Annotated in this window: 104 protein-coding genes and 1 pseudogene (2 of these 105 running past the window's edge); 54 read left to right on the top strand and 51 right to left on the bottom strand. The window is 62.4% G+C overall.

The features are described 5' to 3' along the window. The 3 genes from EAO39_RS17235 to EAO39_RS17225 all read right to left on the bottom strand — a co-directional run. Positions 1-1270 carry the 5' portion of a DUF3488 and transglutaminase-like domain-containing protein gene (locus EAO39_RS17235; protein ID WP_120969862.1) on the bottom strand. The gene continues 857 nt to the left of window position 1, outside the view, so 1270 of the gene's 2127 nt are visible here — the first part of the coding sequence; the start codon lies at positions 1268-1270; its stop codon lies beyond the left edge, outside the window. Then, the gene (locus tag EAO39_RS17230; RefSeq protein ID WP_346427110.1) at positions 1267-2238 is read right to left on the bottom strand and encodes a DUF58 domain-containing protein; all 972 of its coding nucleotides are present in this window, start codon (positions 2236-2238) and stop codon (positions 1267-1269) included. Before EAO39_RS17230 ends, EAO39_RS17235 begins: the two co-directional genes overlap by 4 nt. Positions 2239-2356: 118 nt before the next feature. Next, a complete protein-coding gene (locus EAO39_RS17225; RefSeq protein WP_120969859.1) occupies positions 2357-3277 on the bottom strand; it encodes a MoxR family ATPase in 921 nt (306 codons plus the stop codon). 36 nt (positions 3278-3313) lie between these two features. Here EAO39_RS17225 and EAO39_RS17220 point away from each other — a divergent pair, with 36 nt between their 5' ends. The 12 genes from EAO39_RS17220 (at position 3314) to cydX (ending at position 18061) form a co-directional block, all read left to right on the top strand. Then, positions 3314-4273, top strand: coding sequence for a histone deacetylase family protein (locus EAO39_RS17220; RefSeq protein WP_120969856.1), 960 nt, complete (start codon positions 3314-3316; stop codon positions 4271-4273). Positions 4274-4294: 21 nt separating this feature from the next. Then, a complete protein-coding gene (locus EAO39_RS17215) occupies positions 4295-5077 on the top strand; it encodes an enoyl-CoA hydratase (protein ID WP_120969853.1) in 783 nt (260 codons plus the stop codon). Between the two features lie 317 nt (positions 5078-5394). Then, the gene (locus EAO39_RS17210; protein WP_120967413.1) at positions 5395-6144 is read left to right on the top strand and encodes an electron transfer flavoprotein subunit beta/FixA family protein; all 750 of its coding nucleotides are present in this window, start codon (positions 5395-5397) and stop codon (positions 6142-6144) included. A 14-nt stretch (positions 6145-6158) separates the two neighbouring features. Next, positions 6159-7091, top strand: coding sequence for an FAD-binding protein (locus tag EAO39_RS17205; RefSeq protein ID WP_120969850.1), 933 nt, complete (start codon positions 6159-6161; stop codon positions 7089-7091). 145 nt (positions 7092-7236) lie between these two features. Then, positions 7237-8379, top strand: coding sequence for an ABC transporter substrate-binding protein (locus EAO39_RS17200; protein WP_120969847.1), 1143 nt, complete (start codon positions 7237-7239; stop codon positions 8377-8379). 60 nt (positions 8380-8439) lie between these two features. Next, complete coding sequence (locus EAO39_RS17195) at positions 8440-10260, top strand: acyl-CoA dehydrogenase (RefSeq protein ID WP_120969844.1); 1821 nt, start codon at positions 8440-8442, stop codon at positions 10258-10260. A 97-nt stretch (positions 10261-10357) separates the two neighbouring features. After that, positions 10358-11311, top strand: coding sequence for a nitronate monooxygenase family protein (locus tag EAO39_RS17190; RefSeq protein ID WP_120969841.1), 954 nt, complete (start codon positions 10358-10360; stop codon positions 11309-11311). A gap of 216 nt (positions 11312-11527) precedes the next feature. After that, the gene (gene cydD / locus EAO39_RS17185; protein ID WP_120969838.1) at positions 11528-13237 is read left to right on the top strand and encodes a thiol reductant ABC exporter subunit CydD; all 1710 of its coding nucleotides are present in this window, start codon (positions 11528-11530) and stop codon (positions 13235-13237) included. Continuing rightward, positions 13234-14973: an ATP-binding cassette domain-containing protein gene (locus tag EAO39_RS17180; protein WP_120969835.1), complete on the top strand. Its 1740-nt coding sequence runs from the start codon at positions 13234-13236 to the stop codon at positions 14971-14973. The genes cydD and EAO39_RS17180 overlap by 4 nt, the downstream gene beginning before the upstream one ends. 24 nt (positions 14974-14997) lie before the next feature. Further along, positions 14998-16584: a cytochrome ubiquinol oxidase subunit I gene (locus EAO39_RS17175; protein WP_120969832.1), complete on the top strand. Its 1587-nt coding sequence runs from the start codon at positions 14998-15000 to the stop codon at positions 16582-16584. Between the two features lie 25 nt (positions 16585-16609). After that, positions 16610-17764 (top strand): cytochrome d ubiquinol oxidase subunit II, encoded by a 1155-nt coding sequence (gene cydB, locus EAO39_RS17170; protein ID WP_120969829.1) that lies wholly within the window; start codon positions 16610-16612, stop codon positions 17762-17764. A 156-nt stretch (positions 17765-17920) separates the two neighbouring features. Then, a complete protein-coding gene (gene cydX / locus EAO39_RS17165; RefSeq protein ID WP_120969826.1) occupies positions 17921-18061 on the top strand; it encodes a cytochrome bd-I oxidase subunit CydX in 141 nt (46 codons plus the stop codon). A 121-nt stretch (positions 18062-18182) separates the two neighbouring features. On the opposite strand, the gene EAO39_RS17160 is transcribed toward cydX, so the two are convergent. Continuing rightward, entirely contained in the window at positions 18183-18767 is a 585-nt protein-coding gene (locus EAO39_RS17160) for a GbsR/MarR family transcriptional regulator (protein ID WP_120969822.1), read from the bottom strand. Between the two features lie 266 nt (positions 18768-19033). Here EAO39_RS17160 and EAO39_RS17155 point away from each other — a divergent pair, with 266 nt between their 5' ends. Beyond that, complete coding sequence (locus EAO39_RS17155) at positions 19034-20206, top strand: acyltransferase (protein WP_120969819.1); 1173 nt, start codon at positions 19034-19036, stop codon at positions 20204-20206. Positions 20207-20284: 78 nt separating this feature from the next. Here EAO39_RS17155 and rnk read toward each other — a convergent pair whose 3' ends face one another. Next, on the bottom strand, positions 20285-20692 hold the full coding sequence (gene rnk, locus EAO39_RS17150; protein ID WP_120969816.1) for a nucleoside diphosphate kinase regulator: 408 nt from the start codon (positions 20690-20692) through the stop codon (positions 20285-20287). 415 nt (positions 20693-21107) lie between these two features. On the opposite strand from rnk, the gene EAO39_RS17145 reads away from it, so the two are divergent. Both EAO39_RS17145 and EAO39_RS17140 read left to right on the top strand, forming a co-directional pair. Next, positions 21108-22211 carry a PA0069 family radical SAM protein gene (locus tag EAO39_RS17145; RefSeq protein WP_120969813.1) on the top strand — a complete coding sequence of 368 codons (1104 nt, stop codon included), beginning with the start codon at positions 21108-21110 and terminating at the stop codon, positions 22209-22211. Positions 22212-22395: 184 nt separating this feature from the next. After that, positions 22396-24048, top strand: a complete 1653-nt coding sequence (locus EAO39_RS17140; protein WP_240467041.1) for a phosphoethanolamine transferase — start codon at positions 22396-22398, stop codon at positions 24046-24048. A 12-nt stretch (positions 24049-24060) separates the two neighbouring features. Here the strand turns inward: EAO39_RS17140 and EAO39_RS17135 are convergent, their stop codons facing one another. Beyond that, on the bottom strand, positions 24061-24912 hold the full coding sequence (locus EAO39_RS17135; protein ID WP_120969807.1) for a LysR substrate-binding domain-containing protein: 852 nt from the start codon (positions 24910-24912) through the stop codon (positions 24061-24063). A 146-nt stretch (positions 24913-25058) separates the two neighbouring features. Between EAO39_RS17135 and phnD the strand changes: the two genes are divergently transcribed. The 6 genes from phnD (at position 25059) to EAO39_RS17105 (ending at position 30158) form a co-directional block, all read left to right on the top strand. Next, positions 25059-25931, top strand: coding sequence for a phosphonate ABC transporter substrate-binding protein (phnD, locus tag EAO39_RS17130; RefSeq protein WP_120971217.1), 873 nt, complete (start codon positions 25059-25061; stop codon positions 25929-25931). Then, positions 25928-26767 (top strand): phosphonate ABC transporter ATP-binding protein, encoded by an 840-nt coding sequence (gene phnC / locus EAO39_RS17125; RefSeq protein ID WP_120969804.1) that lies wholly within the window; start codon positions 25928-25930, stop codon positions 26765-26767. Before phnD ends, phnC begins: the two co-directional genes overlap by 4 nt. Next, positions 26767-27606, top strand: coding sequence for a phosphonate ABC transporter, permease protein PhnE (gene phnE, locus EAO39_RS17120; RefSeq protein ID WP_205589403.1), 840 nt, complete (start codon positions 26767-26769; stop codon positions 27604-27606). The genes phnC and phnE overlap by 1 nt, the downstream gene beginning before the upstream one ends. Before the next feature lie 117 nt (positions 27607-27723). Beyond that, positions 27724-28812, top strand: coding sequence for an iron-containing alcohol dehydrogenase PsrA (gene psrA, locus EAO39_RS17115; RefSeq protein ID WP_120971216.1), 1089 nt, complete (start codon positions 27724-27726; stop codon positions 28810-28812). A gap of 28 nt (positions 28813-28840) precedes the next feature. Further along, positions 28841-29713 carry a phosphonoacetaldehyde hydrolase gene (phnX, locus tag EAO39_RS17110; RefSeq protein WP_120969798.1) on the top strand — a complete coding sequence of 291 codons (873 nt, stop codon included), beginning with the start codon at positions 28841-28843 and terminating at the stop codon, positions 29711-29713. Between the two features lie 145 nt (positions 29714-29858). Then, the gene (locus EAO39_RS17105) at positions 29859-30158 is read left to right on the top strand and encodes a putative quinol monooxygenase (RefSeq protein ID WP_120969795.1); all 300 of its coding nucleotides are present in this window, start codon (positions 29859-29861) and stop codon (positions 30156-30158) included. 59 nt (positions 30159-30217) lie between these two features. On the opposite strand, the gene EAO39_RS17100 is transcribed toward EAO39_RS17105, so the two are convergent. Both EAO39_RS17100 and EAO39_RS17095 read right to left on the bottom strand, forming a co-directional pair. After that, positions 30218-31417: a M20 aminoacylase family protein gene (locus EAO39_RS17100; protein WP_120969792.1), complete on the bottom strand. Its 1200-nt coding sequence runs from the start codon at positions 31415-31417 to the stop codon at positions 30218-30220. After that, positions 31414-32391: a tripartite tricarboxylate transporter substrate binding protein gene (locus tag EAO39_RS17095; RefSeq protein ID WP_120969789.1), complete on the bottom strand. Its 978-nt coding sequence runs from the start codon at positions 32389-32391 to the stop codon at positions 31414-31416. Before EAO39_RS17095 ends, EAO39_RS17100 begins: the two co-directional genes overlap by 4 nt. A 100-nt stretch (positions 32392-32491) precedes the next feature. Here EAO39_RS17095 and EAO39_RS17090 point away from each other — a divergent pair, with 100 nt between their 5' ends. Further along, positions 32492-33415 carry a LysR substrate-binding domain-containing protein gene (locus EAO39_RS17090; protein WP_120969786.1) on the top strand — a complete coding sequence of 308 codons (924 nt, stop codon included), beginning with the start codon at positions 32492-32494 and terminating at the stop codon, positions 33413-33415. 220 nt (positions 33416-33635) lie between these two features. Then, on the top strand, positions 33636-34496 hold the full coding sequence (locus EAO39_RS17085) for a DMT family transporter (protein ID WP_120969783.1): 861 nt from the start codon (positions 33636-33638) through the stop codon (positions 34494-34496). A gap of 56 nt (positions 34497-34552) precedes the next feature. Here EAO39_RS17085 and arsB read toward each other — a convergent pair whose 3' ends face one another. The 9 genes from arsB to EAO39_RS17040 all read right to left on the bottom strand — a co-directional run bounded on the left by arsB (position 34553) and on the right by EAO39_RS17040 (position 43045). After that, on the bottom strand, positions 34553-35617 hold the full coding sequence (arsB, locus tag EAO39_RS17080) for an ACR3 family arsenite efflux transporter (RefSeq protein ID WP_120969780.1): 1065 nt from the start codon (positions 35615-35617) through the stop codon (positions 34553-34555). Between the two features lies 1 nt (position 35618). Next, positions 35619-36107, bottom strand: coding sequence for an arsenate reductase ArsC (locus tag EAO39_RS17075; protein WP_120969777.1), 489 nt, complete (start codon positions 36105-36107; stop codon positions 35619-35621). A gap of 1 nt (position 36108) precedes the next feature. Next, on the bottom strand, positions 36109-36447 hold the full coding sequence (locus EAO39_RS17070; protein WP_120969774.1) for a helix-turn-helix transcriptional regulator: 339 nt from the start codon (positions 36445-36447) through the stop codon (positions 36109-36111). A gap of 174 nt (positions 36448-36621) precedes the next feature. Then, the gene (gene fghA / locus EAO39_RS17065) at positions 36622-37479 is read right to left on the bottom strand and encodes an S-formylglutathione hydrolase (protein ID WP_120971215.1); all 858 of its coding nucleotides are present in this window, start codon (positions 37477-37479) and stop codon (positions 36622-36624) included. Between the two features lie 106 nt (positions 37480-37585). After that, the gene (locus EAO39_RS17060) at positions 37586-38701 is read right to left on the bottom strand and encodes an S-(hydroxymethyl)glutathione dehydrogenase/class III alcohol dehydrogenase (RefSeq protein ID WP_120969771.1); all 1116 of its coding nucleotides are present in this window, start codon (positions 38699-38701) and stop codon (positions 37586-37588) included. A 160-nt stretch (positions 38702-38861) separates the two neighbouring features. Then, positions 38862-39884 (bottom strand): xylose isomerase, encoded by a 1023-nt coding sequence (locus tag EAO39_RS17055; protein WP_120969768.1) that lies wholly within the window; start codon positions 39882-39884, stop codon positions 38862-38864. Between the two features lie 26 nt (positions 39885-39910). Next, positions 39911-40993 carry an aromatic ring-hydroxylating dioxygenase subunit alpha gene (locus tag EAO39_RS17050; protein WP_120969765.1) on the bottom strand — a complete coding sequence of 361 codons (1083 nt, stop codon included), beginning with the start codon at positions 40991-40993 and terminating at the stop codon, positions 39911-39913. Between the two features lie 33 nt (positions 40994-41026). Continuing rightward, the gene (locus tag EAO39_RS17045; protein WP_120969762.1) at positions 41027-42013 is read right to left on the bottom strand and encodes a PDR/VanB family oxidoreductase; all 987 of its coding nucleotides are present in this window, start codon (positions 42011-42013) and stop codon (positions 41027-41029) included. A 90-nt stretch (positions 42014-42103) separates the two neighbouring features. Next, complete coding sequence (locus EAO39_RS17040; RefSeq protein WP_120969759.1) at positions 42104-43045, bottom strand: LysR family transcriptional regulator; 942 nt, start codon at positions 43043-43045, stop codon at positions 42104-42106. 197 nt (positions 43046-43242) lie between these two features. Between EAO39_RS17040 and EAO39_RS17035 the strand changes: the two genes are divergently transcribed. Further along, entirely contained in the window at positions 43243-44265 is a 1023-nt protein-coding gene (locus EAO39_RS17035; RefSeq protein ID WP_120969757.1) for a GlxA family transcriptional regulator, read from the top strand. 83 nt (positions 44266-44348) lie between these two features. Beyond that, positions 44349-45113, top strand: coding sequence for an NAD-dependent deacylase (locus EAO39_RS17030; protein ID WP_120969754.1), 765 nt, complete (start codon positions 44349-44351; stop codon positions 45111-45113). Here the strand turns inward: EAO39_RS17030 and EAO39_RS17025 are convergent. Further along, positions 45110-45574, bottom strand: coding sequence for a helix-turn-helix transcriptional regulator (locus tag EAO39_RS17025; RefSeq protein WP_120969751.1), 465 nt, complete (start codon positions 45572-45574; stop codon positions 45110-45112). The two genes, EAO39_RS17030 and EAO39_RS17025, sit on opposite strands and share 4 nt — an antisense overlap. A gap of 143 nt (positions 45575-45717) precedes the next feature. On the opposite strand from EAO39_RS17025, the gene EAO39_RS17020 reads away from it, so the two are divergent. After that, positions 45718-46218: a hypothetical protein gene (locus tag EAO39_RS17020; protein WP_120969748.1), complete on the top strand. Its 501-nt coding sequence runs from the start codon at positions 45718-45720 to the stop codon at positions 46216-46218. Positions 46219-46285: 67 nt separating this feature from the next. Here the strand turns inward: EAO39_RS17020 and EAO39_RS17015 are convergent, their stop codons facing one another. From EAO39_RS17015 to EAO39_RS17005, 3 genes are all read right to left on the bottom strand, one after another. Then, on the bottom strand, positions 46286-51085 hold the full coding sequence (locus EAO39_RS17015; RefSeq protein ID WP_120969745.1) for a DUF3320 domain-containing protein: 4800 nt from the start codon (positions 51083-51085) through the stop codon (positions 46286-46288). 107 nt (positions 51086-51192) lie between these two features. After that, the gene (locus EAO39_RS17010) at positions 51193-51642 is read right to left on the bottom strand and encodes a hypothetical protein (protein ID WP_120969742.1); all 450 of its coding nucleotides are present in this window, start codon (positions 51640-51642) and stop codon (positions 51193-51195) included. Positions 51643-52016: 374 nt separating this feature from the next. Next, positions 52017-53345 carry a DEAD/DEAH box helicase gene (locus EAO39_RS17005; RefSeq protein ID WP_120971214.1) on the bottom strand — a complete coding sequence of 443 codons (1329 nt, stop codon included), beginning with the start codon at positions 53343-53345 and terminating at the stop codon, positions 52017-52019. Positions 53346-53459: 114 nt separating this feature from the next. Here EAO39_RS17005 and EAO39_RS17000 point away from each other — a divergent pair, with 114 nt between their 5' ends. Next, a complete protein-coding gene (locus EAO39_RS17000; protein ID WP_120969739.1) occupies positions 53460-54455 on the top strand; it encodes a quinone oxidoreductase in 996 nt (331 codons plus the stop codon). 160 nt (positions 54456-54615) lie between these two features. Here the strand turns inward: EAO39_RS17000 and EAO39_RS16995 are convergent, their stop codons facing one another. The 7 genes from EAO39_RS16995 to EAO39_RS16965 all read right to left on the bottom strand — a co-directional run bounded on the left by EAO39_RS16995 (position 54616) and on the right by EAO39_RS16965 (position 60585). Next, positions 54616-55926, bottom strand: a complete 1311-nt coding sequence (locus EAO39_RS16995; RefSeq protein WP_120969736.1) for a citrate synthase — start codon at positions 55924-55926, stop codon at positions 54616-54618. 30 nt (positions 55927-55956) lie between these two features. Next, entirely contained in the window at positions 55957-56250 is a 294-nt protein-coding gene (locus EAO39_RS16990; protein WP_120969733.1) for a succinate dehydrogenase assembly factor 2, read from the bottom strand. Beyond that, positions 56250-56954, bottom strand: coding sequence for a succinate dehydrogenase iron-sulfur subunit (locus tag EAO39_RS16985; protein ID WP_120969730.1), 705 nt, complete (start codon positions 56952-56954; stop codon positions 56250-56252). Before EAO39_RS16985 ends, EAO39_RS16990 begins: the two co-directional genes overlap by 1 nt. A 27-nt stretch (positions 56955-56981) precedes the next feature. Continuing rightward, positions 56982-58787 carry a succinate dehydrogenase flavoprotein subunit gene (gene sdhA / locus EAO39_RS16980; RefSeq protein ID WP_120969727.1) on the bottom strand — a complete coding sequence of 602 codons (1806 nt, stop codon included), beginning with the start codon at positions 58785-58787 and terminating at the stop codon, positions 56982-56984. A gap of 33 nt (positions 58788-58820) precedes the next feature. After that, entirely contained in the window at positions 58821-59186 is a 366-nt protein-coding gene (gene sdhD / locus EAO39_RS16975; RefSeq protein ID WP_120969724.1) for a succinate dehydrogenase, hydrophobic membrane anchor protein, read from the bottom strand. A 42-nt stretch (positions 59187-59228) separates the two neighbouring features. Beyond that, positions 59229-59651 (bottom strand): succinate dehydrogenase, cytochrome b556 subunit, encoded by a 423-nt coding sequence (sdhC, locus tag EAO39_RS16970; protein ID WP_120969721.1) that lies wholly within the window; start codon positions 59649-59651, stop codon positions 59229-59231. Between the two features lie 145 nt (positions 59652-59796). Further along, positions 59797-60585 (bottom strand): GntR family transcriptional regulator, encoded by a 789-nt coding sequence (locus EAO39_RS16965; protein WP_120969718.1) that lies wholly within the window; start codon positions 60583-60585, stop codon positions 59797-59799. Positions 60586-60816: 231 nt separating this feature from the next. Between EAO39_RS16965 and EAO39_RS16960 the strand changes: the two genes are divergently transcribed. The 5 genes from EAO39_RS16960 (at position 60817) to acnB (ending at position 66904) form a co-directional block, all read left to right on the top strand. Beyond that, a complete protein-coding gene (locus EAO39_RS16960) occupies positions 60817-61803 on the top strand; it encodes a malate dehydrogenase (protein ID WP_120969715.1) in 987 nt (328 codons plus the stop codon). A 20-nt stretch (positions 61804-61823) separates the two neighbouring features. Next, entirely contained in the window at positions 61824-62630 is an 807-nt protein-coding gene (gene tam / locus EAO39_RS16955; RefSeq protein ID WP_120969712.1) for a trans-aconitate 2-methyltransferase, read from the top strand. Then, a complete protein-coding gene (locus EAO39_RS16950; RefSeq protein WP_120969709.1) occupies positions 62627-63631 on the top strand; it encodes an aldolase/citrate lyase family protein in 1005 nt (334 codons plus the stop codon). Before tam ends, EAO39_RS16950 begins: the two co-directional genes overlap by 4 nt. A 31-nt stretch (positions 63632-63662) precedes the next feature. Next, positions 63663-64220 carry a hypothetical protein gene (locus tag EAO39_RS16945; protein WP_120969706.1) on the top strand — a complete coding sequence of 186 codons (558 nt, stop codon included), beginning with the start codon at positions 63663-63665 and terminating at the stop codon, positions 64218-64220. Positions 64221-64318: 98 nt separating this feature from the next. After that, positions 64319-66904, top strand: a complete 2586-nt coding sequence (gene acnB, locus EAO39_RS16940; protein ID WP_120969703.1) for a bifunctional aconitate hydratase 2/2-methylisocitrate dehydratase — start codon at positions 64319-64321, stop codon at positions 66902-66904. Positions 66905-66977: 73 nt separating this feature from the next. On the opposite strand, the gene EAO39_RS16935 is transcribed toward acnB, so the two are convergent. After that, positions 66978-67805: a helix-turn-helix transcriptional regulator gene (locus tag EAO39_RS16935; protein ID WP_240467116.1), complete on the bottom strand. Its 828-nt coding sequence runs from the start codon at positions 67803-67805 to the stop codon at positions 66978-66980. Positions 67806-67943: 138 nt separating this feature from the next. Between EAO39_RS16935 and EAO39_RS16930 the strand changes: the two genes are divergently transcribed. Together EAO39_RS16930 and EAO39_RS16925 are read left to right on the top strand one after the other, a co-directional pair. After that, positions 67944-68366, top strand: a complete 423-nt coding sequence (locus tag EAO39_RS16930; protein ID WP_120969697.1) for a hypothetical protein — start codon at positions 67944-67946, stop codon at positions 68364-68366. A 245-nt stretch (positions 68367-68611) separates the two neighbouring features. After that, positions 68612-69292, top strand: coding sequence for a 7-cyano-7-deazaguanine/7-aminomethyl-7-deazaguanine transporter (locus EAO39_RS16925; RefSeq protein ID WP_120969694.1), 681 nt, complete (start codon positions 68612-68614; stop codon positions 69290-69292). A 111-nt stretch (positions 69293-69403) separates the two neighbouring features. On the opposite strand, the gene bfr is transcribed toward EAO39_RS16925, so the two are convergent. Together bfr and EAO39_RS16915 are read right to left on the bottom strand one after the other, a co-directional pair. Further along, positions 69404-69868, bottom strand: coding sequence for a bacterioferritin (bfr, locus tag EAO39_RS16920; protein ID WP_120969691.1), 465 nt, complete (start codon positions 69866-69868; stop codon positions 69404-69406). Positions 69869-70148: 280 nt separating this feature from the next. Next, positions 70149-71366, bottom strand: coding sequence for an MFS transporter (locus tag EAO39_RS16915; RefSeq protein ID WP_120969688.1), 1218 nt, complete (start codon positions 71364-71366; stop codon positions 70149-70151). A gap of 96 nt (positions 71367-71462) precedes the next feature. Between EAO39_RS16915 and EAO39_RS16910 the strand changes: the two genes are divergently transcribed. Beyond that, positions 71463-71912, top strand: coding sequence for a helix-turn-helix domain-containing protein (locus tag EAO39_RS16910; protein ID WP_120969685.1), 450 nt, complete (start codon positions 71463-71465; stop codon positions 71910-71912). 211 nt (positions 71913-72123) lie between these two features. Here EAO39_RS16910 and blaOXA read toward each other — a convergent pair whose 3' ends face one another. Further along, positions 72124-72924, bottom strand: coding sequence for a class D beta-lactamase (blaOXA, locus tag EAO39_RS16905; RefSeq protein ID WP_240467040.1), 801 nt, complete (start codon positions 72922-72924; stop codon positions 72124-72126). Positions 72925-73117: 193 nt separating this feature from the next. Next, positions 73118-74005 (bottom strand): LysR family transcriptional regulator, encoded by an 888-nt coding sequence (locus tag EAO39_RS16900; protein WP_120969682.1) that lies wholly within the window; start codon positions 74003-74005, stop codon positions 73118-73120. A gap of 167 nt (positions 74006-74172) precedes the next feature. Here EAO39_RS16900 and EAO39_RS16895 point away from each other — a divergent pair, with 167 nt between their 5' ends. The 9 genes from EAO39_RS16895 to EAO39_RS16855 all read left to right on the top strand — a co-directional run bounded on the left by EAO39_RS16895 (position 74173) and on the right by EAO39_RS16855 (position 84837). Continuing rightward, entirely contained in the window at positions 74173-75879 is a 1707-nt protein-coding gene (locus EAO39_RS16895; protein ID WP_120969679.1) for an acyl-CoA dehydrogenase family protein, read from the top strand. A 103-nt stretch (positions 75880-75982) separates the two neighbouring features. Then, positions 75983-76978 carry a tripartite tricarboxylate transporter substrate binding protein gene (locus EAO39_RS16890; protein WP_120969676.1) on the top strand — a complete coding sequence of 332 codons (996 nt, stop codon included), beginning with the start codon at positions 75983-75985 and terminating at the stop codon, positions 76976-76978. Positions 76979-76999: 21 nt separating this feature from the next. Next, positions 77000-77974: a tripartite tricarboxylate transporter substrate binding protein gene (locus EAO39_RS16885; RefSeq protein ID WP_120969673.1), complete on the top strand. Its 975-nt coding sequence runs from the start codon at positions 77000-77002 to the stop codon at positions 77972-77974. After that, positions 77971-78411 carry a PaaI family thioesterase gene (locus EAO39_RS16880; protein WP_120969670.1) on the top strand — a complete coding sequence of 147 codons (441 nt, stop codon included), beginning with the start codon at positions 77971-77973 and terminating at the stop codon, positions 78409-78411. The genes EAO39_RS16885 and EAO39_RS16880 overlap by 4 nt, the downstream gene beginning before the upstream one ends. Then, positions 78408-79571, top strand: a complete 1164-nt coding sequence (locus tag EAO39_RS16875; protein WP_120969667.1) for a CoA transferase — start codon at positions 78408-78410, stop codon at positions 79569-79571. The genes EAO39_RS16880 and EAO39_RS16875 overlap by 4 nt, the downstream gene beginning before the upstream one ends. Before the next feature lie 330 nt (positions 79572-79901). Beyond that, entirely contained in the window at positions 79902-80291 is a 390-nt protein-coding gene (locus tag EAO39_RS16870; protein ID WP_120969664.1) for a hypothetical protein, read from the top strand. Continuing rightward, positions 80292-80819: an RNA polymerase sigma factor gene (locus EAO39_RS16865; RefSeq protein WP_120969661.1), complete on the top strand. Its 528-nt coding sequence runs from the start codon at positions 80292-80294 to the stop codon at positions 80817-80819. 11 nt (positions 80820-80830) lie between these two features. After that, on the top strand, positions 80831-81652 hold the full coding sequence (locus tag EAO39_RS16860) for an anti-sigma factor (protein WP_120971212.1): 822 nt from the start codon (positions 80831-80833) through the stop codon (positions 81650-81652). A 254-nt stretch (positions 81653-81906) separates the two neighbouring features. Beyond that, positions 81907-84837 carry an aconitate hydratase gene (locus EAO39_RS16855; RefSeq protein ID WP_120969658.1) on the top strand — a complete coding sequence of 977 codons (2931 nt, stop codon included), beginning with the start codon at positions 81907-81909 and terminating at the stop codon, positions 84835-84837. A gap of 65 nt (positions 84838-84902) precedes the next feature. Here the strand turns inward: EAO39_RS16855 and EAO39_RS16850 are convergent, their stop codons facing one another. The 6 genes from EAO39_RS16850 to EAO39_RS16825 form a co-directional block, all read right to left on the bottom strand. Continuing rightward, positions 84903-85292 carry a VOC family protein gene (locus tag EAO39_RS16850; RefSeq protein ID WP_120969655.1) on the bottom strand — a complete coding sequence of 130 codons (390 nt, stop codon included), beginning with the start codon at positions 85290-85292 and terminating at the stop codon, positions 84903-84905. Between the two features lie 105 nt (positions 85293-85397). Continuing rightward, positions 85398-86513 (bottom strand): PepSY-associated TM helix domain-containing protein, encoded by a 1116-nt coding sequence (locus EAO39_RS16845; RefSeq protein WP_120969652.1) that lies wholly within the window; start codon positions 86511-86513, stop codon positions 85398-85400. Positions 86514-86572: 59 nt separating this feature from the next. After that, entirely contained in the window at positions 86573-88783 is a 2211-nt protein-coding gene (locus tag EAO39_RS16840; protein ID WP_120969649.1) for a TonB-dependent siderophore receptor, read from the bottom strand. A 237-nt stretch (positions 88784-89020) separates the two neighbouring features. Then, a complete protein-coding gene (locus EAO39_RS16835) occupies positions 89021-89884 on the bottom strand; it encodes a plasmid replication/partition related protein (protein WP_120969646.1) in 864 nt (287 codons plus the stop codon). A 153-nt stretch (positions 89885-90037) separates the two neighbouring features. After that, positions 90038-91426 (bottom strand): tRNA 5-hydroxyuridine modification protein YegQ, encoded by a 1389-nt coding sequence (gene yegQ, locus EAO39_RS16830; RefSeq protein ID WP_120971211.1) that lies wholly within the window; start codon positions 91424-91426, stop codon positions 90038-90040. A 27-nt stretch (positions 91427-91453) separates the two neighbouring features. Beyond that, positions 91454-92377, bottom strand: coding sequence for a LysR substrate-binding domain-containing protein (locus tag EAO39_RS16825; RefSeq protein ID WP_120969643.1), 924 nt, complete (start codon positions 92375-92377; stop codon positions 91454-91456). Between the two features lie 147 nt (positions 92378-92524). Between EAO39_RS16825 and EAO39_RS16820 the strand changes: the two genes are divergently transcribed. From EAO39_RS16820 to EAO39_RS16800, 5 genes are all read left to right on the top strand, one after another. Next, entirely contained in the window at positions 92525-93280 is a 756-nt protein-coding gene (locus EAO39_RS16820; RefSeq protein ID WP_120969640.1) for a sulfite exporter TauE/SafE family protein, read from the top strand. A gap of 149 nt (positions 93281-93429) precedes the next feature. Beyond that, positions 93430-94008 (top strand): DUF3455 domain-containing protein, encoded by a 579-nt coding sequence (locus tag EAO39_RS16815; protein WP_120969637.1) that lies wholly within the window; start codon positions 93430-93432, stop codon positions 94006-94008. Between the two features lie 63 nt (positions 94009-94071). Next, a complete protein-coding gene (locus EAO39_RS16810) occupies positions 94072-94650 on the top strand; it encodes a sigma-70 family RNA polymerase sigma factor (RefSeq protein ID WP_120969634.1) in 579 nt (192 codons plus the stop codon). Then, positions 94647-95393 (top strand): anti-sigma factor, encoded by a 747-nt coding sequence (locus tag EAO39_RS16805; RefSeq protein ID WP_120969631.1) that lies wholly within the window; start codon positions 94647-94649, stop codon positions 95391-95393. The genes EAO39_RS16810 and EAO39_RS16805 overlap by 4 nt, the downstream gene beginning before the upstream one ends. 230 nt (positions 95394-95623) lie before the next feature. Continuing rightward, complete coding sequence (locus EAO39_RS16800; protein ID WP_120971210.1) at positions 95624-96187, top strand: fasciclin domain-containing protein; 564 nt, start codon at positions 95624-95626, stop codon at positions 96185-96187. 202 nt (positions 96188-96389) lie between these two features. On the opposite strand, the pseudogene tolA reads toward EAO39_RS16800, so the two are convergent. From tolA to EAO39_RS16755, 9 genes and pseudogenes are all read right to left on the bottom strand, one after another. Then, positions 96390-97546: pseudogene (tolA, locus tag EAO39_RS16795) on the bottom strand (cell envelope integrity protein TolA). A 55-nt stretch (positions 97547-97601) separates the two neighbouring features. After that, the gene (locus tag EAO39_RS16790; protein WP_120969628.1) at positions 97602-98033 is read right to left on the bottom strand and encodes a biopolymer transporter ExbD; all 432 of its coding nucleotides are present in this window, start codon (positions 98031-98033) and stop codon (positions 97602-97604) included. Between the two features lie 24 nt (positions 98034-98057). Beyond that, positions 98058-98762, bottom strand: a complete 705-nt coding sequence (gene tolQ / locus EAO39_RS16785; protein WP_120969625.1) for a protein TolQ — start codon at positions 98760-98762, stop codon at positions 98058-98060. Next, positions 98759-99175, bottom strand: coding sequence for a tol-pal system-associated acyl-CoA thioesterase (gene ybgC / locus EAO39_RS16780; protein WP_120969621.1), 417 nt, complete (start codon positions 99173-99175; stop codon positions 98759-98761). Before ybgC ends, tolQ begins: the two co-directional genes overlap by 4 nt. Before the next feature lie 5 nt (positions 99176-99180). Continuing rightward, on the bottom strand, positions 99181-100365 hold the full coding sequence (locus tag EAO39_RS16775; RefSeq protein ID WP_120969618.1) for a pyridoxal phosphate-dependent aminotransferase: 1185 nt from the start codon (positions 100363-100365) through the stop codon (positions 99181-99183). A gap of 148 nt (positions 100366-100513) precedes the next feature. Then, positions 100514-101110, bottom strand: a complete 597-nt coding sequence (gene nusB / locus EAO39_RS16770) for a transcription antitermination factor NusB (RefSeq protein WP_120969615.1) — start codon at positions 101108-101110, stop codon at positions 100514-100516. Further along, positions 101107-101577, bottom strand: a complete 471-nt coding sequence (ribH, locus tag EAO39_RS16765) for a 6,7-dimethyl-8-ribityllumazine synthase (protein ID WP_120969612.1) — start codon at positions 101575-101577, stop codon at positions 101107-101109. Before ribH ends, nusB begins: the two co-directional genes overlap by 4 nt. Before the next feature lie 12 nt (positions 101578-101589). Beyond that, positions 101590-102711, bottom strand: coding sequence for a bifunctional 3,4-dihydroxy-2-butanone-4-phosphate synthase/GTP cyclohydrolase II (gene ribBA / locus EAO39_RS16760; RefSeq protein ID WP_120969609.1), 1122 nt, complete (start codon positions 102709-102711; stop codon positions 101590-101592). A gap of 217 nt (positions 102712-102928) precedes the next feature. Beyond that, positions 102929-103252, bottom strand: a complete 324-nt coding sequence (locus EAO39_RS16755; RefSeq protein ID WP_120969607.1) for a 2Fe-2S iron-sulfur cluster-binding protein — start codon at positions 103250-103252, stop codon at positions 102929-102931. 634 nt (positions 103253-103886) lie between these two features. Between EAO39_RS16755 and EAO39_RS16750 the strand changes: the two genes are divergently transcribed. The 3 genes from EAO39_RS16750 to EAO39_RS16740 all read left to right on the top strand — a co-directional run bounded on the left by EAO39_RS16750 (position 103887) and on the right by EAO39_RS16740 (position 108380). After that, positions 103887-104798, top strand: coding sequence for an SDR family NAD(P)-dependent oxidoreductase (locus EAO39_RS16750; protein WP_120969604.1), 912 nt, complete (start codon positions 103887-103889; stop codon positions 104796-104798). A 265-nt stretch (positions 104799-105063) separates the two neighbouring features. Further along, positions 105064-106590: a glutamate--cysteine ligase gene (gene gshA / locus EAO39_RS16745; RefSeq protein ID WP_120969601.1), complete on the top strand. Its 1527-nt coding sequence runs from the start codon at positions 105064-105066 to the stop codon at positions 106588-106590. A 155-nt stretch (positions 106591-106745) separates the two neighbouring features. Further along, the gene (locus EAO39_RS16740) at positions 106746-108380 is read left to right on the top strand and encodes a methyl-accepting chemotaxis protein (protein WP_240467039.1); all 1635 of its coding nucleotides are present in this window, start codon (positions 106746-106748) and stop codon (positions 108378-108380) included. A gap of 9 nt (positions 108381-108389) precedes the next feature. Here EAO39_RS16740 and EAO39_RS16735 read toward each other — a convergent pair whose 3' ends face one another. Together EAO39_RS16735 and EAO39_RS16730 are read right to left on the bottom strand one after the other, a co-directional pair. Further along, complete coding sequence (locus EAO39_RS16735) at positions 108390-108644, bottom strand: oxidoreductase-like domain-containing protein (RefSeq protein WP_205589402.1); 255 nt, start codon at positions 108642-108644, stop codon at positions 108390-108392. Between the two features lie 2 nt (positions 108645-108646). Then, the gene (locus tag EAO39_RS16730) at positions 108647-108871 is read right to left on the bottom strand and encodes a hypothetical protein (RefSeq protein ID WP_120969595.1); all 225 of its coding nucleotides are present in this window, start codon (positions 108869-108871) and stop codon (positions 108647-108649) included. 83 nt (positions 108872-108954) lie between these two features. Here EAO39_RS16730 and ylqF point away from each other — a divergent pair, with 83 nt between their 5' ends. Together ylqF and EAO39_RS16720 are read left to right on the top strand one after the other, a co-directional pair. Beyond that, positions 108955-110079, top strand: coding sequence for a ribosome biogenesis GTPase YlqF (ylqF, locus tag EAO39_RS16725; protein WP_240467038.1), 1125 nt, complete (start codon positions 108955-108957; stop codon positions 110077-110079). A gap of 147 nt (positions 110080-110226) precedes the next feature. After that, positions 110227-112548, top strand: a complete 2322-nt coding sequence (locus EAO39_RS16720) for a GGDEF domain-containing phosphodiesterase (protein ID WP_120969592.1) — start codon at positions 110227-110229, stop codon at positions 112546-112548. Between the two features lie 62 nt (positions 112549-112610). Here the strand turns inward: EAO39_RS16720 and EAO39_RS16715 are convergent, their stop codons facing one another. Continuing rightward, positions 112611-113552: the 3' portion of a M20 aminoacylase family protein gene (locus EAO39_RS16715; RefSeq protein WP_120969589.1), read on the bottom strand. Its footprint extends 255 nt past the window's final position; the window shows 942 of its 1197 coding nt (coding positions 256-1197); its start codon lies off the right edge, out of view — the gene reads right to left on this strand; the stop codon is at positions 112611-112613.

The raw sequence follows: 113552 nt of genomic DNA, 5'->3' as shown, positions 1-113552 counted from the left end.
GGCCGTCCACCACGCCGGGCTCCAGCGTATAGGTGTAGCCGCCGCTGCGCAGGCGCTGCAAGCCGGCCTGCATCAGCGCTGCTGAACTGGCTTGTTCGCCCAGCTGGGCCAGGATTTGCTGGCCCAGCACCCGGGTGCGCGGATTGCTGCCCGGAGGCAGTTGCAGATAGCGCTGCAGATCCTGGGTTGCGCGCAGCGGGCCGTACTGAAAGTCGGTATAGCTTTGCGCATCCACCCGCAGCACATCGGTGATGGGGCGCTGCGTGATCCACTGCAGATTGGAGGCCATGCGCATACGGCCCACGGAGGCGCCTGCGGGAATGGCGGGCTCGTCGCGCACGGCGTCCAGCAGCGTGAGCCAGCGGCGCTTGCTGGGCTCGACCAGCATCTGGTAGCGGATGGGCTCCCCGCTCACGCGCAGCTGCGGCGCTTCCATGGCGGCGGCCAGCGGGTCCGCCTGCCAGTTGCGGCCGTCAAACTGGCTGAGTACCGGGCCGCGAAAATACAGCACCGAGGCTGGCGGTTCGGCATTGCCCGGAGTGTCGAAGCGAATGCGCAAGGCCACGCCATCGTCCAGCGCCAGGGAGGCCACATCGCCCACGCGCATGTTTTCCGACAGGCCGCTGCGACCGGCAAGATCGTCCGACGGCACGCCCCAAAGCGGCGCCATGCGCGGGAAAAACAGAAACAAGGCCAGCATGATCGGTGTGCCGCACAGCGTAAGCCAGCCCGCTGTGCGCAGGGCCTGGGCCAGCGGGGGCTTGCCGGCCGTCATATGGGCGTTGACCAGGGCGGTGAGCAAGCCCATGAGGGCCGCCACCATGGCTAGCGCCGTGAGCAGCGATTGCGAATAGAAGAAGTTGCTCAGCAGAGCGAAAAAGCCCAGAAAGAAAATCACCATGGCATCGCGCCGGGCGCGCAGCTCCAGGGTTTTGAGTGCCAGCAGCAGCACGATCAGCGTCACGCCGGCATCGCGCCCGACCAGGGTTTTGTGGCTGGCCCAGGTGGCGGCAAGCGCCAGGGCCAGCACGCCGGCCAGGGCCAGGCGGCCGGGCAGGGCCGCGCCCGTGAAAGCCAGGCGCGCACGCCACAGCAAGAGCGCTGCGGCAAAAGCGCATGTCCACCACGGCGTGTGTTGCACCTGGGGCAGCAGCACCCAGGCGACGACGGCCAGCAAAAACAAGGTGTCGCGTGCATCGCGCGGCAGCGATGCCAGTTTTTCGCGCAGCGTGGCGCGGGACTCCAGTGAGGACATGTTCACGGCATTCATGGGCAGGCAGCCAGGGCTTCAAGGCAGCGGCTGGCGTGGGCCGCGCCACTGTCGGGGGCAATCTCCTGACCGCCGGGCAGGCGCAGCCCCCAGCTGCGGCCCTGGGCCTGGGCCATCAGCACCCAGGCGGAAAGACGGGACAGGCGTGCTTCGTTATCGGTCAGGCCGGTGGCTCTGGCATCCAGCCACAGGCGATGGTGGTGGGCATAGGGGCGATCACGGCTGACCAGCTGGTGGCTGCCGGCGGCAAAAGACTGGGCGGCTTTTTTCCAGACCACCAGCTTGAGCGGATCGCCTGCCTGATAGGGGCGCACGCCGTCAAAATCTTCGCCGCTGCGTACCTGGGCGGTGCTGCGGCCGCCGGCTTCGGGGCTGGCCGGCGGCAGAGGGGGCGGGTTGGCTTCGGGCAGCGGATAGACCCAGACCTGGCTGGCCGGTCGCCACAGCGCCCAGACCCGGAATGCGCCAAGCGGGTAGCGGGTGTGAACCGCGATGGCGGGCAGGGCCTGCCGTCCGCGCCGCGTGGGGGTGAAGGCCAGCTCGGTTCGCGTGCTGCCCTGCTCGGGCACATCGACCCAGATCCAGGCGCCGGCAGTGCCGGCCTTCTTGCCGCCGGTGCTTAGTTGATCGCGTACCGCCAGTCCTATGCCCCAGCGGCGGCTGCGGCGGCTGTTACCCAGACGGATATGCAGGGGAAAAGGCTGGTGGGCAAAGCCGCCGCTGGCGCTGCCGGGCTGCCAGCTCAGCTCCAGTCCACGCAGATTGTTGTGGCCCACCACCATGCTGGCGGCGGCGCTGCCGGCCAGCAGGAAGGTGAGCAGATAGCCCAGGTTGAGCTGGTAGTTGATGGCCGCAATCAGCAGCACGATCAGCGTGATCAGCAAGGCCCAGCCCGCGCGTGACGGCAGTATGTAGACATTGCCCTGGGTCAGGGTAAGCCGGTCCGTGCGTGGCAGGCGCGAGAGCATCCACCGGTCTATGCGGCCGCGCAGTCCCTGGGAATGGGCTGGAGGCGAATCTTCAGTGTTTTTTGCGTTCAAGCCTTGATTGGGTGTGCGCATCATGCTATCGATTGAATAGCTGTCATCAAGGCAGCTGCACCACCAGCATCATGGCGCGCACCTGCTCCACGGCGCCGCGTCCGGCCTGGCTCACGGGCTGCAGGCGGTGGGCGATGACCTGGGGCAGTATGGCTTGCACATCATCGGGAGCCACATAGTCGCGGCCTTCCATCAGCGCCATGGCCTTGGCGGCGCGCAGCAGGGCAATGCCGGCGCGCGGCGACAGGCCTTGCACAAACCACTGGCCGCTGCGCGTGGCGTCTATCAAGTCCTGCACATAGTCCAGCAGCGCATCGCTGGCATGCACTTTCAGCACGGCGTTCTGCAACTGCACCAGTTCTTCATGCGAGACCACGGGCAGCAGGGCATCGGCCGCAGCGCGGCGGCCGTTGCCGCTGAGCAGCTTGCGCTCGGCCGCGCGGTTGGGGTAGCCCAGGCTGATGCGCATGAGAAAGCGGTCCAGCTGGCTTTCGGGCAGGGCAAACGTGCCCAGCTGTTCCAGCGGGTTTTGCGTGGCAATCACAAAGAAAGGTGAGGGCAGGCTGTGTGTCTTGCCTTCGGTGGTGACCTGGCGCTCTTCCATGGCTTCGAGCAACGCGCTCTGGGTCTTGGGGCTGGCGCGGTTGATCTCGTCGGCCAGCAGCACCTGCGCAAAAACCGGGCCGGGGTGGAACACAAAGCCTTCGCTGCCCCGGTCGTAGATCGACACGCCCGTCAGGTCGCTGGGCATCAGGTCGGCAGTGAACTGCACGCGCGAGAACTGCAGGCCAAAACTGTGCGCCAGCGCATGGGCCAGCGTGGTTTTTCCCACGCCGGGGACGTCCTCGATCAGCAAATGTCCACCGGCTAAAAGGCAGGCCACGCCGTCCCTGACCTGATCCGGTTTGCCCTCCATTACCGTGTTAAGCTGACTTAAAAGCGCATTAATTGTGTTCTGTGCATGCATGGCGCGAACATATCCTAAATAAGCGATAGCGGAGACATGACTGTGGGCAAGACAGGATATTTCACCCACCGGGATTGCTGGTTGCACGAGATGGGGCCGGGGCATCCGGAGTGCCCGGCGCGGCTGGATGCGATTGAAGACCGGCTGCTCATCACCGGCGTGGGCGATGCGCTGGATCGCCGCGAGGTGCCTGAGGCCTCGCTGTCCGAAATCGAGCTGGCACACGACCCCATGCACATCGCGGCCCTGCAGGGCCTGACCGACAGACTGGAGCAGGAGCTGCAGGCCGGCGGCCCCGAGTACAAGCAGCTCGATACCGATACCTCCATCAACCGCCACACTTTCAAGGCCGCGCTGCGCTCGGCCGGGGCGGCGCTGGCGGCTACTGATGCGGTGCTGGCCGGCGAGCTGGAAAACGCCTTTTGCTCGGTGCGCCCGCCGGGCCACCATGCCACGCGCAGCCAGGCCATGGGCTTTTGCTTTTTCAACAACGTGGCCATAGGCGTCAAGTATGCGTTGGAGCGCCATCAGCTCAAGCGCGTGGCCGTGATCGACTTTGACGTGCATCACGGCAACGGCACGGAAGACATTCTGGCCGGCGACACGCGGGTGCTGATGTGCGGCATCTTCCAGCATCCCTTCTACCCGTTCAGCGGCGACAAGGAACCGGCCTCCAATATGCTCAACGTGCCTGTGCCGGCCTATACCAAGGGCATGGACATCCGCGAGATCGTGGAGATGATGTGGATTCCGCGCCTGGAGGCTTTCAAGCCCGAGATGATCTTCATCAGCGCCGGTTTCGATGCCCACCGCGATGACGATATGGGCCAGCTGGGCATGACGGAGAACGACTTTGCCTGGATCACCACCCGCATCAAGGATGTGGCGCGGCGCTTTTCCAAGGGCCGCATCGTCTCCTGCCTTGAAGGCGGCTATGTGATGGGCCCTCTGGCGCGCAGCGTGGAAGCCCATCTGCGGGTGCTGGCCGACATCTAGTCTGAAATCAGGGAGGCAGCGGTGAACGATTCCTTTGTGCAGCTTCGCCAGGATGAGCGCGGTGTGGTGTATCTGACGCTCAACGATGCGCAGCGCTTCAACGCGCTGAGCGCCGATATGCTCACGGCCTTGCAAAACGCCTTGGATGCGGTGGCCCAGGATGCCAGTGCCCGTGTCGTGGTATTGGCTGCCGAAGGCAAGGCTTTCTGCGCCGGCCACAACCTCAAGGATATGGCGGCTCATCCCGAGCTGGCGTATTACCAGCAGCTGTTCGCCCAGTGCAGCCGTGTGATGCTATCGATTCAGAAGCTGCCAGTGCCTGTGATTGCTCGGGTTCAAGGCATTGCAACCGCAGCCGGCTGCCAGTTGGTGGCCCAATGCGATCTGGCCGTGGCCGCCAGCGAGGCGCGCTTTGCCACCAGCGGCATTCAATACGGGCTGTTTTGCTCCACGCCCAGCGTACCCCTGGTGCGCAACATGCCCGCCAAGCAGGCCATGGAGATGCTGCTGACGGGTGAATTCATCGATGCACCAACCGCCTTGCACTATGGTCTGCTGAACCGCGTGGTGGCAGCCGATCAGCTGGACGCCGCAGTTGAAGAGCTGGTGGCCGCCATTGTGAGCAAGCCCCGGGTCGCCATTCGCATGGGCAAGGAGCTGGTCTACCGCCAGCGCGAGATGGGCGTGGATTCGGCCTACCAACTGGCGGGCCAGACCATGGCGACCAATATGATGGATGTGGATGCGCAGGAAGGTGCGCAGGCCTTTGCACAAAAGCGCCAGCCGCAATGGAAGCCGGCTTGACCGCTGGCCCGTCCATTTGAACGACGAACACCCCAACTGCTTCTGTTAGCGTGTCAGGCTGCTGAGTGCGCGAGCGGTGTCTGCTTACTTTGAGAAACTAGGTTTTACCCTAGGTTGATGGGTAAGAGGTGACCGTTTTCGGCGCAGTTATGCATAAAATAGAACGGTCGTTCTTTTTGTCGGACTCTGTCCATGCAGGCTTCGTTTTCATCTCCGGCAAGATTGTCTGGAAAAAATGTGCAGAGCTTGTTGCGGTGCCGCATAAAATGAATCTGGTTTACGTAACGTCAATGAAATAGCATTAAGGAGCCGCAGCAATGAAGGTATTGGTCCCTGTCAAGCGCGTGGTGGACTACAACGTCAAGGTCCGTGTCAAATCGGACGGCACGGGTGTAGACATCGCCAACGTCAAGATGAGCATGAACCCCTTTGACGAAATCGCCGTCGAAGAAGCTGTGCGCCTCAAAGAAAAAGGCGTGGTGACGGAAGTCATCGCTGTCTCCTGTGGCGTGACCCAGTGCCAGGAAACCCTGCGCACGGCCCTGGCCATCGGCGCCGACCGCGCCATCCTGGTGGAAACCGATGTCGAACTGCAGCCTCTGGCCGTGGCCAAGCTGCTCAAGGCGCTGGTGGACAAGGAGCAGCCCGGTCTCGTGATCCTGGGCAAGCAAGCCATTGATGGCGACAACAACCAGACCGGCCAGATGCTGGCGGCGTTGGCTGATCTGCCCCAAGCCACTTTTGCCTCCAAGGTGGAAGTCGCTGGCGACAAGGTCAGCGTCAGCCGTGAAGTCGACGGTGGCCTGGAGACCCTGTCTCTGTCCACTCCCGCCGTCATCACCACCGACCTGCGCCTGAACGAGCCCCGCTACGTCACCTTGCCCAACATCATGAAGGCCAAGAAAAAGCAGCTCGACACCTTCAAGCCTGAAGACCTGGGTGTGGACGTCGCTCCTCGCCTGAAGACCCTGAAGGTGGCCGAACCCGCCAAGCGCGGTGCCGGTGTCAAGGTGGCCGATGTGGCAGCCCTGGTCGACAAGTTGAAGAACGAAGCCAAAGTGATCTAAAGGAAGAACGACAAATGACTTCTCTCGTTATTGCAGAACACGACAACGCTTCGATCAAGCCAGCGACCCTGAACACCGTGACGGCTGCCGCAGCCTGTGGTGGTGATGTGCACGTGCTGGTTGCCGGTGAAGGTGCTGCAGCCGCCGCTGCTGCCGCCTCCAAAATAGCCGGTGTCTCCAAGGTCATCCACGCCGATGGCGCAAGCCTGAAAGACGGCCTGGCCGAGAACGTGGCCGCTCAAGTGCTGGCCATCGCCGGCAACTACAGCCACATCCTGTTCCCTTCGACCGCTGCCGGCAAGAACATTGCTCCCCGCGTGGCCGCCAAGCTGGACGTGGCCCAGATCAGCGACATCACCAAGGTGGATGCGCCCGATACCTTCGAGCGTCCCATCTACGCCGGCAACGCCATTGCCACCGTGCAGTCCAGCGATGCCGTCAAGGTCATCACCGTGCGCACCACCGGCTTTGACGCCGCTGCTGCCACCGGTGGTTCTGCTGCGGTGGAAACGGCGGCTGCCGTGGCCGACTCTGGCAAGAGCGCTTTTGTGGGCCGCGAAGTCACCAAGAGCGAGCGCCCCGAACTGACGGCTGCCAAGATCATCGTCTCCGGCGGTCGCGCTCTGGGCTCGGCCGAGAAGTTCACCGAAGTCATGTCGCCCCTGGCCGACAAGCTGGGTGCTGCCATCGGTGCCAGCCGTGCAGCCGTCGATGCGGGCTACGCCCCCAACGACCTGCAAGTGGGCCAGACCGGCAAGATCGTCGCGCCTCAGCTGTACATCGCCTGCGGTATCTCGGGCGCTATCCAGCATCTGGCCGGCATGAAGGACTCCAAGGTGATCGTGGCGATCAACAAGGACCCCGAAGCCCCGATCTTCTCGGTGGCTGACTACGGCCTGGAGGCCGATCTGTTCACGGCAGTGCCGGAACTGGTCAAGGCGCTGTAATTTGGCGTAAATCAAAAGAGGGGCTAGATGCCCCTCTTTTTCCATGCGCGCTTGCCGAACCCATGAACAATAAGATCTGGCGCGTTAAGGCCCAAGCGTTGATACCCAAATGGGTTAGCTTGAAATTTCGGAGGGAGACGTCGGAATGAAGAATAAATGCTGGAATGGGGTTCGAGTCGGCATGGCGCTGCTTTGGGGCAGCGCCGCCATGTTGGCCCAGGCCTCAGGCTGGACGGTGGGGCAGGTCGCTCCCATGTCGGGTGCCGATGCCACGCAGGGCCGGGCCTATGCCCAGGGCATGCGTCTGTACTTTGATCAAGTCAACAAGGCCGGTGGCGTGCAAGGTCAGCCCGTGGGCCTGGCTGTGATCGACGATGTGGGCCATCCCGAAGAAACCGTGGCCAAGACCCGCAAGCTGCTGAGCGAGGCCAAGCCCGTGGTGCTGGCCGGTTACTTTGGCAACCGCAATCTGTCGGCCTTGCTCGAGAGCAAGGTGCTCGATGGTTCTTCCCTGTCGCTGGTGGGCTACCAGAGCACCGACACCAATGTGCTGACATCGCCCCAGATTTTTGCCACCCGCGCCGGCCTTGCCGAGCAGATGTCCAAGATTGCCGCGCATCTGACCACGGTAGGCATTACCCGTCTGGCGCTGGTTTATGAAGACCGCCCCGATTCCAAGGCACTGGTCGAGCTGGTCAGCAAGTCCATCAGCCCCAGCGGTGCCAAGCTGGTCAGCTCTGCCTTGTTAGGCAAGGGCAAAGCCAGCTCGGACAAGGTGGTTGAAGATCTCAGAGCGGCCAAGACGGCCGCTCAGGCCGTGCTGTTGGTGGCTTCCAGCCCGTCAACGGCGGCTTTTGTCGAGGCCTACCGCATGGATGGCGGCACGGCCCAGGTCTATGCCACGGCCGAGGCGGATATCGAGCAACTGGCCAAGCGCCTGCCTGTGGAATACATGAGCGGTCTGTCCATTGCCCAGGTGGTGCCCAGCCCCTACAAGGTATCTGCCAAGCTCAACAAGGAGTTCCGCGACGCCGTGACCGCCGCAGGCAAGAGCATGGATGTGCCGGTGAGCTTTGCCATGATGGAAGGCTATGTGAACGCCAAGGTGATCGTGGAAGCCATGCGCCGCAGCCAGCCCGTGTCTGCCGAGAAAGTGTCGGCCGCGCTGCGCGGTTTGGACACCTACGACTTGGGCGGCTACTGGGTGGGCTTCAAGCCCGGCTCCCAGGTCGGATCGAAGTATGTCGATCTGTCCATCGTCAACGCCTCTGGACGAGTGACGCAGTAAACAACCAGGCCTGAAGCGAGACCACGCTGACAGGCCGTTTTTTTATAGGCAGCCAAGACGATGACATACGCCGCACCTATCAAAGACATGCTGTTCGACATGGAGCACCTGGCCCAGCTCGAGCAGGTCGCCCAGATTCCCGGCTTTGAAGACGCGGGTCTGGAAACCGCCCAGGCCGTGCTCGAAGAATGCGCCAAGCTGTGCGAGGGCGTGATCGCCCCCCTCAATGTGGCCGGCGATGTGAATCCCTCTTCCTTCAAGGACGGTGTCGTCACCACCACGCCCGGCTTTGCCGATGCCTTCAAACAATACGCCCAAGGCGGCTGGCAAGGTCTGCAACACCCCACGGACTTTGGCGGTCAGGGCCTGCCCAAGACCATTGGTGCGGCCTGCATAGAAATGCTCAACAGCGCCAATCTGAGCTTTGCCCTGTGCCCGCTGCTGACCGACGGTGCTATCGAAGCCCTGCTGACGGCCGGCAGCGACGCGCTCAAGGCCCGATATCTGGAGAAGCTGGTCACCGGCGAATGGACCGGCACCATGAACCTGACCGAGCCCCAGGCCGGCTCCGATCTGGCCCTGGTGCGCACCAAGGCCGAACCCCAGGCTGATGGTTCTTACAAGGTCTTCGGCACCAAGATCTTCATCACCTATGGCGAGCACGATATGGCGGACAACATCGTCCACCTGGTGCTGGCCCGCGTCGCAGGGGCCCCCGAAGGCGTCAAGGGCATCAGCCTGTTCGTCGTGCCCAAGTTCCTGGTCAATGCCGATGGCTCTCTGGGCGAGCGCAACGATGTCCACTGCGTCTCCATCGAGCACAAGATGGGCATCAAGGCCTCGCCCACGGCCGTGCTGCAGTTTGGCGACGGCACGGCGGCGAGCATTGCAGACAGCGCCGGACCCGGCGCCGTGGGCTACCTTGTCGGTGAGGAAAACCGCGGCCTCGAATACATGTTCATCATGATGAACGCCGCCCGCTACGCCGTGGGCGTGCAAGGCATTGCCGTGGCCGAGCGCGCCTACCAGCATGCCGTGGCCTACGCCAAGGAGCGGGTGCAAAGCCGTCCCGTCGATGGTTCCGTGAAGGCCAGCGCCACCATCATTCACCACCCCGATGTGCGCCGCATGCTCATGACCATGCGCGCCAGCGTGGAAGGCTGCCGTGCCATGGCCACGGTGGCGGCCGCAGCCTATGACGCGGCCCACAACCACCCTGACGCCGAGGTACGCCAGCAAAACCAGGCTTTCTATGAATTCATGGTGCCCCTGGTCAAGGGTTACAGCACCGAGATGAGCCTGGAAGTCACCAGCCTGGGCGTGCAAGTGCATGGCGGCATGGGCTTTATCGAGGAAACCGGCGCCGCCCAGTACTACCGCGACGCCAAGATCCTGACCATTTACGAAGGCACAACCGCCATTCAGGCCAACGACCTGGTCGGCCGCAAGACCGGCCGCGATGGGGGCCAGAGCGCCAAGGCTATTGCCGCCCAGATCGAGAAAACCGAAGCCGAACTCAATGCCAGCGGCACGGTCACGGCACTGGCCGTGGCCAAGAACCTGGGCCAGGCACGCCAGGCTTTTGTGCAGGTGGTGGACTTTGTGGTCGCTCAGGCCAAGGCCGACCCCAATGCCGTGTATGCGGGCAGCGTCCCCTATCTGCTGCTGACCGGCAACCTGGTCGCCGGCTGGCAGCTGGGCCGCTCGGTGCTGGTAGCCCAGGAGCTGTTGCAAAAGGGACAGGAAACCGCGTTCATGCAGGCGAAACTGACAACCGCCCGCTTCTATGCCGAGCACATTCTGAGCCGCGTGGCCGGTCAGGCCGATGCAGTGCTGAACGGCGCTGCCAGCGTGATGGCCCTGCCCATGGACGCGTTCTGATTCGGTTCGGAAGTGACTATTGAATTGAGAGCTGCTTGCGTAATACAGATAAGCGCTTCAGCTCGTATTTACATAAAAAATAACGAAGGAGACGTACATGTCCAAACTACCTGCCACTTTGCAAAAGCTGGCCTTGCCCGTCATTGGTTCGCCGCTGTTCATCATCAGCAATCCCAAGCTGGTGATCGAACAATGCAAGGCCGGTATCGTCGGCTCCATGCCTTCGCTCAATGCCCGTCCGGCCGAGCTGCTGGAAGACTGGCTGGCCGAGATCACCGAAACCCTGGCTGCCTGGGACAGAGCGCATCCCGACCAGCCTTCGGCCCCGTTTGCCATCAACCAGATCGTGCACAAGAGCAATGACCGCCTGGAGCACGATATGCAGATCTGCGCCAAGTACAAGGTGCCCATCATCATCACCAGCCTGGGTGCGCGCGAGGATGTGAACCAGGCTGTGCATAGCTGGGGCGGCGTGGTGCTGCATGACATCATCAACAACAAGTTTGCCCACAAGGCCATAGAGAAGGGCGCTGACGGCCTGATCGCCGTGGCGGCCGGTGCCGGCGGCCACGCCGGCGTGAAAAGCCCGTTTGCCCTGGTGCAGGAAATCCGTCAGTGGTTTGACGGCCCGCTGGCCCTGTCCGGCTCCATCGCCTCGGGCAATGCCATTCTGGCGGCCCAGGCCATGGGGGCAGACTTTGCCTATATCGGTTCGGCCTTTATCGCCACCGATGAAGCGCGTGCCACCGAGGCCTACAAAGAGGCGATTGTGGCTGGCGATTCCGATGACGTGGTCTACAGCAATCTGTTCACCGGCGTGCATGGCAACTACCTGGCCCCATCGATTCGCGCCGCCGGGCTTGATCCGGACAATCTGCCCGAATCCGACCCCAGCAAAATGAATTTTGGCGGTGGCGCACAAAAAGCCTGGAAGGACATCTGGGGCTGCGGCCAGGGCATTGGCGCGGTGGACAAGGTCACGCCCACAGCCGAACTGGTGGCGCGTCTGAAGCGCGAGTACGCGGCAGCGCGTTCACGCCTGCTGGGCTGATTGCCAAGTCGAGTTTTCTTTTCCCTGTCTTATGCGGCGCCTTTGGCGCCGTTTTTTTATCCTGCAGCCAACTCAATCAAGGGAAAACCATTGCGATTTTGACTTGCATCAATCGCAATCAAGACATTCACTGGAAGGTAATGGCCGGCTGCCATGATGAGGATCAAATAAGGAGTAAGATTTCTTCAATTTTCAGGAATTACTGAAAATTAAATAATGAAACATTTGCCACCCCCTACACAAGCTTCTTTGGCCGACAGCATTCGCCGCCCCGGTGCGGGCGCGCTGCTGCAATTGCTGGCCAGCATGCTCTGGCTGCCGCAGGCGGGCTTGCTGGCCTGGGCGGTGCAGAAAATGGCCGATGGCCAAGGGCTGGAGGCTTTGTGGCCCATAGCCGCAGGCGTGTTGCTGCTGGGTTTGTTGCGCGCCTGGTGTGATGGACGGGGCGGCTTGCTGGCCAATCTGGCGGCCCGCCAGCAACTTTCGGCTCTGCGTGCGCAGGTGGTGCATGCGCTGACCCAGGCATCGCCCATGGACAAGGCCCGTGTCAGCTCGGGCCAGGCGGCCAGCGCCGTGGCCGAACAGGCCGAGACCATTGTTCCCTGGCTGGCCCGTTACCAGAGCGCCATGTGGCGCGTGCGCCTGCTACCCGTGTTGATTGTGGTTGCCGTGCTCAGCCAGTCATGGGTTGCCGCTCTTATCTTGATAGTGGCTGCACCGCTGATTCCGTTGTTCATGGCGATTGTGGGTTGGCGCGCCCAGGCCGCCAGCGAAGAGCAGATGGTGCAACTGGGCCAGATGAATGCTTTTCTGCTGGATCGCCTGCGTGGTTTGAGCACCTTGCGTGCTCTGGCCGCTGTCGATGTCACGGCCCGGCGCCTGCGCGCCCATGCCGAAGATTTGCGCAGCCGCACCTTGCGCGTGCTGCGTATTGCCTTTCTTTCGTCTGCTGTGCTGGAGCTGTTCTCGGCCCTGGGCGTGGCCATGGTGGCGGTCTACATCGGTTTTCATTTGTTGGGCATGCTGCCGTTTGGCGCCTGGGGCCAGCAGTTGACGCTGGGCCAGGCCCTATTTGTGCTGCTGCTGGCGCCGGCATTTTTCGAGCCGCTGCGCGAGCTCTCTGCCGTCTGGCATGACCGTGCAGCCGGCGAAGCCGCGTTGAAAACCCTGCAGCAGCTGCAGCAACAGGCCAGCCGCATCGTAGGTGCGGAATCGCTTCAAAATAATGAGCTGCCAGCGCAATCCATCGCTGCGCATGTAGCCGTTTTCGACCTGAAAGTGCAGGCGCCGGGGGCCGAGACTCGGCTTGATCGACTGCACCTGGAAATCCGCCCTGGCGAGCATGTGGCCTTGTGCAGCCCCAGCGGCAGCGGCAAATCGGTCTTGCTGGCCCAACTGGCCGGGCTGGTGCCTGTACAGCAGGGCGAAATCCGCATCGATGGTCAACGGCTGGACGAGAGCAGCGCTGCGGCTTTGCGCGCCCGCATGGCCTGGATCAGTCAGCAGCCCCATGTATTTGCCGGCTCGGTGCAACGCAACGTGGCCCTGGGCCGCAACCATGTGACAGCCCAGCAGGTAGAAGCTGCCACACAGCAGGCCGCGCTGGGTGCCGTGCTGCAGTCGCGCCCGGGCATGAGTCTGGGTGAGGGCGGGGCAGGCCTGTCGGGAGGTGAGGTCGTGCGCCTGGCGCTGGCCCGTCTGGCCGTCAACACCCAGGCGGGCTTGCTGCTGGCCGATGAGCCTACCGCCCATCTGGACCCTGAAACTGCAGCCCAGGTCAGCGAGGCGCTGATACGCATCGCCAAGGGGCGCACGTTGATTGTGGCCACCCATGATACGCAGCTGGCTGCCCGCATGGACCGCATTGTTCAGCTGCCGCTGCAGGGCGAGTCCTGCCAAGCCCCGGATACCGAGGTGAGCGCATGAAGACCCGGCCTTCTTTGCTGACCCAGCTGGCTGCCGTTGCCAGCCTGGCACCGCGCAAGCTCTGGTTGGGCGGTGCGGCACTGGCGGCGTTGACCGTGCTGATGGGCATGGCGCTGCTGGGCCTGTCGGGCTGGTTCATCACGGCCACCGCGCTGGCCGGTTTGCTGTCGGCCACGGCCTTGATGTTTGATGTCTTCATGCCTTCAGCCGGTATTCGCCTGCTGGCCGTGGGCCGGACCGGCGCACGCTATGCCGAGCGACTGGTCACCCACGATGCCACGCTGGCCGTGTTGGCCGCCGTGCGGGAGAAGCTGTTTCGCCACTGGTCGCAGCCGCATGCGGCCCGCCAGCTGCTGCAGCGGCCCGCGCGTTTGCTGCAGCGGTTGACGGCCGATGTCGATGCGCTCGACAGCCTTTATCTGCGCCTGCTGGTTCCCGCTCTGTCTGCGCTGGCGGCGGCGTTTTTTATCGCCATTGCCTACGGCGTGATGCGCTGGTGGCTGGGCTTGCTGGTGTTTGCCTGGCTGTTGCTGGCCGGCTGGGGGATTGCGCTGTGGCAGGGCATGACCAGCCGCAAGGCGGCCGTGCGCCGCGCCATGGCCTTGGAAACCCTGCGCAGCCAGACCGTGGATCTGGTGGCCGGGCAGACCGATTTGCTCATGGCCGGACAGCTGCCGCAGCAGGCCGCCGCCGTGCTGCGCAGCGATGCGCGCGGAGCGCAGGCCGATGCCGGGCTTTATTACACAGAAGCACGTGCAACCCAGGCCTATGGCGCGGTATCTGCTATCACTTTAAGTGCTTCGGTGTTGCTGATGGGGGCCTTGGTGCAAGGCCGCTACATCGGTGCGGCCGTGGCAGCTTTGGGTATTTTGCTGGCCTTGTCGGCCATGGAGCCGTTTGCCGCCTTGCGTCGTGGTGCGACCGAGGCCGGGCGCAGCTGGCTGGCCTTGCGCCGCCTGGGGCCGGCACTGGCACGGCCAGCTGTCGAGGCAGAGCTACTGTTGCCGCTTCCTGCGGCAGGCTGGGCTGCGCAGTTGCAGGGCGTGATGGTGAACCGTCTGGGTCCGGTGGATTTGCAGATTGCCCAGGGCGAACGCGTGGCCGTGATTGGCAGCAGCGGTGCGGGCAAGAGCACGCTGCTGATGGCCCTGGCCGGTGAGTTGCAGATGATTGGCGGCCAGCTGGCGGCACAGCGCTGCAGCTGGATGACGCAAAGAACCGAGCTGTTCCAGGACAGCTTGCGCGACAACCTGTGCCTGGCGCGCCCCGATGCCGGCGATGCCGAACTCTGGCAGGCCCTGGAAACAGCTGGGCTGGCGGCCGATGTGAAAGCCTTGCCCCAAGGACTCGACAGCCTGCTAGGCGAAGGCGGCCTGGGCTTTTCGGGCGGCCAGGCGCGCCGTCTGGCGCTGGCCCGCTTGCTGCTCAGCACCGCCCGCTGCTGGTTGCTGGACGAAGCCACCGAAGGGCTGGATGCCGCCACGGCCCACGATGTGCTGCAGCGCCTGTCGGGCGCGGCCCGGGGCCGGACGCTGATTTTTGCCACCCACTGGCAGCGCGAGGCCGAGCTGGCCGATCGTGTCATCTGGCTGCAGGCCGGCCGCATAGCAGGCCAGGCCTTGCGCGGCAGCCGCGAATTCGCCCAGGCGCTGGGTCGGCTCAGACCCGACGGCCTGATTCAGCGTAGCAATGTGCACACGGCTGCACAGTCCACCGATTTTTCCCCTGTTCTTTAAAGTTTCGAGAGAAAGGAATCCATCATGGACCTCGACATCGTCGACTTATCGCGCTTGCAGTTTGCGATAACGGCGCTCTACCACTTCTTGTTTGTGCCGCTGACGCTGGGCCTGTCGATTCTCGTCGCCATCATGGAGACGGTATTCGTGATGACGGGCCGCACCATCTGGCGCGACATGACCAAGTTCTGGGGCGTGCTGTTCGGCATCAACTTCGCCATGGGCGTGGCCACCGGCGTGGTGATGGAGTTTCAGTTCGGCATGAACTGGAGCTACTACAGCCACTACGTGGGCGATATCTTTGGCGCGCCGCTGGCGATCGAAGGGCTGATGGCCTTTTTCCTGGAAGCCACGTTTGTGGGCCTGTTCTTTTTCGGCTGGGATCGCCTCTCCAAGGTCAAGCACCTGATGGTGACCTGCCTGATGGCCATAGGTACCAACTTCTCGGCCCTGTGGATTCTGGTGGCCAACGGCTGGATGCAAAACCCCGTGGGTGCGGCCTTCAATCCGCAGACCATGCGCATGGAGGTGACCGACTTCTTTGCCGTGCTGACCAACCCGGTGGCCCAGGCCAAGTTTGTGCACACGGTCTCGGCCGGTTATGTGATGGCCTCGCTGTTCGTGCTGGGCGTATCGGCCTGGTATGTGCTCAAGGGCCGTCATCTGCATCTGGCCAAGCGCTCGATGACGGTGGCAGCCTCCTTTGGTCTGGCTGCGTCGTTGTCGGTGGTGGTGCTCGGTGACGAATCGGGCTATCTGTCCTCGGAACACCAGAAAATGAAGCTGGCCTCGATTGAAGCCATGTGGAACACCGAGAAAGCACCAGCGGCCTTCACCGTGTTCGGCATTCCCGACCGCGAGGCCCGCGAGACCCACTTTGCCGTGCACATCCCCTGGGTCATGGGCCTGATTGGCACACGCTCGCTGACCACCGAAATCCCCGGCATCAACCAGCTGGTGCTCAATGCAGAAGGCTATATCCGCAACGGTATCGATGCCTATGACGCGCTGCAGACCATTCGCACGGCCAAGACCGACGCCGAGATTCCGGCCGAGGCCCGTCTGCGTTTTGAAAACAATGGCGCGCATCTGGGCTATGCGCTCTTGCTGATGCGCTATGTGGACGATCCGCGCAAGGCCACGGCCCAGCAGATCAAGCAGGCCGCGCTCGACACCGTGCCGCCCGTGGGGCCGCTGTTCTGGACCTTCCGCATCATGGTGGCGTTGGGCATGTTCTTCATCGTGCTGACCGGTACTTTCTTTTACCTGTCCATGCGCCACAAGCTTGACGCCTATCCCTGGTTGCTCAAGGTGGCGGTGCTGTCGATTCCTCTGCCCTGGATTGCGGCCGAGTGCGGCTGGGTGGTGGCCGAGCTGGGTCGCCAGCCCTGGATCATCGAAGGCGTGTTGCCCACGGCCATGGCGGTCTCCAACCTGGGGGCCAGCACGCTGCTGCTGACTATTGCCGGCTTTGTGCTGATCTATACGGTGCTGCTGGTGATCGAGCTCAAGCTCATGGTGCGCGCCATCAAGAAAGGCCCCGAGCACGAGAGCGAGCCTCACCTGAGCTTTTACGAACCCATGATCAAGAAGCTGGCCCGCGCCCGCTGAGCGGCAAGCCAAGGAGTATGAGCAAATGATCTTGCATGAACTGATTACATACGACGTGCTGCGCGTCATCTGGTGGCTGCTGCTGGGCGTGCTGCTGGTGGGCTTTGCCGTGACCGACGGCTTCGATCTGGGCGCCATGGGCCTGCTGCGCGCCACGGCCAAGACTGATGTGGAGCGCCGCACGGCCATCAACTCGGTGGGGCCGGTGTGGGAGGGCAATCAGGTGTGGCTGATTCTGGGCGGCGGCGCCATTTTTGCCGCCTGGCCGCAGCTGTATGCCGTGTCCTTTTCGGGCTTTTATCTGGCCATGTTTGCCGTGCTGGTGCCGCTGATCCTGCGCCCCGTGGCCTTCAAGTTCCGCAGCAAGCACGAAGACGCAGCCTGGCGCAGCCGCTGGGACTGGGTGTTGTGCATCACGGGTCTGGTGCCGTCGCTGCTGTTTGGTGTGGCCGTGGGCAATGTGATTCTGGGCGTGCCTTTCCGTCTGAGCGACGATATGCGCATCTACTACGACGGCAGCTTCTTTGGCTTGCTCACGCCGTTTGCGCTGCTCTGCGGTCTGGTGTCGCTGTCCATGCTGCTCATGCACGGTGCGGCCTGGCTGGTATTCAAGACCGAAGGTGAAGTCTCGGTGCGCGCGGCCCGCTATGGTTCGGTGGCCGCAGTGCTGACCACGCTGCTGTTTGCCGCAGCCGGCGTGTGGCTGGCCATGGGCATCAACGGTTATCAGATCACCAGCGATATCAACCCCGTCGGTCCATCGAACCCGCTGAACAAGACGGCGGCCGTGGCCGCTGGTGCCTGGATGGCCAACTTCAAGTCCTATCCGCTGCTGTGGCTGGTGCCCGGCCTCGGCCTGGTCATGCCGCTGATCGTGGCCCTGGGTCTGCGCAGTCGCCGTGAATGGCTCAGCCTGCTGGGCAGCGGTCTGGCCATCGCCGGCATCATCCTCACCGTGGGTGCAGCCATGTTCCCCATGATCCTGCCTTCCACCATCGATCCGCGTTTCAGCCTGACGGTCTGGGATTCTTCCTCCAGCCATGTGACGTTGTTCATCATGCTGGTCTGCGTGGGGATCTTTCTGCCGCTGATCCTGATCTACACCAGCTGGGTGTACTCGGTGCTGCGCGGCAAGGTGGACATTGCGGCAATCGCCACCGGCAAAGGCCATTCTTATTGACTCCCCCTGAGGCGCTGAGCGCCTTCCCCAGTGGGGACGACAGCCTCGCTGCGAGGCGGCTCTTGCTAGCTGTCTCTGGCTTGGAGATCGCCGGTTTCATTCATGTTGACTCGCTTGCAATGTGTGTGATGAACGAATTGTTAGAAAGGATTTTGTATGTGGTACTTCGCGTGGATTCTGGGACTGCCCCTGGCTGCGGCTTTTGCCGTGCTCAATGCCATGTGGTATGAGCTGATGGATGACGAGGCCACCCGCCGCCGCATCTTGAAGGAGACGGAGTCGGCCGGCCAGGTCTGAGTTCGCTGACTTCAGCCAGCGCAAAAAGGCCGCCCGGTAAAAACCGGGTGGCCTTTTGTATTGCTTTTGAATTGATAGCTTAAAGCGCTTATATATCAAGCACTACAGCGTATTTTTTTAATTACTCGGATGCCTTGCCGCGACCGGCGCCGGTGATCTTGTCTTTCAAATCCAGCAGCCGGGTCACGGCGGCGCCCATGCCCATGAGCTGCATGGCCGTCTCGGGCGAGAGGCGCTGCACGTCATCAAACCAGTTCATCAGCTTGTCGATCAGCTCATGCATCTCGCGCATGCGCTGCTGGGCATAGCGTTCCTCGTCGGTGCCCACCTCTTCCAGCATGGCGGCGCGCAGCATGGATTGGGTGGGTTCGATCTCGCGGCGGCGGCGCTCTTCGGCCAGGCGCTTGAAAATCTCCCACACATCCTGGGGCGCCTGGAAATACTCGCGCCGGTCACCGGGCTGGTGGCGTAGCTGCACCAGTCGCCAGGCCTGCAATTCCTTGAGGCCCATGCTCACGTTGGAGCGGGAAAACTCCAGTGTCTCGGCGATCTGGTCGGCATTCAGAGGCTGGGCGGACAGAAACAGCAGGGCATAGATCTGCCCCACGGTACGGTTGATGCCCCATCGGCTGCCCATTTCACCAAAGTGTGAAACAAATTGGCGGCTCAGCTCTGAAAGCGGTTTGGCTTGCGTCATGGCCTCAATTGTGCCTGTGCCAAGCGTTTTCAGTGGGGTGCTGGATCAAGCAAGAGCAATCTGCCCAGCCTTTGACCGGGCTCTGAGCTGTTGCGCTTTGGCGAGCCTTTTGTGGCTTGTTTCAGAAAAGTCGAGGCGCTGTCAGCAAATTGTCGGGATTGAGCGCAAAATCGCCCCTTCCTTTTATTACGTGTCGGGTTTCTTACGCTGTCTTTTCTGGCTAGGAGCTCGCTTGGCTTGCCGTGTGTAGCGCTGCAGGTTGAGAACCAGGTTAGATGGCTAATAGTTCAATATCCTCCCATTCACGCAGCGCGCTGATTGATTGCACCAAGGGCCTGGCCTGTGCGGCCATCGTCTGGCACCACCTGGCGTTCTACGGTCCCATGTCCGAAGTGGCCCACTCGGCTCTGCCCGAGGTGCTGGACTGGCTATATGAATACGCCCGCATGGCGGTGCAGATCTTTCTGGTGCTGGGCGGCTACCTGGCGGCAGTCAGCCTGGCGCCGCAAGGCCTGGCCCGTTTTGACGCTCCCTGGGCCAAGATCGGTAAACGCTTTGTGCGCCTGGTCGTGCCCTATGCCGTGGCGCTGATGGCCACCATCGTCATCTCGGCTGCGATTCGCCCCTGGTTTGATCACGCCTCGGTTTCGGCCGACCCGGATCTGTGGCAGCTGTTCACCCATGCCTTGCTGCTGGAAGGCATTCTGGGCGAAGAGTCGCTCTCGGCCGGTGTCTGGTATGTGTCCATCGATTTTCAGCTGTTTGCCTTGAGCGTTCTGGTGCTGGCTGCCATGCGCTGGCTGCGTGAGCGCCTGGTGCAGCGCACAGGCGAGCAAGCCCTGGCCCGTTGGTGGCCCTGGGCCATCACCGGCATGCAGGCGCTGGTGGTGGCGGGCACAGCGGCTTCGCTGTTCGCCTTCAATCTCGACGCCGACCTGGATGTCTGGGCGATCTACTTTCTGGGCGCCTATGGCATAGGCATGATGGCTTTTTGGGCCGTGGCCGCCGACAAGCGCAGCACGGCCTGGAGCTGGGCCATGCTGATTGCCGCCATGGTGATGGGCGCTTTGGTGCTGGAGTGGCGCGATCGCATCTTTTTGGCGGGCGTCACGGCCTTGCTGCTGATCGTCTGCCTGCGCACCGAGCGCGTTGCCAGCTGGAAGGGACTGACAGCGCTGCGCCGTCTGGGCGAGATTTCTTACTCGGTCTTTCTCATCCACTTTTCCATGTGCCTGCTGGTCAATGCCGTGGTCAGCAATCTCTGGCCTGACTCGGTGCAAGCTGCCATCGGCGGCATGGGCTTTGCCTTTGCGCTTTCGCTTGCCGCAGGCTATCTGCTCTATCAGACGGTGGAGCGCCATGTCACCTCCTGGAGCCAGGCCTTGCGCTGGCAGGCTGGCCTGATCGGTGCCGGCATGCTGACGACTTTGCTGGCCGGCCTGCGCTAGGCGGGCTTCGGCCATCACCCACAAAAAAAGCAGCTTCAATCAGCTGCTTTTTTTTGGGGCGGCTATGCGCTTGGCAACTCAGCGGTGCAGCTCGCCAGCGCTCTCGGGCTGGAATTCGATGGCATCCACGCGCACCGTCACCTGGCCCGTGGGGCTGGGCATCTTGAACTCATCGCCGACCGACAGACCCAGCAGCGCAATGCCCACGGGGGCGAAGATGGAGATCTTGTCAGGCGAGCCGTCCATTTCCTTGGGGTAGACCAGGGTCAGAGTGTTGCTCTTGCCGGACTCCAGCATGGTGAAGCGCACGGTGGAATTCATGGTCACCACCTGGGGCGGCATGTCCTTGGGATCGAGTACATCGGCGCGCTCGAGTTCGGCCTCCAGCGCATCGCGGCCGGGAAATGGGCTGTTGTTCTTTTCCAGCAGATTTTCAATGCGATCCAGATCCAAGGACGACAAAGTGATGTGGGGCTTGCGCTCCATGGTGTGACTCCCTTGCAAGATGGTGTGGCCCGTACCCGCTTTCTATGCGCCAAGCGCAAACGGACAAAAGCCCGGGCAACGGTGTTGTCCGGGCCAAGGCATCTAAAAAGCACCAACTTGGTGCGTTGCCCTGATTGTGCTGGCAATGGCCGAAATGTCCTAGCGATCTCGCACCCCCGCAGTGCGGATTGAATGCTACTGGATCTTTGGTTTTGCTCCTTAATTGATAGCTTTTTGTGCTTTCAAATACTGGGGTGTGAGCTTGTTTGATTCAGATCCCATTCAAATACGCACAAGACATTGACCTGCCGGTCAAAAGGGTAGTCGTGGCCGGATTGCTCAAATAACTGTATTTATATACAGTTGTTTGATGCCAAAGCCACCAGACTCCAGCTCGAACGAGCCCTTCAGTGCCATGACTTTTGTGCGGCCTGCGCAGCCGCTCAAAGGCCGTGGTGCGGCCAGCTTCATGGCGCATCGCTTTGCCAAGGATGAGAGGCTGGAGTTTGACGATGGCTGGGAGCAGGCGGGTGATGGGGAAGAGCTGCCGGCCTTGCGCACGCAGCTGGAATGGGAGCAGTGCAAGTCCGCGCTCAGCCGCCATGACTCGCCCGATCTGCCCTATCACCTGGGGCTCAATCCCTATCGCGGCTGTGAACACGGTTGCATTTATTGCTATGCCCGGCCCACGCACAGCTATCTGGGCTATTCGCCGGGGCTGGATTTTGAAACCCGGCTGGTTGCCAAGAGCAACTTTGTGGAGGTGCTGCGCGCCGAACTCAGCAAGCCCAGCCATGTGGCGGCGCCCATCATGCTGGGCTCGGTCACCGATTGCTACCAGCCCATAGAGCGTGACGTGGGCCTGACCCGTCGTGTCATCGAAGTGCTGGGCCAGGCCAGGCATCCGTTTTCCATAGTCACCAAGGGTAGTGGCGTGGAGCGGGACCTGGATTTGCTGGTGCCGCTGGCCCGGCAAAACCTGGTGGCCGTCTATGTCACCCTGACCACCTTGCAACCCGAATTGGCCCGACAGCTGGAGCCGCGGGCCGCAGCGCCGCATCGACGCTTGCGCACGATTCGTACGCTGGCCGAGGCCGGTGTGCCCGTAGGTGTCAGCCTGGCGCCGCAGATTCCATTTCTGAATGACGATCTGGAGCAGGTGCTGGCAGCCGCCAGCGACGCCGGCGCACGCCAGGCTTTCTACGCCGTGCTGCGTCTGCCCTGGGAAGGGGCGCCGCTGTTTGAAGAGTGGCTGAAGCTGCATTACCCCGACCGTGCCCAACGTGTGATGGAGCGCGTGCGTGATCTGCACGGCATCAGCGAGGAGGGCCGGGCCGCAGGCAAGGTCTATAGCAGCCAGTTTGGCCAGCGCATGAAGGGCAGCGGGGTCTGGGCCGATATGCTGGGCCAGCGCTTTGCACTGGCTTGCCGCAAGCTGGGGCTGAACCGCGAGCGGGTGATGCTGGACTGCAGCCACTACCATGCGGCGAATCTCTCCGGCCAGCAAAGCCTGTTTTAAAGCGAAGGTGTCGCAGGCACTCTAGCCCTGCGCTTGCCCCGCCGCCGACCCGACAATTTGCCTGCGCGCAGAATGCGGAGCCTGCCTGCGCGGCATCCGACCGACTGTGCTCAACAGCGCGTGTGGATTTCTCCTGCTTGATCAACTGTTTTTTTGACCCGGCCTCAAACCGGCCGCTTGCTTGATGAGTGCTTCTTCGATTTCCTACCGGCCCGATATGTCTTCGCTCGGCCGCGTGCGCGCATCGTGGCCGGCTGTTTTCATGCTGGGCTGCACAACCCTGTTCTTATTGGTGCTCGGGCATGAAGGGCGTCGCGTTGTACAGCTGTTCGTTCTGATGGCGCCGGCTCTGGTCTGGCTCAGCTGGCCGGTGCGCAGTGCCGCGTGGCAGCGGGCCAGACGCATTCTGGTGTGGGCCTGGATCATGCTGTTTGTGGTGGATGCCGGTGTGCGTATCTATCTGATGGATGCCTATGGCGCAGCGCCTGACAGTGCCCTGGTGCTTGGCGCAATGGCCAACACCAATTGGCGCGAAGGCTCGGAATATCTGTCCATGCATTGGCGCAGCGCGGCCTTGTTTGCAGCGATTTTTGTCGCAGTGGCTGCAGCCGTGTTGTATCTGACCGGCAAGTCCACACGACAACTGTCTGCTCCGGGCAGAGGGAGTCAAGCTCTGTGTTTGATCCTCGTGTTGTTCTGCTTGCTGGCATACACCAGCAAGCCCTGGCGCCGCTTGTATCCGGCCGTGTTCTGGGTGCAATGGAGTCAGTCGTTGCAGACGCTGCAGAAGAGCTGGCTCAACCAGCAGCAGGGGCGAGAGCAGATGCTGGCACGTGCCACGGCTGCCAAGCCTGTGGTTGGGCGCGAGGAGCCTTCCACGGTGGTGCTGGTTCTGACGGAAAGCATCAATCGCGACAATCTCTCGCTCTATGGCTATGGACGCATGACCAATCCGGGTCTGCGAGTGCATCAGCAGCAGCTGGGTGAGCAGCTGACGGTGTTGCGCAATGCCTGGTCGGTGGATGCCAGCACCTTGCCCGCCGTGCGCAATCTGTTCTCTTTCGGTGCGCCGGATGCGGTGGATTCGCAGCATCTGGTATCCCTGGCTAGAGCGGCGGGGTACAAGGTGTGGTGGATCAGCAATCATGACGATGTCGCCATTGAACAGCAGCATGCCAGGCTGGCGGATGTGATGCAGATGGTCAACAAGACACCGGGGCGCTCCACGGCTTCGCTGGATGAGGAGATGCTCGATGAGCTGCACACGGCGCTCAATGAGTCCTCGTCCGAGCGCAAGTTTGTGATCGTCCACATGCTGGGCGCGCATCCGCATTACCGGCTGAGATTTCCCAAAGGGCAGAATCCCTTTGACGACGATGTGGATGCGGTCGATGTGCAGATGGAAAAAAATGGCCGCTCTGCCTGGGTGCGCCATCTCCGCGAGGAGTACGACTCGGCGCTGCTCTATCACGACTCGGTGGTATCGAAAATGCTGCAGCTGACCAGAGATATCGCCAAGCCCCAAAACCATGTGGCCTGGATGTATTTGTCAGACCATGGTCAGGAGGTCGGCCATGTCGGCAACCATGTAGGGCATAGCCCGGGCACTGCGGGCGGCTACCGCATTCCGGCCATCGTCTGGCAGGCGAATGCTTTGGGTAGCGTTTCCGAGGAGGTGGCAAAAAGGCCTTTTCGCTCGGATTGGGCCGCCTGGACTCTGGCCGATTTGCTGGCACTGAAATGGCAGGGCCAGGCTGTGGGGCGCAATGTGCTGGCCCATCCCTATCACTGGGAAGCTCCACGCCTGCCGGCGGCCGTGTCCTCGTTCACGGACTGATTCTGCCCCGCCTCAACTTGCATCGAGGAAGGAGCGCACCAGCAAACTCTCGCTGCGCTCCTTCATGCAATACACATAGGTGGTGGTGCTGGCCGGATCGCCTGCAATGCGCACGGGCTTGAAGCGGGCATCGGCAATGAATTCGGCTTCCGACACGGCACCCAGACCCAGGCCGCGCGCCACGGCTTCGCGTATGGCTTCGCGGCTGCCTATCTCCAGGCTCAGCTGGGGCTTGACGCCTGCGGCCTGCAGCGCGGCCTCCATGGCGGTGCGCGTGGTCGATCCCTGCTCGCGCAGCAGCAGGGGCTGGCCTTGCAGCTCGCGGATATCGATCTGCTGGCGCCGCGCAAACGGGTGCTCCACATGGGCAAACACAATGATGGCGTGGCGCGCATATTCGCGGGCCATCAGCTCGGGTCGCTCATACAGGCCGGCCAGCACGGCCACATCGGTGCTGTAGTTCTCCAGATCCTGCAACACCTGCTGGGAGTTGCCCATGCGAATCGATAGCTGCATGCCGGGATAGCGTGCCCGGTAGGCGGCCACCATCTCGATCACATGAAACGGGCCCACGGCGCCTATCTTCAACTCGCCCTGATTGAGCTTGCCGGAGTCGCGCAAAAAATACTCGGCTTCGGACTCCAGCGCCAGCAGCTTTTGCGCCAGCAGCAGCAACTTGCGGCCGGCGCCGGTCAAGCTCATGCGATAGCCCTGGCGGTGAAAAAGCTCGATCTGGCTTTGCCGCTCCAGTGCTGCGATCTGGCTGGAAATGGTGGGCTGGCTCACGCCCAGGGTGCGGGCAGCGGCGCTCAGGCTGCCTTGCTGGGCCACGGCAATCAGGGCGCGGTAGCGGGCGGTACTCATGAAAATTTCATCTCAAGGTTTGATCTATGGAAGCTGTTTAAACCAATTCTGAAACTTTCATATTGCAGAAATATGTCGTCCCTACCATTGACTCCAACGCAGGGCCAATGCCGCTGCAAACGAAGTCAACGCAAAGGATGGACCACATGAAGATGACCCGTAAAGCCTGGCTGCAAGGCGCAGCCGCAAGCCTGGCCCTGGTGGCGACAGGCACCTGGGCACAGCAGCCCACCGAACTGCGTGTGGGCCTGATTCCATCGGAAGACGCCCAGGCCATGATGCGCGCCAGCCAGCAGGTGATGGACCAGCTGGCCGCCAAGACCGGCATGAAGGTCAAGCCCTTTGTGGCCAATGACTACAACGGCGTGATCGAGGCCATGCGCTCGGGCAAGATCGACGTGGCTTACTTCGGCCCGTTCTCCTATGTGCTGGCCAGCCAACTGGCCCATGCCGAGGCCTTTGCCATTCCCGTGGCCAAGAAGTCGGGCAAAAGCTCGTACCAAAGCCTGATCATCAGCAAGAAGGACAAGGGACCGGCCAGCGTGGCCGCGCTGCAGGGCAAGACCTTTGCCTTTGTGGACCCCAGCTCGGCATCGGGCCATCTGTTTCCCAAGGCCGGCCTCAAGGGCGAGGGCGTGGATACCGACAAATACTTCTCCCGCGTGATCTTCTCGGGCTCGCATGACGCCAGCATCATGGCGGTGGCCAACGGCAAGGTCGATGCAGCGGCTGTGGCCGATCCCATTTTTCAAACCGCCGTGGCCAAGGGCCATGTGAAGGCCGAGGATTTCCAGATCGTCTGGCGCTCGCAGCCCATCCCCGAATCGCCTATGGCCTGGCGCAGGAGCCTGGATGCGGCCACCAAGCAGAAAGTGGCAGCCGCACTGGCCGAAATCAAAGGCCTGCCCTGGGGTGATCGTGGTGAGTTGAACGGCTTTGCTCCCACCAACGACCAGGCCTATGACGTGGTACGCCAGACGGCCAAGGCGCTGAATCTGGAACTGGGGAAGATGAAATGATCAGCATCCGCAATCTGCGTAAAAGCTATGGCAGCAACCATGTGCTGCATGGCATAGACATGGATGTGAAGGCTGGTGAGTTCGTGGTGATGCTGGGCCTTTCGGGTGCGGGCAAATCCACCTTGCTGCGCTGCATGAATGGTCTGAACCAGCCCGACAGCGGCACGCTGCAAGTGGGCGGCATCGATCTGATGCAAAAGCACTCGCGCCGCGAACTGGCCCGTCATGTGGCCATGGTGTTTCAGCACCACAACCTGGTGCAGCGCCTGTCGGTGCGCAAGAACGTGCTGACCGGCCGTCTGGGCCAAGTGGGCACGCTGGCCTCGGTGCTGCAGCTGTTCAGGCAAAGCGATATTGATCTGGCCCAGCAATGCCTGGAGCGCGTGGGCCTGGCCCACAAGGCCGATGAACGCACGCAAGCCCTGTCTGGCGGGCAGATGCAGCGCGTGGGCATTGCCCGTGCCCTGGCCCAGCAGCCGCAGGTAATTCTGGCCGACGAACCCGTGGCCAGCCTGGACCCCAAGACCGCGCGCAGCGTGCTGCAATATCTGCGCGATGCCACGCGGGAGATGGGCATTGCTGTGGTCTGCAATCTGCACCAGGTCGATTACGCCCGCGAATTTGGCGACCGTGTGGTGGGACTGGCCCAGGGCCGCATGGTGTTCGATGGCGCGCCCGCCGATCTGGACGAGGCCGCTCTCGATGCCATTTATCACAGTGCACAGCAAGAGGCGCAGCCTGCGGCGCAGGGCGGCGAAGCCAGAACCGGGTTGACGCCCGCCGGCGTCTGGCTGCCTGCCAGTGCTTCGATGGCCGCCACGGCAGGAGGTCTGTGATGAGCAGCAATACCTTGAACACCCAGCGTGACGGCTGGCAGTGGACGGCGGGCCGGCCCGAAGGCAAAGGCGGCTGGCTGGGCTATGCGGCGCTGGCGCTGGCCATTGCCTGGCTGCTGCACTGGAGCGCAGGCGGCGCGCAGATGAGCTGGGGCGAGCTGGCTGGCGGCATGCCGCAGATAGGCGATTTTCTGACCCGCTCCGTGCCGCCGGACATGTCCATACTGCCGCGTCTGTGGGCGCCGGCGCTGGAGACGATTCAGATCGCCATCTGGGGCACGCTGCTGTCGGTCATGCTGGCGCTGCCGCTGTCCTTCATCGCGGCCAGCAATCTGCACAGCTGGCACTGGCTGCGCCGTATCACGCGCCAGTTCCTCAACGTGGTACGCAGCATCAACGAGTTGATCCTGGCCCTGGTCTTTGTCTCGGCCGTGGGTCTGGGCCCTTTCCCCGGCGTGCTGGCTCTGGCTCTGCACGGCATGGGCATGCTGGGCAAGTTCTTTGCCGAGGCGATTGAAGAAATCGACGACGGCCCGCTGCAAGCCCTGCGCAGTGCCGGAGCCAGCCAGCTGCAAATCATTGCCTTTGGCGTGGTGCCGCAGGTGATTACGGCTTGGATTGCCGTGGTGCTCTATCGCTTCGAGGTCAATCTGCGCTCTGCCACCGTGCTGGGCATGGTGGGCGCCGGCGGTCTGGGCTTTGAGCTGGTCAGCAGCCTCAAGCTGTTTCGCTACCAGGAAACCGCCACCTGCATCATCGTCATCACGGTGATGGTGATTGCCGCCGATCTGGTTTCCAACGCGCTGCGCAGCCGCATCCAGCAAGGCGCACGTCACTGAGGTCCGAGCTGCTCCGGCTCTGCCTCTTCTGATACTCCTGAAATATGAGCTGCAAGCGCTTTTGAATCAAGCGCTTCAGTCAGGTTTCGCTTGAAAATTATTGAGAAGGCTTTCCCCGTGTGGACTTATCACAACCCCGTGCGCATCAGCGTCGGCAATGGCTGCCTGGATCAGTTGCCGGCCTTGCTGGCAGGCCGCAACTGCCTGGTGGTCACCTTCCCGGAAGCAGAAAGCCTGGGTCTGGTGCAACGCGTGCGCAATCTGATTGGCGAGCAGCTGCGCGGCGTGATCGACAGCATCCAGCCCAACCCCGATGTGCAGTGGCTGGCCCCCTTGTATGAGCAGGTGCAGCGCGAGCATGCCTATGTGCCCGTTATCGTGGCTCTGGGCGGCGGCAGCGCCATTGATTCGGCCAAGGCCCTGATCTGTGCCACGGCTTCGGGCCGCTTTGCCGATCTGCTCTCGGTTTTGCAGCAGGGAGCGAAGCTGCCGCCTGGGCTGCACAAGAGTTTGATTGCCATTCCCACCACTGCCGGCACCGGCAGCGAAGTCACGCCCTGGGCCACGATCTGGGATCAGGCCGGCGGCAGCAAATACTCGCTGCACCAGCCGCAGACCTGGCCCGAGGCGGCCATCATCGATGCCGAGCTCATGGCCAGCCTGCCTGCGGCAGCCACCCTGGCATCGGGGCTGGATGCCTTGTCGCACGCGCTGGAATCGATCTGGAATGTGAACCGTAACCCGGTCTCCATGTCGCTGGCCGTGCAAGCTGCGCGCCGCTGCCTGGCCGTGTTGCCCGCGCTGATGCAGGATCTGCCCAATCTGCAGCTGCGCGCCGAGATGGCCCAAGCAGCGCTGCTGGCAGGCCTGGCGTTTTCCAACACCAAGACGGCGCTGGCGCATTCGCTGTCCTACGACATCACGCTGCAGCATGGCGTGCCGCACGGCATCGCCTGCTCCTTCAGCCTGCCCCTGGTGCTGGAGATGGCACTGGGTGCCGACGATGTGGCCGATGCCGCGCTGCTGTCCATTTTCGATGCCTCCACCGGCGCCGTGGCCGTGCAACGGCTGAGCGCTTTTTTGCAAAGCCTGGGCGTGGCCACCGAGCCCGAGCGTTACGGCGTGGCCCCGCAAGACTGGGCCGCCATGCTGCACAAGGCTGCCAGCGGCCCGCGCGGGCGCAACTTCATTCGATCCCTGGCCTGAAATTTCTCTGCTCACACCCTCAAAAATCATGAACTCCATCGCTATTTCCGAAGCCCAGGCCCTGTCGCTGACAAGCACTCCAAGCGCCGATCTGTCTCCCTTGCAGGCCGTCATCTTTGACTGGGCCGGCACGCTGGTGGACTTTGGCTCGCTGGCGCCCACTCAGATCTTTGTCGAAGCCTTTGCCACTTTTGGCATCACCATCACCCTGGCCCAGGCGCGCGGGCCCATGGGCCTGTCCAAATGGGATCACATCCACCAGCTGCTGCAAGAGGAAAGCATTGCCAGCCAATGGCAAACCGCTTTTGGCTACGCACCGGGTCATGACGATGTGGATGCCATCTATGCCCGCTTCATGCCCATGCAGATCGCCAAGGTGGCGGAGTTCTCTGATCCCATCGCCGGTGCGCCCGAGCTGCTGGTCTGGCTGCGCGCCAATGGCCTGAAGGTGGGCTCTTGCTCGGGCTACCCGCGCGAGGTGCTCAATCAGCTGCTGCCCCAGGCGGCGGCCGCCGGTGTGCAGCCCGACTATGTGGTGGCCGGTGACGAACTGGATGCTGGCGGTCGCCCAGGCCCGTATATGGCGCTGGCCAATGTGCTGGCCCTGTCCGTCAGCGACGTGCGTGCCTGTGTGAAGGTGGACGACACCGTGCCCGGCATTGCGGAAGGCCTGAACGCCGGCATGTGGACCGTGGGCCTGAGCCTGTCGGGCAATGAAGTGGGCTACTCGGTGCAGGAATACGCCCAGGCCGACCCGGCCGAGGTGGAGGCCCGTGTGGCCGCAGCCGAAGCCAAGCTCAAGCAAGCGGGAGCCCACCATGTGGTGCGCAGCGTGGCCGATCTGCCGGCTGTGCTGGCGCAGATTGCCGCCGATATGCGCAGCGGTAAAACACCGGTTTGAGCTTTACCTGGTTGCACTGGCTGCTCATGTTTTGAGTGGCTCAGCGGCGTAGCCGGGGCGGCTGCTGCGAGCCGCTACGATGGCAGACAAACGCCGCCTCCATGCTTTTCGGTGTGGGGGCGGTTTTTACTTGGGAGATAGAAAAATGCTGTTGATTGTGGGCACCGTGCGCCTGCCGCCCGAAAACCTGGAGCGCGCCAAACCGGCCATGCGGGCCATGGTGCAGGCCTCGCGCGCCGAAGCCGGCTGTCTGGAATATGGCTATGCCGAGGATGTGCTGCAGCCCGGGCTGATCCATGTGAAGGAGTGCTGGACGGATCAGGCGGCATTGGATGTGCATTTTGCGTCGGCGCATATCCAGCTCTGGCGTGCAGCCTGGCCCGCGCTGGGGATTGGCGACCGGGATTTACGTGTCTATGAGGTGCAGCCGCCGCGCGCGACCTGAACGACCTGAACCTGGCTCGGCGAGCCCGCGCCGCAGCGCAGGCTCACCATTTTCAGCTTTCAGCGCAGAAAGCGCTCGGCCAGCTGGCTCCAGAACGCTGCGCCATAGGGCAGGTTGAGGTCGTTGAAGTCGTACTTGGGGTTGTGCAGACCACGTCCGCCGTCGGACGGGCCGTTGCCTATGCGCACCAGCGCGCCGGGGCAGCGCTGCAGCATGTAGGCAAAGTCTTCGCTGCCCATTAGCTGGGGGAAGGCCGTATTCACCGCCTCGGCACCCACCAGATCCGTGGCCACCTGGGCGGCAAGCTCTACCGCCTGAGCGTTGTTGGCCAGCGCCGGATAGCCTTGCACATAGTTGATTTCCGCCCGCGCGCCATGACCTTGGGCAATGCCGGTGATGAGCCCGGTAATGCGTTCCTTGAGCAGGCTGCGCACGGCCGGCGAGTGGGATCGCACGCTGATACCGATTTCGGCATCGGCCGGAATCACGTTCAGCGCATCGCCCGCGCGCAGACGGCCCACGGTGACCACGGCCGATTCGTTAGGGTCCACATTGCGTGCCACCACCGTTTGCAGGCTGGTGACGATGGCGGCGGCTGCAACCAGCGGATCAACGGCCAGATGCGGGCGTGCGGCATGGCCACCAACGCCGACAATCTTCACGTACACGCGGTCGCCGGCCGCCATGAAGGAGCCGCTGCGCATGGCGAACTGGCCTTGCGGCAAACCCGGATGGTTGTGCATGGCGTAGACGGCATCGCAGGGAAAGCGCTCGAACAGGCCTTCCTCCACCATGGCCTTGGCGCCGCTGTCGAAACCGCGCTCTTCGGCCGGCTGGAAGATCAGGTGCAGCGTGCCGCTGAAGTTGCGGTGACGCGCCAGATACTTGGCCGCGCCCAGCAGCATGGTCATATGGCCGTCGTGGCCGCAGGCATGCATGCAGCCGGCGATGCGGCTGGCATGCTCGGCGCCGGTGGCTTCCTGAATCGGCAGTGCATCCATGTCGGCGCGAATGCCCAGGCTGCGACTGCCGTCGCCGTGGCGCAGCGTGCCGACCAGGCCCGTGCCGCCAATGCCGCGCGTGACTTCGTAACCCCATTCGGCCAGCTTGCCTGCGATGAAGTCGGAAGTTCCGTGCTCGGCAAAAGCCAGCTCCGGGTTCTGGTGCAGATGGCGACGAATGGAGACCAGCTCCTGCTCATAGGGCAGGAACTGGACGATACGGGCGAAGCTCGCCTGTCGCGTAGCGGTAGCTGTCATTCGAGAACGATGTTATTGGCCTTGGCGATGCGCGAGTAGAACTTGATGCGCTCGATGATCTCGGCACGGTAGGCCTGGGGTTTGAGCTCTTCCGGCACCATCATGCCCTTGTCGTCCCAGACTGTATGGGTTGCTGGGTCTTGCAATACCGTGCGCATGGCCTGGTAGAGGCGGTCGATGATGGGTTGAGGGGTCTTGGCCGGTGCAGCGATGCCGGTCCAGGAGGTGAGGTTCAGGTCGGGCAGCTTCAGCTCGGCAAACGTAGGCACATCGGGCAGCTGGGCCACGCGTTGAGGGGCGGCCACGGCGAGAGCACGCAGTTTGCCGTTTTTGATGCTGGCCAGATTGGTGGACAGATTGTTCCAGGCCAGCTGAACTTGGCCCGACATCACGTCCGTGATGGCCACACCGGCACCGCGATAGGGCACATGGGTGATGTCAATCTTGGCCTGGGTCTTGAGCAATTCCATACTCAGGTGCGAGACGGAGCCGGTGCCTGCGCTGGCGTAGTTCAGCTTGCCAGGGTTGGCCTGGGCATATTTGACGAGATCGGCAAAGCTGCGCACGGGCAGGCTGGCGTTGACCAGCAGCACATTGGACAGACGGTCGATCAGTGTGACGGGGGCAAAGTCATTGACCGCGTCATAAGGCAGCTTGGGGGTGACGGCGGGGTTGACCACATGCGTGCTTTGCGAGGTGACGATCAGCGTGTAGCCATCGGGCTTGGCCTTGGCGACAAAGGCCGAGCCCAGAGAACCGCCAGCGCCGCCCTTGTTGTCCACGATGACCGGAACGCCCAGCAGGCGGCTCAGGCGGTCGGCCATCAGGCGGCCCGAGTTATCGACCGAGCCGCCGGGCGTGAAAGGCACGACCAGGGTGATGGGCTTGTTGGGGTAGGGTGCCTCGGCATGGGCCAGAGGGGACAGGCCGGCAGCAGCGGCCAAGCTTACGAATTCGCGACGGTTGATGTGCATGTTATGTCTCAATGGATAAGGTGCGAGATTACGTAGGCTGCTGCCGCTCGGCAAACGACATTCGCATCATGTGCGATGACATAATGTCATCGCTCGCATCATGAAAATCCGATCTCCCTCACTGGTCGAACTGCACGCCTTCCTGGCGGTCTGCCGCCATGGAAGTTTTCGCCGTGCGGCCGATGAGCTTTGCGTCACGCAAGCCGCCGTTAGCCGTGCGGTACAGCGGCTGGAAGAGCATTTGCCGGGCGGCCGCCTTTTCGAACGCAGCTCGGCCGGGGTATCGCTCACGGCGCGCGGAGAGCAGTTGCGCAAGCTGACCGAGCGCCATGTGCTGGCGCTGGAGCTGGCTGCCGAGACGCTGTGCCGTGCCTCCATGCCCCAGCTGGTACGGCTGAGCGTGATCCCGACATTGTCGATTCAATGGCTGATGCCGCGCCTGCCCGAGTTCAATCAGCGCAATCCCGATGTCCATGTGGAACTGCGGCAGTTCAAGCATGACGAAGACTTCACGCGCGACGATGTCGATTTATGGGTGGAGGTCAAACGCCCCAACCGCCGCTGGCCCGAGCAGGTGCAAGCCCGCTATCTGCTGGGGCGTGAACTGGTTCCCGTATGTGCGCCGGCCCTGAGTCATCAATTCCATCGGCCCGGCGATTTTCTGGCGGCCAGCCTGCTGCACCACACCAATTTCCCGGACAACTGGGCGCTGTGGTTCGCCCAGGCCGGCGTGGCCTGCAAGCCGCAACTGGGCCCGGGCTTTGATCTGACCATGCACCTCATCGTGGCCGCCAAGGCCGGCATAGGCGTGGCCGTGGTGCCGCGCAGTCTGGTGCAAAAAGAGTTGCAGGCGGGCGAACTGGTGATGCCGTTTGACATCTCCGTCTCCTGCGGCCGTGGTTATTACCTGTGCTGGAATCAGGATGCTCCCAGCTTTGCGGCGCGAGACAAATTTGCGGCCTGGCTGGCCGAGCAGGCAGATGCAGACAATTCGCCAGAAGGTGGTTCGTCCAGCGCGCTATAAGAACGTGTTGACGGTCTTGCCTCAACCCTTGGGGTCAATGCGTTTGCGAGCGCGCCTGGATTCCATCCATTACCCGCTGGATCAGCGTGCCGTGTCCGGTCATTGAAGCCCGTACTGTGCTGGATTGATGGGCATGACAGTTCTTTGAATTTGCATGGGGCCGTACCTGGATTTCCGTGGCTGCCGGTGATGTACTGCAGACCGGAACAAGGAGTTTTTGATGAGGAAAAGCAGCAGCGGCTGGATGAACGGTTTGGTGGGGGTGGCGATCTTCGCGGGTTCGCTGCCTGCAACCCGTGTGGCGGTGGCCGAGCTGAATCCGGTTTTTCTGACCTGCGCCCGGGCCGCAATTGCGGCCGTCCTGGGTCTGGCTTTGCTGCTTTTGCTGCGCCAGCCACGGCCGACGCTGGCCGATGCACCTGCGCTGCTGTTCACAGCAATAGGCTGCGTGCTCGGCTTTCCTCTGCTGACGGCTTTGGCGCTGCAGCATGTCACCTCGGCGCATTCCATCGTCTTTCTGGGGCTGCTGCCTTTGTGCACGGCTCTTTTTGCCGTGCTGCGCGCAGGGGAGCGTCCCCGTCTGCCGTTCTGGTTGTTCTCCGTGGTGGGTGCCGCCTTCGTTGCCGGCTATGCCTCCATGGGAGACGTGGAGGCCTCGCTGAAAGGCGATTTGCTGATGCTGGCTGCGGTGCTTGTGTGCGGCATGGGCTATGCCGAAGGTGCCCAGCTTTCGCGCAAGCTGGGCGGCTGGCAAGTCATCAGCTGGGCATTGGTGTTCTCGCTGCCCGTCATGCTGCCCCTGGCCTTGCTGAATATGCCGCATTCGCTGGAGAGCGTGGGTGCTGGGGCCTGGATCGGCCTGGCCTATGTGTCTATCTTCAGCATGCTGATCGGCTTTGTGTTCTGGTATCGCGGTCTGGCTCAGGGCGGGATTGCTGCCGTCGGTCAACTGCAGTTGCTCCAGCCCTTTATGGGCCTGGGTCTGGCGGCGCTTCTGCTGCAGGAAACCGTGAGCTGGACGATGCTCATCGTGACCCTGGTTGCCGTGGTCTGCGTCGGCGGCGCCAAGAAATACGCTTGATCGTTGCGAGGCAGCTGGCCGACGGTTGATGGCGTGCGTGAGACGCTGAGAAAAGATCAGCTCTCTGGGCGTGCCGCAGTTTCATACCAGTGCCTGGACCGGTTCACGACAGCCACCACGACCAGCATCACGGGCACTTCAATCAACACCCCGACCACGGTTGCCAGCGCCGCGCCCGAATGCAGGCCGAAAAGGCTGATGGCGGTAGCCACCGCCAGCTCGAAGAAATTGCTGGCGCCAATCAAGGCGGATGGGCCGGCCACGCAATGCGCCACGCCCAGTTTTTTGTTCAGCCAGTAGGCCAGCCCGGAGTTCAGCACCACCTGTATGAGGATGGGCACGGCCAGCAGCGCGATCACCAAAGGCTGCTCCAAAATGGTTTTGCCCTGGAATGCGAACAGCAGCACCAAGGTGGCAAGCAGTGCCAGCATGGACAGCGGGCCCATTGCGGCACTGGCCCGCTGCAATGCGGCCTCGCTCCGACGGAGAAGCTGCTGGCGCAGCATCTGGGCGATGGCCACAGGCATGAGGATGTACAGCAGCACCGATACCAGCAAGGTATCCCACGGCACGCTGATGGAGGATATGCCCAGCAGCAGCGCCACGATGGGCGCAAAAGCCAGCAGCATGATGGCGTCGTTCAAGGCCACCTGGGAAAGCGTGAAATACGGATCGCCCTTGCACAGCTGGCTCCAGACAAACACCATGGCCGTGCAGGGCGCAGCAGCCAGCAAAATCAGGCCGGCCACATAGCTGTCCACCTGCGCGGGGTCCAGCCATTGTGCAAACAGCTGGCGCAAAAAAAGCCAGGCCAGCAAGGCCATGGAGAAAGGCTTGACGCCCCAGTTGATGAACAGGGTCACGCCAATGCCGCGTGCATGCGACTTCACCCGTGACAGAGCCGAGAAGTCGATCTTGACCAGCATGGGAATGATCATCACCCAGATCAGCAGGCCTACCGGAAGATTGACTTTTGCCACTGCCATGGCGGCGATGGCGTGGCTCAGCGCCGGCATCCAGTGGCCCAGGGCAATGCCGGCGACGATGCAGAGCAGCACCCATACCGTCAGATAGCGCTCAAAACCGCCCATGACAGGTTGTGCAGAACCGGATACTTTCATCTCAGGATGCTCCGATGTCGTCAAGCAGTGGCTGCAAGGCGGCGCTGTCCAGGGTTTCAAACGGCAGCCGTGCCAGCTGCAACATGCGGTAAGCGATGGCCTGACGGGTCAGCTCAAAGCGTTGCCGCTGCTCCGACTCGCTTGCCGTCGAAGGATCCGGATAGCTCCAGTGGGCCTGCAGGGGTGCACCGGGCCACAGAGGGCAGGGCTGGGCCGCTGCGCTATCGCACACGGTGATGACCACTCGCATCGGAGGCGCTCCGGCCTCGGCAAAGCGGTCCATGTTTTTACTGCACAGCCCGGACACCTCAACGCCCGCCGCGCTCAGGGCTGCAATCGCCTGCGGGTGGATGCGCCCACTGGGCGAGGCGCCAGCGCTGTAGGCGCGGGCATCCACACCCAAAATCCCGGCCCAGTGGTTGAACATGGCTTCAGCCAGCACGCTGCGAGCCGAGTTGTGCGTGCACAGCACCAGTACATTCGTCGTCATTTCAGCAAGCCTGGTTGTTGGTGGGGCAGCAAGCATCGGGTTTGAGCTCGCAGCCGGCGCCTTCGCAGCAGTTGTCCGTCAGATAGCCCAGGACGCCATTCATCTGTGCAAAGTCGGCGCGATAGAGGAGATTGCGGCCGATGCGCTCCTGCGTCACCAGACCGGCGTTGCTCAGCTCCTTCAGGTGAAATGACAGCGCCGTGGCCGCAACGCCCAGTTGCTCTGCCAATACCGAGGGCGTCAGCCCTTGAGCGCCGGCAACCACCAAGACTCGGAAGACGCGCAGGCGTACCTGGTTCGCAAGAGCGGCCAAGGATTTGATGATTTGCTCTTCATTCATATTTCAATGATAGTTGAATTATTGAAATAATGTAGAAAATCTTCTGAAACGTAGAGTTGAGCAGGCCGAAAAGACTGAAATTTTTGGGCAGCGACTGACCCTCGGGGCAAGTCGCTGCAATGGCTTGTTTTAAGCCGGCAGTGCTGCCGGCTGGATCAGGCTTTATCGCTGGGTTTACAGCTGCGCCGCATGGTGGCGCAGATGGTCGTCGATAAAGCTCTGGATGAAGTAGTAGCCGTGGTCGTAGCCGGACTGGCGGCGCAGCGTGAGCGGCTGGCCGGCCTTGTCACAGGCCGCTTCAAAGGCTTCGGGCAGCAGCTGCTTTTCCATCAGAAATTTATCGGCCAGGCCCTGGTCGATAAGAATGCCGGCTGGGTAGGGGGCTTGCGTCTGCGCGGCCATCAGCTCGCTGGCGTCATGTTGGGCCCATTCGGCCTGGTTCTCGCCCAGATAACCGGCAAAGGCTTTCTGGCCCCAGGGGCAGTTGACGGGATTGGCAATCGGCGCAAAGGCTGACAGCGACTTGAACTTGCCGGGGTGGCGCAGAGCCAGCGTCAGCGCGCCGTGGCCGCCCATGCTGTGGCCGAAGATGCCCAGGCGCTGCAGATCCACCGGCAGTTTGGCACCGATCAGCGGCAGCAGGTCGTTCAGGAGGTAGCTTTCCATGCGCCAGTGCAGGGCCCAGGGCTTGGTCGTGGCATCAAGATAGAAACCTGCACCCACGCCAAAGTCCCAGGCATCGGATTCGCCGGGCAGGCCGGCGCCGCGCGGGCTGGTGTCGGGGCAGATCAGAGCGATATTCAGCTCGGCCGCCAGACGCTGGGCACCGGCTTTGGTCATAAAGGTTTCTTCGGTGCAGGTCAGGCCGGCCAGGTAGATCAGCGCCGGCACCTTCTCGCCCATCACGGCCTTGGGCGGCAGATAGACCGAGAACTTCATGGCCAGGCCGATTTCGCTGGAGAAATGTTCGTAATAGCGCTGGGCGCCACCAAAGCAGGCGTGGGCGGTTTTGAGTTCAAAAGAGTGGGACATGGGATGCTCCTGAATACAAAGCTGCATGCGTAAGTAGAACAAGGGTTTCAAGCCTTTTGATGCCTGAAACCCTTGTTTTGGAAACGCTTACAGCTCGTGTTTTTACTTATTCGACGAAATTCACCACCGAACGAATCGACTTGCCTTCATGCATCAGATCAAAGGCTTCGTTGATCTTGGCCAGGCCCATGGTGTGGGTCACAAAGGGTTCGAGCTGAATCTTGCCGGCCATGGCGTCTTCCACCATGCCGGGCAGCTCGCTGCGGCCCTTGACGCCGCCAAAGGCCGTGCCCATCCACTTGCGGCCGGTCACCAGTTGGAAGGGGCGGGTGGAAATTTCCTGGCCGCTGCCGGCCACGCCGATGATGACCGACTGGCCCCAGCCGCGGTGGGCGCATTCCAGCGCAGCGCGCATCACCTGGGTGTTGCCGATGCACTCGAAGCTGTGGTCCACGCCCCAGCCTGTCATCTCCACAATCACTTGCTGGATGGGCTTGTCAAAGTCCTTGGGGTTCACGCAATCGGTGGCGCCGAAGGTCTTGGCCAGCTCGAATTTACCGGGGTTGGTGTCGATGGCGATGATGCGACCGGCCTTGGCCAGTTGCGCGCCCTGGATCACGGCCAGACCGATGCCGCCCAGGCCGAACACGGCAACCGTATCGCCTTCCTGTACCTTGGCCGTGTTCTTCACGGCGCCCAGGCCGGTGGTCACGCCGCAGCCCAGCAGGCAGACCTGCTCGGGGTTGGCGTCGGGGCTGATCTTGGCCAGCGACACGGCGGCCACCACGGTGTACTCGCTGAAAGTCGAGCAGCCCATGTAGTGGTAGATGGGCTCGCCGTTGTAGCTGAAACGGGTGGTGCCGTCGGGCATCACGCCCTTGCCCTGGGTGGCACGCACGGCGGTGCACAGGTTGGTCTTGCCGCTCTTGCAGAACAGACACTCGCCACATTCGGCGGTGTACAGCGGAATCACATGATCGCCGGGCTGGACGCTGGTCACGCCTTCGCCCACTTCCACCACAATGCCTGCGCCTTCATGGCCCAGCACGGCGGGGAAGATGCCTTCGGGATCGTCACCGGAGAGGGTGAAGGCATCGGTGTGGCAAACGCCGGTGTGGGTGATCTTGACCAGCACTTCGCCCTTCTGGGGCGCAGCCACGTCGATCTCGACGATTTGCAGAGGTTCTCCGGCCTTGAAGGCCACAGCGGCGCGTGATTTCATGTTTGTCTTTCTTGGAGAGGGTGGAGCGAGGCCAGGGCTTTCGCTTTGCAATACCTTGAATGTAGGTCAGGTGGGTAGTCAAAGGCTGCCTGCATGGCCGCCATCTGAAGGACTTTGGCCGAATATCGATGCAATTAAGGGCTTCGGCCATGAATGTACTTCAGCCGCTGCTGGCTTCACAGGCTGCTGTCGCGTGCCGAGACTGGTGCTGCGCGCGGATCTGTCCAGCCGTGTCCCGGAACCAGTGGGCAATGGCTACGTTTTGCTCGAAAAGAGAGTATCGGGTGCCGCCGCCGTAGTCTGGCATGTCGATCATGTCGGTAGTGATATAGCGCAGCGGGCTGTCTGGCGTGGTGTAGTGGTGGTGCAGTGCACGCCGTACGACCTCTTTGCAGGGCTCGACACGCCATGCAGTCCAGCTCTCATGCCACTGGCCGGGACCAGGGCGGGTGAACGGGTACTGACAGGCACGGCCGTAGTGGCCGTTGTCCGTCAGCTGCCAGATATTGCGTGGGCCGTCGGGTGAGACCGGGCGTATCTGCAGCCAGTGCACCATATTCTGGCCAATCCAGTCGTCGATGAGGTTGCCGCTTTCATAGGGATCTATGATCACCTCGCCCGATTCGACTTGCGCACGGATGCCGACCACATCCTGTTCTTCGGGGTTGTCCAGCTTGAGCAACACATGGCTGTGGTCCAGCACGAACTGAAACGGCAGTCCTCGTGCACGCACGTGCCTGGCCAGCGGAGTGATGCGGCGTGGATCTTCGCTCCACATATAGATGTGGTTTTCCATGCCTATCGCTATGCCTATGCGCTGGCCCAGGTCCCAGGCATGGAGGTAGAAGGCGACGATGTCGTCGTCCGTCACCACATGCCCTGCGGCATGGCGGGTGTACAGCATGATGTTGTGAAACTCGGCACCTGCTTCCTTGCATACCCGCAGGTTTTTTTCCAGTGCCGTCTCGTCGCGCCCTGCGGTATAGGACCAGAGACCGGTGCGCAGCGGCATGCCGTATTTGTTGGCCAGCCGCAGGTACTCGCGCTCTTGGCCCGGCTGGGGCATACGGTCGAAGTGGTCGAAGACTTTGCTGTCGCGCAGCATCTTGAATTGCGCTTCAAGCGGCAAAGGCTCGCAATGGCGTATGCCGCGGCCGTTGCAACCCAGGGAGAAATTTTGCATGGCTTACCTCGGTTTGTCGCTGTCAATCAGGCTGTTAGCGCTTGGCTGGATGAAGGCGGTGCAGTCGAGACGGCTTCCTGCGCCATCTGTTGCTCGGCCTCCTGCCGGCGGGCAATCAGCCGGCGAATGCGCGCAGGCGCGTTGTCTATGCCCAGACGCACGAATTCTCGGATTCCGGTGCGATCTTGTTCACGTTGCACCAGGGCCAGAATGGCGGCATCTTCGAGAAAAGTGTCCGTCATCAGTTGCGTCACCTGAGCGCTGGCCTGGGTGCTGTCTGGCTGATAGTTGCGAAGATGCAGCCAGAAATAGTGGGTCGTGGTCTCGGTCTCGGGCGTGAGGAAGTTGTAGGAGAACGAACGCAGGCCAGCATCCATTTCCTGCTCGCTGTGCTCCCGGTTTGCGGCGATGCTGCCGAAGTCGACACAGGATACCGAGGGCAGATGGAGGTAGTAGTACTGCCAGCGATCAACCTGCCCGGCAAAATTGCCCATGGCCTTGACCAGCGGAACGGGCTCGGAGTCATTCACCCAGCGGTAGGCCAGTACATGGTTCTCGCCTTGCTCCACTTTCACGCTCACGTCCTCGGCTGCCGCGTTGCCTATGGTGTTCCTGTGCACATAGGTGGTGTGGGCTGGATCGACCAAGTTGTCGGTGATGTTGAGGTAGTTGCAGTCAAAGTGCAGATACTGGCCATCCACTAGGCCCCAGCCTGGCTCGCCGTAACGGCGCACTTCCACTATCTGTGAAGCATCGGCGAGGGCCGGTTCTCCCATCCAGACCCAGACTGCACCAAAGCGCTCCAGCAGAGGAAAGGGGCGTGCGCAGGCCGAGGGTGGGATGGCTATCTGGCCGGGGATGCGCACGCATTGGCCATGGCTGTTGAACGTCATGCCGTGGTAGCCGCATTGCAGATCGTCACCGACCAGCGAACCAGCGGACAGCGGTGCCAGCTTGTGTGGGCAGCGGTCTATCAGGGCGGCTGGTGAGCCGTCCTGGCGGCGCCAGAACACCAGGTTTTCGCCCAAAATGGTCCGCGCCATCGGGTAGCGGCCAATTTCTCCACTCCATGCGGCCACATACCAGGCGTTTTTCACAAAGCTGCTCATCGTGTCTCCTTTCAATAGGTCTTGGGTGCCGGCTCAAAGATCCAGCGTGATGCGGTTGCTGCGTGCGCGTGCGACACAGATGCAGACCAGACCTTCGCTGTGCTGCTCATCCGACAGGGCGTAGTCGCGGTGCTCGACCTCGCCATCGAGCATGTGCACCGCGCACATGCCGCATTCGCCGCGCCGGCAGTCGAACAAGGGATCGCAGCCGGCGGCGATCAAGCCATCTAGCATGGACGTGCCGGCAGGCACGTCGATCTGGCGGCCGCTGCGTGCCAGATCGATGGTCGTGCCGCGGTCTGCTGCCGTGGTAGCAGGTGCCGAGAAAAGTTCGAAATGAATCTGGCTGCGCGGCCAGCCCAGGTGCAGGGCCTGGGCCAGTGTGGCATCGATTAGCGCACGTGGACCGCACACATAGACGTGGCGTGAGGTTTTGGGTGCGCCGAGCAGGCTTGCCAGCGGCATGCCGCGCGAGGGGTTGCCGTCGTCGAAATACAGCTGCGCCCTGCTGCCGGCCAGTGCTTCAATCTCCTGGAGATAAGGCATGAATGCCGCGCTGCGGGCGCCGTAGTGCAGGGCATAGGGCCTGTTCGTTGCCTGCAAATGCCTGGTCATGGACAGAATAGGGGTGATCCCTATGCCACCTGCAATCAGCAAGGCCTCATGCGGTGGCTTGTGCAAGGCGAAGTCGTTCTTCGGCGGGGTGACCAGGATTTGCTGGCCTATCGCCAGTTGGTGCATGAACTGCGAGCCACCCCGGCCTGCGCACTCACGCTTCACCGCGATTTCATAGATCAGACCGTCACCATCGCTGTTGACCAGCGAATAGCAGCGCGTGGGCTCTGCGCCAGCACCTGGTATGTGCACGCGGATATGGGCGCCGGCGGTAAAAGCGGGCAGGCGCTGGCCGTCAGGCCTGCGCAGCTGCAGCCTGCGGACTTCGGGCGTCAGTGCTTGGGCCGCCGTAAGCTCCAGCACCAGCGTGTCTGGGGTGGGGGAGGAATGTGAAGAGGATTGCATGGGCTCATGCTAGGCCCGGTGCTTGTGGTTGAAAATTGCCGAATTTGCACATGGCTGTAGCCAGAAATGCAACAGCCAGAAGCTGCGAATCTATCGCCGAGGCGGGCGAGCATCTTGCATGGCAAGACGAAGGATGACCTGGCTGGCGCAGTCGATGAAAGCCGCTGTGGCAGGCGGCAGGCTGCGCCCACTGCGCACATGAATGCCCAGTGTGCCCATGATGGGCGTGCCTTGAGCTGACACCAGGGGAACAAATTGCGCGCAAGGCGTTGCAGCGGAGGTTGAGGTTTCAAGACCCAGCCGGGTCTGGAATGCAATGCCGTGTCCGGCCGATGCGAGCTGCTTCATCAGCTCTACCGACGTAGCGCGCACCACGGTTTTGGGCGGTTCGTGCAAGGCGCTCAATTCGCCATGAATCAGCGCATAGGAGGCGAGGTCTTCGGTGCCGAGAATGAACGGCCATGGCGTGCATTGCGCTAGCGTCACGCTGCGCTTGCGGGCCAGGGGATGACCGGCGGTAAGCAATGCCCCCAGACGAAAAACGCCGCTAGCTGCATGCTCCAGATCTTCATGCTGGGGCATGTCGAAGGCCATGCCTACATCGGCGCGTCCATTGGTGACATATTCAGCAATGTTGCCGGAGCTGGCAGAGGTGACATGCAGGGAGACGCCGGGATGGCGCGCCAGCATGCTGCCAATCACCTCGGGCAGCAGCGCGCTGTGCAAGCTTTCCACACTCACCACATGGACCTTGCCGCGCTGCAGGCCGCGCAACATGTCCAACTCGTCCTGAAGCCACTGCTCATCCTGCAACACATGGGTGGCGTGCCGGGCAAACAGCTCTCCTGCCGGTGTGAGCTGCAGGCCGCTGCTCAGGCGCTCAAACAAGGCAAAACCGAGCTCCTGCTCAAGCTGCAGCAGCTGGCGGTTGACGGCCGAAGCATCGATGAACAGCTGGCGTGCGGCGCCGCGTATCGACCCGTTGCGCCGGATGGCATCGAAGTAAAGCAGGCCGCGGGCGTGAATATGCATGGTTGGATGAATGCCTGGCTGAGGTGACTTGTTGTGGGTAGAGGCGTGCGATGTGCGTGTTTGGCGCCAAGCTTTGCACTATGGCCGATGTTCCAGGTATTTGCAGGTGTCGGCCATCTGGGTTGTCCGGGCTCTTATAGTCGGAGCTTTCGCTAGCCGCCATGTGTCGCTGCTATTTGTGCTCACTGCTTTTCCCTATGGAACACCGCCATACCCTGCCTCATCGGATCGATCTCATCGTCTACCCCGGCTTCAAGTCGCTGGAGGCGGTGGGCCCCATGTCTGTGTTCGACTACGCCAATGTCCATCTGCGCGCGCGCGGCCTAAGCGATGGCTATGAGGTGAGCATCACGGCGGCGCAGCAGGGCTTTGTGCAGTCAGACACCTTGATGGCGCTGCAGGCCACGCAGTCTCTGGCCGATCTGCAGCAGCGGGGCACGGGCTGCACGGTGATCGTGGTGGGCTCGCGTCATATCGAAACCGTGCTGGGCGCTTCGGCCGAGCTGGTGCAGTGGCTGCAGGCCGTGGCGCCCCGGGTGCAGCGGCTGATTGCCCTGTGCTCCGGCAGCTTTTTTCTGGCCGAAGCCGGCTTGCTCGATGGCCGCCGCGCGGCCACCCACTGGAGCGTGGCCGCCGCCCTGGCCCAGCGCTATCCGCGGGTGCAGGTGGATGCCGATGCCATCTATGTACGTGACGATGTCAAGGACAGCGATGGCGCGCGCCAGATCTGGACTTCGGCCGGGGTGACGGCAGGCATAGACCTGGCCCTGGCCCTGGTGGAGCAGGACTTCGGCCATGCGCTGGCGCTGGAGGTGGCGCGCGATCTGGTCATGTACTTGAAGCGTCCCGGCGGTCAGTCGCAGTTCAGCGTGCCGCTGGCCGCGCAATCCACGCGCCACCGAGGCGTGCAGGCCGTGCAGCAATGGGTGCTGGCCCATCTGGGCGAGCCCGTGACGCTGGCGCAGATGGCCGAGCAGGCGGCAATGAGCGAGCGGCATTTCCGTCGCGTGTTCCAGCAGGAAACCGGGCTGAGCCCATCGGCCTTTGTGGAAAACGCCAGGCTGGAGGCGGCCAAGCAGCTGCTGGAAACCCAGAGCCAGTGGCCGCTCAAGACCGTGGCCGCCCATGTGGGCCTGGGCTCGGAGCAGGCGCTGCGTCAGCTGTTTGTGCGCCGCCTGGGCATCACCCCGGTGGCTTACCGCGAGCGCTTTGGCGATTGAGCGCCGGCATGGCAGCTGCAGCTCACATGGCCGCTTCAACTCGCTTGGCCGCGTTCGGCCTCACTTCATAAAGCGCAGATTTCATGACTGATTTTTTGGAAACCGGTGACTATGCATCCCCAAATCTGGCACAGGTGCAGCAATGGCTGGCCAACACCCAGCGCCTGGCCGTGCTCACCGGCGCAGGCATCAGCGCCGAATCGGGTGTGCCCACCTTCAGGGACGGGGGATCGGCTTTCTGGGCGCAGTTCAAGCCCGAGGACATGGCCAGCGAAAAAGGCTTTAGACGCGATCCGGCCCTGGTGTGGCGCTGGTACCAGTACCGGCGCGAGCTGATAGCCGCCGTGCAGCCCAATGCCGGCCATCGGGCGCTGGCTTCCTGGGCCGGGCGGCATCCGGGGTGTATGACGCTGATTACACAGAATGTGGATGGCCTGCATCAGCGTGCCGGCAGCGCAGGCGTGCTCAATCTGCATGGCGAATTGATGCAAGACCGCTGGCTGGAAGCCGGCTGCGGCCGCTGCCAAGCGGATGCGGTGACCGCCGCCGAGCCGCCGCGCTGCGCCCTGTGCGGCAATATGCGCCGCCCGGCCGTGGTCTGGTTCGGCGAGGCCTTGTCACCCGCTGTCTGGAATGCCGCCGAAAGTGCGGCCAACACCTGCGAGTTGATGCTGGTGGTAGGCACCTCGGGGGCGGTATATCCGGCGGCCGGTCTGGCCATTCGTGCCAAGCGCCACGGGGCCAAGATCGTCATCGTCAACCCCCAGCCCAGCGAGCTTGATGAGGTGGCCGATGTCTTGCTGCGCGGCCCGGCGGCGGCGGTGCTGCCGGCTTTGCTCAATGTTTAGAACAGCGGGCTTTTGAAAAAATCCAAGGCCGCCTTGGCGGCGGCAAAGTTGTGTTCGATGGCAGCTTGCTGATCGGCCGTGGGCGGGGTCTTGATCGAAATGGAAGGGCTGGATTTTGAGGCTTTTGGGGCGCTGGCAGCCGGCTTGCTTGCGCTGATAGCTACTGAATCGGTAGCGGGGGGCTGCAGCGGTGGCTGTGTTGCAGGGGCGGCCAGCAGCTGCGCCAGATCCAGGGCCGGGTTGAGCTGCCACAGGCAGGACACATAGGTGGCCATGGCCACGGCCGGGTCGCCGCGTTCTATGCGCGCCATGGTGGGCTGGGAGATACCCAGCCGGGTGGCCCACTGCAGCTGGGTCTCGCCCCGGCTTTTGCGCAGGCTGACGATGCGCTGGGCCAGTTGTTCGATCTGCAAAAGAATGGCCGGTGGAAAGGCTGCGGGACTGGTGTTCTGACGGGGCATATGCCAATGGTAGTGGGCTTGCGGAGCCCATCATGCCTTGCGCATGGTTTCTATCGCTATCAGGCGGCGAGTTTTCGCATCGTCCTACGGTCTGGGCCTGGATGGCTGTGAAACCATGGGCTCCAACCGACGGAGGTCTTGAGATGAAAGCATTGCACACGCTCTTCACCGTGATTCATTCCCTGATTGCGCTGTTGTTCACGCTGGCCTCGCTGGCCCTGATCTGGGTGGCGTGCAGCCGGGGCTGGCAGATTCTGAATGCCGGGCTCAATGAGAAGGCCACCCTGCATATCGTAGAGGTCCTGGGGACGCTGGCATCAGGCGTCGTCGCTCTGCAGATTGCGCAGACCGTGGTGGAGGAGGAGGTGATTCGCGAAGCCCATATCAGCGGCCCAACCCGTGTGCGCCGCTTTCTCTCGCGCTTCATGGTGGTGCTGGTGGTGGCTCTTGCCATTGAAGGGTTGGTAGCTACCTTCAAGGCCCAGGATTCTGCTGCCGACATGCTGTACTCGGCGGCCTTGATTGTGGCGGTGGGCATCTTGCTGGCCGGCTGGGGCCTGTTTGTGCACTTGAACCGATCGGCCGAGGAGTTGGAGCCCGAGGCCATGCAGGCCGCCAAGGGCGAGGATCACAAGGTGAGCTGAAGTCGCGCTTGAAGCTCCAACCGCCAAGGCCCGGGACTGATCCCGGGCCTTTTGCTGCACGCTCTTGTCAGGCGGCAAGCCGGTACAGCGTGCCGTTGAACTCCAGCTTGGCGCTGGCATGCAAGGCATCGAGCTGGGCCAGGATCAGCTCGCGCACCGGCGCGGTAATGGCGCTCAGCCCCAGCAGGCGGGCCACGGCAGTGGGCAGCTCGTCGCGCTGGCCGCCCAGGTTGCTGTGCAGCGTCGCCACAATCGCCTGGCGGATTTCTGCCGGTGGCAGGCATTCGAGCTTGCGCAGATTGGCGGAGGCAGCGGCCGAGCGGTCGCGCACGCGAATGCTGCGGCCCGGAATGTCCAGAAACTCCTCTTCCATGCTGATGGCCTGGTCGGCCAGCAGGCTTTGCCTGGCTGCGTCCAGCGCTTCGCGGATGCGGCTGCCCGCGCGCTGCAGGCCCCACAGCGTGCGGATGCGGGTGGTGAGTTCGTCAAAATGCACCGGGCCTTCTGCCTCCACCACCTGCAGCAGAATCTGCGCCAAGCGGGCGGTGGGAACGCTGTGCAGTTCCAGCTCGGCAGGCACGCTCAGCTGTGCCAGGGCATAGGGCTGGGCCAACGCCTTGGCAGCAGCCGTCTGCGCGGTTTCGGTTTCGGGCGTGCGTTCCACGGTTTTGATAGCGGTATCCGCAGTTTGTGCCTGGTCTGGAGGCTGATCTGGCTCGGATTGTTCCTGTGCCGCAGCTTGCGCGATAGCGGCCTGAACTGCGGCCAGTACCTTGGCCGTCTCGGCGCGCGGCTGGCGGAACCAGTCGCAGCCCCAGATGCGGTGCAGCTTCCAGCCATGGCCTTCGAGCACGGTCTGACGCAGGCGGTCACGGTCGCGTGCGCTGCGCGAGCTGTGATAGCTGGCGCCGTCGCACTCTATGCCCAGCAGATAGCGGCCCGGCTGCGCAGGGTCCACCACGGCCAGATCGATAAAAAAGCCGGCAATACCGATTTGCGTGTGCACGGTCAGGCCTTCGTCCACTAGGGCCTGGTACACATCTTCTTCCAGCGGCGACTCCAGCGTGCGGCCGCTGGCATCGGCCACGGCCAGCTGGCCTGTGGCTGCGTAGTGCAGAAAGACCTTGAGGGCGGCCACGCCCTGGCCCTTGCCGCGCTCCAGGTCGATATCGTCGGCGGTGATGGAGGAAAACACCTCGCAGCGCTGCTTGGCGCGCGAAATCAGCACATTCAGGCGCCGCTCGCCGCCATCGGCGCTGACCGGGCCAAAGCGCATGGGCAGATAGCCGTCCTGATTGCGGCCATAGGCCACCGAGATATAGATGACGTCGCGCTCGTCGCCCTGCACATTTTCCAGGTTCTTGATGAAGAAGGGCTCGTTGGGGTGGGCGACAAAGAAAGGTTCGGCCTCGGGCTGCTGGCGGCGCAGCAGCTCCAGCTCGTCTTGAATCGCCACTTTCTGCTGCAGCGAAAACGCCGCCACGCCCAGGCTCAGCTGCGGTGTTTGCAGGGCGTGCTGCATGATGGCCCTGGCAATGGTCTGGGCTTCCACCCGGTTCACGCGCGTGGCGCCGCTGTCAAAGCGGCCCTCGGCCACATGGTGAAAGCGCAGGCCCATGTGCGCATGGGCCGTGTAGGGGCTGGGCACGATGAATAGCTGGCTGTTGTAGAACTGCTGGTTGGATACGGCAATCAGCGACTGGTGGCGGCTGCGGTAATGCCAGCGCAGCATGAGTTGGGGCATGCCCTTGGCAACGCACAGGCCCAGAATGCTTTCCACATCGGCGGCGCCGGCAATCAGCGCGTCTTCGTCGTCCTCGTCGGGCAATTCCTGCTCGCTGGTCATGCGCGAGAAAAAACGGGTGGGCGGCAACTGGCGCTCATCGCCCACCACCACCAGCTGCTTGCAGCGGGCCACCGAGCCCAGGGCATCCACGGGCTCGATCTGGCTGGCTTCGTCAATCACCAGCAGATCGAACTCCACGGCGCCAGGCTCCAGAAACTGGGCCACGGACAGCGGGCTCATCATGAACACTGGCTTGATGGCTTGCACGGCCTCGCCGGCCAGCTTGAACAGCTTGCGCAGCGGCATATGGCCGCGCTTGCGCACAATCTCGCCATTGATCACGCCCATGGGGCCAATACCGGCGCTTTGCCCATAGGCGGTGCGCGGAACCTGCTCGTAATGCGATAGCGCGGACTGGGCCCGTGCCAACGCGATGCGCTGCAGATCCAGCGAACGAAACTGCTGCACCTTGAGGTTGTGCTGGTCGCCGTTGAAGGCCACCAGCTCGGGAGCCTGCTGCGTGGCCTGACGCAGCAGGCTTTCGTAGTAGGCGCGCTCAAAGGCCTGGGGCAGGGCGTCCAGGCTGAGGGCCTGCTGCTCCAACTCGCTCACCAGGGGCGCAAGTCCGGCTTCGCGGGCTTGCAGGCGGGTGGCATGGTAGGCGGTCCAGTCCAGCAGGCTGGCGGGCTGCTCCATCCACCATGCCAGGCGTTCGCTCAGGGCTTGCAGCGGCACTTGTGCCAGGGCGCTGGCGGCAAAAGCCTCGCGGGTATCGAACTGGTAATTGGCCAGCACGGCCTGCGCTGCCGGCTCAAAAGCCTGCAGCGATGTTTGGGCGTCTTGCGCCAGCTGTGCGCATTGCTCGGGCGAAGCCAGCTGGGCAAACAGCCTGCGAAAGCTCTCGCTGTGGCCAGTGCCATCGGGGCCGGCCATCCAGCTCAGCACGGCTTGCAGCTGGCCCCATGGGCTGGTTTCGCCCTGCCACAAGCTGCCAAAGGCGGCAGCGCCATCGGCTTGTTGCTGGGCCAGGGTCTGGCGCAGGCCTTGGGCCTCCATGAGCTCGTCAATCCGCGCCAGCCGCAGCTGCCTGTTTGGGGGTAACGGGGTTTTGAGCTGGGCTTTGAGACTGGAAAGTGCCTGTCGGTAGCCGCTGTGGAAGATGCGAAACAGCGAATCGCCATGGGCGGCGATCAGCTGGCGCGGGCTGTTCCAGTCCACCGTCCATGCAGATTCCGCAAAGTGCTCGCGTACTGACGGGGCCAGGAGCTGGAACTGCGTGCAGGCGGCCACCAGCTGCTGCAGTCTGGCCATGCCATGCTCCCAGATGGCGTTGGCCACGGCCTGCCTGTCGAGTGGCGGTGCACTGCCCAGTTGCTCGGCCAAGGCAATCTGCTGCTGAAGTTCTTCGATGTTTTTAGCTTCAATCCCATGCAATGATTGAGCAAGAAGCTCTATTTTTTGTAGCAATAGCTGTAGCTGCTGTTGCAGCGCGGGCAGAGTTTGTAGAAAGCGGTCCGCGTCAAGCTTGAGTAGTGCCGGATGGCAGACGCCGCGCCAGGCATGCTCGGTCACGGGCCAGACTTTGGCAGCCGCCTGGCGCAGGGCTTGCACCAGCTGGCTGCGGGCGTGAAGCTCCGGGGGAGACCATTGTGGCGAGCCCTGGAGCAGCTCGGGCAGATGGGCGATCTGCACGGCATCGAGCCGGGCCAGGCGACCCAGGATTTGATAAGGCGTGAGCGCACAGGGCGCCAACGCCGTGTGCAGGGTCTGGCTGTGCTGGTTGAGCTGCTGCTGCACGCCCGTCAGCTCGTTGATGATTTGGTCGCGCTGCTCCACCCGGGGCTTGCCCAGATCGCGCGTGGCCTTGAGCTCCTCCAGCACCTTGCGCTTGTTGGCGTGGTGGCTGTGCAGCTCCAGACAGGCAGGGCCCAAGCCCACGGCTTTGAGACGGCGGTAAACCACCTCCAGCGCCGCCATCTTCTCGGAGATGAACAGCACTTTTTTGCCATCGGCAATCGCCGCCGCAATCACATTGGTGATGGTCTGCGATTTGCCCGTGCCCGGCGGGCCTTGAATCACCAGATTCTCGCCACGGCGCACGGCCTCTATGGCCAGGGACTGCGAGCTGTCGGCATCCACCACATGGCGCTGACCGACCACAGGAATCAACTGATCGATCTCGGCATCCTCGGGAAACAGGGCATCGCGCGCTGCAAAGCCGTTCTGCAAGGTGGCGGCGATCAGCGGCTGCTCGTCAATGCGCTGGCCCTGGGGCCAGGTGCTGGCATCCAGGTCGCGGTACATGAGGAACTTGGCAAAGCTGAAAAAGCCCAGCGTCATCGCATGGGGCAGCACTTCCCAGTCCGCTTGCGAAGCCAGGCGCGCGCGGGTCTGCTCCAGATAGTCGGCCGGGTCGAAGTCGTCGCCGGCCTTGAATTCGGGTAGCTCCAGGCCGAAGTCGGCCTTGAGCTTGGCGGCCAGAGACAGGTTTTCTGCCGCATCTTCCTGCAGCCAGGAGAGTGTGAAGCGCTCGGCCGCGCTTTTGCGCTCCAGCGCCACGGGCAGCAAAATCAGCGGCGCAAAGCGTTCCTTGTCCGGCGCATTTCTGTCTTTCCATTTCAGCTGGCCCAGGGCCAGGAACAGGATGTTGACGCCTTGCTCCTCCACAAAGGTGCGGGCGTCGGAATACATGTCCAGCAGGCGGCGCTGCAACTGCTCCGTACCCAAGCGGGTCTGCAGCTTCAGATCGCGGTGACGGGGGGCGACGCCGGCCGCCGGGTCTGCGAGCGAGTCGGCTTCTGGCTGGGGCAGGGCCAATGCGTCTGGCGCATAGGCTGCATCAGCCCCGGATGCATTGCTCTGGGTTTCGCCGGCCTTGGCGGGCACAAAGCTCATGGCCCGACCTTCGACGACCAGCAGGCGATAGACCTCGGGCGTCAGCTCGTCGGCAAAGTGCAGCAACTTGGCCGAGGCACTTTGCGGCAGGCTCAGCAGCCGGTTGCGCGTGGACAGGTCCAGCAGCGCCTGGCGGCTTTTTTCCAATTGACGGGCGATGGGGGAGAAGTTCGGGTCTGCTTGCATGAGGCTTCAAAAAGCACAGTGAGTTGGCACTTTAGCCTGCTCCACTGTGCTGATGAACCCGATGGCGCTTGCATGGCGATTCAATGGCGGTACCTGAGCTCCGTTTGTCAGAGCTTGAAGCCGAACTCCAGCGCGACAAAAGCGGAGCATTGGTTGCACATCTTGGGCGCGGCCCTGAGCGTCACGCTGTAGCGCTCGCTTTGCCAGCGAAGCAGGGCACCTGCTGCGAGCATGACGGGCTTGGTGTAATTGGTGCGCAGCCCTGCATAGACGCCGGTTTGCAGATTGCCCATGGCGATGGGAGTGTACTCGCCGATGGCATAGGTGCTCCACTGATCAATGCTGTTGCGGTAAAAGCCGGCCTGCACCGATAGATCGCTGGAGAATTCGCGCCTGATGCCTAGGCCCAGGTTCTCTTGATTCCATTGCTTGCCGTGTTGCCGCTCACTGAAGTGGTAGCTGACGGTATGAAGATTGATGTGCCAGCTTTCCTCGGCATGCAAAGCACCACCGGAAACAGTCAGGATGAACGCTGCCAATGCTTTGAACGAATTCATTTCTCTTCCCCACTTTGCTTGCAACACGCATGCAGACCCGTCAAAAGACATCCTTGGCTTGTGTTCATGACACAAAGAGCAAGGGGTTTGGTGCTTCAGATGAATTCCCGATTTCTGTAAAAAATCATGTAAGCCCTGTGTCTCAATGTCTTTGGCTATGAGGTAACGAGGTGTAGGAATAGCTCTTTTCAATGAGTAGCTAAATATTGTTTGAACTTATAAAAAATGTTGTGTTTTGTAAGTAAAAAATAAAGGCAAACTGAAGGTTGCTTCCTGCTGGTTGACGCTGGCTGCGCCAAGAAAAAAGGCCGCAAAAATGCGGCCTTTGGGCGAGTGAATCTTGATCAGACGGTATGCCGTCTTCTGTTCGAGTTCTAGTCGTTAGGATGCTGCTTGGCAGCTGCCGCCCGCAGCTTGTCCTTCTTGCTGGGGCGCTTGCCCTTGATGCCGCCATTGCCGTCCTGGGCTATAGGTGGAGGTGGCACTTCCTCGGTGGGTTCGAAACCTGCCACTTGCTCCAGCGTGAGATCCAGTGCATTGCGCTTGCAGATCAGATTCCAGTGTGCTGTTTCCGCTGGCGTAACAAAAGTAATAGCAAGACCCGTATGGCCTGCACGGCCTGTGCGGCCAATGCGATGAATATAGTCGGCAGCCGAACGGGGCAGGTCGTAGTTGACGACCACGGGCAGCTGTGAAATATCAATACCGCGTGCGGCCAGATCGGTGGTAATGAGCAGCTGCCAGCGCTTGGCCTTGAACTGATCCAGCACCTCTTTGCGCGCACCCTGGCTCATGTCGCCATGGAAGGTGGTGGCAAAAACGCCGTTCTTGTAGAGTTTGTTGGCCAGCATCTCGGCCGTGTGGCGCTTGGCCACAAAGACCAGGGCACGCTCCCAGCCATCGCTTGGCGCATCTTCTGCGCTGCCGTCTTCGCCAGCCTGCTTGCTGCCCTTGGCCAGCTGTTGCAGCAGCTGGGCACGGCGTGTGCTGTCCACGGCAATGGCGCGCTGGTCGATGTTTTCGGGGCTGGCCGCGTGTTCAGCGTCTTGGCCTGCATCCACTTGGGCGCGCACCGGGTCGTGCAGCAGCTGGGTGGCCAGGGCTTCCACGTTTTGCGGATAGGTGGCGGAGAACAGCAGGGTCTGGCGCTTGGTCGGCAGCAGGGCCAGCACGCGATTGAGTTCTTCGGCAAAGCCCAGATCCAGCAGGCGGTCGGCTTCGTCCAGCACCAGATGCTGTACCTGGCCCAGCCTGACGGCATTGCTATCCACCAGATCCAGCAGGCGGCCCGGAGTGGCCACCAGGAAATCGGCGCTGCCGCGCAATTGCATCATCTGCGGGTTGATGGAGACGCCGCCGTAGACCACGCGGCTGCGTGGCTGGTCCTTGAGGTTGCGGGCCAGATCGCTCAGGCTTTCATGCACCTGCAGGGCCAGCTCGCGCGTGGGCACCAGGATCAGTGTGGCCAGATTGCGCACAAAGCCCGTGTGCTGGCGTCTGGCGCTTTCGGCTTGCCAGCGTTGCAGCAGCGGCAGCAGATAAGCCGCCGTCTTGCCCGAGCCCGTGGGCGCGCATGCCCACAGATCGCGCCCGGAAAGGACTGCGGGGATGGCCTGGGCCTGGATGGGGGTGGCGTCGGCCAGACCCAGTTCGCGGGCGGCGTTCACAAGCTCAGGGCGCAGACCTAAAGGGGCAAAGGACATAAATACGATGAAAAAGGGCAGTGCAGGAGGCGCATTGTCGAGGAATTGCCGCTTCGCAGCATGGCGCAGGGACAAGCTACAGTGCTCAGACACATATCAGCAGGAGATCCAGGCATGGCCCAGGCGACTTACCCCGCAATCGTGATTCAGGAATACGGCGGCCCCGAAGTGCTGCAAATCGCCAATGTGGCGGCCAGTCCCTTGCTGGCGGGGCAGGTGCGGGTGCAGCACCGCCGCATTGGCGTGAATTTTCATGACATCTATGTGCGCTCGGGGCTTTACAAGACGTTGGCGCTGCCCGGAACGCCGGGTATTGAGGCTGTGGGTGTGGTCACCGAACTGGGCGAAGGCGTGACGCGCTTCAGGCCGGGCGACCGGGTTTGCTATATCTCGTCGGCCTATGCGGTGTATGCCGCCGAGCGCGTGATTGCGGCCGATGAGCTGATTGCCGTGCCCGACGATTTGAGCGATGCCCTGGTGGCATCCAGCCTGCTGCGTGGCTTGACGGCCGATGTGCTGCTGCACCGCGTGGCCCGGGTGGAACAGGGCTCGCGCATTCTGGTACAGGCGGCGGGTGGCGGCATGGGGCAGATTCTTTGCCAGTGGGCCAGGCAGCTGGGAGCCACGGTGATCGGCACGGCTGGCAGCGACGCCACGGCCCGCAAGGCGGAGCAGGCGGGCTGTGCGGAGGTGATCCGCTACCGGGGCCCGGGCGCGCAGGATGTGGCTGCTCGTGTGATGGAGCTCACGCAGGGCGAAGGCGTGGATGTGGCCTATGACGGCGTGGGGCGGGACAGCTTTGACGGCTCGCTGGCCAGTCTGGGCTGGGGTGGGCAGCTGGTGATGTACGGCCAGGCCTCGGGGCCGGTGGCGCCGCTGGAGATTGCGCGCCTGGCGGCCCGCTCCAGCAGCGTAAGCCGTCCCATGGTGTTCCACTTTGTCAAGCAGGCCGAGCAGCGTGACGCCATGGCGGAGCGGGTGTTCGAGGCCTTGCGCCGCAAGCATTTCTGCATGGGTGAGCCGCTGGAGTTTGCGCTGGCCGATGCAGCTGGGGCGCACCGGCAACTGGAGGCGCAGGGTGCACTTCAGCCGATTTTGCTGGTGCCCTGAGTTGAGGTTGTTAGTAAATTAATAGCTTTTAGCGCATGTGATTATTGGGGTAGAGGCTTGAAAAGCTTGAAGTTCATAGGTGCAAAGAAAAAGCCCGCAGGCATGAAGCTTGCGGGCTTTTTTCGCTTCAGACCCGGCAAGCCGGGCCTGAGAGAGCCAATCAACGCTGAGCGATAGGCTTGACGTCGCGGGCCACCGAGCCGGTGAACAGCTGGCGAGGACGGCCGATCTTGTACTCGGGGTCGGCCATTTGTTCGTTCAGCTGGGCGATCCAGCCCACGGTGCGGGCCAGGGCGAAGATGCCGGTGAACAGGTTCACTGGAATGCCGATGGCGCGTTGCACGATGCCGGAGTAGAAGTCCACGTTGGGGTAGAGCTTGCGCGAGACGAAGTAGTCGTCTTCCAGGGCAATCTTCTCGACTTGCTTGGCCAGGGCGAACAGAGGATCCTTTTCCAGACCCAGCTCTTGCAGGATTTCGTTGCAGGTTTCCTGCATCAGCTTGGCGCGAGGATCGTAGTTCTTGTACACACGGTGGCCAAAGCCCATCAGCTTCACGCCGCTGGTCTTGTCCTTGACCTGTTCCATGAACTCGCCAACCTTGGCGATGCCGCCATTGGCCTGGATCTGTTCCAGCATGTTCAGGCAGGCTTCGTTGGCGCCGCCGTGGGCAGGGCCCCATAGGCAGGCCACGCCGGCGGAGATCGCGGCGAAGGGGTTGGTGCCCGACGAACCGCACAGGCGCACGGTGGAGGTCGAAGCGTTTTGCTCGTGGTCGGCGTGCAGGATGAAGATGCGGTCCAGAGCGCGTTCAACCACGGGGTTGACCTTGTACTCTTCGCAAGGGTTGCCGAACATCATGCGCATGAAGTTGCCAGCGTACGACAGATCGTTCTTGGGGTACATGTAGGGCTGGCCCACACCGTACTTGTATGCCATGGACACCAGCGTAGGCATCTTGGCGATCAGGCGGATCGCGGCGATTTCGCGGTGTTCAGGGTTGTTGATGTCGGTGCTGTCGTGATAGAAGGCCGACATGCCGCCCACCAGACCGGTCAACACGGCCATGGGGTGAGCATCGCGACGGAAACCGCGCAGGAAGAATTGCATCTGCTCGTTGACCATCGTGTGCTGAGTCACGCGGTTTTCGAAGTCAGCCTTCTGGGTTTCGTTGGGCAGCTCGCCGTACAGCAGCAGGTAACAGGTTTCCAGGAAGTTGCAGTTCTTGGCCAGCTGTTCGATGGGGTAGCCGCGGTACAGCAGCTCGCCCTTGTCGCCATCGATATAGGTGATGGCGGACTGGCAGGCGGCAGTAGAGAGGAAGCCCGGGTCATAAGTGAACATGCCGGACTGACCGTACAGCTTGCGGATGTCGATCACATCCGGGCCGATGTTGCCCTGATAAACCGGCAGCTCGACGCTGGGTGCGCCATTGCTGAAAGACAGCGTTGCTTTGTTGTCAGCGAGTTTCATTTCCAAACTTCCTTCTCTAGATTGCCTAGCCTACTGGGGGTTAGAGCCGGGTTGGCGTTTGCGCACCATCTCCAGCACTTCCCTGACTTCTTGGGTATCGAGTTGTCCTTCAGGTTCCTTGCGGCGCAAGAAAAGATCCATCAGGTCGTTGTCTGCCAAATCCATCAAGGCAGACATGCCAGCCGCGTGTCTTTGCGTCAACTGGCTTGCGTAGGTGGCGAAGAACTGCTCGATGAACAGATCGTTTTCAACCAGGCCACGGCGGCAGCGCCACCGCAGCAGGTCGCGCTCACGTTCTTCGAGCAGGGTATTCGTCATCAGCATCAGACGGTTCGGCGAACCATCAGCTCCTTGATCTTGCCAATGGCCTGTGTGGGGTTCAGGTGCTTGGGGCACACGTCCACGCAGTTCATGATGGTGTGGCAACGGAAGAGGCGGTACGGATCTTCCAGGTTGTCAAGGCGCTCGCCCGTGGCCGTGTCGCGGCTGTCCGCGATGAAGCGGTAAGCCTGCAGCAGGCCGGCCGGGCCTACGAACTTGTCGGGGTTCCACCAGAACGAGGGGCAGCTGGTGGAGCAGCTGGCGCACAGAATGCACTCGTACAGGCCGTTGAGCTCTTCGCGCTCTTCGGGCGACTGCAGGCGCTCCTTGGTCGGCGATGCATACAGATCGCTTTGCAGGTAGGGCTTGATCGAGTGGTACTGCTTGAAGAACTGCGTCATGTCCACGATCATGTCGCGGATCACGGGCAGACCGGGCAGGGGCTTGAGAACGATGTCGCCCTTGAGGGTGTTCATGTTCGTCAGGCAGGCCAGGCCGTTCTTGCCGTTGATGTTCATGGCGTCCGAACCGCACACGCCTTCACGGCAGGAGCGACGGAAGGAGATGGAAGGATCCATTTCCTTGAGCTTGACCAGTGCATCCAGCAGCATGCGTTCATGGCCGTCCAGCTCTACCTGCACGGTTTGCATGTAGGGCTTGGAGTCTTTATCCGGATCGTAGCGGTAGAGTTTGAAAGTACGCTTCATTTTGATCTTCTCTCGTGGGCGGCTGGATTAGAACGTACGGACCTTGGGAGGTACGCTGGCAACGGTCAGAGGCTTGAGGTTCACAGGCTTGTAGCTCAGGCCGTTGGAGGCGCTGTCCCACAGGGTGTGCTTGAGCCATTCCTTGTCGTTGCGGCCCAGCGGGAATTCGGCGTGGTCGGCAGGGTGCTCGTAGTCGTACACGGTGTGTGCGCCACGGCATTCCTTGCGGGCAGCAGCCGATGTCATGGTGGCTTGTGCCACTTCGATCAGGTTGTCCACTTCCAGGGCTTCCATGCGGGCGGTATTCCACACCATGGACTTGTCCTTCAGAGTCACCGAGCCCACGCGTTCGCGGATGGCGTTGATCTTGGTGACGCCTTCGTCCATGCTCTTTTGCGTACGGAACACGCCAGCATGCGTTTGCATGGAAGCGCGGATGTCGCCGGCCACTTCCTGGGCGTACGTGCCTTCCTTGGATTCCTGCAGCTGGTTCAGACGTGCCAGAGTGCGGTCCGAGCCGTCGGCAGGCACGGCCTTGTGAGCGCCAAAACCGTTGACGAACTGCACAATGTGCTTGCCCGCAGCCTTGCCGAACACCAACAGGTCCAGCAGCGAGTTGGTGCCCAGGCGGTTGGCGCCGTGCACCGACACGCAAGAACATTCGCCCACGGCGTACAAGCCGTTGACCACGTTGTTCTGCTGTCCGTCCCAGGTCACGACCTGGCCGTTGATGTTGGTGGGGATGCCGCCCATCTGGTAGTGGATGGTGGGAACCACGGGGATGGGTTCCTTGGTGATGTCCACGTTGGCGAAGTTGTGGCCGATTTCTTCCACCGAAGGCAGGCGCTTGCGGATGGTGTCTGCACCCAGGTGGTCCAGCTTCATCAGGATGTAGTCCTTGTTGGGACCACAGCCGCGACCTTCCTTGATTTCCTGGTCCATGGAGCGGGACACGAAGTCACGTGGAGCCAAGTCCTTCAGCGTAGGAGCGTAGCGCTCCATGAAGCGCTCGCCTTCGCTATTCAGCAAAATAGCGCCTTCGCCACGGCAGCCTTCGGTCAGCAGCACGCCGGCACCGGCCACGCCGGTGGGGTGGAACTGCCAGAACTCCATGTCTTGCAGCGGGATGCCAGCGCGTGCGGCCATGCCCAGGCCGTCGCCGGTGTTGATGAAGGCATTGGTCGAAGCCTGGAAGATGCGGCCAGCGCCACCGGTAGCCAACAGCACCGACTTGGCGTGCAGCTCGTACAGGTCGCCGGTTTCCAGTTCGATGGCGGTCACGCCCACCACATCGCCGTCCACGTTACGGATCAGATCCAGGGCCATCCACTCCACGAAGAAGTTGGTCTTGGAGGCCACGTTTTGCTGGTACAGCGTGTGCAGCATGGCGTGACCGGTACGGTCAGCGGCAGCGCAGGCGCGTTGCACGGGCTTTTCGCCGTAGTTGGCCGTGTGGCCGCCGAAAGGACGCTGGTAGATGGTGCCGTCGGGGTTGCGGTCGAACGGCATGCCGAAGTGCTCGAGCTCGATCACGACGTTGGGTGCTTCACGGCACATGAACTCGATGGCGTCCTGGTCGCCCAGCCAGTCAGAGCCCTTGATGGTGTCGTAGAAGTGATAGTGCCAGTTGTCTTCGGCCATATTGCCCAGCGACGCGGACACGCCACCTTGGGCTGCCACGGTGTGCGAACGGGTAGGGAAAACTTTGGTCAGCGAAGCGACGGACAGGCCGGCACGCGACAGTTCCAGCGCAGCGCGCAGGCCGGAGCCGCCGGCACCGACGATGACGACGTCAAACTTGCGCTTGGTGATTTTTGCTTTGGTATAGCTCATTCTTAACCTTCAATCGTGGAGACTGTGTCTCGATCAGAGACGCCACAGAACCTGGATGCCCCAGCCGATGCAGCCGACCAGCCAGACGATCGTGAAAACGTGCAGGACAAAACGCAGGCCCACGGGCTGCACATAGTCCATCCAGATGTCGCGCACGCCAATCCAGGCGTGCCAGCCCAGCGACACAAACAGTGTCAGGGTCAGGAACTTCATCCATTGGGGGGCAAAGACGCCAGCCCACATTTCATAGCCCACGGGTTCGCCGGAAGTCAGAAAGCGAACCAGCAGAACCACAGTGAACAGTGCCATCAGCACTGCAGTAGCGCGCTGGGCCAGGAAGTCGCGGGTGCCGTAATGCGCGCCGACCACGGTGCGCTTGGAGCCGTAATTCACGGACATGGTTTTTTCCTTATCGTGAGGGTTTGATTGCTGCTGTACTGTTTAGTACAGGCCAAACAGCTTGGCGCCGAGCGCAGCAGTCAGGGCGAGGCTGATGACCAGCACGGTCACGGCAGTGCTCTTGCCGGTCTGCTTGTTGGCAGCGTGATGATTCACATCCATCACCAGGTGGCGAACGCCGGCGCAGAAGTGGTGCAGATAAGCCCAGATCAAGGCCAGGCAAGCCAGCTTGGCCAACCAGCCAAAGCCGCCGGCGAAAACCGAAGTGAACGCGTCAAACGAGATTTCCGAAGACAGGGACTTGTCGAACATCCAGATGATGAATGGCAACAAGAGGAACATCAGCAGACCGCTGATGCGGTGCAGAATGGACACGATGCCGGCCAGGGGCAGGCGATAGGTCGGTAGGTCTTTGAAAAAATTGATATTGCGGTACTCAGGCCGCTTTTTGGCTTGCTCTGTCATGGCAGGGTGCTTTCGTGGATGTAACTGCGTTGTAATCGCTAGTGCGAAGCGACACAAAATTCTATTGCAATGCAGCAGAAGCTGTTGGCCGAAATTGCTTAGCAGACGACAGAGAGTCGTTGCAATTCATGCTTTTCCGGGGGATTTAGCTCAAAGCATTGCGGTAATGATGGGTATCGGTGCGGTAGAGACCGCGGCGTAACTCCATTGGAACATCGTTGTAAGTAAAGGCCGTGCGCTCCACGCTGAGGAGTGGCGTAGTGCTGGGAATGCCCAGAATCTGCGACTGCTCTGCGTCAGGGAGGACGGCACGAATTTTTTCATCGGCCCGCACCATGCGCACGCCATATTCGAGCTCGAACATGGCGTAGGTCGGGCCCTGGTAATTGGACATCTGCTCGATTGTCAGGCCCTTGAAGGCGTTGCCCGGCAGCCAGATGTCTTCCAAAATCGTAGGAATACCGGCAAACGCCAGGGTGCGGCGCACATGCATGACGGCATCGCCCGTGCGCAGGGCCAGGGAGCGGGCCACATCAGCGGGCGCGCGCAGGCGGCGGCATTCCAGGATATGGCGCTCGGCACGGCCTTCGCGCTGCAGGTCGCCGGCGTCGGGCTGCAGCTTCAGAAATCGGTATTGCACCTGCTGGGCGGCGTGGGTGGCCACGAAAGTGCCTTTGCCCTGGCGGCGCATCACCAGGTTCTCGGCTGCCAGCTCGTCAATGGCCTTGCGCACCGTGCCCTGGCTGACCTTGAAGCGGGCCGCCAGCTCCATTTCGCTGGGAATCAGTTCTCCGGGGCGCCATTCGCCAGCCTCAAGGCTCTGCAGGATCAGTCCCTTGATCTGTTGATAAAGTGGGCTGAAGGCCGGGGTCGATACGCCAGCGCCACCGGTGTTGGTGGCGGATTCTGGGGCTTGATGGTGAAGGGTAGACATAGTTTTTTTAGAGGGGTGCCTCCGCGATGCGACGCGCAAAAACGATTGAGTGTTTGTGCTAGTGTAGCTCTTTGTGGATCATATCTTATATAAGATATAAGACAAATTGACCAGGCTTAGAATTCAGCAGTACACTTCCGCCATGTTTTGTGGCGCACGGGCTGCCGGTGTTAGACGCTGGTGCCGCCTGGCACTCATAACATCCCACTTTTTTCCAATTGGAGTTTCACCATGAGCAAGAAGCCCGTCCGTGTTGCCGTTACTGGCGCAGCTGGCCAAATCGGTTACGCACTGTTGTTCCGCATCGCCTCCGGCGAAATGTTGGGCAAGGATCAGCCCGTCATTTTGCAACTGCTTGAGATTCCCGACGAGAAGGCTCAGAACGCTCTGAAGGGCGTGATCATGGAGCTGGAAGACTGCGCATTCCCTCTGCTGGCCGGCATCGAAGCCCACAGCGATCCTCTGACAGCCTTCAAGGACACCGACTACGCTCTGCTCGTGGGTGCCCGTCCTCGCGGTCCCGGCATGGAACGTGCTGACTTGCTGGCGGCTAATGCCCAGATCTTCACGGCCCAGGGCAAGGCCCTGAACGCTGTTGCTTCGCGCAATGTCAAGGTTCTGGTTGTGGGCAACCCCGCCAACACCAACGCTTACATCGCCATGAAGTCGGCTCCCGATCTGCCAGCCAAGAACTTCACCGCCATGCTGCGCCTGGACCACAACCGTGCTGCTTCCCAGCTGGCTGCCAAGGCAGGCTTCAAGGTTGGCGACATCAAGCACCTGACCGTGTGGGGCAACCACTCGCCCACCATGTACGCTGACTACCGTTTCGCAACCGTGGACGGCAAGTCGGTCAAGGACATGATCAACGATCAAGTCTGGAACAAGGACGTGTTCCTGCCCACCGTGGGCAAGCGCGGCGCAGCCATCATCGCTGCTCGCGGTCTGTCTTCGGCTGCCTCGGCTGCCAACGCTGCCATCGACCACATGCGCGACTGGGCTCTGGGCTCCAACGGCGAATGGGTCACCATGGGCGTGCCTTCCAATGGCGAATACGGCATTCCTGCCGGCATCGTGTTCGGCTTCCCCGTGACCACTGAAAACGGCGAATACAAGATCGTCGAAGGTCTGGAAATCGACGCTTTCTCGCAAGAAGGCATCGACAAGACTCTGGCTGAGCTGCAAGGCGAGCAAGACGGCGTCAAGCACCTGCTGTAAGCCAAAAGCCAGCGACTCGCATGCAAGACTGGAACCCTGCGCTGTATCTGCGCTTTGCCAATGAGCGTACGCGCCCGGCGGCAGAGTTGCTGGCACGCGTGCCCCTGACTCAGGCCCGCCATGTGGTGGACCTGGGCTGCGGGCCGGGTAATTCCACCGAGCTGCTGGTCCAGCGCTTTGTCGGTGCCCAGGTCCTGGGCATCGACAATTCCGAGGCCATGGTGCAAGCCGCCCGCAAGGCGCTTGCCCAGGCCCGGTTTGCCTTGGGAGATATTGCTTCCTGGGCGCCAGAGCAGGGCGCGGAGGTCGATGGCGTCGCCCCCGATCTGATTTATGCCAACGCTTCCCTGCAATGGGTGGGCGGGCATGAGACGCTGATTCCCCGTCTGTTTTCGCAGCTGGCCCCCGGTGGCGTGCTGGCGATACAGATGCCAGACAATCGTCAGCAGCCCTCGCACCGCCTCATGCGCGAGGTGGCCGAGCTGCCGCAGTTTGTCTCGCACATCGGTGATGCCAACAAGGTGCGCACCGAGATTTTGCCCATTGGGGCTTATTACGATTTACTGGCTGCGCCTGGCGCGCAGTCTGCCTGCGTGGATGTGTGGCACACCGTGTACCAGCATCCCATGGAGTCCGCCGCATCCATTGTTCAGTGGCTGAGCGGAACCGGGCTCAAGCCCTTTGTCGAAGGCCTGCCGACGGCTTTACAGGCCGAGTTTCTGGCCGAGTACCAGCGCCGCATCGATGTGGCCTATCCGCAGCGTGCCGATGGCAAGCGCCTGCTGGCTTTTCCCCGACTTTTTTTGCTGGCTCAGCGCAAGGCATGACGATGGAAATGGTTCATCCCGCTTCGGTTTTGTTGGATGCGCAAGGTGGGGCCCTGCGCCTGCCGGTTTGTGACCACTACAGCGGCGTGGAAGTGCGCATGCGCAAAAGCCTGCAGCTGCAGGCCGAGATGCTGCAGGAATTCGGCACCTGCGTCTTTGATGTGACGCTGGACTGCGAAGACGGCGCACCCGTGGGGCAGGAGGCCGCGCATGCCAAGCTGGTGGCCGAGCTGGCCAATGGCGCAGCCGCAGGCACCCGCGTGGCGGCCCGCGTTCATGCGGTGGATCATGCGCACTTTCAGGCGGACATGGACATCATCGCCGGTGGCGCGGCGCACAAGCTCTGCCACATCATGATTCCCAAGGTGGAATCGGTGGACGATGTGCTCATGGCTGAAAAAGCCTTGCAGCGCGCTTCAGGCAAGCGTATTCCGCTACATGTTTTGATTGAGTCACCGGCGGCGGTGCAGCAGGCTTTCGAGATTGCCTCCCACCCCGCAGTGCAAAGCATCTCGTTTGGGCTGATGGATTTTGTCTCGGCCCACGGTGGTGCGATTCCCGCTTCGGCCATGACGGCGCAGGGCCAGTTCGAGCATCCGCTGGTCGTGCGTGCCAAGCTGGAGATTGCCGCCGCCTGCCATGCCCATGGCAAAGTGCCTTCGCACTGTGTGGTGACCGAGTTCAAGAATCCACAAGCACTGCAGGCCTGCGCGCAAAAAGCCTCGCGCGAGCTGGGCTATACCCGCATGTGGAGCATTCATCCGGACCAGATTCGTCCCATTTTGCGTGCGTTTGCGCCCGCAGATGACGAGGTGAGACAAGCGGCACAAATTCTTACCGCGGCGGCGGTGCAAAATTGGGCCCCCATCAGTCTGGATGGGGTATTACATGATCGCGCCAGCTACCGCTATTTCTGGCAGCTGCTTGAGCGCGCTCATCAAACGGGGCTGACCTTGCCGGATGCTGTGCAACCGTGGTTTGCTCCTAAGTTTAACAATTGAACCCAACCGAAAGTCTCAGGAGCTTGTTCCTATGAAGACCCTCATCGCCACTCTTTTGATCGCCGCCCCCCTGATGGTGGTCAACCACGCCGCCGTTGCCGCCACCCCGACCAAGAGCACTGCCAAGACGGCGGCTCCCGCCAAGAAGTCTGCTGCCAAGAAAGGCGTGAAAGCTGCAGCCGGTGCTGCCGCCGCAGGCGCTGCGGTTGCCGTTGTCGCCGCCGGCCCGGCATCAGCTGCCTTGAGCACGGCAGACCTGGCCGTGTCCGAGCGCGTGTTCAAGGGCCGCATTCCCTGTGAACTGGGTGCCCACGTGAACGTGACGGCCGACTCGGCCAACCCTGGCTACTTCATCGTGGACGGCCGTGGCTTCAAGTACCACATGTCGCCTGTGAGCACCACCACCGGCACCGTGCGTCTGGAAGACAAGGCCGCTGGCGCGGTCTGGCTGCAAATTGCCAACAAGTCCATGTTGATGAACCAGAAGGCCGGTCAGCGCCTGGCCGATGAATGCATGAGCCCCGAGCAGCAGCAAGTGGCCGAAGCCATCAAGAAGAACCCACCTCCTAGCCTGTTGGACAACAAATAAGTCCCGCAAGGCTGAGGGCTGCCCTGTCCCACGCATGGCAGCCCTGTGATTTGCGCCACCCGCGCAGCCTTTTCCGAAAAAACCATTGGAGAGAACCCATGTTGAAAGCCTACCGTGACCATGTGGCAGAACGCGCCGCACTGGGCATCCCCCCTCTGCCTCTGGATGCCAAGCAGGTCGCTGAGCTGATCGAGCTGATCAAGAACCCGCCCGCTGGCGAAGACGCATTCCTGCTCGATCTGCTGACCCACCGCGTGCCGCCCGGAGTGGACGATGCGGCCAAGGTCAAGGCTTCCTTCCTGGCTGCCGTGGCCCATGGCGACGTGAAAGTGGCGCTGATCTCCAAGTCCAAGGCCACCGAGCTGCTGGGCACCATGGTGGGCGGCTACAACGTTCACCCCCTGATCGAGCTGCTGGACGACGCCGAAGTCGCCGGCGTGGCCGCCGATGCGCTGAAGAAGACATTGCTGATGTTCGACTTCTTCAACGACGTGGCCGACAAGGCCAAGGCCGGCAATGCCAAGGCCAAGGAAGTGATGCAAAGCTGGGCTGATGCCGAGTGGTTCACTTCGCGTCCCGAAGTTGAAAAGAAGATCACCGTCACCGTTTTCAAGGTGCCCGGTGAAACCAATACCGATGATCTGTCGCCCGCTCCCGATGCCTGGAGCCGTCCCGACATTCCGCTGCACTACCTGGCCATGCTCAAGAACACTCGTCCCGACGCGGCGTTCAAGCCCGAGGAAGACGGCAAGCGCGGTCCCATGAAGTTCATCGACGACCTGAAGGCCAAGGGCAACCTGGTCGCCTACGTGGGCGACGTGGTGGGCACCGGTTCTTCGCGCAAGTCGGCGACCAACTCCATCGTCTGGGCCACTGGCCAGGACATTCCTTTCGTCCCCAACAAGCGCTTTGGCGGCGTGACCCTGGGCGGCAAGATTGCTCCCATCTTCTTCAACACGCAGGAAGATTCGGGCTCGTTGCCTATCGAAGTGGATGTTTCCAAGCTGGAAATGGGCGACGTCATCGACGTGTTGCCCTACGACGGCAAGATCGTCAAGGACGGCGCTACTGTTGCCGAGTTCCAGCTCAAGAGCGACGTGCTGTTTGACGAAGTGCGCGCCGGCGGCCGTATCAACCTGATCATCGGCCGTTCGCTGACCGCCAAGGCCCGCGAATTCCTGGGTCTGGCTGCTTCCACCGCTTTCCGTCTGCCCACTGCACCGACTGAAACCAAGGCTGGCTTCACTTTGGCCCAAAAAATGGTCGGCCGTGCTGTCGGTCTGCCAGAAGGCCAGGGCGTGCGTCCCGGTACCTACTGCGAACCCCGCATGACCACCGTGGGCTCGCAAGACACCACCGGCCCCATGACCCGTGACGAGTTGAAGGACCTGGCCTGCCTGGGCTTCTCCGCCGACATGGTGATGCAATCCTTCTGCCACACGGCCGCTTACCCCAAGCCCGTGGACGTGAAGACCCACCGCGAACTGCCCCAGTTCATCAGCAACCGTGGCGGCGTGGCCCTGCGCCCTGGTGACGGCGTGATCCACAGCTGGCTCAACCGCCTGCTGTTGCCCGATACCGTGGGCACCGGCGGTGACTCGCACACCCGTTTCCCCATCGGCATTTCCTTCCCTGCAGGCTCCGGTCTGGTGGCCTTCGGCGCCGCCACCGGCGTGATGCCTCTGGACATGCCCGAGTCGATCCTGGTGCGCTTCAAGGGCGAAATGCAGCCCGGCGTGACCCTGCGCGATCTGGTGCACGCAATTCCTCTGTACGCTATCAAGGCCGGTCTGCTGACCGTGGCCAAGGCCGGCAAGATCAATGAATTCTCGGGTCGCATCCTGGAAATCGAAGGTCTGCCAGATCTGAAGGTCGAGCAAGCGTTCGAGCTGTCCGACGCCTCGGCCGAGCGCTCTGCCGCCGGTTGCACCATCAAGCTCAACCCCGAGCCGGTCAAGGAATACCTGACGTCGAACATCGTTCTGATGAAGAACATGATCGCCGACGGTTACGCCGATGCCAAGACGCTGCAACGCCGCATTGAAAAGGTCGAAGCCTGGTTGGCCCAGCCCGATCTGCTGGCTGCCGACAAGGATGCCGAGTACGCCCACGTCATCGAAATCGACCTGGCCGACATCAAGGAACCCATCGTCTGCTGCCCTAATGATCCCGATGATGCCAAGTTCCTGTCCGAAGTGGCCGGCACCAAGATCGATGAAGCCTTCATCGGTTCGTGCATGACCAACATCGGTCACTTCCGTGCCGCAGCCAAGCTGCTGGGCGGCCAGCGCGACATTCCCGTCAAGCTGTGGGTGGCGCCTCCCACCAAGATGGACCAGAGCGAGCTGATCAAGGAAGGCCATTACGCCGCCTTTGGTACGGCCGGTGCCCGTACCGAAATGCCCGGCTGCTCGCTGTGCATGGGCAACCAGGCTCAGGTGCGCGAAGGTGCGACGGTGATCTCCACCTCTACCCGCAACTTCCCCAACCGTCTGGGCAAGAACACGCAAGTGTTCCTGGGCTCGGCCGAACTGGCTGCGATCGCCTCGCGTCTGGGCAAGCTGCCTTCCAAGGAAGAGTATCTGAACGAAATGGGTGTGATCGATGCCGACAAGGCTTCGGTGTACCGCTACATGAACTTCGACCAGATCGCCGAGTACGCCGAAGTGGCTGCCAAGGTGTAAGCGTCTACAGCAAGGCCTTTTAAGGCCTGGCTCCCAAAGCCCGCAGGATGAAAGTCCTGCGGGCTTTGGTTTTTCAGGCTGGCTGTTTCAGCCGCTGCAGCACCAGCTGCGTTTCGGCATTGGCCGGAAAAAATGATTCGACGGCCAGCTCCTGCAGCGTCACATCCACGGGCGTTCCGAAGATGGTGATGGTGCTGATGAGGCTCAGCTTGCCCAGTTCGGTGTTCAGCTCGAAGGGCACGGCGATATGGCTGGCGGGCGGTAGGCCATGCGCCGCCTCGTCATGGCAGGGGTAGGCGGCAATCTCGTCATGCAGGGCCTGCAGCACGCTATCTGCCGTGGCGGCTATTTGCTGCTGCAAGCGGTGCAGCAGATGGGCGCGCCATTGGCCGGCATTGGCCAGGCGCGGTCCCAGTCCTTCGGGGTGCAGGCTCAGGCGCAGCACGTTCACGGGCGGCTGCAGCAGCCAGGGGGCCACGCCGCTCAGCAGCAGCGGCACGATGGCATTGGCGGCCACCAGGTTCCAGTGCCTGTCCACGGCCAGCGCGGGGTTGGGTTCGTGGCCTTTGAGCACCAGATCCACGGCCTGGCGCGCGGCTGCCAGATCGGGATGGTCCAGTGGGCGTGCCTGGTACATGGGTGCAAAGCCTGCTGCCACCAGCAGCGCATTGCGCTCGCGCAGCGGCACCGAGAGGCGCTCGGCCAGGCGCAGCACCATCTCGCGGCTGGGCTGTGCACGGCCGGTTTCCACATAGCTCAGGTGGCGGGTCGAGATCTCGGCATCCAGCGCCAGACCTTGCTGGCTCAGCCGGCGATGCTGACGCCAGTGGCGCAGGTGCTCGCCGAACGGCGCGCGTGCACCGGGCAGGGTAGAGGAGGAGGGCGCGGTGTTGAGGCTCATGGCTGCATCGTAGTGGCAGGCCAGACGCCAGGCCATGACCTGCGAGGTTATCGACGCTGTGCAGATCGATGGCAATCATGGAGTCCAGCAGCCGGCACAGGGCCGGTCGCCGACCTTTTGATTCAACAGGAGTTTTCCATGTCCTTCTTTGCTTCTCCCCGGTTTTTGCCCCGTGTGATGTGGGCCGACGCGGCTTCCTGTGCGGCCACGGGCGCTTTGCAACTGGCTGCCACCCAGCAGCTGGCGCAGCTGACGGGTTTGCCGTCCTCCTTGTTGGCGGGCACGGGCATCTTTCTGCTGGCCTATGCGCTGGCCGCCGGCTGGATGGCGCGCCGCCAGTCTGTGCCGCGCACGTTGATCGGCCTGGTGGCCGTGGGCAATCTGGGCTGGGCGCTGGGCTGTGCGGCGCTGATCTTTGGCATAGGCTTGCCGCTGAATGCCTGGGGCGTGGCCTGGGTGGCGGCGCAGGCCGTCGTGGTGCTGGCCCTGGCCGATCTGCAGTGGGCGGGTCTGCGTGCCACGCGCCATGCGGCAGCTGGCGGGCAACAGGCCGCTGCCTGAGCTAATCAAAAGGAGAGCCGACAGCGACTGCCAATCATCAAAAAGAGAATGTTTCCATGCTGAACGCAAGGAATGACGGGCGCTGCCAGCTATGCTTTTCGTTATAGCCACCATGCGCCCGGATGGATAAGCGGGTCCGGGGCGGCGCAGATAATTTCAAACGCTTAAAATTCACGGTTGCGCCGCGCTGGCGCTTTCTTCGCAACCATGGGTTCCCTCGCCCCCATCGACCAAAAAGGAATGTCATGACATCCGCTCATGCCGTGCAGACGCCATCGTCGCGCGTGCCATTTTATCTTTCTGTTCTCGTGGTGTTCCACATCGCCATCGTCATCGCCAGCAACTATCTGGTGCAACTGCCGATCACGCTGCTGGGCTATCACAGCACCTGGGGCGCCTTCAGCTTCCCTTTCATCTTCCTGGCCACCGACCTGACCGTGCGCCTGATCGGCAAGGTCGAGGCACGGCGCGTCATCACGCGCGCCATGCTGCCTGCGCTCTTGGTGTCCTATGTGGTGGGCGTGCTGTTCCATGAGGGCCACTTCAATGGCTGGGAAGCGCTGCAAAGCTTCAACAGCTTTGTGTTCCGCATCGCGCTGGCCAGCTTTGCCGCCTATGTGCTGGGCCAGTTGCTGGATATCCAGGTTTTCGACCGTATCCGCCAGCAAAGCCATGCCTGGTGGCTGGCGCCGGCAGCAGCTTCGGTGTTCGGCCAGGTGCTGGACACGGCGGCCTTTTTCTCGATCGCCTTCTGGCACAGCAGCGATGCCTTCATGGCCGCCAACTGGATGGAAATCGCCATGGTCGATTACGTCATCAAGCTGGCCGTGAGCCTGTTGCTGTTCGTTCCCGCCTATGGCGTGGTGCTGGCCACCATTGTGCGCACCATGCGCATGCCGACCGAGCCGGCGACCACGGCTGCTTGAGCCGCGCGCCCAGCCCCTGGTTTCCAGGGGGCGCTCTGAACCAGTCCGAGCCCGCCATGAAAAAGGCCGCCCTATCAAGGCGGCCTTTGCATTTTTCAAGTGTCTTGCGGCTCAGGCCTGGCTTTGCAGATAGTTCGGCAGCCCGACCTTGTCGATCAGACCCAGCTGCTTTTCCAGCCAGTAGGCGTGGTCTTGCTCGGTGTCGCGCAACTGGGCCAGCAAAATGTTGCGGCTCACATAGTCGCGGTGCTGCTCGCACAGTGCAATGCCTTGCTGAAGACCGGCGCGAACCTCGTATTCGGTGTCCAGATCCTTGCTCAGCATCTCGGGCACGGTTTCGCCGGGCGTGAATTCCTTGGGGCGCATGTCGGGGCGGCCGCCCAACATCAGGATGCGACGCAGCAGCGCATCGGCGTGCTGAGTCTCTTCCTGCATCTCGTGGTCCAGGCGCGTGAACAGCTTGCCAAAGCCCTGGTCTTCATAGATGCGCGAGTGCGCGAAGTACTGATCGCGTGCTGCGAGCTCGCCGCGCAGCAGCTCCTTGAGGTAGTCGACGACTTCGGGATGGCCTTGCATATTTGTTGTTCTCGGTGAAGCAGGTGAAGTACGAAGTATCTCGCAGCTGGCTTCAGGGAACAAAGACAGCTATCAATTCCCGAGCGCCAGCGTTCTGGATGCGGGCCGTAAGCAGATGTATTCGCATTGCCGAAGCGCTATTCCGACCGATCCGTCTGCTGGTGGTGACTTGCTGGGGTCGGCCAGAAGCGAATCTTTCGGTTCACTCCAGTGAGGCTTGCGGCTTGTGCTGGCACTCGCTGCGACCGCTATTGAGCTGGCCCAGTTTTTGGCTGACATTTTATGACTGAGTGCAAATACTGCGAGTGCCAGTTGGTTGCGCGCTCGCTGCCCAAACCATGAGTGCGATCCCGCTCACGCAGGTGCCCAATATGCAGACGCCAATCCAGCCACCTTGTGCATAGACGGCGGTTGAAGCTAAGGCACCTGCACCGCTGCCCACCGCGTAGAACAGCATGTAGCAAGCTACCAGCCGGCTATGTGCCTGCGTCGAACTTTGAAAAATCATGGCCTGGTTGGTGACATGCAGCGCTTGACAACCGATGTCGAGCAGCAGGATGCCTACGGCCAGCCACCATAGCGATACTTCCAGAAAGCTGAGTGGTATCCATGCCAGCAGTAGCAAGACGAGGGCTGCTGCGCTGGTTCTGTAGCTCCAGCCCTGGTCTGCCCATCGGCCGGCTGGGCCGGCAATAAACGCCCCTGCTGCACCGATCAACCCAAACGCGCCAATAGCCGAATGCGACAGTGACAACGGTGGCGCACTCAGCGGCAACGCCAGCGCACTCCAGAAGATGCTGAACACGGCAAACATCAGCAGCGCCAACGTACCTCGAACCCGAAGTACCCGATTTGTCCGCAACAGCGCAAGCATTGAGCGAACGAGTTCAAAATACGACAAGCGCTGAGCCAGGACTGCTTGAACCGGCAAATTGCGCCAGATCAGGGCGGCAAGCACGACCATGACTGCTGCGGAGCCGGCATACACAGCGCGCCAACCAGCCAGATCCGCAATCACCCCAGACCAGGCTCTGGCGAGCAACAGCCCCACGACCACACCCGCCTGAGCGGACCCCACAACCCGCCCGCGCTCCTGAGGCGCGGCCACGCTTGCCGCGTAGGCAATCATTCCCTGCGTCATTGCCGTCCCTAGCAGTCCCACGACCAGCATGCCTGCCATCAGGCCGGCGGTGCTCTGTGTCATCGCCAGCCAGGTCAGCGCAAAAATAAGACTCACCAGTTGCCATCGAACGAGTCGACGGCGGTCAAGCTGGTCCCCCAGGGGCACGAGGAATAGCAAGGCAAGCATGGACCCGGCCTGCGTGGCAGTCACCACACTTCCGATAGCGCCGAGTGAGACGCCAAAGTCCGAAGCCAATCGGTCGAGCAACGGTTGTGCGAAGTAAACGTTGGCGACGCTAGCCCCGCTGGTAAAGGCAAAAAGAGCCACGAGTTTCTGGGGCGTGGCCGCCACGGTGTGAGAGGAGTTTTGAGACACTGTTGAATTTGGTTTCAATATAAAACCAGATTGAGCATAGTATTTTTGGTTTTAAAATGCAACTAGAAAAGATAGAGTGCTCGATGGAGGTGTCTGATGGCGGAACGAAAACGAATGAATACCGCGACCTGTCCGGTAGCGCGGGCGCTTGATGTCATCGGTGACCGCTGGTCATTGTTGATAGTGCGGGATGCCTTTGATGGCATCAGCCGGTTTAGCGATTTTCAGAAAAACCTGGGTGTGGCACGCAATATCCTGGCCGTCAGGCTCAAGGCATTGGTAGAAGCAGGCATCCTGGAGGCTCAACCCGCTGCCGACGGTACGGCCTATCAGCAGTACATGCTCACGGCGAAAGGGCAGACTCTCTTTCCCGTCATCGTCGGGCTGCGCCAATGGGGTGAGGAAAACCTTTTTCACCCCAAGGAACACCATTCAAGGCTTGTCGAGATAGCCAGTGCTCAACCGGTTGCCCGCCTGGAAGTGCAAAGCCCTGACGGACGAAAGCTAGCGTTCAACGAGGTGGTGGTGACTGACAAGGTGCTGTAGCGGCACGCGAGGGCGCGTGCGCCTGGGTTTTTCTCGAAATTCGCTCATGGCCGCGCGGGCCGGCGCCATAGGGCAGGGAGATCCGACCTTGCTGATCCATCTTCAATGTTCGCCCAAGCGTCTTTGGGGAACTCGCGAGCGGGGGCAGGGCGCCCGCTCTGGCTCTGCTGGGCGCAACGCTGGCGGTTTTGTGTGCCTAGCAGCCGGAAATTCAGGGCGCAGTCGGTAGCGCGTTGATAGAGCGCAGAACCTTGCGTGCAATGCTCTGGCGCTTGGCAAGGTCGCCGAGCCTGTTCGGTGTGTCCATGTTCAAGGCAAAGAACACGGGGCCGCTGGGCCACTCTACCCAACCCACCCACCAGCCGATTTTTCCGGTCCAGCCCGTTTTAGCGCGCAGTATCCAGTCAGGGCCGGCTTCATTGATCATCACGTCCTTCACAAGCCGTTGATGTTCGACCTGGAAAGGCAGTTGATTGCGGTAAAGCCGCTGCAGGAAAGCAATCTGCTCGAAGGATGAGATGGCGAGGTCACCCTCAACCCAGAATGGCTTGTCGCCCGTGGCAACCGCATTGCCATACCCAATCTTTCGCATGTAGTCGGTCTCGCGTGCATCGCCGAGTTCCTTGGCGAAACGCTCGTACACCCAGACGGTGGAATTTCTCATCGCCGAGCGCAGATTCTGGTCCATGTTCCACGCCGCCGTAGGTCGTTTCACGCCATCCCACGGGATGACTTGAAATTCGTCACGCAGCAGCCCTGCATCAAGCGCGAATAGGCTGTGCGGAATCTTGAAGGTGGAGGCAGGCGAGTACCGCCGATTGGAACGCGGCACGTTGTAGACGTGGGTGGTTTCAGATTGCCCTCGGGCATCGAGAACGACGATGCTGCTTTGTGCGTCGGCTTCTGTGAAAACCCGAGGCCACTCGTTCTTTTCTTGAACCGGCGGGCCCGCCACTACCCCATGAGCAAACCCTGCGGCCAGGGCAGATAACACCAAATTTCGTCGATTCATGCGACTAGTTTAAAGGTCAAAGGAACCCGATTTTGGGTGGCTGGAATAGTGGCTGTATTGGTTTGTTGCGAGGACGAGCGTCTCTTGCCGGTCGGTTGCAGCCGGTGGCCGGATTGAGAGTGCAGCTCAGTTCGGAGCGGAATGCCGGTCAACGGACAGCCCGCATCCGCACTTGGGTTGCCATGACTTGGCGTCAAAGTTCGGCCACGGCCTGCTTTAGACAGGTCAGCAGCTCCTGCACCAGCGGATTGGTAGGTGTGCGGCGCCACATGGCCAGCATTTCGGACGAAGGGTGTGACCCCAGCAGCGGGCGGAACACCAGGCGCGGCATGCCCACGCGCTCCAGCGCGGCAGGTACCAGTGCCACGCCCTGGCCTAGCGAGACCAGGGAGATCACCGACAGCCAGTGTCTTACCTCGTGCCGCACCTCGGGTGCGAAGCCGTGGGCCTGGCACATCTCGTAGATGCGCTGGTGGTAGGTGGGAGAGACCAGGCTGGAAAACAGGATCAGCCGGTCGTTCCTGAGTTCGGCCAAGTCGACGGCTGCGCTGGCATGCAGCGCATGGTGCTCGGGCATGCAGACCACGAAGGGCTCTGCCATGATGAGCTGGCTGGCAATGGTTTCGGGCGGCTGTATGGAGTGGACCAGAGCCATGTCAAGCCGCATCTGCTGCAGCTCCAGGATCTGCTCGGCGCTGTTGGCTTCCAGCATGTCCACGCGCACCTGGGGGTGGGTTTGCTGGAACTGCTCCAGCGCCTGGGGCAGGCCGCGATACAGGCTGGAGCCGACAAAACCCAGGCGCAGATGGCCGCGCGTGCCCAGGGCCACATCGCGTGTTTCCTGCGCGGCCTGTTGGCTCAGGGCCAGCAGCTGGCGTGCCTTGCCCAGCAGGTGCTCGCCCGCTGCCGTCATGCGCACTTCCTTGCTGTTGCGCTCAAAAAGACTGGCTTGCAGCTCCTGCTCCAGCTGTTTGATGGCCACGCTCAGCGGCGGCTGCGAGATGGCCAGCCGCTGGGCGGCACGGCCAAAGTGCAGCTCTTCGGCCACGACGACAAAGTAGCGCAACAGGCGTAATTCCATTCCAGCTCCAGTCAAAGTGCTTTGTTGATACTTAAAAAGTATTGTTCATGATTTTATTAATATTTGACGCGAATCATGAGAGGCGCTGAAATGGGCGGCAACAGGTGCTGGTATGGATGTTTTTCAAGTTTTGTGTGCTTGAACATGCTGGCCCGCAAGGAGTACCCATGTCGGCTTCCAATCCATCCCAGCAAACCGCCATTGCCAGCGCAGCGGCACAGACCAGCCACCCCGTGCCCGACCGCCATGGCGCCAATTTCTATGCCGGCGATGCCGAGCTGCAGGCACTGCTCAAGCTCTATCTGCCCGCCGACCTGCTGGCCCATCTGCAGCCGTATTTTCAGCACATGGGTGAGCTGGCCGGAGGCCGCATCGATGAGCTGGCCAGCATTGCCGACAAGAACCCGCCGGAGCTGGAATACCGCAGCCGCTCGGGCCAGGACCGCCAGCGCATCATCAAGCACCCGGCCTATGAAGAACTGGAGCGCATTGCCTATGGTGAGTTCGGCCTGCAAGCCATGTCCCATCGCGATGACATGCTGGGCTGGCAGGGCAAAATGCCGCCGATCGTCAAATACGCGCTGACCTATCTGTTCGTGCAGTCCGAGTTCGGCCTGTGCTGTCCGCTGTCGATGACGGATTCGCTGACCCGCACCTTGAAGAAGTTCGGCACGACCGAGCTGGTGGACAAATACCTGCCCCAGCTGCTGTCGCTGGACTGGGACAGCCAGGCCCAAGGCGCCATGTTCATGACCGAGCAGGCGGCCGGCTCGGACATCTCCAACACCCAGACCATGGCCTATCCCCAGGCCGACGGCAGCTGGCGTCTCACGGGCGACAAATGGTTTTGCTCCAATCCCGATGCGGAATTTGCCATGGTGCTGGCGCGCGTCGATGGCGGTGCGCCCGGCATGAAGGGCATTTCGCTGTTCCTGCTGCCGCGCCACCTCGATGACGGCAGCGACAACCGCTACCGAATCATTCGCTTGAAGGACAAGATGGGCACGCGCTCCATGGCCAGCGGCGAGATCCGCATGGACGGCGCTCTGGCCTATCTGGTGGGCGAGCAGGGCCGGGGCTTTGTGCAGATGGCCGACATGGTCAACAACTCGCGCCTGTCCAACGGCGTGCGTTCGGCCGGCATGATGCGCCGCGCCGTGGCCGAGGCTGAGTTCATTGCCCACGAGCGCATCGCCTTCGGCAAGCGCATCGAGGACATGCCGCTGATGCAGCGCCAGCTCGACAAGCTGCGCCTGCCTGCCGAGCAGGCGCGCAGCATGGTGTTCCAGACCGCACAGACGCTGATGCAATCCGATGCCGGCGCTCCCGATGCCTATGCACTGCTGCGCATTCTGACGCCCATGCTCAAGTTCCGCGCCTGCCGCGATGCACGCAAGGTCACGGGTGACGCCATGGAAGTGCGCGGTGGCTGCGGCTATATCGAGGAATGGAGCGACGCGCGTCTGGTGCGCGATTCCCACCTGGGCTCCATCTGGGAAGGCACGAGCAATATCGTGGCGCTGGATGTGATTCGCGCCATCAAGCGCGAAGGCTCTCTGCCTGTCTTGCAGAGCTATCTGAAGGGGCTGCTGGATGGGGCGCAGCTCACCGCTGCTTACCGTCAGGCACTGGAAGAGGCTCTGGCCCGCGCCAGCGCCCTGGCCGAAAAAGCCGCCCAGGAAGGTGGCGATGTGCTGGCCCGCCAGGCGGCTACCGGTCTCTACAACTGCACCTCCGCCATCGCCATGGCCTGGGAAGCGGCTCAGACCGGTTCGGCCCAGCGCCTGCGTCTGTCGCAGCTGGTGCTGCTGCACCGCGTGCTGCCACGCGATCCGCTGGAGTCTGGCCAGGTGCCGGCAGCGTGGTTGGCATGATCTGAGTCAAAAGCTGCTCCAGCGCAATATAGAAAAGCGCTGGCAGCTATCAATTTTTATAAGCCAACGCACGATTGGCATATCGCAATCAAGGAGACAAGTCATGAGTTTGAATCGTCGTCTGTTCGTGGGCGCTGGCGTGATGGCCGCTGCAGCCCTGGGTCTGGGAACTTCGCTGGGCGCCGTGGCTGCCGAGAAATTCCCCGAGCGTCCCATCATGTTCGTCGTGCCCTTTCCCCCGGGCGGCCCCACCGATGCCATGGCCCGTATTCTGGCCACCGAGCTGACCCGGGAGCTGGGCCAGAGCGTGATCGTGGAAAACAAGGCCGGTGCCGGCGGCAACATCGGTGCGGACTACGTAGCCCGCGCCAAGCCCGATGGCTACACGCTGATGTTCGGCACCTCGGGTCCGCTGGCCATCAACAAGCCGCTGTACAAGACCATCAGCTACGACCCGCGCACCAGCTTCACGCCCATCATTTACGTGGGCTATCTGCCCAATGTGCTGGTGGTGCGCGCCAACCTGAGCGTGAGCAGCGTCAAGGAGCTGATTGCGCTGGACAAGGCCAAGCCCGGCAAGCTCAACTTTGCCTCCTCCGGCAATGGCGCTTCCTCTCATCTGGCCGGCGTGCTGTTCAACGGCATGGCCGGTACCGATTTTCAACATGTGCCCTACAAAGGCACGGGCCCGGCGCTCAACGATTTGCTGGCCGGCCAGGTGGACATGGCTTTCACCGACATCCTCACGGCCATGCCCTATATCAAGGCAGGCAAGTTCAAGGCCCTGGGCATTGCCACGGCCAAGCATTCCAGCGCCATGCCGCAAATCCCCACCATTGCCGAGCAAGGTCTGCCCGGTTATGACGTGAGCGTGTTCTTTGGCGTGGTCGGCCCCAAGGGCATGCCGGCAGATCGGGTGGAGCTGCTTAACCGCGCCTATACCAAGGCCCTGGATTCCGAAAATGTCAAAAAAGCCTTTGCCGCCCAGGGGCTGGAGCGCGGAGCCGACACCAAACCGGCCTATCTGACCAGCCTGGTGAAAACCGAGGTCGACAAGTGGACTGAGGTGGTGCAAAAAGCCGGCGTCAAACTGGATTAAACAGATCAACCGGAGGCCGCAATGCAAAGACGTCAACTCCTGATCGCCACGGGCGCGGCTGCCGCGACCCGCAGCTTGCCCGCGCTGGCTGCCGAGGCCTACCCCGAGCGCTCCATCGCGCTGATCGTGCCCTATGGCGCGGGCGGGCCTACGGACACCCATATCCGTGCCGTGGCCGAGGCCGTCGGTAAATTGCTGGGCCAGCCCATGGTCATAGACAACCGGGCCGGTGCCAACGGCGTCAATGCGGCTGCCGTGCTGGCCCAGTCGCGCACGGCGGCCGACGGCTATACGCTGGGCATTTTGCCGGCCTCGGTGTACCGCGAGCCGCATATGCAAAAAACCAGCTTTGATCCGCGCAAGAGCTTCAGCTACATCGCGCTGTTGTCCGATTACGCTTTCGGCCTGGCCGTGCGCGCCGATGCGCCGTACAAGAGCTGGGCCGACTTTGCGGCCGCCGCCAGAAAGCAGCCGGGCAAGCTCAATGTCGGTGCCACCGGCGCTTTGGGTACGCCGCGCATCGTGATGGACGAGATCGCCGACATGGCAGGCCTGCAGTACAACGTCGTGCCCTACAAGGGCGATGCCGAACTGGCGACGGCACTGCTGGGCGGCCATATCGATGCCGCGCCGCTGTCAGGCATTGCCGTGCCGCATATCGAGGCCGGCAAGCTGCGCTATCTGGCCATGCTGACGCCCGAGCGCATCAAGCGCTACCCTCAGCTGCCCACGCTGCGCGAGGCCGGCGTCAACGCCTGGATAGATTCGCCGTATGGCGTGGCCGGCCCTGCGGGCATGGATGCGGCGCGGGTGCAAAAACTCAGCGCTGCCTTCCAGCAGGCGCTCAGCTCCCCCGCCAGCCTGCAGGCGCTGGAGCAGCTCAATCAGCCGCTCAACTATCTGGACCCCAAGGCCTACCAGGCTTATGCGCTGCAAAGCTTCGCTCGCGAAGAAGCGCGTGTGGCCAAGCTGCGCCAGAGAGGGCTGCTGTCATGAGCGAGCTGCCATTGCCTCCTTTATCAGCGTTTGCCGGCGAAGCGCCCGGCACGCTGTTCGGCCTGTCCATGCCGTTGGCTGCCGCTTTTCATCTGACCGGCACACATATAGGCAATGACGCTGCCCGCATCGTCATGCCACCCAATCCCGCCTACGGCAACAGCCGGGGCGACGTGCACGGCGGCGTGCTGGCCATGCTGATGGACTGCGCACTGGCCTCTGCCGTGCGCTCGCACGACCCGGCGCGCTTTGGCGTCGCCACCATCGATCTGACCATGCACTATCTCGCGCCGGCACGGGGCGAGGTGGTGGCTCTGGCCGTATGTGAACGCCGGGGCCGCTCTATCAGCTTTGCGCGCGGCCAGGTCTTTGACAGCGAAGGCACGCTGCTGGCCCTGGCAACGGGCACCTTCAAACTTCTGGAACGCAGCATATGACAACCTCTCTTCCTTCCGGCGCGCTGCAAGGCGTCAAGGTCCTTGATCTGTCGCGCATTCTGGGCGGCCCGTTTTGCGGGCAGGTCCTGGGCGACCACGGCGCCGATGTGCTCAAGGTCGAGCCGCCTCAGGGCGACGATACGCGCACCTGGGGCCCTCCGTTTCAGGAAGGCGTGGCCTCTTATTACTTTGGCCTGAACCGCAACAAGCGCACCCAGTTTCTGGACCTGTCCTCTGCCGAGGGGCAGGCGCGCGTGCGCGAGCTGATGGCCCAGGCCGATGTGGTGGTGGAGAATTTCAAGGTCGGCACCATGGAGAAGTGGGGCATTGGCTACGAGCAGATGCGCGAGCAGCTGCCGCAGCTGATCTGGTGCCGCGTCACCGGCTTTGGCGCCGACGGCCCGCTGGGCAGCCTGCCCGGTTACGACGCTGCCATTCAGGCCATGGGCGGCCTCATGAGCATCAATGGAGAGGCCGACGGCGATCCCCTGCGCGTGGGCTTGCCCGTGGTGGACATGGTTACCGGCCTGAATGCCACGATAGGCGTGCTGCTGGCGCTGCATGAGCGCGCACGCAGCGGCCTGGGGCAGTTGGTGGATGCTGCGCTGTACGACTCCGGCCTGTCGCTGCTGCATCCCCATGCAGCCAACTGGTTCATGGGAGGCAAGGTGCCGCAGCGCTCGGGCAATGCCCATCCCAATATCTACCCGTATGACGCTTTGAATACCGGCGGCGCTCCGATTTTTTTGGCCGTGGGCAACGACCGGCAATTTCGCTTGTTGTGCAGCCATGTGGGGCGTGAAGCGCTGGGACAAGATGTGCGCTTTGCCACGGCCGGCCAGCGCTCGGTCAACCGGGTCGAACTCAAGGCCCTGCTGGAAGAGGCTTTGCTGGTGTTCGATGGCGTGAGTCTGGCCGATGAGCTGATGGCCATTGGTGTGCCCGCCGCGCCGGTGCTCAATGTGGCGCAGGCGCTTGAGCATCCGCACACGCAGCACCGGGAGATGATTGTCGAGATGGGCGACTATAAAGGTCTGGGCGCGCCGATCAAACTCAGCCGCACCCCCGCCAGCTACCGGTTTGCGCCCTTGAGCGAAGGCCGGGAATTCCTGCCTGACCCGGACGTCGATCTGGACAAGGCTGAGAAGCCCGCCGCTTGAAGGCGCTTTGATGCCCGCTTGATGCAGCATTGACCTGCCCCCGAAAAGCCCGTGCAATGCTTGTGCGGGCTTTTTTCATGGAAGCAATCAAATTGATAGCTGCTGGCGCTTATGTATTCAGGGCTTGAGGCAGATTGAATGTGTTTTTCGCACGCAATCGCTGCGGGCCTCTGGGGGGCCGCGTTGACCTGCTTCAGACGCAGGTTATCTCTGCAGTGCCTGCCGCTGGCGGCATGGGCCAAATCGCCACGCCACCACAATTTGAAAAAAAGATGGAATAAAACCGCGTTCAGGACTGTTTACCGCAAGTCAACCCCAAGGAGAGACTTCATGCTACGTATCGCTTCCCTGACGATTTTTTCCGCAGCCCTGCTGGCGGCATGTTCCACAGCCTCCGTCACACCGGCGCAATCCCCGGCCACCGTCATGAACGGCGCGTTGGTCGGCCCCAACCAGATGACGCTTTATGTCTTTGACAAGGATGCCGCCGGTTCCGGCAAAAGCGTTTGCAACGGCGGCTGCGCCACCAACTGGCCGCCGCTGATGGCTCCTGCAACGGCGGGCGCCATGGGCGACTGGAGCGTGGTGACGCGAGACGACGGCAGCAAGCAATGGGCGTACAAAGGCCGTCCGCTGTACTTCTGGGCCAAGGATGCCAAGCCCGGCGACAAGACCGGTGACGGCTTCCTCAACAACAGCTGGCATACCGCCAAGCCCTGAGTGAACATAGACGCCGCCATCGTCCATATCCCGCGCCTGCGCCGCTATGCGCGTGCGCTGGTGGGCGATGCTGCCCAGGCGGATGATCTGGTGCAGGACACGCTGGAGCGTGCCTGCCAGAAATGGGCGCTGTGGCGGCCGCCCGTCGCCGCATCCGCAGACGAGGCCCAGAAAGCCTTGCGCAGCTGGCTGCTGACCCTGATGCACAACCTCTTTGCCAATCAGTGGCAGCAGACGGCGCGCCATCGCACGGTGGAGCTCGATGAGGGCATGGACCCCAGCTACGACCCCACGGCCAAGATGGGGCTGCAGCTGGATCTGCAGCGTGCGCTGACCCTGCTGGCGCCGCAGGCCCGTGAAGTGCTGTTGTTGGTGGGGATGGAGCAGCTCAGTTATGCCGAGACGGCGCAGCTGCTGGGCGTGCCGGTAGGTACTGTGATGTCCCGCCTGTCGCGGGCGCGTGAGCAATTGCGGCGCCTGATGGAAGGAGAAAGACCTGTTGCGAGCGTGCTGAGGGCAGTCAAATGAAAGAGCAATCCATGTCAAGTCACCACCCCGATGAATCCATGCTGCATGCCTGGATGGATGGCGAGCTGGTGCCCGAAAGCGCCGCCGCCGTGGCGCAATGGCTGGCCGAACACCCCGATGAAGCGGCGCGCATGGCTGCCTTGCAGGCCCAGAATGCCGGCTTGCAGGCCCTGCATGCCCAGGTGCTGGATGAACCCGTGCCGCTGCAGTTGCAGCGCGCGCTGCGGCGTGCGCCCGTGCAATGGCGTTGGCCCCATGCCCTGGCGGCAGGGCTGATGTTGAGCGTGGGCCTTGGCCTGGGTTATGGCGCGGCCAATATGGGCCACCAGCGGGCGGCCCTGGCGCAGGCCGGTGCCGCAGGGGGCTCGGTGCAGACGGTGAAATCCATGCAGCTGCCGATGTTTGTGCGCGAGGCGGCTGCGGCCCATGCGGTCTATGTGCCCGAGCAGCGCCACCCGGTCGAGGTGGCCGCGCAGCAGCAGGCACACCTGGTGCAATGGCTGTCCAAGCGGTTGGGCGTACAGCTCAAGCCCCCGGTACTGGAGACCCAAGGTTTTCATCTGATGGGCGGACGTCTGCTGCCCGGCGAAACCGGCCAGGCGCGTGCCCAGTTCATGTACGAGGATGCCGCCGGCCAGCGCTTGACGCTGTATGTGTCGGTGCTGTCCAAGCAGGGCGCCAGCGCCGCACCCGTGGCTTTTCAGTGGGCCAGCGACGGAGCGACCCAGGGCTTTTACTGGATAGACGGGCAGCAAGGCTATGCCTTGAGCGCCGCCATGCCGCGCGAACGGCTGCAGGTCCTGGCCGAGGCGATTTATCACCAGCTGAGCTAGCACTGTTGCCAGCTCTTGCACCGCTGAGCCCGCTCCGCATGCCGGACGGGCTTTGGCTTTTATGCTCTTCGATAAATAGCAGGAGCCCAGGAGTGGGCGGCGCTTGGCGGGCGCTCTGCATCGAATCTCGGCAAGCTGATTCCTATCGACTAAGCCTGCATGGGGCATGGACTCCCACACCGCAGCTGGCATGAACTGTGCACAATGGAATGCACCAGAGTTATCCCCGTATTTTTTCGATGGAGAGCCTCACGATGCGTCACGCCTATTCCAAAACCCTGAAGTCCTTCGAGACCGAAAGCGGCAAAAAAGGCCAGTTCTATTCCCTGCCCGCCCTGGCCAAGCAGTTTCCCGAAATCAAGCGGCTGCCGGTATCCATACGCATTGTTCTGGAGTCTGTGCTGCGCAACTGCGACGGCAACAAGATCACCGAGGAACATGTGGCGCAGCTGGCGCGCTGGAAACCCAGTGCCGAGCGCAGCGATGAAATTCCTTTTGTGGTCTCGCGCGTGGTGCTGCAGGACTTCACCGGCGTGCCGCTGCTGGCCGACCTGGCTGCCATGCGTAGCGTCGCGGCCAAGCTGGGCAAAAAGCCCAAGGCCATCGAGCCGCTGGTGCCGGTGGACCTGGTGGTCGATCACTCCATCATGGTCGATTACTTCGGCACCAAGAAGGCGCTGGATCTGAACATGAAGCTGGAGTTTCAGCGCAATCAGGAGCGTTACCAGTTCATGAAATGGGGCATGCAGGCCTTTGACACTTTTGGCGTGGTGCCTCCCGGCTTCGGCATCGTCCACCAGGTCAATCTGGAGTATCTGGCACGCGGCGTACACAAGACCAAAGACGGTGTGTACTACCCCGACACCCTGGTAGGCACCGACAGCCACACCACCATGATCAACGGCATTGGCGTGGTGGCCTGGGGTGTGGGCGGCATCGAGGCCGAAGCAGCCATGCTGGGTCAGCCCGTGTACTTCTTGACGCCTGATGTGGTGGGTTTCGAGCTGACCGGCCAGTTGCGCGAAGGCGTGACGGCCACCGATCTGGTGCTCACGGTCACGGAAATCCTGCGCAAGGCAAAAGTGGTGGGCAAGTTTGTCGAGTTCTTTGGCGAAGGCACGCGCACGCTGGCCCTGCCTGATCGCGCCACCATAGGCAATATGGCGCCCGAGTACGGTGCCACCATGGGCTTTTTCCCCGTCGATGAAAAAACCATCGAGTACTTCAAGGGCACGGGCCGTACCAAGAACGAAATCCAGGCCTTCGAGGCCTATTTCAAGGCGCAGAAGCTGTTTGGCGTGCCCAAGGCCGGCGAGATTGACTACTCCCATGTGGTGACGCTGGATCTGGGCACGGTAGCCCCCAGCCTGGCCGGCCCCAAGCGTCCACAGGATCGCATCGAGATCGGTCATGTGGCGGGCAAGTTCGGTGAGCTGTTCAGCGCACCGGCGGCCGACAACGGCTTCAACCAGGCGCCCGAAAAGCTGCAAAAGCGTTATCTGGTGCAGGTCGGCGGCATGGAAGCCCTGCCGCCCGACGCCAAGGTTTTGCCAGCGGGCGCGCCGCGCAATGTGATCGAGATGGACGCCAACAAACCCAGGCTGGCGCAGGCGCAAGCCAGCGATGTGGCGGCCGACGCACGCACGCAGGCCGGCGAGGGCGCCAGCTTTGACATCGGCAACGGCGATGTGCTGATTGCCGCCATTACCAGCTGCACCAACACCTCCAACCCCAGCGTGATGCTGGCGGCCGGCCTGCTGGCCAAAAAGGCGGTGGAAGCGGGTCTCAAGGTCAAGCCCCATATCAAGACCTCGCTGGCGCCTGGCTCGCGGCTGGTCACGCGCTATCTGACGGAGGCCGGGCTGCTTCCCTATCTGGAAAAGCTGGGCTTTGCCATCGCCGGCTACGGCTGCACCACCTGCATAGGCAATGCCGGCGACCTTACGCCGGAGATCAATGCCTCCATCACGCAGAACAACCTGGTCTGCTCGGCCGTGCTCTCGGGTAACCGCAATTTCGAAGCCCGCATACACCCCAACATCAAGGCCAACTTCCTGGCCAGTCCGCCCCTGGTCGTGGCCTATGCGATTGCCGGAACCGTGTGCAAGGATTTGATGACCGAGCCGGTGGGCAAGGGCAAGAAAGGCCGCGATATCTACCTGGGCGATATCTGGCCCAGCAGCGAGGAAGTCCATGCCTTGCTCAAGTACGCCATGAACGGCAAGGCCTTCAGGAGTAATTACGAGCAGGTTGCCAGTGAACCCGGCAAGCTCTGGGAAAAGATCAAGGGTGTGACGGGCGCAATCTATACCTGGCCCGAGAGCACTTATATCGCCGAGCCGCCGTTCTTCGAGAATTTTGCTCTCGAATTGAAAGCGTCATCCGTAGATTCTGAAAAGGCTACAGGCCAAAAAGAGTCCAAGTCTGATGCCGCGCCGAATGCGGTACCCAATGCGGTTTATGGCGCCCGCATCATGGCCTTGTTCGGAGACTCCATCACCACCGACCATATCTCGCCGGCAGGCTCCATCAAGGACAGCTCGCCGGCCGGCAAATGGCTGCTGGAGCATGGTGTGCACAAGGCCGACTTCAACAGCTACGGCTCGCGCCGTGGCAACCATGAGGTGATGATGCGCGGCACTTTTGCCAATGTGCGCATCAAGAATCTGATGATTCCCGCAGGCGCTGACGGCTCGCGCGAGGAGGGCGGCGTCACTCTCTACCGTGACGATCACGGCAAGACCGAGAAGCTGCCCATCTACGATGCAGCCATGAAGTACCAGGCCGCCGGCCGCGCCACCGTGGTGCTGGCGGGTGAGGAGTACGGCACCGGATCCAGCCGGGACTGGGCGGCCAAGGGCACGCAGCTGCTAGGCATCAAGGCCGTGGTGGCGCGCAGCTTTGAGCGTATTCACCGCTCCAATCTGGTGGGCATGGGCGTGCTGCCGCTGCAGTTCAAGGGTCATGACAGCTGGGAGACGCTGGGCCTGACGGGCGATGAATTCATCGATGTGATTCCTGCCGTCGATCTGGCACCGCAAAGCGATGCACAGCTGATCATCACCCGCGCCGACGGCAGCAAAAAAAGCGTCACCGTCAAGCTGCGCATAGACACGCCTATCGAGGTGGATTACTACCGCCACGGCGGCATTCTGCCCTATGTGCTCAGGCAGTTGCTAAGCTGAGTTTCCTGGAACGACAAAGGCCTGCTCGCTTGCGCGGCAGGCCTTTTTTGCGTCTGGGCACGGGGCTATTTCATGGAATGCAGGCCGAACATATTGCCCTCGGTATCGGTTGCCAGGGCAATAAAGCCGTATTGGCCTATGGAGACTTTCTCGCGCTGCAGGCTGCCGCCGTTTTGCGTGACGCGTGCGGCCTGCTCGGCACAGTCTTCGCAGACAAAATAGACCATGGTGCCGCCGCCTCCGGATGGGCAGCCGGCCATGTGTACCAGCGCCCCGGTTGCGCCGGCCTGGTCGGGCTGGCCCGGAAAAGCCCACATCTCCATATCCGGATGCTCGCCGCCTTCGGGCATGGGCAGCGCCTGCAACTGGTAGTTCAGAACGGCTTCGTAAAAGGCCTTGGCACGCTGCATGTCCTGAACATAGATCTCGAACCAGCCCACGGGATTCATTGCCATCACGTACTCCTTGCTTGCGCATTGGTGGAATTGTGATGCTGAGGTGCTTGGCCGCGTGACGCAAGCGGACGCCGCCTCGAATGTCGGGGGCGCGTCAGCGGTCGGCTAGGACAGTCGGCTTCTGGCCAGAGTTCTGGCCTTGCGGCGCTGCCACCAGAGCCAGACGCCGCTGAGACCCAGTCCGGCCAGCACCAGACCGGTCAGTGCGGTGATGATTTCCAGCAGCACCCCGCCCAACTCACCGGTATGCAGCGGGTAGGCAATCGCTACCGCAGCAGCGCCGGTGTCGAGTTCATGCCAGCGCTGCACGGCCAGCACGGTGCCGGTGCGAGGGTCCAGCCACACCGAGCTGATGCCGTTGGGATGCGGCTCGCCGGGGATGCGAAAACGTATGCGCATGGCCTGCTTGGTATTGGCTGCGATCTGCACAAAGCTGGCCTGGCCGTCGGGCATGGCTGCGCGCGCGCTGGCCAGCATGGCGTCCAGGCTGGGTGGGGCGAGAGCTGCGGCGGATGGATCCGCTGGCAGTTTGGGTGCCTTGACGGCGGTGGAGCCGCTGAGCGCATTGAGCACATCGCCCAGCGGTCGCCAGGCCATATAGGCGCCGGTGACGACCGAGACGGCAATCAGCAGGCCCATGACGACACCGCCCATGCGGTGCAGATCGAACAGGGCGCGCATCAGGTTCTTGTTGAGCACAATGCGCCAGTTGCCAGGCCAGCGCTTGGGCCACCAGAGAATGACGCCGCTCAGCAGAAGCAAGACATAGGCCAGAGCCGTCCAGGCCAGGATGGCTTTGCCGTCGGTCTCCAGCAGCAGCGTGCTGTGCAGCTTGAACAAGATGTTGACAAAGCCCTCGGTCTCGCCACGGCGGCCTTGTTCCTCGCCGGAGACGGGGTTCAGATAGACGGTGCCGCGCCAGCTTGGCGACTGAACCCTGAGCCACAAGCTGTCGCCTGCTTGCTGGGGCAGCTTGAAGCGCAAGGTCGCCTTGCCGCCGAACTCCTGGTGTGCCTGCTCCAGAATCGGCGCCAGAGCGGCAGCCTGCGTGGCGGTCTGCGTAGCTGCCGAGGCTTTGAATAGTTCGGGATGTGCCCAGCGATCGAGTGGCTGGGCGGCGATGAGCACGGCGCCCGTGAGCCCGGCCAGGATCAGAATCCAGCCCAGGCTCAGGGCAAACCAGCGATGCAGCCGCAGCCACAGAGAACGCAGCGAAGTCATGGGACTAGAGAGATGGTCGCGCCGCCAAGCGGTTCAGGGCCGCTTGCAGGCGCAGGTACTTAGAAAGGCAGCGAGGCCTGCAGATACACGGTGCGCGGCATGCCCACATACTTGCCGCCGCCGTTGTTGTCGGTGGAGCGGGTGAAGTAGCGACGATCCAGCACATTCTTCACGCCCACGGTCAGGCGCAGATTGTTCAGCTCCTTGCCTGCCTGATAGCTGGTGCGCAGGCCCAGCAGGGCGAAGCCGGGGATGTCGCCCAGATTGCCGTTGCCATCTTCCTGCGTGACATAGGGGTTGGGCTTGCCGCTGGTGCCGGGCGTGCCGGGAGAGCGCTGCTTGGACTGGGCGTTCAGCTCGGCATTGAAGGTCCAGCGTTCGACCGCGTAACGTGCCGACAGCGCGGCGGTATGGCGTGCGTACAGCGGCAGATCGCGTCCGGCAAACGGACCGGCCTGGCTGGTGGCCTGGGTGAAGGTGTAGGTCATGCCCAGCGACAGACCCTTGAGCGCGGCGTAGCTCTTGCCGAAGTCGTAGCGCAGCGCCGATTCCAGGCCGCGATGGCGGGTGGCGCCCAGGTCGGTCCAGATGCCGTTGCCCGTGCCGTCGCCGGGGCGATCCAGGAACAGTTCCTTGTCGAAGTCGATATTGAACAGCGTCAGCTCGCCATTCCAGGTATCGCTCTTGTAGTGCGTGCCCAGCTCATAGGTCTTGGCCGACTCGGGGTAGAGCTGGTTGTTGGACGACTGGGCCAGTTGCGCATACTGCTGCGGACCGAAGGACTTGCCGGCGTTGGCGAATACCGACCACTGACTGTTGACGCGGTAGAGCACCGACAGCGTGGGCAGCCACTCGTTGGCAGCAGCGCTCGGGTAGATGGCGGCAGCCGTCGCGCCCTTGTAGTCCACCACATTGTTGAAGCTGCGTATGCGTTCGTAGCGCACGCCGGGCGTGATGGTCCAGTTGCCCACGTCGATACGGTTGTCGATGTAGAAAGCATTGGCCGTGGTGCCGCCCTGGCTGGTCTGGGTGACGTTCAGCGGCAGCGCCATGGCATTGACCTGGCCCGGCACATAGAAGCCGGAGGTGGCCAGCGCCGTCTCGGAGCTTTTCTCCTTCAGGTAGCGGTAGCCCACGCTGACTTCCTGGATCACGGAGCCGGTCTCGAAAATACGCGAGTAGCGGGGTTCCACGCCGTAGTAGCTGTAGTTGCGCGGCGCGGCCGTCAGGCTGCGCTTGCCGGCATTGGCGCCGGTGGCGTCGCGCTCGATGTAGCTGCCGCGAAAGGAGTCCACGTAATAGCTGAGCACTTCGAAGTTGTCGCGGCCGTCCTTGTAGCTGTACTTGAGCGAGCCGTCGGTGCGGCGGCCGGTGAACTGGTCGTAGTTGCGTGTGCTCTGAAACGGATCGGCGGCGTACTGGGCCGAAGTCAGGCCGCCAGGCATCTGGCCCTTGCCCTCGAAGTGGTGCAGCGAAGCGGACAGGCTGCTTTTGCTGCTGAGCTGGTAGCTGCCCTTGATCAGCAAATCGTCGACATCGGTCTTGTCGTTGCTGCTGCGCCAGCCCTTGCCGTGCGTGCCCGAGTACAGCAGCGCCAGGCCCAGGCCGGCTTCATTGGTGCCGCCCACAAACAGGCTGGGGCTGGTCTTGGTGTTGCCGCTGTGGCCGTAGATTTCGGTGCCAATCGATGCTTCGGCCGCAAACGTCTTGGGAATGGCGCGCGTTGTGAAGTTGATGATGCCGCCCACGTTCTGCGGGCCGTAGCGCACCGAACCTGCGCCGCGCACCACATCGATGGAGTCCAGATTGCCCAGCGCCACCGGCGCCAGCGACAGCTGAGGCTGGCCGTAAGGTGCATAGGAGACGGGGATGCCGTCCTGCAGCACATAGGAGCGTGGCGACAGACGTGCCGTCAGGCCGCGCACGCTCAGGTTCAGCGAGATATCGCTGCCGCCCGTGCCGTTGCTGTCCTGCACCTGCACGCCCGGCACCAGACGCAGCGCTTCGCGCAGCGTGGTGGCGCCGCTTTCTTGAATCCGCTCGCGCTCGACGATGGTGCGGGCGCCTGGATGTTCCAGCACTTTTTCGGCATTGGGCGTGTCGCCGTCCAGCCAGTTGCCGGTGACGGTGACCGAGTCCAGCGCGACGTCAGGCGTGGCGCTGGCCTGTGCATGAACGGGGCTGGCAAAGCTGCCAATGACGGCGGCGACAGCGGCGGCTGCGCAGCTCAAGCGGAAAGCGCAATGAGATGGGAGGTGTTGGTTGGCCATAGGATGTTGTGTGTGCGCACACAATGGCTGGCTTGCAGGAGGTGCGTAGTGCCGTGGCGGCAGATCTACGGCAAAAGCAGGACTTGGCTATGCGGCGTTTATTGGCAGGCGCCGATATTAATGAGAATGGCTGTCATTTGGCTGTATGTGGTTATGTGCCAGCGCAAAAAACAACAGCCTCCTCGGCCGGCGTTTGCCAGCTGAGGAGGCTGCGTGTCTTGTGGGGCGTCGCCGGGCTTAGGCTTGTTCGGCCAGCAAGTCCTGCAGCGCCTTGACCTGTTGGCGCAGGCGCTCGTTTTCGGCCTGCAGCTCGCTCACGCGGGCTTGCAATTCCTCGGGGCTGGCGGCGGGTGCGGCCTCTGCCGATTCATCGGCTTCGGGCTTGGCGGCCTTGGGCTTTTTCCTGGCGTCACGCACGCGCTTGGCGGCTTGCTTCAGGGCATCGGCACCTTCGGCGGCTACGGCTTGCTGCTCTTCTTCGGGCAGGGTGGCGACCACGGCGGCGGCGTTCAGCGACAGCTCGCCGGCCTTGACGGCGGCCACCACTTCGGGCGCGGCTTTTTCCTGAATCGTCTCGATCATCTTGACCTGGCCGGCCGAGAGACGGGCGGCGCGGGCCAGGGCCTCGCGGGTGTCCAGTGCCTCGTCGGGCACCTTGGCCACACTGGCCAGGGCCTGGGCGACAACGGGGTCGGTATCGCCTTCCCAAGGTGCCTCCGCAGATTGCTCTCCGGCTTCTGCCTTGGCCGCGTTCACGGCGGCAGCAGCCGCAGCGCGGCGCGAGGCGATGATCTCGCGCTTGCGCAAGGCCAGCACGCCGCGCTGGAAGTCCGACACCGAGCGGCGGCCCAGGTGCTGGTCGATCATCCACAGATGCACATCGTCCATGGTCTTGAACTGCGTGGCCTGGATGGTGTTGAAGGGCAGACCGTGCTTTTGGCAGATGCCGTAGCGGTTGTGGCCGTCGATCAGCAACTCGCCCCAGACCACCAGCGCATCGCGGCAGCCTTCGGCGAGGATGCTGCGCTCCAGCGATTCGTGTTCGTCGGCGGTCAGCGGGTCGATATAGGCCTTGAGGCCGGCGTCAATTTGGAGTTCCATGGGGTGCTTCTTGAATGAGGAGCAGCTAGCGCACGTTGCATCTATGTTTGAGCATGAAAAAGGTCTGATGTTCAATAAATACAAGCGCTACATGCTATAAAAAAAGAGAAACGCCCCAGCGTATGGGGCGTTGGCAAACAGCGTGGTCAGAGCTTACAGCAGACGCGAAATCAGCGCACCTTCGACCGGGCCTTCCAGCGGAATGCGCACGCGGATGGGGTTGCCCTGGGCGACCTGCACCGGCTTGCCTTCAAGGTCGAACATTTGCTCCAGTTTGATCTGGCGGTTGCCTTGGGGGTGAATGACTTCGATGGTGTCGCCCACCGCAAAGCGGTTCATGGTTTCCACTTCGGCCATACCGTCGGCGTAGCCACGTACCGCGCCCACAAAGTGGCTGCGCTGCAGCACGCTGTGGCCGGTTTCGTAGTTCTGGTAGTCGTTGGCGGGGCGGCGCTCCATCAGGCCGCCGGTGTAACCGCGGTTGGCCAGACCTTCGAGCTCGGTGATCAGCTCGGGGTTGAAGGGGCGACCGGCCACGGCATCGTCAATGGCGCGGCGGTAGGTCTGCGCGGTGCGAGCCACGTAGTACAGGCTCTTGGTGCGGCCTTCGATCTTGAGCGAATCGACGCCGATCTTGGTCAGGCGCTCCACATGCTCCACGGCGCGCAAGTCCTTGGAATTCATGATGTAGGTGCCGTGCTCATCTTCCATGATGGGCATCATCTCGCCGGGACGGCCTTTTTCTTCCAGCAGGTAGATGGCGTCGGCCTTGGGGTGGCGCTTCTGGTCGCCGCAGGTGCTGCTGAACTGATTGTCCAGATCGTTCTTGGCGTCTTCGAAGTTGAAACCGTTTTCCATGGTCTGGCCCAGGGCTTCGCCGGTGTTGGGGTCTACATTGGCGTCATGCGTCTTGTAGTCCCAGCGGCAGGCATTGGTGCAAGTGCCCTGGTTGGGGTCGCGGCGGTTGAAGTAGCCGCTCAGCAGGCAACGGCCGGAATAGGCAATGCACAGCGCGCCGTGCACGAAGACTTCCAGCTCCATGTCCGGGCATTCCTGACGGATCTTCTCGATCTCGTCCAGGGAGAGCTCGCGCGACAGAATGATGCGCTCCACGCCCATCTTCTGCCAGAACTTCACGGTAGCGTGGTTGGTGGTGTTGGCCTGCACGGACAGGTGAATGACCTGCTCGGGCCACTTTTCCTTGACCATCATGATGAGGCCGGGGTCGGCCATGATCATGGCGTCCGGCTTCATGGCGATGATGGGTTCGATGTCGCGCAGATAGGTGCGGACCTTGTCGTTGTGGGCAATCAGATTGCTGGTCAGGAAGAACTTCTTGCCGCGCGCGTGCGCTTCGGCAATGCCCTGGCCGATTTGCTCCAGGCGGAATTCGTTGTTGCGCGCGCGCAGGGAGTAGCGCGGCTGGCCGGCGTACACGGCGTCGGCGCCAAAGTCGTAGGCGGCGCGCATCTTGTCGAGCGAGCCGGCGGGCAGCAAGAGTTCGGGGGCTTTGAGGGTCATGATGGCGCTATTGTCCTGCATAGCGCTTTTCACCATGAAGTGCTATGACTACGCCGCTGTGGCAGTCTTCAGCAAATGCGCCACCAGCAGCTGCACCGTGGCCGGGGATTTCGGCGCTGTGCCCGTTGCTTGCGGCGTGCAGATCAGCAACTGGCGTCTGGCCCAGGCATCGGCCAGGGGCACGGCGACCACGCCGGTGCGGGCTGCATGGCGCTGCACGGCGGCCAGGGGCAGCACCGTCAGGCCCACATTCTGGCCCACCAACTGGCACAGGCCTTCAAAGTGCGGCAGCTGCACCTGCATGCGCAGCAGACGGCCGTTGAGCTGCCGGGCCTGGGTTTGCAAAAGCAGGGCCAGGGCCGATTCGCGCGGCAGGCCGACCCAGTTACTGTCCAGCAGATCGGCCAGTGAAAGCCGGGCGGCACCGGCCAGCGCGTGGCCCAGAGGGAGCACGGCCACCAACGGGTCGGGCCGCCAGGGTTGGCAATGCAGTCCTTTGAGCATCTGGGCATCCAGACCGTCCCAGGCGGCAATGCCTATATCACACAGACCCTGGCGCAGGGCCGCCAGCAGCTCGCCGCTGGCGCATTCCTGCAACTCCAACGCAATCTGCGGGTGCTGCAGCAAAAAGCCGCTGACGGCCAGCGGTAAATGCTCGCGCACGGCCGAGGTGTTGCCGCGCAGCCGTATCTGGCCGGCCAGCCCGGCCCCGAATTCGCCCATGGCACCGCGCAGGCTTTGCATTTGCGCCAAAACCTGGCGCGCATGCTGGCCCAGAGTGTGGCCGGCCGCCGTGGGCTGGACGCCGCGCGCCTGGCGCATCAGCAGGGCGCAGCCCAGCTGGGCCTCCATGCCGCGCACCCGCTCGCTGGCCGAAGCCAGAGTGATGTGCGAGCGCTGGGCCGCCGCCGTCATGGTGCCGCTGTCGAGGATGTGAACAAAAAGCTGAAGATCGGTCAGGTCAAAGCGCATACCGCTGGAGTATCAGGTAGGGGCTAAGTCTGTGTTGGATAAATCCCGTTGGTCAAAGCCTGGTTATCGGCAGATTATCTGCGCCTGTGGGCTTTTGGTGCATGCAGAAAGCCGGTTCTATAGTTCGGAAAATATGAAGGCTTGCTGATGCTGGATGCAATATGGATGGCGGCTGCCGCAGTGGCGGTGTTTGCTCTGGCCGGGCTGGTCAAAGGTGTAGTGGGTCTGGGCCTGCCAACCGTGTCCATGGCGCTGCTGGCCTTGTTCATGCCCCCGGCCCAGGCGGCGGCCCTGCTGTTGCTGCCTTCGCTGGTGAGCAATGTGATGCAGATACGGCCGACGGGCATGTTGCGGCCCTTGTTGGCCCGTCTGGGTTGGATGCAACTGGGCATTGTGCTGGGCACGCTGGGCGGCATGGTCTGCTGGGGCGGCGTCGGCAGCTTGCCGGCAGCGCGCATGGCTTTGGGGCTGGCGCTGGTGGTCTATGCCCTTTGGGGCCTGTGGGGCCCCAGTCTGCAGCTGCCGCTGGCCCATCAGGCCTGGCTGGGTCTGGTCGCGGGCACGGTGACGGGCGTGATCACGGCGCTGACCGGTGTTTTTGTCGTGCCGGCGGTGGCGTTTCTGCAATCGCTGGGCCTGGCGCGCCCGGCACTGATGCAGGCCATGGGCCTGTGCTTTACGGTCTCCACGCTGGCGCTGGGCGCGGGCATGCTGTGGCTGGGTCAGGGGCAGATGGGTTCGGGCAGCCTTGCCTGGCTGTTGTCAGCGCTGATGCTGATTCCCGCTTTGGCGGGCATGCGTTGGGGCGAGGCCCTGCGTGAAAAGCTCTCGCCAGCGGTATTCAAGAAAATCCTGATGCTCAGCCTGCTGGTGCTGGGGATTTATATGGGTTTGGAACGCTGAGCTGCCAGGCAGCTTTGCAGCTTTGAATTTATTTGAAAATTTTTTCGCATCGGCTGCATCCAAACCACCTGCTCGCGGGTAGTAGCTGTAGCAACACAAAAAAGTGCTGCTCCAGTACCTCCCCAAAACCTGCTGATTGGAGAACCGACATGTCGACCACCCGTACCGCTCCCCGTCTTGCCGCCATCGCTACCGCCGCCACGGCCGCGGCCGCGGCCCTGCTCACCGCCTGCGGCTCGATGCGCCAGCAGGCCCCAGCCTTTTCGCAGGCTTCGCTGCCCGCGTCTATTCAGGTTCCGGCGGGGCATAAAGTGGCCTGGGAAACCGTTGGCAGCGGCGACATCACCTACGAATGCCGGGACAAGGCCGGTGCAGTCGGTCAGACCGAATGGGTTTTTGTCGGTCCCGAAGCCGTGCTGAAGAACCGGGCCGGCAAGCAGGTCGGCCGCTACTACGGCCCGCCAGCCACCTGGGAAGCCAGCGACGGCTCCAAACTCACCGCCACGCAGCTTGCCGTGGCACCTTCTGGTCCCGGCAATCTTCCCTATCAGCTGGTCAAGGCCAATCCGGCCATGGGCAGCGGTGATCTGGTGGGCGTGAGCTATATCCAGCGCGTGGCGCTGCAAGGCGGAGTGGCCCCTGCCGACAAGCCTTGCACCGAAGCAAGCAAGGGCCAGAAAACCACGGTTCGGTATCAGGCCGACTACATCTTCTGGAAACCCATGTAAGTCTTGGCGGTCGCGCGGCTACACTGGAGAAGGATCTTCTTTCTTCTCCACCCCTTCTTCCTCGTGCCAGCTGCTGCCGCCCTCAACGACGACGCTTTCGATCATGACGCTGCGCTACAGGCCTGTGCGCGTGGCGATAGCGAGGCCTTGCGGCGCATCTATGAGCGCGAATCGCGCTATCTGCTGGGCGTGGCCCTGCGCATAGTGCGCGACCGCGCCACGGCCGAAGACGTGTTGCACGATGCTTTCGTGACCATCTGGAGTCGTGCATCCAGCTTTGACGCAGGCCGTGGAGCCGGGCGGGGCTGGATTTACAGCCTGGTGCGGCATGCGGCGCTGAACCGGGTGCGGGACGGCGCTCGCGAGACCGTGCTGGACGAGCCTGCCGCCGCGTACCAGGATGCCCAGTCCGCACTGGCGGCTTGGCAGGACAGTGGGGACGAGCTGGCGCGGCATGCCGCGCTAGGACGCCTGGGCCATTGCCTGGACGGTCTGGAGCCGGCACGCCGAGCCTGCCTGCTGCATGCCTATGTCGACGGCTGCACTCACAGCGAAATTGCCGCGCGAGTGCAAGCTCCTCTGGGTACGGTAAAGGCCTGGATTCAGCGCGGACTGCGCGCACTTCGAGAATGCATGCAATGAGCGGCGATCACACCCCGGCACAGCCCATGGACGACGGCAACCAAGACGAGCTGCAGACGCTGGCCGGCGAGTATGTGCTGGGCACGCTCGATGCCAACCAGCGCCGTTCCGTCGGAGCCCGTTTGCCGCATGAGCCGGCACTGCGCTCTGCCGTCGAGGCTTGGGAGCAACGCCTGTTGCCCTTGACCGCGTTGGCAGAAGCGGTCAACCCGGGGGCTGGCTTGTGGCAGCGCATTGCCGCAAGCATTGCACCCGCCAGCCGCCGCCTTCAGCTTGAAACTTCGCGCAGCCGCTGGTGGCAGTGGGACAGTCTGGCGCTTTGGCGCGGTTTGGCCGGCAGCGGCTTTGCTGCCGCGGCCGTGCTGGCCGCCGTGCTGCTGGTGCGCGAAACTACACCGCCCGCCGCACCACGTTACTTCGTGGTTCTGGCCGCACCGCAGAGCCAATCGCCGGGCTGGCTGGTGCAAGCGCAAGCCGAAGGACGGTTGCGTCTGGTGCCGTTGGGTACCGACACCGTGCCGGCGGAGAAATCCCTGCAGTTCTGGACCAAGGCCGACGGCTGGAGCGCCCCGGTATCGCTAGGCCTGGTGAAGCCGGGTGAGGCCATCGAGGTGCCGGTCGACAAGCTGCCGCCTCTGCAGCCCAATCAACTGTTCGAGCTGACACTGGAGCCTGCCGGCGGCTCGCCGATAGGGCGCCCAACCGGGCCCATACAGTTCATTGGTCGGGCCGTGCAAATCTAGAGCTAGGTCGATGCTTGCCCGGCTCAGGGCAGGCTCTGTCATGTGATGCCCTTTGCTCTTGCACTGTTGAGCGCAAGAGTTCGGCGCAGTTGACGCCAGGCTCAATACGCCAAGGTTTGGCTGTGGTCTGCGCCAATCAGATAGAAAAATTCAATGAATCCAGCAGTGGATGGGCTGCGTATTCCTTTCAGCCGGCATCTTTTTTCGCCTGCTATATCAAGGAGCATTCCATGATCTCGATTCAAACTGTCCGTAAAGTGGCCTCGTTCAGCCTGGTAGCCGTCATGTCTGCTGCATCCGTTGCAGCCATGGCGGATGTGATGGTCGGAGGCGCGCCCATGCTGCCATCCAAGGACATCATCGACAACGCGGTCAACTCCAAAGACCACACCACATTGGTCGCCGCCGTCAAAGCTGCGGGCCTGGTCGATACGCTCAAAGGCCCTGGTCCGTTTACCGTGTTCGCGCCTACCAATGCTGCATTTGACGCTTTGCCTGCAGGCACGGTCGATACCTTGCTGAAGCCCGAAAACAAGGGGATGCTGACGACCATCCTCACCTACCACGTGGTGGCCGGCAAGTGGGATGCTGCAGCCCTGAGCAAGATGATCAAGGAAGGTAAGGGCCAGGCCATGGTGAAAACCGTCAGCGGCGGCATGCTGACAGCCAAATCCAGCGGCAAGAAAATCATGCTGACCGATGAAAAAGGCGGAACCGCCACGGTGACCATTGCAGACGTCTATCAATCGAATGGCGTCATTCACGTGATCGACAAAGTGCTGCTGCCCAAATAAGGGCGCTGCTGCCGAACTCTGGCGGTCCTAGCGCTTGAAGTGCCTGTGATCGCCTGGCATCAAGGCGTAACTCCATCAGTATCAGCGGGGTGGGGAGCTTGCTGCGCAACGAGTGCGCAGCCAATAAAAAAGGGTTGAAGACCTCAATGTCTTCAACCCTTTTGACTGGTGCGGCAGCCAGGCTGCCATGGTCGGCGTCAGCTCAGTCCTGCGGCCTGAAGCCGATGACCAGTTCGGAGGGCACCTTGCCGTCGATATCGCGCGGCAGCTTGTCGGTCTTTTGCAGGGCGCGCACCACGGCTTCATCCCAGGAAGGATTGCCGCTGGACTTGGAAATCGTCGCACCGGTAATCGTGCCGTCCGGGGCCGTGCGCACGCGCACTTCGGCACGCGGGTTGCCGCTGATGGCGTCGGGATAGACGATATTGGGCTTGACGCGTGCCGCCACCTTGGCGCCATAACCTGCAGAGGGGCCGCCGTTGGCGCTGCTGCCTGCACCGCCGCTGCGGCTGCCACCGCTGCCGCTGTGGTCCGAGCCGCCGCTGCCGCCGGCCAGACCTTGCAGCCGGGCCAGCTCGGCCTTGCGGCGGGCTTCTGCGTCTTTGGCGTCCTTGGCTTCTTTTGCCGCTTTTTCCTTGGCGTCCTTTGCGGCCTTTTCCTTGGCGTCCTTTGCGGCCTTTTCCTTGTCAGCCTTGTCCTTGGCGGCTTTTTCCGCCTTATCGGCCTTGTCTTTCTCTGCCTTTTCCTTTTCGGCTTTTTCCTTGGCTGCCTTGTCCTTGGCCGCTTTCTCGGCCTTGTCTTTTTTCTCGCGCTCCAGTTTTTCCTGGCGTTCCTTTTCGGCCTTGTCTGCCTTCTCGGCTTTTTCCTTCTCCAGCTTTTCCTTGCGCGCCTTTTCCTGCTTGTCAGCCTTTTCCTTGTCCAGCTTTTCCTGGCGTTCTTTTTCCCGCTCTTCACGGGCTTGCTGCTCGGCCTTTTCCTTCTTTTGCTGCTCCAGCTTTTTCTTCTTTTGCAGCGCGATCTCGGCTTCGTGGTCGTCGTCCTGCACCTGGGGTTTGGGCGGGGGGAGGGGCGACTACAGTGGGGCGGAGAGCGGAGCACGGGAGCCGGTTCTGGTGCGGGAGAGGGTTCGGGTGGTGGTGAGGGCACAGGTGGAGTCGGTGCGACGGCGGCCGATGCCGGGGCCGAACTGCTCCAGACCTCGGCCTGAACCATGGCTTCATCGATTTGCTTGAGGGGGCGTACCGTCCACAGCAGGGCGCCTATCAGCAGCCCGTGCGCGGCCAGGGCGAGCGTCCAGGAGCGCACCCGGCCCTTGGGGCGGGGCGGTGCAAACTGGTCGCGATCTTGCTGGTTAGGCATGGTGATGAGGTGTCTGCCAGGGCATGAAAGCGGGCGGACGAATTCCTGTGTTGTTTCAGTTGCTGGAGGTGACGACGCCAAAGGCAATACGCTTGACGCCGGCCTTGGATAGCTCCGAGTGGGCCTTCATGACTTCTTCAAACGGCAGGGTCTTGTCTGCCTGGATCTGGATGGCGCTGTCCTCGCTCTGGCCGGCTTGCCAGGACTGGGCAACGGTTTTGAGGTCGTCCAGCTTGAGCGTTTGCTCGCCACTGCCGCTCTTGAACTTGATCTCGCCGTTTTTTTCCAGCAGCACATAGGCAATGTTCTTGGTGGGTGGGCGCGAAGACTTGCCGGCTGAGGGCACGTTGATGGAGCCGGGCGTGAGCATGGGTGCCGTCACCATGAAGATGATGAGCAGCACCAGCATCACGTCGATGAAGGGCACCATATTGATTTCGTTGACGGTGCGGCGGTTGCGGCCGCCGCGTGAGCTCATAGCTGCCATGGCTTCATTCCTCGCGCTGGGCCATCAGTGGCCGGAGGCACTGTGGCTGCTGGTGCTGCCCACATTGCGTTGCAGGATGTTGGAGAACTCTTCGATGAAGGTCTCTTCCTGGCTGGCCAGGCGGTCGATGTTGTGGGCGTAGCGGTTGTAGGCGGTCACGGCCGGAATGGCGGCAAACAGGCCCATGGCGGTGGCTACCAGCGCTTCGGCAATGCCCGGGGCCACGGTGGCCAGGGTGATCTGCTCCATGTTGGCAAAGCCGGTGAAGGCGTGCATCACGCCCCAGACGGTGCCGAACAGGCCCACATAGGGGGAGACCGAGCCCACGGTGCCCAGAAACGACAGGCCGGATTCGATTTCATCGAGCTCGCGCTGGAAGCTGGCGCGCATGGCGCGGCGCGTGCCGTCCATCAGTGTGGCCACGTCGCCGATTCGGCGCTCGCGCAGCTTCTGGTATTCGCGCATGCCGCTGGCAAAAATACGCTCCATGGGCGCACCGTTCTTGGCATTTTGCGTAGCCGACGCATACAGATCGTTCAAGCTGGTGCCGGACCAGAAGTCCTGCTCGAAGCTGTCATTGAGCGCACGGGCGCGCTTCAAGGCCTGGGCCTTGCGGAAAATGGTGGCCCAGCTGGCAATGGAGGCGGCCACCAAAATCAGCATGACCAGTTGCACCACCCAGCTGGCCTGCATCACGAGGCTGAGGATGGACATGTCTTGGGAGTTCATGAAAGTTGCTCCAGGATATGGTTCGGAATTCTCGTGGGGCGCATGGTCGTGCCATCCACCCACCCAATACGGATGGCGGCTTCGCACAAAAGCGTGGGCTCACCCCGTGGATTGTCTTGATTTGTCAGCAAAGCTTGCTGCTGTATTGTGAGCGAAGCGCGGCCTGCGCTCTGCAGCCGGGCGGTAACAATCAGTTGGTCGTCCAGTCGCGCCGGGCGCAGATAGTCAAGCTCTGCAGAAGTTACGACAAAGATGCCGCCGGTTTGTTCCCGCAGCGTTTGCTGGGCAATACCCAGGGAGCGCAGCCACTCGGTGCGGGCACGCTCGAAAAACTTCAGATAGTTGACGTAGAACACGGTGCCGCCGGCATCCGTGTCTTCCCAATAAATACGAACGGGAAATTCAAACACCATGGATTTCAGCCCAGCAGCTTGCGCATGCGTGCCACGGCCTCTTGCAGCTGTGCCATGGAGTTGGCGGTGGAAAAGCGCACAAAGTCGGCGGTCTCATAGCTGCCGAAGTCGCGGCCCGGCGTAATCGCCAGATGGGCGCGGTCCATCAAGGCATAGGCAAAGTCCCAGCTGCCCTTGACGCCCAGTTTGTCGGCCGCGCCGCGGCAGTCGGCCCAGGCGTAGAAAGCGCCATCGGGCTTGACGGGCACGGGCAGGCCCAGGGCTTCCAGCGCCGGGATGAAATAGTCGCGTCTGGCCTTGAACTCGGCGCGACGGCGTTCGTATTCGGCAATGCTTTCTGGCTCGAAGCAGGCCAGGGCCGCGTGCTGGGCAATGGTGCTGGCGCAGATGAAGAGGTTTTGCGCCACGCGTTCGACCACGGGCACCATGGCCTCGGGCACCACCATCCAGCCCAGGCGCCAGCCTGTCATGTTGAAGTATTTGCTGAAGCTGTTGATGGAGATGATGTCTTCGCCCAGCGCCAGAGCGCTGTGGCCGAAAGCCTCGTCATGCGACAGGCCCAGATAGATCTCGTCGATGATGGTCAGGCCGCCCTTGGCGCGCACCACATCGTGAATGCGGGCCAGCTCGTCCGGGGCAATCGAGGTGCCCGTGGGGTTGGAGGGCGAGGCCAGCAGCACGCCGCGAGTCTTGTCGCCCCAGTGGGCTTGCACCTTGTCGGCACTGAGCTGGTAGCGCTCGGCGGCCGTGGTGGGCACCATCACGGCCGTACCCTCGGCAGCGCTCACAAAGTGGCGGTTGCAGGGGTAGCTGGGGTCGGGCATGAGGATTTCATCGCCCGCGTTGATGGTGGCCAGGCAGGCCAGCTGCAGCGCCGCCGAAGCCCCGGCGGTGATGACGATGCGCCGTGCCGGCACCTCCACACCAAAGCGCTGCGCATACCAGGCGCTGATGCGCTCGCGCAGCTCGGGCAGGCCCAGGGCCGGCGTGTATTGCGTGGTGCCGTTGTGGATGGCGCGGGCCGCCGCTTCCTGGACCAGGGGCGGGGCGGTGAAATCGGGCTCGCCAATGTTCAGAAAGATCATGGGCGAGTCGGTGTTTGCCAGCTCTTGCGCCTTTGCCTGTGCCGCCTTGGCCACTTCCATGACGTAAAACGGATCAATTCTTTCGGCGCGGGTCGAAAACTGCATGTCTGACAAATCCTGAGAATCGGGGAGCGCGGTGAGCGCTTGAAGGAGCAGTCAGATTGGCTTGAGGTCCAATGGATTCAAGCGGTATCTGCTATGAAATCTTCAAAAAAGCAAGCCAAGGTACACGGCCTTGGCTTGCTGCAGGCTATCAGGCCTGGGGGGCTTGGTCTGCCTGATCGTCCTGGGCCGGCTGGCTTTCTGCAGCGGCGCGGCTGGGCTTGCCGGCGCGGTCGTGTTCGACTTCCTTGCTGCGCAGCTGGGGAGCCAGGCCGTTGAGCACGGCGTTCACATACTTGTGGCCGTCGGTGCCGCCAAATTCCTTGGCCAGCTCGATGCACTCGTTGAGCACCACGCGCCATGGAACGTCGGGGCAGTGCTGGAACTCATACACGCCAATCCACATGCACGCATGTTCGATGGGAGAGATTTCGCTGATGGTGCGGTCCAGCTTGGGTGCAATCAGCGTATCGAGTTCCTGTTCGGCTTCCACGCAGCCGCGCAGCAGCGCGTCGTAGTGGGCCGAGTCGGCTTTGTGGAAACCGGCCAGATCGCGGGTGAAGCGGTCGATGTCGAGCACGGCGTTGTGGCCAACAATGTGCTGGTACAGGCCTTGCAGGGCGAACTCACGGGCACGGCTGCGGTTGGACTTGGAACCTGCCTTGCGCGCGCCGGTGCTGGTGGTGCCGGTGCGGGTCTGGCGGGGAGGTCGGCTGGAGGCCGAGTGGCTGGATTGTTCGTCGCTCATGATAGGTCAAAGGTGTTGAGCAGGTTCGCCATTTCCACGGCCACACGGGCGGCGTCGCGACCCTTTTCGGTCTGGCGGGCAATGGCTTGCTCGGTGTTTTCGGTGGTGATGATCGCGTTGGCGATCGGCAGGCGGTAGTCCAGGGACAGGCGTGTCACGCCTGCGCCCGATTCATTGGCTACCAGCTCAAAGTGGTATGTCTCCCCACGGATGATGCAGCCCAGTGCCACCAGTGCGTCGTACTGGTCGGTGTCTGCCATGGCCTGCAGGGCCACGGGCACTTCCAGCGCGCCGGGAACGGTGACATGGTCGATGTTGTCGGCCGCCACGCCCAGCGCCAGCAGCTCTTCGCGGCAGGTGGCGTACAGGGTGTTGGTAATGCCTTCGTTAAAGCGTGCTTGCACGATGCCGATCTTCAGTTCGGCGCCGTTGAGGTTCTGGCCTTGGCCTTTGTCTGCGTTTTGCATCTTGGGTCTCGCTTATTCTTTGGGGATGTAACCGCTGATTTCCAGGCCGTAGCCGGCCATGCTGGGCAGGCGACGGGGCTGGCCCATCAGCTGCATATGGGTCACGCCCAGCTCGCGCAGGATCTGGGCGCCTACGCCGTAGGTGCGCAAGTCCATGCGACCGCGTTCGGGCGCCTGGGCGGAGCGGGCGCTGCCGTCAAACTGGGCCAGCAGCTGCTCGCCGGATTCGCCGCAGTTGAGCAGCACGGCCACGCCCTGGCCCTTGTCGGCAATGTATTTCAGGCTCTCGTCCAGATTCCAGGAATGCTGGCTGCGGCCCACTTCCAGGGCATCGAGCACGGACAGGGGCTCGTGCACGCGCACGGCCACCGGGGTTTCGGCCTGCCATTCGCCCTTGACCAGAGCCAGGTGCACGGAGCCGCTGGGAATGTCGCGGAAAGCGTGGGCAGCGAATTCGCCGTGAGCGGTCTGCAGGCTGCGGCTGCCCACTTTCTGCAGCAGGGATTCGTTGCGGCTGCGGTACTCGATCAGATCGGCAATCGTGCCGATCTTGATGCCGTGCTCGGCACAGAACAGCTGCAGATCGGGCAGGCGGGCCATGGTGCCGTCGTCTTTCATGATCTCGCAGATCACGGACGAGGGCGAGCAGCCGGCCAGGGCCGCCAGATCGCAACCGGCTTCGGTATGGCCGGCGCGCATCAGCACGCCGCCATCGACGGCCTGCAGCGGGAAGATATGGCCGGGCTGCACCAGATCGCTGGGCTGGCTGTTCTTGTCCACGGCCACTTGAATGGTGCGGGCGCGGTCGGCGGCCGAGATGCCGGTGGTCACGCCTTCGGCGGCTTCGATGGAGATGGTGAAGGCCGTGCTGTAGACCGTGCCGTTGCGTGCGGCCATGGGCGGCAGCTTCAGAAATTCGCAGCGCTCGCGGGTCAGCGTCAGGCAGATCAGGCCGCGGCCAAAGCGGGCCATGAAGTTGATGGCTTCGGGCGTGACATGGTCGGATGCCAGGACCAGGTCGCCTTCGTTCTCACGGTCTTCCTCATCAACGAGCACGACCATGCGCCCGGCGCGCATTTCTGCCACGATTTCTTCCACCGGCGAGATGGGCACGGGCTTGAGGGAGCTGTTCATGGATTGCCTTCTTGGACTTGAGCTTTATGCACTGCATAGGCTGTCAGCGGCTGGCGCACGACACGCAGCAATGAGGCATTGCCCCGGCCACCAGGGGACTCAGGGCAGAACTTCCAAAGAACGTGAGGGCGGCGCCGGCCGCTTTCGGCTTGGCACAGGCCTTGCAGAAAGCAGCCATTCTATTCCAGCGCGCCGCATCAGTCAGGGCAGGGGGTGATCAGAATTCGTGATCCTTGAGCACCACATCGCTGTCCGGATAGGCGCAGCAGGGCAGCACATAGCCCTCGGCCTTTTCCTCGGCCGTCAGCCCCGGCCATTCGATCTCGTAGCGCACCGAGCCCGAGACCATCTGGCCCAGACAGGTGCGGCAGGTGCCGTTGCGGCAGGAGCTGGGCCAGTCCACGCCGCCGCCTTCCAGCGAATCGAGCAGGGACTGGTCGGCCCAGGCATCGACCTGCTGGCCGCTGGGCTCGCACTTGGCAATATAGAAAGGGGGGGCGAACAAGGAGGCGTTGTCTGGTTGGGACTGGCTGCTGGACATGTGGTTTGTCTCGAATAAAGGCGGTGACGGCGCGAATAAAGGCGCTGCGGCAAACCGCCGTTTGTATCGCGTTTGCGGCGGCCGCAAGCCATGCCGGCTCAGTGCCCCGGCTGTCAGCGCTGCCTTGTTTTTAAGCGGGTTTTGAAAATCTCAACAAAAACAAGGTTTTACATGACTTGTGCGGGGATTTCGGCGGCTTGTCCACATGCTTGTGCCGCAAAAACGGGGATAAGGCAGAAGCTGGAATGCAGCGCCGATGGGGTCCGGTCTGCCTTAAATTTAAGCAGAGAAAACTTTATGCTTTGTAATCAAATACTTGAGCTACTTATCCCGCCGGCAGGCGCAGTTGTTCACAAGATTGTCCAGCGAGTGCATGAACAAGTCGCCGAGGCTGCAATTGTAGGATTCCATCAAAAATAGGAGCGTATTGTGCAAGCGCTATCTACGTTTATCAATTAATAGAACCTGAAGATCAATCAGGGTCTTCGCTAAAAGCAATCAAATTGATAGCGCCTGCTGTGAATGGCTCCAGATTTACCCCAGCGCAGTCACCTAGGTAACGCTGCACTGCAACATGGGCCTCTAAATTGGCTAGAGTGGATTGGTCCGAATATTTCAAAGAGGAGCACAGAGCATGGCAATGGATTTTCAAGGTCGTGTGGCCATCGTGACGGGCGCAGGCGGCGGTCTGGGTAGGCTGCATGCGCTGGCGCTGGCCCAGCGCGGAGCCAAGGTGGTGGTCAATGATCTGGGCGGCGCTCTCGACGGCTCGGGCAGCTCGGCCACGGCTGCGCAAAAAGTGGTGGACGAGATTCGCGCTGCCGGCGGCGAGGCCATGGCCAGCGCGGCTTCGGTGACCGACTTCGAGGCCGTGCAAGCCATGGTGCAGCAGGCTGTGGACGCCTGGGGCCGGGTGGACATCCTGGTCAACAACGCCGGCATCTTGCGCGACAAGAGTTTTGCCAAGATGGACATGGCCGATTTCCGCCTGGTGGTGGATGTGCATCTGATGGGCGCGGCCAACTGCAGCAAGGCCGTGTGGCCGCATATGCAGGCGCAAAACTACGGCCGTATCGTGATGACCACCTCGTCCACGGGGCTGTATGGCAACTTTGGTCAGGCCAACTACGGCGCCGCCAAGCTGGCGCAAGTGGGGTTGATGCAGACCCTGGCCATCGAAGGTGCCAAGAACAATATCCGTGTCAACGCCCTGGCGCCCACGGCCGCCACCCGCATGACGGCCGGCCTGCTGCCCGAGCCCGTGCTCGAAGCCTTGAAGCCCGAGGCCGTGGTGCCCGCCATGCTGGTGCTGGCCCATGAAAGCGCGCCCACTCGCACCATCTTGTGCGCCGGCGCCGGCGGTTTTGAAGCCGCCCACATCACCATGACCGAAGGCCTTTACCTGGGCATAGGCGAGACCGTGCCCGAAGAGCTGGCCGCGCGCCTGGCCGAAGTCACGGCCCGCGAGGGCGAGCAGGTGCCGGGCGGCGGTTCGGTCCAGGGCCAGGTGGAGGTGGGCAAGGCCATGCAAGCCCACGGACATTGAGCGCTAGCACAGCCGTGAAAAGCCCTGCCGCGCGGGCTTTTTGCGCTGAGAAAGTGGGCGCTTCCTCATATTTTGATGGCCGTTGAGGCTGACAGTTTGCTGGCTTTATTGTCCGGTTTTGCTAGGCGCAACAGGCCATCAGACGTGGTTAAGCGGCCAGCCCACATCGCAATGCAGCGTGTTTCTCTATCATTCGCCGTCTGGGCGCGATCAGGCAGACGGGGTTTGTCGTCAGCGTCTTCACTAACAAAGCGGTAAACCAAGAATGAAGACATCGCAGACCACCATGAACATGCCGGCCGCCGACAGGCTGCTGGGCATTCGTCGTGGCATAGAGAAAGAGGGATTGCGGGTGCTGCCCACGGGCTCGCTGGCGCTGACGCCGCACCCCGCTCCTCTGGGCTCGGCCCTGACCCATCCCCACATCACCACCGACTACAGCGAATCCCAGCTGGAGCTGATTACCGGTGCACGTCTGGGCGTGCAGGAGTGCACGGACGAGCTGACCGAGGTGCACCAGTTCGTGCTGCGCAACCTCAACGACAGCGGCGAGCTGCTGTGGAATGCCAGCATGCCTTGCCGCCTGCCCACGGACGAGACGATTCCGCTGGGCCGCTACGGCAGCTCGCACTCTGGCCGCTCCAAGAGCGTGTACCGCATGGGCCTGGGCCACCGCTATGGCCGTCGCATGCAGACGATTTCGGGCATTCACTACAACTGGTCCATGCCGGGCGTCAGCAGCGACGAGTACTTTGCGCTGATCCGCAACTTCCGCCGCCATGCTTTTGTGCTGCTGTTCCTGTATGGCGCTTCGCCCGCGCTGTGCCCCTGCTTTGTGGAGGGGCGCGAGCACCGGCTGCAGCCGCTGGGCGACGGCAAGGATGCGCTGCACCTGCCTTACGCCACCTCGCTGCGCATGGGGCGGCTGGGCTACCAAAGTGATGCGCAGTCCAGCATCTGCGTGAGCTACAACGGCCTGGAAGGCTATGCCAACTCGCTGCACGAAGCGCTGACCCGTCCCTATCCCGCCTACGAGCAACTGGGTGTGCGCAATCCCGGCGGGGATTACAACCAGCTGGGCACGGGGCTGCTGCAGATAGAAAACGAGTTCTACGGCACCATACGCCCCAAGCGCACCGTCAAAAGCGGCGAGCGCCCGCTGCACGCCTTGCGCGAGCGCGGCGTGGAGTATGTGGAAGTGCGCTTGATGGACATCGATCCGTATGAGACCGTGGGCATCGCCTCGGCCACCATGCGCATGATCGATGTGTTTTTGCTGCACTGCCTGTACTCCGACAGCCCGCCCGATACGCCGCAGGAAATTGCCGACCTCAAGCACAACCAGCACCTGGCCGCAGAGCAGGGCCGCGAGCCCGGTCTGATGCTCAACCGCCGCGGCCAGCAAGTGTCGCTGATCGACTGGGCGCAAGAGGTGTTGCAGCAATGCCGCCCTTACGCCCAGGCCCTGGATGCCGCCAATAGCAGCAGCGACTACACGGCCGCGCTGGAGCAGGCGCTGGCACGTGTGAACGGCAGCGAGATCACGCCTTCGGCCCAGGTTTTGCAGCAGCTGAGCAGCGAATACGGCAACCGCTTCATCGACTTCATGACCGCACAGTCGGCCAAGGCGCGCGATGCGCTGCTGCATATGCCCTGGACGGCAGAGCAGCAAAGCCGCTTTGAAAAACTGGCCGAAGAATCGGTGGCGGCCCAGGCGCGTATCGAAGCGGCAGACACGTTGAGCTTTGAAGAATGGCGCCAGCGCTATATGGACCCGGCCAGCCTGCTTTGAAGCAGTAGTTTTGATAGCTTAAAGCGCTTGCAACTGAAGGGTTGCAAGCGCTTTTTTCTTGTTTTTTCACCATGTCATCAGCGTGACATGCTTGTTTCATATCGTAAGCAAAGGCGGGCGGTCACTTCAGCCCGCGTTTGATGAGCGATAAGTGCATGCTGTTTCTGAAGACATTCCAAAACCTTTCCGTGGCCCGCAAGATGTGGGCGCTGTTTCTGGGCCTGCTGCTGTGCAGCGTATGGGTGGCAGGCGGACTGTTCGCCTATCTGCAAAGCGTGGAGCAAAAAGTCAGCACCGCCGTGCAGTCCACCGATCAGCGCATCAATCTGGCCCTGCGCTGGCAGGGTTTGAGCCTGCAAAGCGTGGAGGCGGCGCTGGCCAGCGTGCTTTCCTCCGAAGAGCATCTGATTGCCCACCTCTCGCAAAAAGCGCGGGCCTTGATGGAGCAGGCCAGCGGTTTGCAGCAACAGGTGCAGGCCGCCGCCACCAGCGCCACCGATCTGCAAGGCCTGGCCCTGGTGGAGCGGGAGCGCAAGGCCGTGCTAGACATCTACGAGCAGGCCTATCAGGCACGCGATCTGGGCAAGGCCTGGGAAGCGCAGAAGCTGGTGGATGAGCAACTGGTGCCGGCTGCGGCGCGTTATGTGAAGGCGCAGGACGGCTTTATCGCCGCCCAGCAGCAGCAGCGGCTGGATGCCGAGCAGCAAGGCCGCGCCCAGAGTCTGCTGGCCAAGCGCATGGCCGTGGGTGTGGGTCTGTTCATGGGCTTGCTGGGGGCGCTGCTGTCGCTGGCCACCATCCGTTCCATCACCACGCCGCTGCAGCAGGCCGTGACCCTGGCGCAGAACATTGCCGCCGGCGATCTGTCTTATGCACCGCGCAGCGAGCGCACGGATGAGATGGGTCAGTTCATGCAGGCGCTGGCGCAGATGACGCGGCAGTTGCGCGGCCTGGTGGGCGATGTGCAGGGCGGCGTGGTGGCCGTGGCCGCCGCATCCAGCCAGATGGCGCAGGACAACAGCGATCTATCGGCTCGCACCGCCTATGCGGCAGAGCAGCTCAAGTCCACGGTAGGCAGCATCGAAGGCATGGTGACGCTGGTCAACCAGTCGGCCGACAGCGCTTTGCATGCCGATCAAAGCGCCCGCAGTGCGGCGCTGGCAGCGGAAAGCGGCGGCTCCGCAGTGCAGGAGGTGGTGCGCAGCATGCAGCACATGGCGCAAAGCAGCCAGCAGGTGGCAGCCATTGTGAGCGTGATCGATGGCATCGCTTTTCAGACCAATATCCTGGCGCTCAATGCCGCCGTGGAGGCCGCACGTGCCGGTGCACAGGGCCGGGGCTTTGCCGTGGTGGCGGCCGAAGTGCGGGAGCTGGCCCAGCAAAGTGCCGAGGCGGCCAAGCAGATTCGCCAGCTCATGCTGCATTCCTCGCAGCAGGTGCAGTCGGGCACGGAGCTGGCGCTGCAGGCCGGCCAGCGCATGGAGCACATCGTGCGCGATGTGCACAAGGTCAGCGGCCTGATTGCCTCGATCACCGAAGCAGCCCAGGCTCAGAACCAGGGCATTGCACAGATCAGCGATGCCGTACAGGCGCTCGACGACATGACCAGCCAGAACGCCGCCCTGGTGGCCGAATCGAGCGCTGCGGCGCAGGAACTGTTTACCCAGGCTCAGCGGCTGGAGGCCGGAACCGGGCGCTTCAGGCTGGTCAACGAGGTGTACCTGTCGCCGTCAGATGCTATGCACTTTGAAGTCAAGGCGCATGCTGCACGCCCGCTGGCGCTGGTTTAGCTTTGAATTTCAGGCGTGCAGCGCTGCTGAGGCCGCTTCGGTGACGGCTTGCTCCGCGTCCTCGCACCAGAACTGCAGCGCATCAAAAAAACCTTCCCAGACACAGCCGTTGCAGCCACGGCCGCAGCAGCTGGTGGGCTGGGGCGGCGGTGGGCGCAGGCTTAGCTGCAGCGCAGCGGCGCGAGCAGTCCACAGCGCAATTTGGGCCTGGGCCTGGCTCAGCGGCTGCAGCAGGGCCTCAGGCTGGCTCTCGACGAGGGCCATGCTCAGCCTTTTTTGCGGCGCAGCAGAAACTGCACGATAAAGGCCGCGCCCAGAATCAGCGCAAACCAGCCCACCAGATAGGACTGGGCAAACAGCTGGCCTATGCCGCTCTCGGGCTTGAAAATCGGGGCGACCAGAATGATGATGCCGATCAGCGCAATCGTCATGCCCTTGATCAGAATCTCGTTGTGGGATTTGGATTTTTTGGGGGCGGAAGGCAGGGGCATAACAGGGCGCATCGGTCAGAAAAGCAGAGGGCGATTATGCTTGCCCGCCTTATTTCCCCTCAATACAAGAAAGAAAACCCGTTATGGCCATCCAATGGTTCCCCGGTCACATGCACCTGACGCGCCAGGCCATCATGGAGCGCGTCAAGGAAATTGACGTGGTCATTGAGGTGTTGGACGCGCGCCTGCCCGGCTCCAGCGCCAATCCTTTGTTGCTGGAGATGACGGGCCACAAGCCGCGCCTGAAGATTCTCAACAAGCAGGATCTGGCCGATGCCGCGCAGACCAAGGCCTGGCTGGACTGGTACAACGCCCAGAGCGAGACCCGCGCCATTGCGCTCGATGCCTCCGAGCCCGCCCCCACCAAACGTCTGATCGAGCAATGCAAGCTGCTGGCGCCTTCGCGCGGCGGCATGGCCAAGCCCATGCGCGTGCTGATCTGCGGCGTGCCCAATGTGGGCAAGTCCACGCTGATCAACTCCATGAGCGGCAAGACCCAGGCCAAGACCGGCAACGAGGCCGGCATCACCAAGATCGAACAGCGCATTGTGCTGGCCGATGATTTCTATCTCTGGGACACGCCCGGCATGCTGTGGCCGCGCATCATTGTGGAAAAAAGCGGCTTCAATCTGGCCGCCAGCGGTGCCGTGGGCCGCAACGCCTACGACGAAGAGCTGGTGGCGCTGGAGCTGCTGATCTATCTGCAAAAGAACTACGCGGCGCTGCTGGATGCTCGCTACAGGCTGGGCCTGGATGCGGCCGAGATTGGGGCACTGCACGATGACGAGCTTTTGACCCTGATAGGCAAAAAGCGCGGCGCCGTGATGAGCGGCGGCCGGGTGAACTTGCAAAAAGCGGCCGAGCTGGTGCTCACCGACTTCCGCGACGCCATCCTGGGGCGCATCACGCTGGAAACCCCGGCCGAGTTCGAAGCCTGGCTGGCCGCAGGCCAGATCAAGGATGCCGAGCGCCAGGCCAAAAAGGATGCCATCGCCGCCAAAAAGCGCCGTCCTCCCCGCCCTCCGCGCGAAGAGGGAAGCGCCGCCAAGCCGGCAGCAAAACCGGCAGTCAAGGCGGTACCCAAACCCGCCGCCAAGCCTGAAGCCAAGGCCGCACCAAAACCTGGAGCCAAGACTGCCAGCAGGCCCACGGCGCCCAGGCCGGTCAAGCTTGCGGCGGCCAAGCCCCGAAAGTCGCGCGCGCGCTGAGATCGTCGGCAGCTTCTGATCGCCCCGCTCTGGCCAGACGGGGGCGATTGGTGATGGCGGTATGACACCTGGGCAGGTGTCCGATAGCGGTGGCAGCCAACTGAGGCTAGGATGGTGCACCCCACCTCCGGAGGATGCCGCTTGCCCATGCAACGTTTTTTCGTCGAGGCAAAAAACCGCGTGTCCATGCGACGCATGCTGTGGTTCGCCTGCCTCTGGATGAGCGCCTTGGGTCTGGTGACGGCTACGGCCAGTCTGATCTCTCCCCGGATCTCCTGGGGCGATGTGCTGCTGTTTTTGCTGCTGATTCCCATAGCGGCCATCGCGATGACTCTGGCCCGCTTGCGGCGCTGGAATGCTGCGATGGTGCTCTTTGTCTGGAGCAACTGGCTGTGGGTGGCTGCCGCCGCCGGATGGTCTGGCGGCATGGACAGCAAGGCCATCATGGCCTTGCCGGTCTGGATGGTCATCACGGCATGGCTGCTGGGGTTTGCACACACTCTGGTCATGCTGGCCTTGTCCGTGGCGCTGCTGCTGCTTTTCTGGGCGCTGGATCACTTGGGTATCAGCCAGCTGCCGGCAGAGCAGATTTTGGGCGCGGCGGGTCTGTTCTATGTGCTGGGCATGCTGGGCCTGGCCGTGGCAGCCACGCTGATGGCCCGCGCCAGCCTGGGCCGGCAGGCGCTCAAAAGCATGGAAATCCTGCGTTCACTGGAGCAAAGTCAGCAGGAGTTGCGCAAATTCCACCGTGCGGTCGAGCAAAGCCCCGAGAGCATCGTCATCACCGACACCCATTTGCAGGTGGTGTATGTGAACGATGCTTTTCTGGCCCGCACCGGCTATAGCCGCGGCGAGGTGCTGGGTCAGCCTACGGAGCTGGTGTCCACCATGGGGCTGGACCGGAACAAGCGCCAGCGCGCTCTGGCGGAGTTGCTGGCCGGTCGCATCTGGCGCAGCGAGATGACCAACCGCACCCGCAACGGCGCGGCGCTGCGCGAGTCGGTGCTGGTGGCACCCATACGTTCACCGCAAGGCGAGATCGTCAACTATGTGGAGCTCAAGCAGGACCTGTCCGAGCGCGTGGATGCGGCGCGGCGCATTCACGATCTGGTCTATCTCGATGTGCTGACCGGTCTGGCCAACCGGCATTCGCTGGCGCTCAAGGTCAAGGAGCTTTCGCGCGCAGCCAAGGCGGCTGCGAGCTGGCATGGGCTGATGCTGGTGGATGTGGATCGCTTTTCCAGCTTCAACGATGTGCACGGCGTGCAGCATGGCGATGCCGTGCTGCGCGCTTTCGCGCTGCGGCTGGTGGAGCAGCTGCCCGAGGGCGTGCTGATTGCCCGCATTTCCAGGGCCGAGTTTGCCGTGCTGTTCGAAGCCGCAGGCGACAGCATCGAGGCGGTGCAGGCTTTGCTGGTCGGCGAGGCCGGAGCCTTGCAAAAATCATTGCAAAAGCCCTTGAGCATCATGAACAGCTCTGAGTCGGAGGCCATTTCCTGCAGCATCGGTTGCGCGGTGCTGGAGCTGGAGCAAGGCGCGCTTGAGGGGAATGATGTGCTGCGCTTTGCCGGCGTGGCCCTGAACGAGGCCAAGCGTATCGGCCCCGGCAACATGGCTCTGTTCGATCCGCGCATGGCCGAACTGGCCCACAGGCGTTTTCGCATCGCCAAGGATTTGCGTATTGGCATTCCGGCCGGACAGCTGCGCATGTATGTACAAGCCCAGGCCAACCATGAGGGCGTGTGCGTGGGCGGCGAGGTGCTGGTGCGCTGGCAGCATCCGCAATGGGGTCTGGTCGGCCCGGCGGATTTCATTGCGGTGGCCGAGGAGTCGCAGCTGATTGTGCAGCTGGGCGACTGGGTGCTGCGCCAGGCCTGTGCCTTGCTGGCTCAAGCCGAGTTCGCGGCCCATGGTCTGCGTCTGTCGGTCAATGTCAGTGCCATACAGTTTGCGCATGCGGACTTTGTGTCCACGCTCAAAAGCATTCTGGCCGAAAGCGGTGCCAGCCCCGAGCGGCTGACGCTGGAGATTACCGAAGGCGTGCTGATGCGCGATGTGGATGTGGCGCGGGCCCGCTTGCATGAGCTGCGCGCGCTGGGCCTGGAGATTGCGCTGGACGACTTTGGCACCGGCTACTCGTCCATTGCCAGCTTGAAGCATCTGCCGATACAGGAGCTCAAGATAGACCAGAGCTTTATTCGCGGCAGCCATGTCAGCGAGATTGATGCCGCGCTGGTGGAGGCCATTGTCCGCATGGCCGCACGCCTGCAGCTGCGCGTGGTGGCCGAGGGGGTGGAACTGGCCGCCCAGGCCCGGCTGCTCAAGGCTTGGAACCCGGCGATTGTGCTGCAAGGCCTGTACTACGGCAAAGCGCAGCCGGTGGAGGACTGGCTGCCCATGGTGCTGGGCCACAGGCCGCCGTCGCCGGATCAGGGGCCTCAGGCCACCATCGAGGGCTTGCGGCTCTGAACGCCAACGAAAAAGGCCAGCAAGCTCAAGTCTTGCTGGCCTTTGTCATGATTGGGCTTACCTTAGGCGGCAGGCTGCTCAAACCAGCGGCGGGCCATCAGGTCCCAGAACTTGGAACCCCGGCCGATATTGTCGTCATTGAAGTCATAAGCCGGGTTGTGCAGGCTCACGCCGGGCTGGTCGCCCTTGGCATTGCCAATCCAGCCATAGGCGCCGGGCACGGCTTCGAGCATGAAACCGAAGTCTTCGGAGGTCATGGCGGGCAGCACATCGTCAAAGGTATTCTCATCGCCCACCACTTCCCGCATCACGGCGGCCATGAACTTGGCTTCCTTGGCGTGGTTGGTGGTGTTGGGGTAGGCGCCGGGACGCAGCGTGAACTCGGCCGTGCACTGGTGGGCTGCGGCCACATGGCTGCTGATGCGCTTGAGGCCTTCGACGAACATCTCGCGCGTTTCCTTCTTCAGGGTGCGCACGGTGCCGGCGATGATGGCGTCATCGGGAATGATGTTTTCCACGGTGCCGCTGGTGATCTTGCCCACGGTGAGCACGGCGGAATCCAGTGGATCGGTGCTGCGCGAGACCAGGGTCTGCAGCTGCGTCACGATGGCGCAGGCCACGGGAATAGGATCCAGCGTGGTGTGGGGCATGGCGGCGTGGCCGCCCTTGCCGTGGACCTTGATCTGAAAGCGCAGGGTGGAGGCCATGATGGGCCCCACACGCACCGCCATCTGACCGGCGGGCAGCGAAGGCCAGTTGTGCAGTGCAAACACGGCTTCGCAGGGGAATTTTTCGAACAGGCCGTCGTCCATCATGGCCTTGGCGCCGGCGCCGCCTTCTTCAGCGGGCTGGAAGATCAGGTGAACCGTGCCGTCAAAGTCGGGGTGCTGGGCCAGCGTGGTGGCAGCGCCCAGCAGCATGGTGGTGTGGCCGTCGTGACCGCAGGCATGCATGCGGCCCTTGTTCTGGCTGATGTGGCCGAAGGTGTTGATTTCCGTGACGGG

The sequence above is a fragment of the Comamonas sp. lk genome (assembly GCF_900564145.1).
Classification (GTDB): Bacteria; Pseudomonadota; Gammaproteobacteria; order Burkholderiales; family Burkholderiaceae_C; genus Comamonas.
The sequence above is the reverse complement of the archived record's forward strand: the minus strand, read 5'-3'. Positions and strand labels throughout refer to the sequence as shown.

Coding starts and splice junctions, on each gene's coding strand:
- EAO39_RS17230 (WP_346427110.1), bottom strand. CDS start 2,238: ATGCTCTCGCGCCTGCCACGCACGGACCGGCTTACCCTGACCCAGGGC.
- EAO39_RS17225 (WP_120969859.1), bottom strand. CDS start 3,277: ATGCATGCACAGAACACAATTAATGCGCTTTTAAGTCAGCTTAACACG.
- EAO39_RS17220 (WP_120969856.1), top strand. CDS start 3,314: ATGACTGTGGGCAAGACAGGATATTTCACCCACCGGGATTGCTGGTTG.
- EAO39_RS17210 (WP_120967413.1), top strand. CDS start 5,395: ATGAAGGTATTGGTCCCTGTCAAGCGCGTGGTGGACTACAACGTCAAG.
- EAO39_RS17205 (WP_120969850.1), top strand. CDS start 6,159: ATGACTTCTCTCGTTATTGCAGAACACGACAACGCTTCGATCAAGCCA.
- EAO39_RS17200 (WP_120969847.1), top strand. CDS start 7,237: ATGAAGAATAAATGCTGGAATGGGGTTCGAGTCGGCATGGCGCTGCTT.
- EAO39_RS17195 (WP_120969844.1), top strand. CDS start 8,440: ATGACATACGCCGCACCTATCAAAGACATGCTGTTCGACATGGAGCAC.
- EAO39_RS17190 (WP_120969841.1), top strand. CDS start 10,358: ATGTCCAAACTACCTGCCACTTTGCAAAAGCTGGCCTTGCCCGTCATT.
- cydD (WP_120969838.1), top strand. CDS start 11,528: ATGAAACATTTGCCACCCCCTACACAAGCTTCTTTGGCCGACAGCATT.
- EAO39_RS17180 (WP_120969835.1), top strand. CDS start 13,234: ATGAAGACCCGGCCTTCTTTGCTGACCCAGCTGGCTGCCGTTGCCAGC.
- EAO39_RS17175 (WP_120969832.1), top strand. CDS start 14,998: ATGGACCTCGACATCGTCGACTTATCGCGCTTGCAGTTTGCGATAACG.
- cydB (WP_120969829.1), top strand. CDS start 16,610: ATGATCTTGCATGAACTGATTACATACGACGTGCTGCGCGTCATCTGG.
- cydX (WP_120969826.1), top strand. CDS start 17,921: ATGTGGTACTTCGCGTGGATTCTGGGACTGCCCCTGGCTGCGGCTTTT.
- EAO39_RS17155 (WP_120969819.1), top strand. CDS start 19,034: ATGGCTAATAGTTCAATATCCTCCCATTCACGCAGCGCGCTGATTGAT.
- rnk (WP_120969816.1), bottom strand. CDS start 20,692: ATGGAGCGCAAGCCCCACATCACTTTGTCGTCCTTGGATCTGGATCGC.
- EAO39_RS17145 (WP_120969813.1), top strand. CDS start 21,108: ATGACTTTTGTGCGGCCTGCGCAGCCGCTCAAAGGCCGTGGTGCGGCC.
- EAO39_RS17140 (WP_240467041.1), top strand. CDS start 22,396: ATGAGTGCTTCTTCGATTTCCTACCGGCCCGATATGTCTTCGCTCGGC.
- EAO39_RS17135 (WP_120969807.1), bottom strand. CDS start 24,912: ATGAGTACCGCCCGCTACCGCGCCCTGATTGCCGTGGCCCAGCAAGGC.
- phnD (WP_120971217.1), top strand. CDS start 25,059: ATGAAGATGACCCGTAAAGCCTGGCTGCAAGGCGCAGCCGCAAGCCTG.
- phnC (WP_120969804.1), top strand. CDS start 25,928: ATGATCAGCATCCGCAATCTGCGTAAAAGCTATGGCAGCAACCATGTG.
- phnE (WP_205589403.1), top strand. CDS start 26,767: ATGAGCAGCAATACCTTGAACACCCAGCGTGACGGCTGGCAGTGGACG.
- phnX (WP_120969798.1), top strand. CDS start 28,841: ATGAACTCCATCGCTATTTCCGAAGCCCAGGCCCTGTCGCTGACAAGC.
- EAO39_RS17105 (WP_120969795.1), top strand. CDS start 29,859: ATGCTGTTGATTGTGGGCACCGTGCGCCTGCCGCCCGAAAACCTGGAG.
- EAO39_RS17100 (WP_120969792.1), bottom strand. CDS start 31,417: ATGACAGCTACCGCTACGCGACAGGCGAGCTTCGCCCGTATCGTCCAG.
- EAO39_RS17095 (WP_120969789.1), bottom strand. CDS start 32,391: ATGCACATCAACCGTCGCGAATTCGTAAGCTTGGCCGCTGCTGCCGGC.
- EAO39_RS17090 (WP_120969786.1), top strand. CDS start 32,492: ATGAAAATCCGATCTCCCTCACTGGTCGAACTGCACGCCTTCCTGGCG.
- EAO39_RS17085 (WP_120969783.1), top strand. CDS start 33,636: ATGAGGAAAAGCAGCAGCGGCTGGATGAACGGTTTGGTGGGGGTGGCG.
- arsB (WP_120969780.1), bottom strand. CDS start 35,617: ATGAAAGTATCCGGTTCTGCACAACCTGTCATGGGCGGTTTTGAGCGC.
- EAO39_RS17075 (WP_120969777.1), bottom strand. CDS start 36,107: ATGACGACGAATGTACTGGTGCTGTGCACGCACAACTCGGCTCGCAGC.
- EAO39_RS17070 (WP_120969774.1), bottom strand. CDS start 36,447: ATGAATGAAGAGCAAATCATCAAATCCTTGGCCGCTCTTGCGAACCAG.
- fghA (WP_120971215.1), bottom strand. CDS start 37,479: ATGTCCCACTCTTTTGAACTCAAAACCGCCCACGCCTGCTTTGGTGGC.
- EAO39_RS17060 (WP_120969771.1), bottom strand. CDS start 38,701: ATGAAATCACGCGCCGCTGTGGCCTTCAAGGCCGGAGAACCTCTGCAA.
- EAO39_RS17055 (WP_120969768.1), bottom strand. CDS start 39,884: ATGCAAAATTTCTCCCTGGGTTGCAACGGCCGCGGCATACGCCATTGC.
- EAO39_RS17050 (WP_120969765.1), bottom strand. CDS start 40,993: ATGAGCAGCTTTGTGAAAAACGCCTGGTATGTGGCCGCATGGAGTGGA.
- EAO39_RS17045 (WP_120969762.1), bottom strand. CDS start 42,013: ATGCAATCCTCTTCACATTCCTCCCCCACCCCAGACACGCTGGTGCTG.
- EAO39_RS17040 (WP_120969759.1), bottom strand. CDS start 43,045: ATGCATATTCACGCCCGCGGCCTGCTTTACTTCGATGCCATCCGGCGC.
- EAO39_RS17035 (WP_120969757.1), top strand. CDS start 43,243: ATGGAACACCGCCATACCCTGCCTCATCGGATCGATCTCATCGTCTAC.
- EAO39_RS17030 (WP_120969754.1), top strand. CDS start 44,349: ATGACTGATTTTTTGGAAACCGGTGACTATGCATCCCCAAATCTGGCA.
- EAO39_RS17025 (WP_120969751.1), bottom strand. CDS start 45,574: ATGCCCCGTCAGAACACCAGTCCCGCAGCCTTTCCACCGGCCATTCTT.
- EAO39_RS17020 (WP_120969748.1), top strand. CDS start 45,718: ATGAAAGCATTGCACACGCTCTTCACCGTGATTCATTCCCTGATTGCG.
- EAO39_RS17015 (WP_120969745.1), bottom strand. CDS start 51,085: ATGCAAGCAGACCCGAACTTCTCCCCCATCGCCCGTCAATTGGAAAAA.
- EAO39_RS17010 (WP_120969742.1), bottom strand. CDS start 51,642: ATGAATTCGTTCAAAGCATTGGCAGCGTTCATCCTGACTGTTTCCGGT.
- EAO39_RS17005 (WP_120971214.1), bottom strand. CDS start 53,345: ATGTCCTTTGCCCCTTTAGGTCTGCGCCCTGAGCTTGTGAACGCCGCC.
- EAO39_RS17000 (WP_120969739.1), top strand. CDS start 53,460: ATGGCCCAGGCGACTTACCCCGCAATCGTGATTCAGGAATACGGCGGC.
- EAO39_RS16995 (WP_120969736.1), bottom strand. CDS start 55,926: ATGAAACTCGCTGACAACAAAGCAACGCTGTCTTTCAGCAATGGCGCA.
- EAO39_RS16990 (WP_120969733.1), bottom strand. CDS start 56,250: ATGCTGATGACGAATACCCTGCTCGAAGAACGTGAGCGCGACCTGCTG.
- EAO39_RS16985 (WP_120969730.1), bottom strand. CDS start 56,954: ATGAAGCGTACTTTCAAACTCTACCGCTACGATCCGGATAAAGACTCC.
- sdhA (WP_120969727.1), bottom strand. CDS start 58,787: ATGAGCTATACCAAAGCAAAAATCACCAAGCGCAAGTTTGACGTCGTC.
- sdhD (WP_120969724.1), bottom strand. CDS start 59,186: ATGTCCGTGAATTACGGCTCCAAGCGCACCGTGGTCGGCGCGCATTAC.
- sdhC (WP_120969721.1), bottom strand. CDS start 59,651: ATGACAGAGCAAGCCAAAAAGCGGCCTGAGTACCGCAATATCAATTTT.
- EAO39_RS16965 (WP_120969718.1), bottom strand. CDS start 60,585: ATGTCTACCCTTCACCATCAAGCCCCAGAATCCGCCACCAACACCGGT.
- EAO39_RS16960 (WP_120969715.1), top strand. CDS start 60,817: ATGAGCAAGAAGCCCGTCCGTGTTGCCGTTACTGGCGCAGCTGGCCAA.
- tam (WP_120969712.1), top strand. CDS start 61,824: ATGCAAGACTGGAACCCTGCGCTGTATCTGCGCTTTGCCAATGAGCGT.
- EAO39_RS16950 (WP_120969709.1), top strand. CDS start 62,627: ATGACGATGGAAATGGTTCATCCCGCTTCGGTTTTGTTGGATGCGCAA.
- EAO39_RS16945 (WP_120969706.1), top strand. CDS start 63,663: ATGAAGACCCTCATCGCCACTCTTTTGATCGCCGCCCCCCTGATGGTG.
- acnB (WP_120969703.1), top strand. CDS start 64,319: ATGTTGAAAGCCTACCGTGACCATGTGGCAGAACGCGCCGCACTGGGC.
- EAO39_RS16935 (WP_240467116.1), bottom strand. CDS start 67,805: ATGAGCCTCAACACCGCGCCCTCCTCCTCTACCCTGCCCGGTGCACGC.
- EAO39_RS16930 (WP_120969697.1), top strand. CDS start 67,944: ATGTCCTTCTTTGCTTCTCCCCGGTTTTTGCCCCGTGTGATGTGGGCC.
- EAO39_RS16925 (WP_120969694.1), top strand. CDS start 68,612: ATGACATCCGCTCATGCCGTGCAGACGCCATCGTCGCGCGTGCCATTT.
- bfr (WP_120969691.1), bottom strand. CDS start 69,868: ATGCAAGGCCATCCCGAAGTCGTCGACTACCTCAAGGAGCTGCTGCGC.
- EAO39_RS16910 (WP_120969685.1), top strand. CDS start 71,463: ATGGCGGAACGAAAACGAATGAATACCGCGACCTGTCCGGTAGCGCGG.
- blaOXA (WP_240467040.1), bottom strand. CDS start 72,924: ATGAATCGACGAAATTTGGTGTTATCTGCCCTGGCCGCAGGGTTTGCT.
- EAO39_RS16900 (WP_120969682.1), bottom strand. CDS start 74,005: ATGGAATTACGCCTGTTGCGCTACTTTGTCGTCGTGGCCGAAGAGCTG.
- EAO39_RS16895 (WP_120969679.1), top strand. CDS start 74,173: ATGTCGGCTTCCAATCCATCCCAGCAAACCGCCATTGCCAGCGCAGCG.
- EAO39_RS16890 (WP_120969676.1), top strand. CDS start 75,983: ATGAGTTTGAATCGTCGTCTGTTCGTGGGCGCTGGCGTGATGGCCGCT.
- EAO39_RS16885 (WP_120969673.1), top strand. CDS start 77,000: ATGCAAAGACGTCAACTCCTGATCGCCACGGGCGCGGCTGCCGCGACC.
- EAO39_RS16880 (WP_120969670.1), top strand. CDS start 77,971: ATGAGCGAGCTGCCATTGCCTCCTTTATCAGCGTTTGCCGGCGAAGCG.
- EAO39_RS16875 (WP_120969667.1), top strand. CDS start 78,408: ATGACAACCTCTCTTCCTTCCGGCGCGCTGCAAGGCGTCAAGGTCCTT.
- EAO39_RS16870 (WP_120969664.1), top strand. CDS start 79,902: ATGCTACGTATCGCTTCCCTGACGATTTTTTCCGCAGCCCTGCTGGCG.
- EAO39_RS16860 (WP_120971212.1), top strand. CDS start 80,831: ATGTCAAGTCACCACCCCGATGAATCCATGCTGCATGCCTGGATGGAT.
- EAO39_RS16855 (WP_120969658.1), top strand. CDS start 81,907: ATGCGTCACGCCTATTCCAAAACCCTGAAGTCCTTCGAGACCGAAAGC.
- EAO39_RS16850 (WP_120969655.1), bottom strand. CDS start 85,292: ATGGCAATGAATCCCGTGGGCTGGTTCGAGATCTATGTTCAGGACATG.
- EAO39_RS16845 (WP_120969652.1), bottom strand. CDS start 86,513: ATGACTTCGCTGCGTTCTCTGTGGCTGCGGCTGCATCGCTGGTTTGCC.
- EAO39_RS16840 (WP_120969649.1), bottom strand. CDS start 88,783: ATGGCCAACCAACACCTCCCATCTCATTGCGCTTTCCGCTTGAGCTGC.
- EAO39_RS16835 (WP_120969646.1), bottom strand. CDS start 89,884: ATGGAACTCCAAATTGACGCCGGCCTCAAGGCCTATATCGACCCGCTG.
- yegQ (WP_120971211.1), bottom strand. CDS start 91,426: ATGCAGGACAATAGCGCCATCATGACCCTCAAAGCCCCCGAACTCTTG.
- EAO39_RS16825 (WP_120969643.1), bottom strand. CDS start 92,377: ATGCGCTTTGACCTGACCGATCTTCAGCTTTTTGTTCACATCCTCGAC.
- EAO39_RS16820 (WP_120969640.1), top strand. CDS start 92,525: ATGCTGGATGCAATATGGATGGCGGCTGCCGCAGTGGCGGTGTTTGCT.
- EAO39_RS16815 (WP_120969637.1), top strand. CDS start 93,430: ATGTCGACCACCCGTACCGCTCCCCGTCTTGCCGCCATCGCTACCGCC.
- EAO39_RS16805 (WP_120969631.1), top strand. CDS start 94,647: ATGAGCGGCGATCACACCCCGGCACAGCCCATGGACGACGGCAACCAA.
- EAO39_RS16800 (WP_120971210.1), top strand. CDS start 95,624: ATGATCTCGATTCAAACTGTCCGTAAAGTGGCCTCGTTCAGCCTGGTA.
- EAO39_RS16790 (WP_120969628.1), bottom strand. CDS start 98,033: ATGGCAGCTATGAGCTCACGCGGCGGCCGCAACCGCCGCACCGTCAAC.
- tolQ (WP_120969625.1), bottom strand. CDS start 98,762: ATGAACTCCCAAGACATGTCCATCCTCAGCCTCGTGATGCAGGCCAGC.
- ybgC (WP_120969621.1), bottom strand. CDS start 99,175: ATGGTGTTTGAATTTCCCGTTCGTATTTATTGGGAAGACACGGATGCC.
- EAO39_RS16775 (WP_120969618.1), bottom strand. CDS start 100,365: ATGCAGTTTTCGACCCGCGCCGAAAGAATTGATCCGTTTTACGTCATG.
- nusB (WP_120969615.1), bottom strand. CDS start 101,110: ATGAGCGACGAACAATCCAGCCACTCGGCCTCCAGCCGACCTCCCCGC.
- ribH (WP_120969612.1), bottom strand. CDS start 101,577: ATGCAAAACGCAGACAAAGGCCAAGGCCAGAACCTCAACGGCGCCGAA.
- ribBA (WP_120969609.1), bottom strand. CDS start 102,711: ATGAACAGCTCCCTCAAGCCCGTGCCCATCTCGCCGGTGGAAGAAATC.
- EAO39_RS16755 (WP_120969607.1), bottom strand. CDS start 103,252: ATGTCCAGCAGCCAGTCCCAACCAGACAACGCCTCCTTGTTCGCCCCC.
- EAO39_RS16750 (WP_120969604.1), top strand. CDS start 103,887: ATGGCAATGGATTTTCAAGGTCGTGTGGCCATCGTGACGGGCGCAGGC.
- gshA (WP_120969601.1), top strand. CDS start 105,064: ATGAAGACATCGCAGACCACCATGAACATGCCGGCCGCCGACAGGCTG.
- EAO39_RS16740 (WP_240467039.1), top strand. CDS start 106,746: ATGCTGTTTCTGAAGACATTCCAAAACCTTTCCGTGGCCCGCAAGATG.
- EAO39_RS16735 (WP_205589402.1), bottom strand. CDS start 108,644: ATGGCCCTCGTCGAGAGCCAGCCTGAGGCCCTGCTGCAGCCGCTGAGC.
- EAO39_RS16730 (WP_120969595.1), bottom strand. CDS start 108,871: ATGCCCCTGCCTTCCGCCCCCAAAAAATCCAAATCCCACAACGAGATT.
- ylqF (WP_240467038.1), top strand. CDS start 108,955: ATGGCCATCCAATGGTTCCCCGGTCACATGCACCTGACGCGCCAGGCC.
- EAO39_RS16720 (WP_120969592.1), top strand. CDS start 110,227: ATGCAACGTTTTTTCGTCGAGGCAAAAAACCGCGTGTCCATGCGACGC.